The organism is Paenibacillus sp. CF095 (assembly GCF_900101225.1).
Taxonomy (GTDB): Bacteria; Bacillota; Bacilli; order Paenibacillales; family Paenibacillaceae; genus Paenibacillus.
Genome location: NZ_FMZN01000009.1, coordinates 1 through 115,343, shown reverse-complemented (window position 1 = coordinate 115,343; position 115,343 = coordinate 1). Strand labels below are relative to the sequence as shown.

At 47.3% G+C, this 115,343-nt stretch carries 102 protein-coding genes, 1 rRNA gene and 1 riboswitch (1 of these 104 running past the window's edge); of the genes, 29 read left to right on the top strand and 74 right to left on the bottom strand.

Annotation, left to right across the window (positions count from 1 at the left end; translation table 11 throughout):
* From BLS69_RS30470 to BLS69_RS30455, 4 genes are all read right to left on the bottom strand, one after another.
* A protein-coding gene (locus tag BLS69_RS30470) for a transglutaminase-like domain-containing protein (protein ID WP_091039077.1) crosses the window boundary here: on the bottom strand, positions 1–1,409 show its 5' portion. 955 nt of this gene lie to the left of the window's left edge; the window shows 1,409 of its 2,364 coding nt (coding positions 1–1,409); the start codon lies at positions 1,407–1,409; the stop codon falls past the left edge of the window.
* Positions 1,396–2,667 (bottom strand): DUF58 domain-containing protein, encoded by a 1,272-nt coding sequence (locus tag BLS69_RS30465; protein ID WP_091039076.1) that lies wholly within the window; start codon positions 2,665–2,667, stop codon positions 1,396–1,398. The genes BLS69_RS30470 and BLS69_RS30465 overlap by 14 nt, the downstream gene beginning before the upstream one ends.
* Positions 2,664–3,653 (bottom strand): AAA family ATPase, encoded by a 990-nt coding sequence (locus BLS69_RS30460; RefSeq protein WP_091039074.1) that lies wholly within the window; start codon positions 3,651–3,653, stop codon positions 2,664–2,666. The genes BLS69_RS30465 and BLS69_RS30460 overlap by 4 nt, the downstream gene beginning before the upstream one ends.
* A 103-nt stretch (positions 3,654–3,756) precedes the next feature.
* A complete protein-coding gene (locus BLS69_RS30455) occupies positions 3,757–5,058 on the bottom strand; it encodes a polysaccharide deacetylase family protein (protein WP_091039072.1) in 1,302 nt (433 codons plus the stop codon).
* Positions 5,059–5,298: 240 nt separating this feature from the next.
* Here BLS69_RS30455 and BLS69_RS30450 point away from each other — a divergent pair, with 240 nt between their 5' ends.
* The 6 genes from BLS69_RS30450 (at position 5,299) to BLS69_RS30425 (ending at position 11,426) form a co-directional block, all read left to right on the top strand.
* Positions 5,299–5,946, top strand: coding sequence for a DedA family protein (locus tag BLS69_RS30450; RefSeq protein WP_091039070.1), 648 nt, complete (start codon positions 5,299–5,301; stop codon positions 5,944–5,946).
* 133 nt (positions 5,947–6,079) lie between these two features.
* Positions 6,080–7,594 carry a spore germination protein gene (locus BLS69_RS30445; protein ID WP_091039069.1) on the top strand — a complete coding sequence of 505 codons (1,515 nt, stop codon included), beginning with the start codon at positions 6,080–6,082 and terminating at the stop codon, positions 7,592–7,594.
* A 20-nt stretch (positions 7,595–7,614) separates the two neighbouring features.
* On the top strand, positions 7,615–8,817 hold the full coding sequence (locus BLS69_RS30440) for a Ger(x)C family spore germination protein (RefSeq protein WP_091039068.1): 1,203 nt from the start codon (positions 7,615–7,617) through the stop codon (positions 8,815–8,817).
* A gap of 6 nt (positions 8,818–8,823) precedes the next feature.
* Positions 8,824–9,060 carry a hypothetical protein gene (locus BLS69_RS30435; protein WP_091039066.1) on the top strand — a complete coding sequence of 79 codons (237 nt, stop codon included), beginning with the start codon at positions 8,824–8,826 and terminating at the stop codon, positions 9,058–9,060.
* Between the two features lie 18 nt (positions 9,061–9,078).
* Entirely contained in the window at positions 9,079–10,203 is a 1,125-nt protein-coding gene (locus BLS69_RS30430) for a GerAB/ArcD/ProY family transporter (protein WP_091039064.1), read from the top strand.
* Between the two features lie 95 nt (positions 10,204–10,298).
* Entirely contained in the window at positions 10,299–11,426 is a 1,128-nt protein-coding gene (locus tag BLS69_RS30425; protein ID WP_091039062.1) for a GerAB/ArcD/ProY family transporter, read from the top strand.
* Between the two features lie 91 nt (positions 11,427–11,517).
* Here BLS69_RS30425 and bcp read toward each other — a convergent pair whose 3' ends face one another.
* Genes bcp through BLS69_RS30405 form a run of 4 tightly spaced genes read right to left on the bottom strand, consistent with a single transcriptional unit; the run spans position 11,518 to position 14,660 of the window.
* Positions 11,518–11,982: a thioredoxin-dependent thiol peroxidase gene (gene bcp / locus BLS69_RS30420; RefSeq protein ID WP_091039060.1), complete on the bottom strand. Its 465-nt coding sequence runs from the start codon at positions 11,980–11,982 to the stop codon at positions 11,518–11,520.
* A gap of 45 nt (positions 11,983–12,027) precedes the next feature.
* Positions 12,028–12,813 (bottom strand): ABC transporter permease, encoded by a 786-nt coding sequence (locus BLS69_RS30415; RefSeq protein WP_076333833.1) that lies wholly within the window; start codon positions 12,811–12,813, stop codon positions 12,028–12,030.
* Positions 12,814–12,817: 4 nt separating this feature from the next.
* Positions 12,818–13,612, bottom strand: coding sequence for an ABC transporter permease (locus tag BLS69_RS30410; RefSeq protein ID WP_062837592.1), 795 nt, complete (start codon positions 13,610–13,612; stop codon positions 12,818–12,820).
* A gap of 1 nt (position 13,613) precedes the next feature.
* A complete protein-coding gene (locus BLS69_RS30405; protein ID WP_036614079.1) occupies positions 13,614–14,660 on the bottom strand; it encodes an ABC transporter ATP-binding protein in 1,047 nt (348 codons plus the stop codon).
* Between the two features lie 213 nt (positions 14,661–14,873).
* On the opposite strand from BLS69_RS30405, the gene BLS69_RS30400 reads away from it, so the two are divergent.
* Complete coding sequence (locus BLS69_RS30400; protein WP_091039059.1) at positions 14,874–15,917, top strand: LCP family protein; 1,044 nt, start codon at positions 14,874–14,876, stop codon at positions 15,915–15,917.
* A gap of 132 nt (positions 15,918–16,049) precedes the next feature.
* Positions 16,050–17,369: a glutamate-1-semialdehyde 2,1-aminomutase gene (locus BLS69_RS30395; RefSeq protein ID WP_091039057.1), complete on the top strand. Its 1,320-nt coding sequence runs from the start codon at positions 16,050–16,052 to the stop codon at positions 17,367–17,369.
* A gap of 139 nt (positions 17,370–17,508) precedes the next feature.
* Here the strand turns inward: BLS69_RS30395 and BLS69_RS30390 are convergent, their stop codons facing one another.
* Positions 17,509–18,903 (bottom strand): aminotransferase-like domain-containing protein, encoded by a 1,395-nt coding sequence (locus tag BLS69_RS30390; protein WP_091039055.1) that lies wholly within the window; start codon positions 18,901–18,903, stop codon positions 17,509–17,511.
* A gap of 159 nt (positions 18,904–19,062) precedes the next feature.
* On the opposite strand from BLS69_RS30390, the gene BLS69_RS30385 reads away from it, so the two are divergent.
* The 4 genes from BLS69_RS30385 (at position 19,063) to BLS69_RS30370 (ending at position 23,928) form a co-directional block, all read left to right on the top strand.
* A complete protein-coding gene (locus BLS69_RS30385) occupies positions 19,063–20,010 on the top strand; it encodes a DMT family transporter (protein WP_091039054.1) in 948 nt (315 codons plus the stop codon).
* 207 nt (positions 20,011–20,217) lie between these two features.
* Positions 20,218–21,324 carry a GerAB/ArcD/ProY family transporter gene (locus BLS69_RS30380; protein ID WP_091039052.1) on the top strand — a complete coding sequence of 369 codons (1,107 nt, stop codon included), beginning with the start codon at positions 20,218–20,220 and terminating at the stop codon, positions 21,322–21,324.
* Positions 21,305–22,774 (top strand): spore germination protein, encoded by a 1,470-nt coding sequence (locus tag BLS69_RS30375; RefSeq protein WP_091039050.1) that lies wholly within the window; start codon positions 21,305–21,307, stop codon positions 22,772–22,774. Before BLS69_RS30380 ends, BLS69_RS30375 begins: the two co-directional genes overlap by 20 nt.
* A complete protein-coding gene (locus tag BLS69_RS30370) occupies positions 22,771–23,928 on the top strand; it encodes a Ger(x)C family spore germination protein (protein WP_091039048.1) in 1,158 nt (385 codons plus the stop codon). Before BLS69_RS30375 ends, BLS69_RS30370 begins: the two co-directional genes overlap by 4 nt.
* A gap of 86 nt (positions 23,929–24,014) precedes the next feature.
* On the opposite strand, the gene BLS69_RS30365 is transcribed toward BLS69_RS30370, so the two are convergent.
* The 16 genes from BLS69_RS30365 to BLS69_RS30295 form a co-directional block, all read right to left on the bottom strand.
* A complete protein-coding gene (locus BLS69_RS30365; protein WP_091039046.1) occupies positions 24,015–24,431 on the bottom strand; it encodes a sensory rhodopsin transducer in 417 nt (138 codons plus the stop codon).
* A gap of 380 nt (positions 24,432–24,811) precedes the next feature.
* Entirely contained in the window at positions 24,812–25,057 is a 246-nt protein-coding gene (locus tag BLS69_RS32005) for a hypothetical protein (protein WP_143023646.1), read from the bottom strand.
* Between the two features lie 432 nt (positions 25,058–25,489).
* Positions 25,490–26,698: a rhamnogalacturonan acetylesterase gene (locus BLS69_RS30360; RefSeq protein ID WP_091039085.1), complete on the bottom strand. Its 1,209-nt coding sequence runs from the start codon at positions 26,696–26,698 to the stop codon at positions 25,490–25,492.
* A 105-nt stretch (positions 26,699–26,803) separates the two neighbouring features.
* Positions 26,804–27,643 carry a carbohydrate ABC transporter permease gene (locus tag BLS69_RS30355; protein WP_091039044.1) on the bottom strand — a complete coding sequence of 280 codons (840 nt, stop codon included), beginning with the start codon at positions 27,641–27,643 and terminating at the stop codon, positions 26,804–26,806.
* 2 nt (positions 27,644–27,645) lie between these two features.
* Positions 27,646–28,548 (bottom strand): carbohydrate ABC transporter permease, encoded by a 903-nt coding sequence (locus tag BLS69_RS30350; protein ID WP_091039042.1) that lies wholly within the window; start codon positions 28,546–28,548, stop codon positions 27,646–27,648.
* Positions 28,549–28,687: 139 nt separating this feature from the next.
* Positions 28,688–29,971, bottom strand: a complete 1,284-nt coding sequence (locus tag BLS69_RS30345) for an ABC transporter substrate-binding protein (RefSeq protein ID WP_091039041.1) — start codon at positions 29,969–29,971, stop codon at positions 28,688–28,690.
* 220 nt (positions 29,972–30,191) lie between these two features.
* Positions 30,192–31,745, bottom strand: coding sequence for a response regulator transcription factor (locus BLS69_RS30340; RefSeq protein WP_091039038.1), 1,554 nt, complete (start codon positions 31,743–31,745; stop codon positions 30,192–30,194).
* A complete protein-coding gene (locus BLS69_RS30335; RefSeq protein WP_091039037.1) occupies positions 31,720–33,507 on the bottom strand; it encodes a sensor histidine kinase in 1,788 nt (595 codons plus the stop codon). Before BLS69_RS30335 ends, BLS69_RS30340 begins: the two co-directional genes overlap by 26 nt.
* Positions 33,508–33,774: 267 nt before the next feature.
* Positions 33,775–36,696: an InlB B-repeat-containing protein gene (locus tag BLS69_RS30330; RefSeq protein ID WP_176873178.1), complete on the bottom strand. Its 2,922-nt coding sequence runs from the start codon at positions 36,694–36,696 to the stop codon at positions 33,775–33,777.
* Positions 36,697–36,992: 296 nt separating this feature from the next.
* The gene (locus BLS69_RS30325; RefSeq protein ID WP_091039033.1) at positions 36,993–38,315 is read right to left on the bottom strand and encodes an SGNH/GDSL hydrolase family protein; all 1,323 of its coding nucleotides are present in this window, start codon (positions 38,313–38,315) and stop codon (positions 36,993–36,995) included.
* A 386-nt stretch (positions 38,316–38,701) separates the two neighbouring features.
* Positions 38,702–38,992, bottom strand: a complete 291-nt coding sequence (locus BLS69_RS30320; protein WP_091039031.1) for a hypothetical protein — start codon at positions 38,990–38,992, stop codon at positions 38,702–38,704.
* A 229-nt stretch (positions 38,993–39,221) separates the two neighbouring features.
* Complete coding sequence (locus tag BLS69_RS30315) at positions 39,222–40,085, bottom strand: inositol monophosphatase family protein (RefSeq protein ID WP_283945900.1); 864 nt, start codon at positions 40,083–40,085, stop codon at positions 39,222–39,224.
* Between the two features lie 107 nt (positions 40,086–40,192).
* A complete protein-coding gene (gene uvsE, locus BLS69_RS30310; RefSeq protein WP_091039028.1) occupies positions 40,193–41,194 on the bottom strand; it encodes a UV DNA damage repair endonuclease UvsE in 1,002 nt (333 codons plus the stop codon).
* Positions 41,195–41,349: 155 nt separating this feature from the next.
* The gene (locus tag BLS69_RS30305) at positions 41,350–41,673 is read right to left on the bottom strand and encodes a hypothetical protein (RefSeq protein WP_036614107.1); all 324 of its coding nucleotides are present in this window, start codon (positions 41,671–41,673) and stop codon (positions 41,350–41,352) included.
* A 30-nt stretch (positions 41,674–41,703) separates the two neighbouring features.
* Positions 41,704–42,804, bottom strand: a complete 1,101-nt coding sequence (locus BLS69_RS30300; RefSeq protein ID WP_036614110.1) for a D-alanine--D-alanine ligase — start codon at positions 42,802–42,804, stop codon at positions 41,704–41,706.
* A 137-nt stretch (positions 42,805–42,941) separates the two neighbouring features.
* Complete coding sequence (locus tag BLS69_RS30295) at positions 42,942–43,961, bottom strand: amidase domain-containing protein (RefSeq protein WP_197997991.1); 1,020 nt, start codon at positions 43,959–43,961, stop codon at positions 42,942–42,944.
* A gap of 362 nt (positions 43,962–44,323) precedes the next feature.
* On the opposite strand from BLS69_RS30295, the gene acnA reads away from it, so the two are divergent.
* Positions 44,324–47,038: an aconitate hydratase AcnA gene (gene acnA, locus BLS69_RS30290; protein WP_091039027.1), complete on the top strand. Its 2,715-nt coding sequence runs from the start codon at positions 44,324–44,326 to the stop codon at positions 47,036–47,038.
* A gap of 140 nt (positions 47,039–47,178) precedes the next feature.
* Here acnA and BLS69_RS30285 read toward each other — a convergent pair whose 3' ends face one another.
* The 5 genes from BLS69_RS30285 to BLS69_RS30265 all read right to left on the bottom strand — a co-directional run bounded on the left by BLS69_RS30285 (position 47,179) and on the right by BLS69_RS30265 (position 50,729).
* Entirely contained in the window at positions 47,179–47,388 is a 210-nt protein-coding gene (locus BLS69_RS30285; protein ID WP_091039025.1) for a hypothetical protein, read from the bottom strand.
* 13 nt (positions 47,389–47,401) lie between these two features.
* Complete coding sequence (locus tag BLS69_RS30280; protein ID WP_091039024.1) at positions 47,402–47,962, bottom strand: VanZ family protein; 561 nt, start codon at positions 47,960–47,962, stop codon at positions 47,402–47,404.
* A gap of 28 nt (positions 47,963–47,990) precedes the next feature.
* The gene (locus tag BLS69_RS30275; protein ID WP_091039022.1) at positions 47,991–48,854 is read right to left on the bottom strand and encodes a M15 family metallopeptidase; all 864 of its coding nucleotides are present in this window, start codon (positions 48,852–48,854) and stop codon (positions 47,991–47,993) included.
* 98 nt (positions 48,855–48,952) lie between these two features.
* On the bottom strand, positions 48,953–50,041 hold the full coding sequence (locus BLS69_RS30270) for a HAMP domain-containing sensor histidine kinase (RefSeq protein ID WP_091039020.1): 1,089 nt from the start codon (positions 50,039–50,041) through the stop codon (positions 48,953–48,955).
* A complete protein-coding gene (locus BLS69_RS30265; protein ID WP_091039018.1) occupies positions 50,034–50,729 on the bottom strand; it encodes a response regulator transcription factor in 696 nt (231 codons plus the stop codon). The genes BLS69_RS30270 and BLS69_RS30265 overlap by 8 nt, the downstream gene beginning before the upstream one ends.
* Before the next feature lie 84 nt (positions 50,730–50,813).
* On the opposite strand from BLS69_RS30265, the gene BLS69_RS30260 reads away from it, so the two are divergent.
* From BLS69_RS30260 to BLS69_RS30245, 5 genes are all read left to right on the top strand, one after another.
* Positions 50,814–51,764 carry a helix-turn-helix transcriptional regulator gene (locus tag BLS69_RS30260; RefSeq protein ID WP_091039017.1) on the top strand — a complete coding sequence of 317 codons (951 nt, stop codon included), beginning with the start codon at positions 50,814–50,816 and terminating at the stop codon, positions 51,762–51,764.
* A gap of 73 nt (positions 51,765–51,837) precedes the next feature.
* Entirely contained in the window at positions 51,838–52,656 is an 819-nt protein-coding gene (locus tag BLS69_RS30255; protein WP_091039015.1) for a zinc ribbon domain-containing protein, read from the top strand.
* A gap of 456 nt (positions 52,657–53,112) precedes the next feature.
* Positions 53,113–53,280 (top strand): hypothetical protein, encoded by a 168-nt coding sequence (locus BLS69_RS32375; protein ID WP_165980452.1) that lies wholly within the window; start codon positions 53,113–53,115, stop codon positions 53,278–53,280.
* 177 nt (positions 53,281–53,457) lie between these two features.
* Positions 53,458–54,144 carry a hypothetical protein gene (locus BLS69_RS30250; RefSeq protein WP_091039013.1) on the top strand — a complete coding sequence of 229 codons (687 nt, stop codon included), beginning with the start codon at positions 53,458–53,460 and terminating at the stop codon, positions 54,142–54,144.
* A gap of 237 nt (positions 54,145–54,381) precedes the next feature.
* Positions 54,382–55,158, top strand: coding sequence for a hypothetical protein (locus BLS69_RS30245; protein WP_143023645.1), 777 nt, complete (start codon positions 54,382–54,384; stop codon positions 55,156–55,158).
* Between the two features lie 371 nt (positions 55,159–55,529).
* On the opposite strand, the gene thiC is transcribed toward BLS69_RS30245, so the two are convergent.
* Complete coding sequence (gene thiC, locus BLS69_RS30240; protein ID WP_143023647.1) at positions 55,530–57,314, bottom strand: phosphomethylpyrimidine synthase ThiC; 1,785 nt, start codon at positions 57,312–57,314, stop codon at positions 55,530–55,532.
* 420 nt (positions 57,315–57,734) lie between these two features.
* Positions 57,735–57,848, bottom strand: a riboswitch (TPP riboswitch).
* Positions 57,849–57,998: 150 nt separating this feature from the next.
* Complete coding sequence (locus BLS69_RS30235; RefSeq protein ID WP_017690772.1) at positions 57,999–58,742, bottom strand: IclR family transcriptional regulator; 744 nt, start codon at positions 58,740–58,742, stop codon at positions 57,999–58,001.
* 359 nt (positions 58,743–59,101) lie between these two features.
* Between BLS69_RS30235 and BLS69_RS30230 the strand changes: the two genes are divergently transcribed.
* Positions 59,102–60,127, top strand: a complete 1,026-nt coding sequence (locus BLS69_RS30230; protein ID WP_091039008.1) for an alpha/beta hydrolase — start codon at positions 59,102–59,104, stop codon at positions 60,125–60,127.
* Between the two features lie 153 nt (positions 60,128–60,280).
* A complete protein-coding gene (locus BLS69_RS30225; protein WP_091039006.1) occupies positions 60,281–61,561 on the top strand; it encodes a Fe-Mn family superoxide dismutase in 1,281 nt (426 codons plus the stop codon).
* Between the two features lie 99 nt (positions 61,562–61,660).
* Here BLS69_RS30225 and BLS69_RS30220 read toward each other — a convergent pair whose 3' ends face one another.
* The 9 genes from BLS69_RS30220 to BLS69_RS30180 form a co-directional block, all read right to left on the bottom strand.
* Positions 61,661–65,314 carry an S-layer homology domain-containing protein gene (locus tag BLS69_RS30220; protein ID WP_091039005.1) on the bottom strand — a complete coding sequence of 1,218 codons (3,654 nt, stop codon included), beginning with the start codon at positions 65,312–65,314 and terminating at the stop codon, positions 61,661–61,663.
* A gap of 195 nt (positions 65,315–65,509) precedes the next feature.
* The gene (locus BLS69_RS30215) at positions 65,510–65,734 is read right to left on the bottom strand and encodes a hypothetical protein (protein ID WP_091039003.1); all 225 of its coding nucleotides are present in this window, start codon (positions 65,732–65,734) and stop codon (positions 65,510–65,512) included.
* Between the two features lie 71 nt (positions 65,735–65,805).
* On the bottom strand, positions 65,806–66,660 hold the full coding sequence (locus BLS69_RS30210; RefSeq protein ID WP_091039002.1) for a lipoate--protein ligase family protein: 855 nt from the start codon (positions 66,658–66,660) through the stop codon (positions 65,806–65,808).
* A 189-nt stretch (positions 66,661–66,849) separates the two neighbouring features.
* On the bottom strand, positions 66,850–67,443 hold the full coding sequence (gene folE / locus BLS69_RS30205) for a GTP cyclohydrolase I FolE (RefSeq protein ID WP_036668229.1): 594 nt from the start codon (positions 67,441–67,443) through the stop codon (positions 66,850–66,852).
* A 233-nt stretch (positions 67,444–67,676) separates the two neighbouring features.
* Complete coding sequence (locus BLS69_RS30200; protein WP_017690778.1) at positions 67,677–67,940, bottom strand: YneF family protein; 264 nt, start codon at positions 67,938–67,940, stop codon at positions 67,677–67,679.
* A gap of 165 nt (positions 67,941–68,105) precedes the next feature.
* Positions 68,106–69,137 carry an HD-GYP domain-containing protein gene (locus BLS69_RS30195; RefSeq protein WP_091039000.1) on the bottom strand — a complete coding sequence of 344 codons (1,032 nt, stop codon included), beginning with the start codon at positions 69,135–69,137 and terminating at the stop codon, positions 68,106–68,108.
* A gap of 20 nt (positions 69,138–69,157) precedes the next feature.
* The gene (gene queG, locus BLS69_RS30190; RefSeq protein ID WP_091038999.1) at positions 69,158–71,038 is read right to left on the bottom strand and encodes a tRNA epoxyqueuosine(34) reductase QueG; all 1,881 of its coding nucleotides are present in this window, start codon (positions 71,036–71,038) and stop codon (positions 69,158–69,160) included.
* Positions 71,039–71,209: 171 nt separating this feature from the next.
* Positions 71,210–71,794 (bottom strand): signal peptidase I, encoded by a 585-nt coding sequence (lepB, locus tag BLS69_RS30185; RefSeq protein ID WP_074096722.1) that lies wholly within the window; start codon positions 71,792–71,794, stop codon positions 71,210–71,212.
* Between the two features lie 346 nt (positions 71,795–72,140).
* Positions 72,141–72,566, bottom strand: a complete 426-nt coding sequence (locus tag BLS69_RS30180; RefSeq protein WP_017690782.1) for a GNAT family N-acetyltransferase — start codon at positions 72,564–72,566, stop codon at positions 72,141–72,143.
* A gap of 419 nt (positions 72,567–72,985) precedes the next feature.
* Between BLS69_RS30180 and BLS69_RS30175 the strand changes: the two genes are divergently transcribed.
* Positions 72,986–73,597, top strand: a complete 612-nt coding sequence (locus BLS69_RS30175; protein WP_091038997.1) for a superoxide dismutase — start codon at positions 72,986–72,988, stop codon at positions 73,595–73,597.
* A 266-nt stretch (positions 73,598–73,863) separates the two neighbouring features.
* Here BLS69_RS30175 and mutY read toward each other — a convergent pair whose 3' ends face one another.
* Positions 73,864–75,231 (bottom strand): A/G-specific adenine glycosylase, encoded by a 1,368-nt coding sequence (gene mutY, locus BLS69_RS30170; RefSeq protein ID WP_091038996.1) that lies wholly within the window; start codon positions 75,229–75,231, stop codon positions 73,864–73,866.
* A gap of 29 nt (positions 75,232–75,260) precedes the next feature.
* Complete coding sequence (gene acpS, locus BLS69_RS30165; RefSeq protein WP_091038994.1) at positions 75,261–75,659, bottom strand: holo-ACP synthase; 399 nt, start codon at positions 75,657–75,659, stop codon at positions 75,261–75,263.
* 249 nt (positions 75,660–75,908) lie between these two features.
* On the opposite strand from acpS, the gene BLS69_RS30160 reads away from it, so the two are divergent.
* Positions 75,909–76,724 (top strand): alpha/beta hydrolase family protein, encoded by an 816-nt coding sequence (locus BLS69_RS30160; protein ID WP_091038993.1) that lies wholly within the window; start codon positions 75,909–75,911, stop codon positions 76,722–76,724.
* 126 nt (positions 76,725–76,850) lie between these two features.
* Here BLS69_RS30160 and nadE read toward each other — a convergent pair whose 3' ends face one another.
* The 3 genes from nadE to BLS69_RS30145 form a co-directional block, all read right to left on the bottom strand.
* On the bottom strand, positions 76,851–77,660 hold the full coding sequence (gene nadE, locus BLS69_RS30155; protein ID WP_047841401.1) for an ammonia-dependent NAD(+) synthetase: 810 nt from the start codon (positions 77,658–77,660) through the stop codon (positions 76,851–76,853).
* A 138-nt stretch (positions 77,661–77,798) separates the two neighbouring features.
* Positions 77,799–78,233 (bottom strand): BrxA/BrxB family bacilliredoxin, encoded by a 435-nt coding sequence (locus tag BLS69_RS30150; RefSeq protein WP_091038991.1) that lies wholly within the window; start codon positions 78,231–78,233, stop codon positions 77,799–77,801.
* Positions 78,234–78,454: 221 nt separating this feature from the next.
* Positions 78,455–80,149: a two-component system sensor histidine kinase NtrB gene (locus BLS69_RS30145; protein WP_176873175.1), complete on the bottom strand. Its 1,695-nt coding sequence runs from the start codon at positions 80,147–80,149 to the stop codon at positions 78,455–78,457.
* A 196-nt stretch (positions 80,150–80,345) separates the two neighbouring features.
* On the opposite strand from BLS69_RS30145, the gene BLS69_RS30140 reads away from it, so the two are divergent.
* Entirely contained in the window at positions 80,346–81,614 is a 1,269-nt protein-coding gene (locus tag BLS69_RS30140; protein WP_091038989.1) for a BaiN/RdsA family NAD(P)/FAD-dependent oxidoreductase, read from the top strand.
* Positions 81,615–81,985: 371 nt separating this feature from the next.
* Here BLS69_RS30140 and BLS69_RS30135 read toward each other — a convergent pair whose 3' ends face one another.
* From BLS69_RS30135 to BLS69_RS30125, 3 genes are all read right to left on the bottom strand, one after another.
* Positions 81,986–82,372 carry a hypothetical protein gene (locus BLS69_RS30135; RefSeq protein WP_143023644.1) on the bottom strand — a complete coding sequence of 129 codons (387 nt, stop codon included), beginning with the start codon at positions 82,370–82,372 and terminating at the stop codon, positions 81,986–81,988.
* A 110-nt stretch (positions 82,373–82,482) separates the two neighbouring features.
* Positions 82,483–83,730 carry an ABC transporter permease gene (locus BLS69_RS30130; RefSeq protein ID WP_091038985.1) on the bottom strand — a complete coding sequence of 416 codons (1,248 nt, stop codon included), beginning with the start codon at positions 83,728–83,730 and terminating at the stop codon, positions 82,483–82,485.
* 21 nt (positions 83,731–83,751) lie between these two features.
* Complete coding sequence (locus BLS69_RS30125) at positions 83,752–84,483, bottom strand: ABC transporter ATP-binding protein (protein WP_091038984.1); 732 nt, start codon at positions 84,481–84,483, stop codon at positions 83,752–83,754.
* Between the two features lie 195 nt (positions 84,484–84,678).
* On the opposite strand from BLS69_RS30125, the gene BLS69_RS30120 reads away from it, so the two are divergent.
* Positions 84,679–84,972, top strand: a complete 294-nt coding sequence (locus BLS69_RS30120; protein WP_176873173.1) for an AbrB/MazE/SpoVT family DNA-binding domain-containing protein — start codon at positions 84,679–84,681, stop codon at positions 84,970–84,972.
* A 1-nt stretch (position 84,973) separates the two neighbouring features.
* Positions 84,974–85,366: a type II toxin-antitoxin system death-on-curing family toxin gene (locus BLS69_RS30115; RefSeq protein WP_091038981.1), complete on the top strand. Its 393-nt coding sequence runs from the start codon at positions 84,974–84,976 to the stop codon at positions 85,364–85,366.
* Positions 85,367–85,445: 79 nt separating this feature from the next.
* On the opposite strand, the gene BLS69_RS30110 is transcribed toward BLS69_RS30115, so the two are convergent.
* From BLS69_RS30110 to BLS69_RS30100, 3 genes are all read right to left on the bottom strand, one after another.
* Positions 85,446–87,134, bottom strand: a complete 1,689-nt coding sequence (locus tag BLS69_RS30110) for a hypothetical protein (protein ID WP_091038979.1) — start codon at positions 87,132–87,134, stop codon at positions 85,446–85,448.
* A 45-nt stretch (positions 87,135–87,179) separates the two neighbouring features.
* The gene (locus tag BLS69_RS30105) at positions 87,180–88,511 is read right to left on the bottom strand and encodes a hypothetical protein (RefSeq protein ID WP_091038977.1); all 1,332 of its coding nucleotides are present in this window, start codon (positions 88,509–88,511) and stop codon (positions 87,180–87,182) included.
* Positions 88,512–88,718: 207 nt separating this feature from the next.
* Positions 88,719–90,050: an MFS transporter gene (locus tag BLS69_RS30100; RefSeq protein WP_091038975.1), complete on the bottom strand. Its 1,332-nt coding sequence runs from the start codon at positions 90,048–90,050 to the stop codon at positions 88,719–88,721.
* Positions 90,051–90,560: 510 nt separating this feature from the next.
* Here BLS69_RS30100 and BLS69_RS30095 point away from each other — a divergent pair.
* Positions 90,561–91,022 (top strand): MarR family winged helix-turn-helix transcriptional regulator, encoded by a 462-nt coding sequence (locus BLS69_RS30095; RefSeq protein WP_017690799.1) that lies wholly within the window; start codon positions 90,561–90,563, stop codon positions 91,020–91,022.
* 469 nt (positions 91,023–91,491) lie between these two features.
* Here the strand turns inward: BLS69_RS30095 and BLS69_RS30090 are convergent, their stop codons facing one another.
* From BLS69_RS30090 to BLS69_RS30080, 3 genes are all read right to left on the bottom strand, one after another.
* Positions 91,492–92,997: an MDR family MFS transporter gene (locus BLS69_RS30090; RefSeq protein ID WP_256332459.1), complete on the bottom strand. Its 1,506-nt coding sequence runs from the start codon at positions 92,995–92,997 to the stop codon at positions 91,492–91,494.
* Between the two features lie 234 nt (positions 92,998–93,231).
* The gene (locus BLS69_RS30085; protein ID WP_091038972.1) at positions 93,232–93,804 is read right to left on the bottom strand and encodes a GNAT family N-acetyltransferase; all 573 of its coding nucleotides are present in this window, start codon (positions 93,802–93,804) and stop codon (positions 93,232–93,234) included.
* A 199-nt stretch (positions 93,805–94,003) separates the two neighbouring features.
* Positions 94,004–94,300: a hypothetical protein gene (locus BLS69_RS30080; RefSeq protein WP_036614170.1), complete on the bottom strand. Its 297-nt coding sequence runs from the start codon at positions 94,298–94,300 to the stop codon at positions 94,004–94,006.
* Positions 94,301–94,485: 185 nt separating this feature from the next.
* Here BLS69_RS30080 and BLS69_RS30075 point away from each other — a divergent pair, with 185 nt between their 5' ends.
* Positions 94,486–94,983 carry a GAF domain-containing protein gene (locus BLS69_RS30075; RefSeq protein ID WP_091038971.1) on the top strand — a complete coding sequence of 166 codons (498 nt, stop codon included), beginning with the start codon at positions 94,486–94,488 and terminating at the stop codon, positions 94,981–94,983.
* 151 nt (positions 94,984–95,134) lie between these two features.
* On the opposite strand, the gene BLS69_RS30070 is transcribed toward BLS69_RS30075, so the two are convergent.
* The 7 genes from BLS69_RS30070 to BLS69_RS30040 all read right to left on the bottom strand — a co-directional run bounded on the left by BLS69_RS30070 (position 95,135) and on the right by BLS69_RS30040 (position 103,443).
* Positions 95,135–95,947 (bottom strand): MerR family transcriptional regulator, encoded by an 813-nt coding sequence (locus BLS69_RS30070; RefSeq protein WP_091038970.1) that lies wholly within the window; start codon positions 95,945–95,947, stop codon positions 95,135–95,137.
* A gap of 367 nt (positions 95,948–96,314) precedes the next feature.
* Positions 96,315–97,739 carry an aldehyde dehydrogenase family protein gene (locus BLS69_RS30065; RefSeq protein ID WP_091038969.1) on the bottom strand — a complete coding sequence of 475 codons (1,425 nt, stop codon included), beginning with the start codon at positions 97,737–97,739 and terminating at the stop codon, positions 96,315–96,317.
* Between the two features lie 244 nt (positions 97,740–97,983).
* Complete coding sequence (locus BLS69_RS30060) at positions 97,984–98,406, bottom strand: universal stress protein (RefSeq protein WP_091038968.1); 423 nt, start codon at positions 98,404–98,406, stop codon at positions 97,984–97,986.
* A gap of 18 nt (positions 98,407–98,424) precedes the next feature.
* Complete coding sequence (locus tag BLS69_RS30055; RefSeq protein ID WP_062837652.1) at positions 98,425–99,645, bottom strand: MFS transporter; 1,221 nt, start codon at positions 99,643–99,645, stop codon at positions 98,425–98,427.
* Positions 99,646–99,874: 229 nt separating this feature from the next.
* A complete protein-coding gene (locus tag BLS69_RS30050; protein ID WP_091038966.1) occupies positions 99,875–100,327 on the bottom strand; it encodes a MerR family transcriptional regulator in 453 nt (150 codons plus the stop codon).
* Between the two features lie 191 nt (positions 100,328–100,518).
* Positions 100,519–100,887: an SdpI family protein gene (locus BLS69_RS30045; RefSeq protein WP_165980459.1), complete on the bottom strand. Its 369-nt coding sequence runs from the start codon at positions 100,885–100,887 to the stop codon at positions 100,519–100,521.
* Positions 100,888–101,094: 207 nt separating this feature from the next.
* Entirely contained in the window at positions 101,095–103,443 is a 2,349-nt protein-coding gene (locus BLS69_RS30040; protein ID WP_091038963.1) for a heavy metal translocating P-type ATPase, read from the bottom strand.
* A 310-nt stretch (positions 103,444–103,753) separates the two neighbouring features.
* Here BLS69_RS30040 and BLS69_RS30035 point away from each other — a divergent pair, with 310 nt between their 5' ends.
* The gene (locus BLS69_RS30035; RefSeq protein ID WP_036614212.1) at positions 103,754–104,125 is read left to right on the top strand and encodes an ArsR/SmtB family transcription factor; all 372 of its coding nucleotides are present in this window, start codon (positions 103,754–103,756) and stop codon (positions 104,123–104,125) included.
* Between the two features lie 151 nt (positions 104,126–104,276).
* On the opposite strand, the gene BLS69_RS30030 is transcribed toward BLS69_RS30035, so the two are convergent.
* The 10 genes from BLS69_RS30030 to BLS69_RS29985 form a co-directional block, all read right to left on the bottom strand.
* Positions 104,277–105,437, bottom strand: coding sequence for an AI-2E family transporter (locus tag BLS69_RS30030; RefSeq protein WP_036614215.1), 1,161 nt, complete (start codon positions 105,435–105,437; stop codon positions 104,277–104,279).
* Between the two features lie 313 nt (positions 105,438–105,750).
* Positions 105,751–106,785: an LLM class flavin-dependent oxidoreductase gene (locus tag BLS69_RS30025; RefSeq protein ID WP_051449565.1), complete on the bottom strand. Its 1,035-nt coding sequence runs from the start codon at positions 106,783–106,785 to the stop codon at positions 105,751–105,753.
* Between the two features lie 159 nt (positions 106,786–106,944).
* Positions 106,945–107,256 carry an ArsR/SmtB family transcription factor gene (locus BLS69_RS30020; RefSeq protein ID WP_036668255.1) on the bottom strand — a complete coding sequence of 104 codons (312 nt, stop codon included), beginning with the start codon at positions 107,254–107,256 and terminating at the stop codon, positions 106,945–106,947.
* 114 nt (positions 107,257–107,370) lie between these two features.
* Positions 107,371–107,952, bottom strand: coding sequence for an NAD(P)H-dependent oxidoreductase (locus BLS69_RS30015; RefSeq protein WP_091038961.1), 582 nt, complete (start codon positions 107,950–107,952; stop codon positions 107,371–107,373).
* A 166-nt stretch (positions 107,953–108,118) separates the two neighbouring features.
* Positions 108,119–108,562 carry a MarR family winged helix-turn-helix transcriptional regulator gene (locus tag BLS69_RS30010; protein ID WP_340400362.1) on the bottom strand — a complete coding sequence of 148 codons (444 nt, stop codon included), beginning with the start codon at positions 108,560–108,562 and terminating at the stop codon, positions 108,119–108,121.
* Between the two features lie 139 nt (positions 108,563–108,701).
* Complete coding sequence (locus BLS69_RS30005; protein ID WP_091038959.1) at positions 108,702–109,379, bottom strand: NAD(P)H-dependent oxidoreductase; 678 nt, start codon at positions 109,377–109,379, stop codon at positions 108,702–108,704.
* 216 nt (positions 109,380–109,595) lie between these two features.
* The gene (locus BLS69_RS30000; RefSeq protein WP_091038958.1) at positions 109,596–110,054 is read right to left on the bottom strand and encodes a 2-thiouracil desulfurase family protein; all 459 of its coding nucleotides are present in this window, start codon (positions 110,052–110,054) and stop codon (positions 109,596–109,598) included.
* Positions 110,055–110,113: 59 nt separating this feature from the next.
* The gene (locus BLS69_RS29995; RefSeq protein ID WP_091038956.1) at positions 110,114–111,391 is read right to left on the bottom strand and encodes a hypothetical protein; all 1,278 of its coding nucleotides are present in this window, start codon (positions 111,389–111,391) and stop codon (positions 110,114–110,116) included.
* On the bottom strand, positions 111,388–111,966 hold the full coding sequence (locus BLS69_RS29990; protein ID WP_091038954.1) for an RNA polymerase sigma factor: 579 nt from the start codon (positions 111,964–111,966) through the stop codon (positions 111,388–111,390). Before BLS69_RS29990 ends, BLS69_RS29995 begins: the two co-directional genes overlap by 4 nt.
* A gap of 231 nt (positions 111,967–112,197) precedes the next feature.
* On the bottom strand, positions 112,198–112,932 hold the full coding sequence (locus tag BLS69_RS29985) for a class I SAM-dependent methyltransferase (RefSeq protein ID WP_091038953.1): 735 nt from the start codon (positions 112,930–112,932) through the stop codon (positions 112,198–112,200).
* 162 nt (positions 112,933–113,094) lie between these two features.
* Here BLS69_RS29985 and BLS69_RS29980 point away from each other — a divergent pair, with 162 nt between their 5' ends.
* Entirely contained in the window at positions 113,095–114,450 is a 1,356-nt protein-coding gene (locus BLS69_RS29980; protein ID WP_091038951.1) for an MATE family efflux transporter, read from the top strand.
* Positions 114,451–114,610: 160 nt separating this feature from the next.
* Here the strand turns inward: BLS69_RS29980 and BLS69_RS29975 are convergent, their stop codons facing one another.
* Positions 114,611–114,964 (bottom strand): FlxA-like family protein, encoded by a 354-nt coding sequence (locus tag BLS69_RS29975; protein ID WP_091038950.1) that lies wholly within the window; start codon positions 114,962–114,964, stop codon positions 114,611–114,613.
* Between the two features lie 288 nt (positions 114,965–115,252).
* Positions 115,253–115,343: ribosomal RNA gene (gene rrf, locus BLS69_RS29970) — 5S ribosomal RNA — on the bottom strand; the annotation flags it as partial.

Sequence of the window (115,343 nt, the reverse complement as noted above, 5' to 3'; positions counted from 1 at the left end):
TCTTTCCCTTTATTCGTTTCCTCAAGCAGACGTAACTGTTCAGCTGTTGCGACAGGAACCATGACGTCTGCCGAATAATTTTTAACTATCTTATCGTCCCCTGAGCTCGCGAGCCACAATGTTGCCGAATCGCGATTAGACAGCAAAGAAAACATGTTTTCCTGATTATCCTTGTTCTTATCCTGGAACGATACGTTGACTGGTATGCCCCCGGTAAAGAGTGGATTTGGTCCTTTCCACTCTCGCTGCATCGTAATGGTTTGGCGAATGCGACTCCAATAGGTTGGATTCTCCCAACCATCAGCACGCAGCATTCCGGATGGACTTGCCGTTTCGAAGCTTTGACCCGGGTCACTCCAAGTACTACCGTTATAATATGAACGGGTCTCCCCTCGCCAATACGTCACTTTTGGACTCTTCGCTATAAAAAAGATGGAATTCCCCTGCACCAACGGTGCTCCCATAGGCGCGTCCGCTGTGCTATATCCCGTGACTGCCGTTGCAGCAGGGATACTACTGTGCTGTGTATAACCTGCCCATCGAGCTATGCGTTCACCCATCTGTTCCAGAGATATGCGTTCCGGTTGAGGAATGGAAGCAAACTGGCCAGGTAACGCGGAGAGAAGCACCATACCTGCGGAAGCAACGATAGTTACTGCACTCCAACGGCCATAGGGGCTGCCGCGATAACTCGGAGTCGTGACTCCTGCATTGAGACGTAATAGCTGGAGCAGAGCCTGAATAAGAAAAGTCCATAGGACAGACCGTATTACAGAAGCATACACATCCAGCCCCGCAAAGGATTCAAGCAAAAGCAAATAGAGCAGTGTTGCACTGCCAAACAGCATAACGCTTCGACGTAACAATACGAGGGATTGCACAGAAGCCATGAGCATGCTCCAGCCGCACATCATGAACAAACCTCTCGTTTCTGTACTAATCGAGTGAAATCGCCAGTTATTTATAAAAGTGTCCATATCCGCTGAAAATATTCCCGGATAAGCGACCGCCCAACGGACAGGTTCACTTCCTCCGTACATCAGACATAGCGCAGCGAGTGCAATGAATAATCGGATTAGTACTCCGGTGATCCATCCTGTACGAATTAACCCCGCGAGCAACAATGCTCCCGTTAATCCCGCCATTACGGACAAGAACCGTTCACTGCCCTGCTGATCTGATGATGTAACAGGATATATCCACTCCAGAGACAGTATAAGTAAAATGGCCGAAATAACAATTTTGTACAGGATAGGTACGCTCACATAACCCTCATCCTTTATATCCGTCACAGAATTCTGGTTCACAGCTTTATATATGGAATGAGCCGATTCTATTCTCGTACGGTCCGTTGACTCTAAGTCGGCCACAGTGGAATTGGGTTGCTGGTTACCATTACGCTCCCACATCCGTTACCTCCACCTTTCCCAATGAAGATAACGCAACGTCTGTAACCGCATGGATCGGCACCCCGCTGTGACGAAGCCGCTCCAAACTTAAGCTGTCATATCTCAATCCATTCATCCATCTATCCGTTGATCCTAATTGGTTCTGGTTCTGGTTCGCTTCAGTCAGTTGCACCTCGACACGATAACCCGACCCGATTGCAGTTATGATCCATTCGGCCAGAACCGGGTCCATCTTGCCTGTGAGAACTACAATTCGCGACCCGCTCGCCAGTCCATCCAGCATCTCCGTTCGAAGCGAAACAGAGCCTGATTGTGTTTTGGATATTCGTGCCCCCGCTAACTTGTCTAGTCCATGATTCTCATCATCTGCATGGAACGGCCCATGTTGCCATTGATCTTGTGCATCATAGCTCTTATCGCCGCCTTCCATCCACAGATGATAAGGAATGTCATCCCGCTCAGCGGTATGAATCCAGCGGGCAGCTGCACGAACCACTCGTTCAAAAGCAGGTACATCCATGTTCTCCCGCTGAATTACGTCATAACCCGACGCGCCTTCATACACAAGGATGCCGAGCGAGGCAAGATCCGTGGTATCAGGCAGAAAGGTCTGAAGTTTACCCGTTTTGGCTGTACTTTTCCAATGAACTCGTCCCAGTGGGTCACCCTGTTGATATTCACGGAACTCAGGGCTACGGTTTCCCTGGCTATTTCTTCGCTCCGACAGAGTCCCTTCGATCATCGCTGCGAATTCTACCGAATCAGCCTTCCCCCAAGCCGTTGCTTGAGGAACAACAATCAGGGGTGTACCTCCTTCGGTCTCTGCGGAGAGGGTATTCCAGCCAAACATATCCCCCCAGTACAATCTGCCCGTATCCCATCTGTAGACTCCTCTGCGTAACCCAGAACATTCATATTGATAGGAAAATTGTCGCCGTGTTCCCGGGAAAATCAATTTGCGATGAACACCTGCAGGTGTGTTCTCACACAGAACGATCCATAACAATGGAATACGGCAATTGAATTCCAGTTCCACCAGAACCCGTACCTGCTCGCCCGCCTCAATCCGGTTCGTGTGTATTTTCCGACGGATGTGAATACGCCGTGGTCTGAACCAATGGAGAAGCAGGCCTCCTGTGAACATCAAGAAAGCCATAACGGATAGAAACAACGCCGCTTTCCCTCCATGCCACTGATACAAGGAAGCAAAAGCCACCACCAAGACAGCACTCACAATCCGTTGTCCCAGCGCAGTCATTGCCTCCGTCCCCTTCCCTGTGATGCCATCTGTACAGGTACCGGGACCGATGATAAGGCTTCTTCAATGACTTGAACTTGCCCCCAAACCTCCGCTCTGTTCTGGGCCTTCAATTGAATACGGTGGGAAAGGACAGGCACAGCCACCTCTTTCACATCATCCGGAATGACATAACTGCGTCCTTGAAGATAGGCAAATGACTGTGCCGCAGCCATCCAGGCCAGTGTTCCACGCGGACTGATGCCCAATCTGACCGCCGGAAGGCTGCGAGAGGCTACAGCAACAGCCACCAGATACTGTTTGACGACCGGATCAACATGTACCTGTTTGACTTCACGCTGCATGGCTACGACTTCTTCAGCAAGCAGGACAGGGCGAAGTTCATCAAGCGCTTCTCTACCTTGCATGCGGGTTAACAATTCCAATTCCTGTTCCGGATCGGGATACCCCAGTCCAATTCTCATCATAAATCGATCCAGCTGCGCTTCAGGCAGACGGTACGTACCCTCGAACTGTAACGGATTCTGTGTCGCCAGCAGAAAGAACGGGCGTGGCAAGGCATAGGTTGTGCCATCAACCGTAATACGTCGTTCCTCCATTGCCTCCAGCAGGGCAGACTGAGTGCGTGGTGAAGCGCGATTTATTTCATCAGCCAGGACAATGTTGGACATGACAGGTCCGGGCCGAAACTTGAATTCAGCTGTATGTGGATGATAGATTGAAGTGCCCGTAACATCTGCCGGCATGACATCGGACGTGAATTGAATCCGACCCATGGAGCAGTCCAGTGCAGAAGCCACGGTACGAACCAGCATCGTTTTCCCGGTACCCGGCACATCTTCCAGAAGTACATGACCTCCACTGAGCATTGCAGTGAGGACATAACGAATCTCTGTTTTTTTGCCAATAATCACACTCTCAACACGCTTCATGACCCTGTTTAACAATTCAACAGCATGTTCATGTTCCATTCGAATATAAGACATTTCTTCTGATCTCCTTCCGTTCATCAGCATTCCTGAACCATAGTAATCTATGATTCAGTGTTGCCCGGAAGTAGAGAGAATAGTCCTGCAAGAATGACTTTCTTCAGATCATTTTATACTTAAATATACTGTTCATTGCCGAAATGGATCTGGAAGTGCCCGCCTTTACCGTCCACTCTGCTTCATTACTGGTTAAGGAATTCACCCTCAACCCCATCTGCTCCAGTAACTCACGTAACGGAACCCAGATGGTTCCACCTTGACTCTGTACTGCTCCCGTTTCAATTGCCCCGGTTGTTGTCAGTGTTCCGCTCACACTGTCTGCATGAATCGTTCTTTCCTTCCATACTGCTATGGCTGTCCTTGTTTCAGAGTCCCAACGAGTGCTACCCCCGAATTTTTTCATGAAAGTACGCAAAGGTACCATGATTCGCTGCCCCTCCAAGCGGAACTCACCCGGTTGCAAGGTAGCTGCAGCCAATCCCACCTCTACCTTCAGCTTCTTGCTTGCAAGCCATAACGTCGCGTTCGCTTCTACATGCTCTGCGATCCAGGCCTTTCCTGGCGCCTTGCGGGCCTTATACTTACCATCTGGATGAACACGGAATTGAACTGGTTGATCCGTACTCTTTATGGTGTCAAAACGATATCCATGATCACGATAATATTTGATAATACCCGGAAGTGCTTTTACCGTTTCAGCATGTGCACCACCGTCATGCATCAGGACAATGACCGAACGTGCTCCCGCAGGTACTTTGGTCGAATTGCTGAGGATCTCTTTGGCTGGAACACCTTTACGCTTGGAGTCCCCACTGTCGACGTTCCAGTCCATAACCGTGTAGCCACCCAATTGCAGCAAATCAAAATAACTTTGATCAAAATGCCCGTATGTACCGCCTGGTGCTCGCACCAGATTCGGACGGAAACCGGTTATACGCTCCAGCACTTCCTCTGTCTGCTTGATCTGTTTCCAGAACACTTTAAAATCACTGTATAGCTGTTCGTATTGATGATTAAACGTATGATTGCCCAATGCATGTCCATCCTCCACAAGCCCCCGGATTAACTCGGGATAACGCTCTGCCTGCTCACCCAGCACAAAAAATGTAGCCAAAACCTTCTCCTTGCGCAAAATATCCAATACTTCACGGGTATGGTTACCCGGTCCATCGTCAAAACTCAGATAGACTACCTTGTCTTGAGTATTCTGATCTTCCGAAATTGGGTCACCTGAGCCGGAAGCAGAAGATGCATAAGCCGTGCCTGCATATACAGCGAATGCACATAGCAATATCGCAATTCGCACGAGAATGACAGACCATTGTCCAGATATAAACATATGTAGAGTTGTTGCAGAGTTTCCCCCATTTTCCTTGCTTCTCAATTCCGGTCTCTGTACCATTTACGAATCGACCTCCACCGTCTCTAGTAATTTGCTGATAGACTTCAGCAGATTTGTTAGAATTATATGGAGGCTTCATTGAAAAAAGACGTGATTTTGTTTAATATATTTTCACAATTTGCTATGTAGCCTGATTGATTCTTCGCTTCAGATTAGGTAGCATAATGGACAGGCAGAACACATTAAAACACCTTGGAGAGTATTCATGCTCCCACCCCGTATTCAGGAGAGTGAAATCTATTGGAATTGCTTGAGAAGATCCAACATCTGTTTGGGTCCTACGGATACAGCGTATTGTTTTTTGGCTTGTTGCTTGAATTCATCGCACTTCCCTTTCCTGGTGAAACAACGATGGCTTACGCAGGGTTTCTCTCCTACAAGGGGCATCTCGACTTCGGAATACTCACCATACTGGCTTTTCTGGGAACAACGATTGGCATGACAATCACTTATTTTATTGGAGCCAAAGCAGGACTGCCCTTTATAACACGATACGGAAAATGGTTTCTGCTGAAGCAGGACAAGCTCGATAAAACGCAAAAGTGGTTCGCCAAGTATGGTAATGCCTTAATCTTCATCGGTTATTTCATTCCGGGTGTAAGGCATTTCACCGGATATTTTGCGGGCATAGCCGCTGTTCCCTTTCGCAAATTCGCTCTCTACGCCTATTCAGGCGCACTGTTCTGGGTTGTACTGTTTCTGGGCATTGGCAAAATATTTGGTCCTCAGTGGAACGCCGTATTCCATCTGGCTCATCAATATGCAGCATATATCGTGGGAGGAATCGGCCTATTGCTCATCGTAGCCGTGCTCTATCGTTACCGCAAAGCATGGGCAGCAAGATCCACCGTATCCAAGCCAGCCCCTGTTCGACAAAGACAAAAGTAAATTCGGACAAAAGTCCATCTATAATAAGCAGGCAAGGAGTCGCGAATAATCGCGGCTCCTTTTTTTTGTGATAATCCGAATTCATCCAGGTCATACTAACTTGAAAATATAGGGTGTATAGGGAGGTGAAGGCATGAGTGAATCGTCGCTGGAACGCCAAGATCAGAGGCAAATCTCTCCGGATCTAAGCGAAAATATGGAATACTGCAAGCAAGTGATGGGGAACAGCAACGACTTGATGATGCGCCCTCTCCAGTGTTTACATAAATGGCCTGCAGTCATGTTGTACATTGATGGATTAGTGGATGTGCAGATTCTGAATCACTCCATCATGGAATCATTATTGCAAAAGCGTGATCTCCCTGAATTCTCTGCAGACGATGAACATCTCAGCTACCTCCAGAATGATATCCTGATCGCCAGTGATGTATTGCTGGTCGATAATATGGATGAAGTAATGAATGCACTTCTTTCGGGATCAGCTATCTTACTGCTTGAAGGATCTGAACGAGGAATGAAGATTGGCGCAGCAGGCTGGGAAGATCGATCCGTTGGAGAACCTGTCTCCCAAACCGTCGTTCGGGGACCTATGGAAGGCTTCAACGAAAACCTGCGTACCAACACATCATTGATCCGCAAACGAATCCGTAATCCTCATCTTTGGATCGAAGAAAGAGAAATAGGTCGGGTTACCAAAACCCGAGTTGCTGTGCTCTATCTGGAACATATCGTGGATCAGGAGACTGTAAAAGAACTGCGTCGAAGACTCGATGAGATCGATATCGACAGTATCCTTGAGAGTGGATATATCGAGGAACTTGTACAAGACGAAACCAGAACGTTATTCCCCACGGTTTACAATAGTGAACGTCCAGATACGGTTTGTGCTGCTTTGCTTGAGGGCAGAGTAGCCATCATCGTGGACGGTACGCCTTTTGTGCTGCTGGTTCCAGCTTTGTTCGTGCATTTCTTCCAATCGCCGGAGGATTACTATCAACGGGCCGATATCAGCACATTGATTCGCTTGATTCGTTATCTGTCCTTTTTTATCGCTTTACTAGCTCCATCCTTCTATATTGCCATTACCACCTTTCACCAGGAAATGTTGCCCACCAATATGCTCATTAGTCTGGCAGCTCAACGTGAAGGCGTTCCTTTTCCCGCATTCATTGAAGCCATACTGATGGAACTGACCTATGAAATTTTGCGAGAAGCAGGTATACGTATTCCGAAAACGGTCGGTCAGGCCGTTTCCATTGTCGGAACACTGGTGATTGGCCAAGCAGCCGTAGATGCAGGAGTTGTCTCCGCCGCAATGGTTATTATCGTTTCCATAACGGCCATATCCAGTTATGTCATTCCAGAGAATGGACTTTCTATCTCTGTCCGAATTTTGCGATTTGTATTGATGATACTCGCGGCAGCTTTTGGTTTCTACGGTATTCTAATTGTTCTGCTCATTACGGTTACACACCTGTGCAGCTTGCGTTCTTTTGGCGTACCGTATATGTCCCCCTTTGCACCTCTAATTCAGAAAGATCTGAAAGATACGCTGTTTCGTGTACCCTGGTCCCATATGAAAACACGTCCATTCTCTACGGGTACCCCGAACAAAATCCGACAAGCCAGCAAAAAAATGAAGCGTTAATTCGGTAAGGAGAACAACGTATGAACAAGTGCTTCCGATTAATTGTATGCATTGTATTCCTGTTCCCTCTCCTTACCGGATGCTGGGACCGCCAGGAATTGAATGAACTTGGCATTATGCTGGGTCTTGGTGTAGACAAGGATGGCGATTTGATTAAAGTGAGTGCTCAGGTCGTCGTGCCGAATGAAGTATCCTCCAAATCAGGGGGAGGCAATGGTACTCCTGTCACGCTGTACGAAGCGTCCGCGTCCACGCTGTTTGAAGCGATTCAAAAGCTGACCGAGACAAGCCCACGCCGCATATTCATGGCACATATCCGTGTACTGGTGTTCGGAGAAGAATATGCACGCAAAGAGGGCATCTATGATGTTATGGAAGCGTTAATGCGAGAACCTACTGTCCGTCCCGATTATTACGTCATGGTTGCACGAAATACAACGGCTTCCAAAGTACTGAACGTGCTTACCCCACTTGAGAATATCCCTGCGGAGAAGATGTTTAATTCTCTGGACGTATCTGCCAAAACCTGGTCTCCCACTACTACGGTAACTGGTGATCAGTTAATGGAATACATGCTAACTCCCGGAATACAGCCTGTCATCACCGGAGTAGAGGTTGTTGGCAGTTCAGCGATAAGCGGAAGCAAAGATAATATAGCGACAATCAAATCTCCGGCCAATCTGAATTCTACGGGATTAAGCATCTTCAAAAAGGACAAACTGATCGGCTGGTTAACGGAAGATGAATCGAAAGGATACAACTACATCCGTGACAATGTGGTGTCTACTATCAGTCACCTGCCTTGCCGAAAGGGAGGAAAAGTGACTTTCAAAGCTCTCCGCACCAAGACCCAACGAAAAGCAAAGGTCATTAACGACCAGCCTGTGATTCACATCAAACTCAAAAATGTGTCTTCCATTGGTGCAGTAGAGTGCGGAATCAGAATTGGTTCGATGAAAACGCTCAAAGAGTTGGAAAAGGACAGTGAGGAGCGACTGATAGAACTGATGGAAAAATCGGTGAATTCAGTGCGGCGAAAGTTCCATATTGACATTTTTGGATTCGGTCAGGAAGTGTATCATGCCGATCCTAAATTTTTCAAAAAGATTGAAAAGGATTGGGATCAATATTTTGAGAATCTGGATGTTAAGTATGAAGCCAATGTACAGATCAAACGTGTAGGTACACTGGATGATTCATTCAAGGAGGATTTGAAGGAGTGAGACCGGATGTTGATTACAATTACTGTCATTGTCATAGGGGGCCTCGTAGGCTTGGTTGATCTTCCAGGTCTCATCCGCCGCAAGGAATGGAGGGAAACAGCTGTGTGCAGCGGAATGCTCGTCATAGCCACAGGGTTCAGTGTGATTGCAGCCAACCTGTGGGACTTCCCCAGTCCGCTCTATATCATCATGTGGATCTATGAACCTGTTAATCAATTCTTGGCACATCTGACGGGAACCTAGAAAAAGGAGAGGACCATTATGCTGGAACAGGGGCGCCTTGGAACAAGACAATTGACCACTCTCATCTTTATGATGGTGGTCGGGGATATGATGCTGATCTACCCCTCGGTCATCACGTCCTATGCCAAACAAGACTCCTGGATTTGTGCTTTTATAGGCGTTCCTCTGGGGATGGCACTGATGGCCATGATCCTGAAGCTATGTAGCATGCACCCAGAAAAAAATCTGGTGCAGATGACACGAAGCATTCTAGGGTTCTGGCCAGGTACTTTCTTTTCCTGCCTCTACCTGTTCTTTTTCATTATCGGTGCTTCCACGCATACGAGAGAAGTCGGCGATTTCATGACCACTCAAATCTTCCCGTACACTCCCATTCGCATCATCATTCTGATGTTCGTCATCGTGATCGCCTGGGGAGTGTCTCACGGATTAGAGGCGATGGGGCGAAGTAGTGAACTACTGATGCCCGTCGTTATTGTGTTTATTGTCGTCCTTGCAGTCTGCCTGCTTCCTCAGATTGATACTAGAAATTTGAAGCCAGTAAGTGATACGGGTGTTGTCTCTATCTCGCAAGGCATTCTGGTAAGCATTATATATCCGATCGGTGAAGTCGTTCCCATCATGATGATACTGCCCTATGTTGCCAAGCAGGCTCATCGAACACGGGACGTAATTATTGCAGCTGGTTTAGGCAGCTTGGTATTGGCAACGCTCGTTACCATATCGCTGCTGGTCTTGGGTGCCTTTCTTACGCAACATAACATATATGCTTCTTTTGTTTTGTCCCAGAAAATCAGTATTGGGAGCTTTTTTGAACGTATTGAAGCTATTATGGCTTCTTCTTGGCTGATCTCGACGTACTTCAAAGCGATGATATACTTATACGCTTTTATTGTTGGTTGTGCAGAACTGTTCAAGCTTAAGCAGTATCAGATACTGGTACTCCCTGCGTCCATACTTGTGTTCGGATTAGCGAATCTGATCTCACCAAACATTACTTTTATCGTGATCACCATTGTTCCATATTGGGTAGACTGGGATACCACACTGGGGATCATTCTGCCAGGCTGTCTTCTGCTGATACAATTGCTCAAGTCTTACAGAAAATCATCGGTTACTCCAAACAATGCCTCTCAGGAATGAGTGCTTTTTTTGGGGGAAGGAGCCTGGTGTGGATGGAAAAATGGTTCATTCATGAATATCATCCATGCCTAATATAGAGAAGGAGAACGGTGTCTATGTTAATTAAGGAGAAAATCACCATTAGGCAATTTACAGTCCTTACCTTTCTCGTCATGATTGGGGACATGATTCTACTCTATCCCTCCGTGGTTACTGCTTCGGGTCAACAGGATGCGTGGATCTGTTCTCTTATCGGTCAACCGATCGGCATACTCATCATGTGGGTGCTATATAAACTTCATCAGACGTATCCTGATCTTTCCCTTATTGAAATCTGCCAAAAAATACTTGGCCGGTGGGCAGGGTCTGTTTTGGCAGCTGCATATCTATTTTATTTCGCCATAGGCGCTGTCATATGTATCCGTGAAGTCGGTGACTTTATGACCACACAGATCTACCTTCAGACCCCCATCCGGGTCATCCTAATTATCCTTATGTGCGCTCTGGTCTGGGGGCTTATGCATGGCTTGCATACAATAGGAAGTAGCAGTGAACTGCTGACCCCCATCGTTATTGCCTTTATGATTTTGTTGTTTCTGGGGCTGATGCCCAAAGTAAACAGTTCACATCTGCAACCTTACTTGAACATCCCTTGGCTCCATCTGGTTCATTCCATCATTCGGGGAGCATTTACTTCCTTTGGTGAACTCATCGTAATCACCATGGTTCTTCCTTATGTGATGTCCGGGCCTCATATCAAACGTGACATGTTACTCGCCACCTTATGTGGAGGGTTACTGCTAACTACACTTTTGCTCATTTCGCTCATGGTTTTTGGACCCTTTCTTACCCAACATGAGATCTATATCTCCTATACCCTGTCCCAGAAAATTAATATCGGCAACTTTTTCGAACGAATTGAGGCGTTCATGGCGACTGCTTGGTTAATTGCTACCTATTTCAAAAGCCTGCTGTATATGTTCTCGTTTGTCGTTGGAACAGCTCAGCTATTTCGGTTAAAGACATACAAACCGCTCATCCTGCCATCAGCGATGTTATTATTCGCGTTAGCTGTACTGATTTCTCCCAATGTCATTTTCTACACCAATACGATCATGCCCGCTTGGGTGGATTGGGATATCACGGTAAGTTTTATTATTCCGCTATTCCTTCTGCTCGTGCATCGGCTTCGTTCTGGCAAGAGCAAGAACAATTCATCCAATCAAAAACGATTGCCCACCTAAAAAGGCTGTGTTCACGGTTAATTCCGCGAAACACAGCCTTTAATGATGAAACGGTTAAGATGTATTTATTCACACATGTCTAAATCATTAATTACAATGTGTTCAAAGCCTCAAGCGCAGACTCGATATGTCCTTTGACCCGAACTTTGGACCAGTCCTTGATCAATTTCCCCTCTTCATCAATCAGAAAAGTGGAGCGAACCATACCCATGTACTCCTTGCCATACATTTTCTTCAGCTGCCATACCCCGTATTGCTCAGCTACGACATGCTCTTCATCCGATAACAATGTGAACGGCAGACCATACTTGGCAATAAACTTGTCATGTTGTTTCATCGGATCGGTGCTGATTCCGAGAATGACTGTGTTCAGCCCTTCAAATTCAGCATGTCGATCCCGGAAATCACAAGCCTGTTGCGTACAGGACGAAGTCATATCCTTGGGGTAAAAATAAAGCAGTACCCGCTGTCCGCGGTAATCCGAAAGCTTTACCGATTCTCCCGTACTGGACGGAAGTTCAAAATCCGGTGCCAATTCGCCTACATTTAACGTCATGTCAGTTCCTCCCTAATCTCCCCCATGAATTGCTATAGGGCGTTATTATGAACCTGCTCCGCGATACCGCTTCACACCATAATTCCAAAGAAGCAAGCCCATGGAACCAAACACCAGTCCCATCACAGGTGTGAGGAGCGCCATACGATGCATCTCGGACCTTTCCAGGAACAATGCTGCGGGATAGATCCCCACGAAGGCAAACGGAATGATCCAGGTTAACAGCACCTGAATGGCACGGTTATAGATCGTTACCGGGTAGCGTCCATATCCTTGAATGTTATACATCAACGGCAGGATACCTGTTGGCGCGTCCGAATAAAAGGATAGTGAAGTCAATGTGGTATAGATGCCTGCATAGATCATGACTGAGCTGAGTGCCAATATAATTAAGGCAGGGATATGCCACCACTCCAGCATCAGACCCATCTCTGCTCCGCTGAAGATCATGATGATCAAGCCGATAAACGAGCCCACGAGTGCAGGCGGGTCCACATTTTCAAGCAATATCTGGAACAGGTTATGTGCAGGGCGTGTCAGGATCCGATCCATCTCACCTTTGACGATGTACCGCTCGCTGAATCCCCACAGATTGATAAAACAACTGAAGATGCCATAGGGCACCATAAAATATCCATAAACAAAGAGCACTTCACTCTCACTCCAACCGCCCAGGTTATCCGTGTGGCGGAAGACCACAAAGATAAAGATCAGGTTGGTTGCCTGGAACAGCAGATCCGATAGGATCTCCACCCAGAAATCGGCACGGTACGTGAGTCGTGTTTTCATGTAGTTCTTCAAATATTCCCAGATCAGACCCATATAGTACATTCCGTTATCCCCCTTGCACGAACAGACGCTTGCGCGCCTTACGCCAGATCAATACCATCGGGAGCAGTAACACGGCAAACCAGAACACCTGAATACCGAGTACATTCCAGATGGCGGTACCTTCCACTCTTCCAGTGAAAACGGAACCGGGCAGATACGTAATGGCTTGAAAAGGCAATACCTTCATCACCGCGGACATCCAGCCTGGATACAGGCTGATCGGGATGATTAGACCAGAGAACAGATCAACTACGACGCGTTTCATACGCATCATGCCTTCATTGTTTTCCACAAAGAAAGCTGCCAGTCCCGTTATCACATTAATCTGGGAATTAATGAGGAAACTGAAGAACAGCATGACGAGAAAGCCAATCCACGCCGATGGCGCCGTAGGCAATTCAACCGGGAACAGCAGAATGGCGATGAGCATCCCTGGAATCATGAGGAGCAGGAAGCGGAAAATGCCTTCACCAAGACCCTGCATCATTTTGACCATAACGTAATTGATCGGCCTGATGAATTGAATCGCAATGGAGCCATCCCGTATGTCTGCGGCAATCTCCCGGTCCAGATTGTTAAAGTAAAAAGCACGTGCCATCCAGGATACAGCGATGTAAGTGGTCATCTGCGCTGCCGTGAAACCGCCGAGTTCACCACTGCTACCGTAAATGGCTTGCCAGGTAAAGTAATACACGCCGATATTCAGCGTATATATCAAAATGCCGGAGTAATAATTCACCCGGTATGCCAGCATCGTTAGAAAACGGATGCGCATAAAATCAATAAATGCACTATTCATCTCAGGATACACCCACCGCTTCTTTCCCTGCTCCCACAATCTCGGGACGCTCGGCGGAACCGGATTGGTAAATACTGCGCACAATCTCATCCGTGTTGATCTCGATAATCTGAATATCGGTAATATCAGCCTGTCCAACGACACGTCCGAGTACATCCGAAACATTCAGTTCCAGCGGAATCCATACAGATGCGGATAATTCATTCTCTACTGTCCAACGCACAGGCAACGCAGCAGTCCATTCCTGCATCTGACTGATGTTGTGAGCTGAGCCAAACTTGAAGCGGATCTCCCGCTCCTTGCCCCACTGGGACTTCAGATGATCCAGACCACCATCATAGATGATGTTGCCCGCATCAAGCATGATCACCCGGGAACACAGGGCCTCAATGTCCTGCAAATCGTGGGTTGTGAGCAGGATGGTCGTTCCATGCTCCTTGTTCATATCTTTCAAGAAATCCCGAATTTCCGACTTCACCACAATATCCAAACCAATAGTTGGCTCATCCAGGAAAACAATACTCGGATTATGCAACAAGGCTGCCACTAACTCGCAGCGCATACGCTGACCAAGACTGAGCTTCCGCACCGGACGGCTTAACAGGTCCTGAAGCTGCAATCGCTCAACCAGTTCATCCAGCCTTTTACGGAAATCGACCTCTCCGACACGATATACTTTACGCAATAAATGGAAGGATTCGATAACGCCAATGTCCCACCACAATTGACTGCGCTGACCAAAAACAACACCAATATTCTGTACAAACTTCTCACGTTCCTGATACGGAACATATCCACCAACCGATATTTGCCCTGAAGTAGGCACCAAAATGCCGGTCAACATCTTGATCGTTGTTGATTTACCGGCACCGTTCTCCCCAATATATCCGCATATTTCGCCCTGCGGAATCTGAAATGAAATATCATTTACAGCCAATACCTCCTGGTATTGACGTGCAAACAGGTCCTGGAACGCGCCCTTCAGCCCACCTCGGCTTTTCTGGACGCTAAACGACTTGCGCAAATCTTTGACATCAATCGCCAGCATGATTATACCTCACTTGGATTTTGTTGAAATTGCTTGTAGCCCAAAAAGAAATTATAATGGTATCAGTCAAAATTCAGCAAGCTTTAAAATAGTCTGGAGCTGCGTCCTGCCCTGTATGTTGGGAAAAGACGTGTACGGAAAGCTTCGACTACATCTTACTTGAATACTCGAACTCGTTTTTTTATTTCATCTCAAATACAAAGGAGAGCTAGCATGACCAGAAAGACGAAGAGAACCATATGGATTTCTCTTGCCGCCTTCGTGTTAATTATTGGAGGAGCAGCGGCATATTATTTCGGTTCTATTCTCAATCAGTTGGACGGTTTGGCAAAGGACGGCGACGATTCACCATTTGCAGGCATCGAAAATGTGGAGAAAGTAAATACTCCTGACCCACCCAAATGGGAAGGCACAGAAACGGTAAATATTCTCGTTATGGGTGTCGATGCACGTGGATTGAAAAAAGGTGAAGTTCCTCGCTCCGACAGCATGATGGTTGTATCGCTCGACCCACTTACCAAAAAAATCAATCTGTTCTCCATTCTGCGCGACACTTACGTCAATATTGACGGATATGGCAAGGAGCGGATCAACACCGCTATCACCCATGGTCCTAATGCAGCGATGCAAGCTGCCGGCGACCTGCTCGGCATTCCTGTACAGTATTATGTGTATACGGATTTCCAGGGATTCATCAAATTGGTGGATGCCGTTGGTGGTGTTGATTTTGATGTGGAGAAAGACATGCACTATACAAGTAAAGCAGACAATAACGAATACGACATTGATCTTAAAAAAGGATATCAGCATCTGGATGGCGAGACAGCGCTCATGTACGTTCGTTTCCGTCATGATGCAATGTCGGATTTCGCTCGGTCCGAACGTCAGCGTGAGTTGCTGAAAGCTGTAACAGCGAAAATGCAGTCAACCACTACCATTGCCAAACTGCCTGCCATTCTGGAACAGGTTAATCCTTACGTAGATACAAATCTGACACTCTCCGACATGTGGAAGCTGGGTGGACTCGGATACCAGAGCAGCATGAACGGCAGTGAGCAGATTCCGCCAATGAACCTGCTGAAAGAAGAACGTACAGCAGGCGGTGCGCAAGTATTGACGGTTACCAACGAAGAGAAATTGAAGCAGCATATTCAGGATATTATTCACCCGCCTGCTACAACGGATGATAGTACGAACAGCACCGAAGATAAAACAGCCAGCGCTGACGATCAGAAGTCAGAGCAACCGGCTCAGTAAATCCAAACATGCAGAGGGCAGCCATTATGCTGCCCTCTCGTTGTGCCCAGCTATAATATTATGAGAAAATCATCATATCTTTCTGTGGCTTGTACCTTTATCATATTTTGAATTACGAAAGGAAGTTATCTTATGAATACATCACGTTCCCGTTCCGAACTTCTATACGCAGAAGCACTTGAACATATTGTTGGGGGTGTTAACAGCCCTTCACGATCGTTTAAAGCCGTTGGTGGCGGTGCACCTGTATTTATGAAAAAAGCTCAGGGCGCCCACTTCTGGGATGTCGATGACAACCGTTATATTGATTATCTGGCCGCCTACGGACCAATTGTTACAGGACATGCCCACCCTCATATTACGCAGGCAATTACGGAAGCAGCAGCAAATGGAGTACTGTACGGTACCCCGACAGAGCTTGAGATCAAGCTTGCCAAAATGCTGAAAGAAGCCATTCCTTCCATGGATAAAGTTCGTTTTGTAAACTCCGGTACGGAGGCGGTCATGACTACGATTCGGGTCGCTCGTGCCTACACCAAACGCAATAAGATTGTAAAATTCGCCGGATGTTACCACGGTCACTCGGATCTGGTGCTTGTGGCTGCCGGTTCTGGCCCTTCTACGCTCGGAATTCCTGACAGTGCGGGAGTTCCAGCCAGTATTGCACAAGAAGTCATTACTGTGCCTTACAATGATCTGGAAGCCCTGAAGGATGCTTTGGAGCGCTGGGGTGATGATGTTGCCGCAGTCATGGTTGAGCCGATCGTTGGGAACTTCGGTATGGTTATGCCGGAGCCTGGCTTCCTGGAAGGCCTCTGTGCCATGACACGGGCTAACGGCTCATTGGTGATCTATGACGAAGTCATTACGGCTTTCCGTTTCCATTACGGTTCTACTCAGACGTATGTCGGACTCGATAATCATGCGGAGATTGAACCGGATCTGACGGCTCTTGGTAAAATTATTGGTGGGGGCCTGCCAATCGGTGCTTACGGTGGACGCAAACACGTTATGGAGCAGGTTGCCCCACTCGGACCGGCTTATCAGGCGGGAACGATGGCTGGTAACCCTGCATCCATCTCAGCTGGTATCGCATGTCTGGAGGTCCTGCAAGGTGAGGGTGTATACGAAGAGATGGAACGTCTTGCTATCGACCTGACGGCAGGTCTGCAAGCTTCTGCTGACCGTCATGGAATTGCACTGACGATCAACCGGATCCGCGGTGCGTTCTCCACCCATTTCTGTGACCATCCGGTTACGAATTATGATCATGCTCAAGACACGGATGGAGAGCTGTTTGCTTCCTTCTTCCGTCACATGCTGAACCGTGGCATTAACCTGGCTCCATCCAAATATGAGGCTTGGTTCCTGACCACGGCCCATACAGACGAGGATGTTCAGGCTACATTGGAAGCCGCAGAAGCTTCCTTCAAGGCGATGGCTCAGGAATAAATCGGATTATTCCCATTCACAATATAGCGTACAAGCTGTATGGTCGATGGATTAACAACTCATGGAAAAGGCGTCCAACAAGTGATCAATTTGTGTGGACGCCTTTTGTTATATACGGACAACACTCCGATTCTTCACGTTATTTCTGCCTGATCTGAAGTTTCAAAATTTCCTCCCGGATCTTCTGTATCCCTTCCTCGATTCGCTGCTTCGGCACATTGGAGATGTTCAAGCGCAGCATCTGATCCTGATGCGCCTGATATGTTCCCTCCGGATAATACCGTTCTGTCGTATCAACGATGACTCCGTGCTTTTGAAGCCGGGACAGCAGAACACGAAGCGGCATATCACCCGCCAAAGGCAATACGGTATGCTCCCCACCTGTTCGAGGAGCGTCCATAAACGGAGCAAAGTCTGGATATGTGTCCAGTTGCTCATGCACCGTGTGCATCCGGGCAGCATAGCGGTTACGAATCACTTTCCTGTGATGAGCAAACATTCCGCTGTGGACATAGATCTCCAGCGCAGCTTGAGACAAAACGGAAGTGTCGATATCGAGCATTTTTTTGTAAGCCCCAAAAGATTGAATTAGTGGTGAGGGCAGAACAGCTACACCAATGCGCAGACCTGGAAACAAAATTTTGGAGTAACTCTTCAGATAGATGCCCCGGCCTTCGGTATCATAGGACCATAACGGGTCCTGTTTCGTATTGTCCTCCAGATCAGCCAGATAATCGTCCTCCACCAGATAGACATCGTACCGCTGTGCAAGCCGGATCAGTTTCTTTTTCTCAGCAACAGTCAACGATGTGCCAATCGGATTGTGAAAGCGCGGCATGACATAGAAAAACTTGATATCTTCCTCAGCGAACTGACGTTCAAGCGATGCCCAGTCCAGCCCATCCAGGGCACGTCTCACACCGGCAATCGGCACATTTAATCCACTCAGTAGCGAGGGCATATTGTGATAGGTCGGTAGTTCAAGCAGTACTTTTCTCTTTCCATTAGGAAAAGGCATCAATGCAAGTACAGCCAGTGCCTGTTGCACACCTGATGTGATAAAGAACTGCTCCGTTCTCGCAAACACCTGATAATCCGCAAACTGCTTCTGCAACAGCATGATAAGCGAAGGTAATCCCTGATCCGTGCCATACATAAATAACTCTGCCTGTTTCTTCTCCATCGCCTGATCCACACAATGACGAAAGTCTGCATAAGGGAACACCCTTGGATCGGGAGCAGCTGAAGCAAAGTCCAACGCTCCCTGCCAGTCCATGTCCTGAGCACCTGTCCCGTTCTGTACAGCATAATAACCGGATTGAGGTATGGCGTACACCAAATGCCGCTGTTCCAGCCACTCATATGCTCGAATTGCTGTACTTACACTGCATTGATATTTTTCTGCTACAACTCGAACTGCTGGCAGTCGAATGCCCTTATCCGCCCACTGGCGACGATCCTGCTGCTGCATCTGTTCCTGAATCCATTGCTTTAACGCTTCGGCAATCACTTCGTATTTTCTCAATGCACCCATCCCTCTCCAACAACTGTACCGATACAGTTCAACCTTTTATCTATTGTAGCACGATGCACCCGGCAGTATATTGAATAAGGCCAGGACGTGCCTCGAACCTGACATAATTCAGGATAATGAAAGATAAAACGCTATGACTACTGTATTGGAGGAGCATTCATGAACACAACATACACTCGGGGATATGCTTATATCGCAGCTATACTGTACGCAGCTATTATAGGTCTATCTTTTCTATTTGTTAAAATGACCGTCACTGTTGCACATCCGATTGATGTGCTTGCCCACCGATTCGCGCTGTCGTTGATCGTTGTCAGCATTCCTATCATTTTTGGCTGGATCAAAATTCGACTTAGCCTTCGTGATCTGTGGAGAATTATTCCGCTGGGGCTACTATCTCCCGTTTTATTTTTTGCCTTTCAAGCCTTTGGACTTGTATCTTCCAACTCATCGGAAGCTGGTATTATTCAAGCTATGGCTCCTGTATTCACACTCGTTCTCGCTTCAGTTTTCCTGAAGGAACGCACATCTACGATGCAGAAGATGTTCCTGCTTCTGTCTGTCGCTGGAGTAGTTTTTATCTTCATAATGCAAGGAAGCGGCATGTCTATAGGTAACCTGAAAGGCATTGCATTATTGCTGTTATCCACAGTCTGTTTTGCAGGGTATGGTGTGCTTGCAAGACCATTAACCCAGAAGTACAAACCAATGGAACTAACATGGGTCACATTAATGGTTGGCTGTATTGTATTTAACGCCGCTTCCCTGATCCGTCATGCTTCCAGCGGTTCCATGATGGACTACATCAAACCACTTGGAGATACATCCTATCTGGGTGCGCTCGCTTATCTGGCAATTCTCTCCACCATGATCTCCACCCTGCTCGCGAGCTATGCTCTGACCCATCTGGAGGCTTCGCAAATGAGTGTATTCAGCAATCTGTCCACGCTCATCTCCATCGTAGGAGGTGCATGGATACTGCATGAACCAGTGGGTAGCTACCACTATATTGGTGCATTGTTGATTATCGCTGGTGTGCTTGGCACCAATATGAGTGGTCGCAAACATAGGCTGGTCAGTGGAATCAAATCAGATTCCTTACATTGAGACAGCGCAGAAGTTGGTTCGCCGGTTCAACGAGTTATACGCTCCCCTCCTCCCCGAACCCCGCATTTTGACTGGAAAGCGGCCCGGGAAACGATGTTAGAGGTAAGAGAAGCCATGGGTATTCGTTATTTCGACTGACAGTATGAAGCGCTCCAATCCCGTTAACACTGCTGAGGACAGTCTATTGGGAAAAGGGGACCCCTCAGCATGAAACGAACACAACCTTCTTTTTTACAAGCTATGATGTTGATCATGTTGTCCGTTGGCTTGATCAGCCATGTTCTGATTATTCCTGCCCTTTTGGCTACGGCCAAAAGGGATTCTTGGATTTCCGTCCTGTTATCAGCCGGACCATTTCTGATATTTGCGCTAATGCTCGCTTATGTCTCTCGTTTCCTCCAGCATCAAACCTTGCATGAATGGTTAACATCCCGTCTCGGCAAGCCCATTGGCATGTTATTTCGAGTTGGGAACAGTCTCTTTTTTCTGAGCGCAATCTATTTCACCCTGCACGATACCACCACTTGGGCCAAAACAAATTATCTGACAGAAACGCCAATTCTGGTAACCAGTATTGCCATCATGTCTCTCTGTGCCTATGGGGCATATAAAGGCATACGCTCACTGGCATTTACGGCAGGATTGATCCTTCCACTAGTGGTACTGCTGGGCTTCTATGTTGCAATTGTCAACACTCAATACAAGGATTATAGCCGTCTCCTGCCTGTGTTAGAACATGGCTGGCATCCGGTGCTGAATGGCATGATTTACAGTCTTGCAGGCATGTTTGAACTGGTGTTCATCTGGTATATCCAGCCTCATCTCTCCAAACGTATACGTGTATGGCAGTATCTGATGCTCGCACTCATTCTTGTGGGACTGACTGTCGGCCCACTCATCGGGGCGATTGTGGAATTCGATCCTTTTGAGGCTGCCAAAATGAGATATCCCGCCTTTGAAGAATGGCGAATTGCCTCCTTGGGCAAATACATCGCCCAAACCGACTTCTTTTCCATCTACCAATGGCTCGCAGGCTCGTTCACCCGGATTAGTCTCGCCATGTATATTGTAGTAGAAATATGGAATATTAAGAGCTCTACCAGAAGGCTTATCAGTTGTATCTCGTTAGGTGTCTTCTTTATTCTAACCATGTTGTATCCTCTGGATGATATGACCTTCGAAAAGCTTCTGGTCGAATACATATTTCCGTTCAATCTCTTGTATCTGAGCGGACTTGCGATTATCGCGACGACGGTTGCCTTTATCCATTCACGCCATCAGAGGAGGAAACATCATGGAGCATCAAGCGATTGACACCACGTCCCATGAAACACTGCTTGCCTCTTTGAAAGAGCAGTTCAATCCATGCGCAGATGTTGTTATTCAGACCTTTCCTGTCAAAGATGAATCCGATCAGCCAGTCATTTTGCTCTATTGCGAAGGACTGGTCGACGGCAAACAAATCAATCAATTTATTATTCCCCGTCTGGAACAACACTCCCTGATCATTGAGGAATCACATCCCCACGAACTGGGATTAACCTTAAATCCGATTGAGGATCTCACTGATTCCAAGAAACTTAATCTGTTGATTTTTAGTGGACAACTACTGATCATTTTTGGTAATGCTGTGCAGGCCTGCAGTCTGGATATCGCTGATATCCCGGGACGCAGTCCAGAAGAATCAGCCATTGAAACATCTGTTAAAGGCCCGCGCGATGGATTCACCGAAGAACTCACTACCAACGTGGCCCTTATTCGCAAACGAATGAAAACATCTTCGATGTGTTATGAGAAATATGTCAAAGGTGGTCGTACCCAAACTGCCATTGGACTTCTATATGTAAAAGATATTATTAATCCAGACATTCTGAAAGAAGCACAACACAATCTGGATCAGATTGAGATTGACGGCATTCTGGGTACCTCAATCATGGAGCGAGCTGTCATGGGAGGGATTCGGAGTATTTTTCCACTCACAGATAATACTGAACGTCCTGATTTTGTCGTCGATTCCCTGTTAAATGGACGTTTTGCCGTTCTCATTGAAGGTTCTCCTGTGGCGGTCATCGCACCAACTACACTTTTCAATCAGTTGAAGTCCCCGGAAGACAAAAGCACACCTTTTTTCATCGTTACCTTCGAACGGATTTTGCGTATTTCCGGTCTGCTGATTGCCTGTTTCTTCCCAGCCTTCTACATCGGCCTGACCAGTTTCAATGTGGAACAAATTCCGCTACCTCTCTTGGCTACAATTGCTGGTACTAGAATGGGCCTGCCCATGCCGGTGACGCTGGAAGCCTTTTTAATGATTTTTATGTTCGAGCTATTTAACGAAGCCGGTCGGCGGTTACCACGTGCGTTAGGGCAGACGGTCAGCGTGGTCGGCGGACTTATCATCGGGGATGCAGCCATTCGTGCCGGGATTACATCGCCCACCATCATAGTTACGGTAGCGATCTCAGTCATCTCCAGCTATATTCTCGTGAATACCGTGCTCAGCGGGGCTACTGCACAAATTCGTATCGGAATGCTTATTATTTCTTCGATCCTTGGATTATTTGGATTTATGATCGGACTGTTCGCTCTGTTGGTACACCTCGTATCGTTGGAGTGTTATGGCGTATCCTATCTGTCACCCGTATCTCCCTACATTCCAGGAGACTTCACTCAGGCCGTATCCATGCCCCCTTCCATGAAAAAAAACAAGCGTCCAGAAGCACTTCACACCCAAGATTCCACTCGCTGGAGAAAACGGTCATGACCAGATGGATGTCCATGAGTGGCCTACTTGCGGGGTGCTTGATCCTGCTAACGGGATGCTGGGATTCCAAAGAGGTGCAAAGTATTAACTTCATCACGGCCATTGGAATAGACTATGTGGACAACCAATATATTGCGTATGCCCAGTTGATTGACTTCTCCAGTATTGCAAAACAGGAAACGCCAACTTCCCGGGAAACAAGGGATATCTGGATTGGACGGGGCGAAGGTTCAACACTGAGCATGGCTATTAACGACTTGTATGAAACATCACAGCAGCAAACGCTCTGGACTCATGTTAAAGCCATTGTTTTATCGAAAAATGCTCTGGAAGGGAAGCTGGAGGATATATTTAATACGTTGCTACATTCAGGTCAACTGAGATATACACCCTGGATTTACGCGACAGAGCAGAACATTCCGGATGTGCTCTCCCCATCTGCGCTGCTGAACCAATCTGCCCAGACGATTGAGTTATTCGAGCCCATGAGGCTATACAAACAGCATTCCGGTTTCGAACCTATCCGGCTCCATCAGCTTCTCGATGGACTACGGGAGCCGGCTTCCGTCGTTCTTTTACCCTCGGTATCAACGAGAAACGAGACCTGGTTCAACGGCGATAAAACGCCCCCCCTTGTTAGAATGGATGGATTTTATGTCATTTCCAAAGGCAAAAGTCAGGGTAGAGTTGCAGGAGCAGACACAGATGGTACAAGATACGTAAATTATGAGCGTGTTCATCAATATCCATTGTACGTGTATGGGAATGGCGGGAAGACTCCTGATGTAACCCTGATGCTTCGTCATCCCAAGACGAGTATCAAGGCAAGGAAACAAGGAGAGGGCGTCACATTCGATCTGGTTACCTCGGTTAAAAGCTCCATCACCGAAGATCATGGGACTCCTCGGTCTCCACATGCCATGGAACAGGAAGCGGAGAAACAAATCGAATCCCAAATCCGAGATACGTTCGAAAAAACTAAGTCACGCAAGATCGATTCATACGGTCTCGTGGAACACCTCTATCGCCACAATCTGCCCTTATGGCAAAAAGAAGTCTACAACCGGGCGGATCCACTCAAACGTTTTAAGCTTGGAAAAGTGGAGGTTCACGTGGATATCCTAAATGCGAGCACGTATAAATACAGCGATTAAATGAAGAAAAAGAAGCCCCGTGCCTGCATTGGATGCAAGGTTACGGGGCTTCTTACCATCTCCAACTATGTTGTCGATTAGGGAAGTTATCCTAATGGATACGCCATGACACTCATCAAAGCCAATTCAGGCTGGGTCGTGTCCAAACGACTGTACTGGATAATAACGGGGATGTTGCTCGAAACAGTAATTGCATAAGGTACGCCCGGCGGAATAGATTGCTCCCCGGATCGTAGCGATGCAGTGCGAATATGCTTTGTCCTTCTCGCTGGCACTTCAGCGACCATACCTTCGAGTGGTTCTCTGTCTTCAAAATAAATCGTGATGTGCAGCTCCGCATCCGTGGCACTGGTGTTCAGTACACAGATGCTCTCATGACTCTCCAATGTGCCCCGGCTCTCCGGGGGAATGTAACCATCTGGAATGACCCAGTAGGTGTGACCTGTAGCTGCTGAAAAATTCTTACGGGCAGATGTGCCTAATTCTGTCTGGTCAGGTGTCATTGAAATACATCCTCCTTTTTTGCGATTGCAATTTAGGTTAAAAATCCGTGGGCTCGCGCGGCAGTCGCTTCGGTGGACGGATCGGGCTGTGGGCCACTGTTGGCTCGGGATTTCTATTCATTTCCCCCTCAGCAGGGGAAATCCCGCTCCAAAGGCGGACGCTTCGCTCCCTCTACCCGATTCCGCCCTCCTCCGCTGCTACGCTCGCCTGTTTTTTAAAAGATTATTGCCTTCGCTCTTTCGCTGGGCAACTTTTGCTGGCTCGTTACTTCGTTTAACTTGCTACAGCTTTTAAACCCTGAATAGCTGCGGGGCAGTCGCTTCGGTGGGCAGATCGGGCTGCGGGCCGCTGTTGGCTCGGGATTTCTATCCATTCCCCCTCAGCAGGGGGAATCCCGCTCCAAAGGTGGACGCTTCGCTCCCTCTACCCGATTCCGCTCTCCTCCGCTGCTACGCTCGCCTGTTTTTTTAAAGATTATTGCCTTCGCTCTTTCGCTGGGCAACTTTTGCTGGCTCGTTACTTCGTTTAACTTGCTACAGCTTTTAAACCCTGAATAGCTGCGGGGCAGTCGCTTCGGTGGGCAGATCGGGCTGCGGGCCGCTGTTGGCTCGGGATTTCTATCCATTCCCCCTCAGCAGGGGGAATCCCGCTCCAAAGGTGGACGCTTCGCTCCCTCTACCCGATTCCGCCCTCCTCCGCTGCTACACTCGCCTGTTTTTTAAAAGATTATTGCCTTCGCTATTCGCTGGGCAACTTTTGCTGGCTCGTTACTTTGTTTAACTCGCTACAGCTTTTAAACCCTGAATAGCTCGCAGGGCAGTCGCTTCGGCGGGCGGATCGGGCTGTGGGCCGCTGTTGGCTCGGGATTTCTATTCATTTCCCCTCAGCAGGGGAAATCCCGCTCCAAAGGCGGACGCTTCGCTCCCTCTACCCGATTCCGCCCTCCTCCGCTGCTACGCTCGCCTGTTTTTAAAAGTTTATTGCCTTCGCTCTTCGCTGGGCAACTTTGTTTTTCTCGTTACTTCGTTTAACTCGCTTAATTATTTAGGGCATGAACCTATCGCAGATACATCTGCAGCGGCTGCAATTGCAACTCGCGGATGGCTTCTGCCACCTGCTGGGCAAGGCGGCGGGCGCCTCGTTCCTGAAAATGCGTGTTATCCTCCACGCCTGAGGGGAAGTTCACATACTCGCCTGGCAGTACCCACATGAAGTCGTCCTTGGTACCTTCCACTCCTGCCTGCTCGAACAGAAGACGGCTGCGCTCAGCCAGATCAATCAGCGGAACATCTTCCTCTTCCGCCAACTCACGCACGGCGATGATATAATCGCCATGTGTATCGGTCAATGTGCCATCGTCCGCAAAATAGCGACGATGCACCGGGGTTATGAGCACTGGACGAGCCTTGGCTTCGCGTGCAGCGTCGATATACTTTTTCAAATATTCCTTATATGTTGTGAATGGGTCCGTCCCACGTTCAGGGTCCGGCTTCTCATCGTTATGTCCAAATTGAATAAACAGAAAATCTTCGGGCTTGATTCGCTCCAGAATGGCGCTGAGTCTGCCTTCATTAATAAAACTGCGGGAACTTCGGCCTGACTTGGCATGATTATCCACTGCCACATCATGCTTGAACTGTGCTGGCAATAATTGGCCCCAACCACAATACGGATATCCACTTTCCGGCTGATCCGTTACGGTAGAATCCCCGGCAAGAAATACAGTCATGGTCTGATTCGCAAGAGTAATCTCCAAAGCATTAATTCTCGGTGCAGGACCAGAGAATGACAGACGAAGTCTGCCGCCGCGAACAACAACAGAGAATCTAACCTCTGCGTATTGTCCGGGAAGTGTGCGAATGGTTGGCAGTACAAGTCTACCCTCACCAGCTTTCACGCGGGTCACTGTCTCAGCCAATTCATCACCTGCAACGAGTAATACTTGGTAGGTTCCGTCGGGAACATCCACGATGAACGATGCTTTGAGCGGAATACAGAAGCCTGAACGCAATCGGGCAGACATGGTTGTCTGCCCCGGATTGATATGATGTTGTTTCGTGGGATCCGACACATCGTCATCACTAATGCGTTGTTTCTCATACACCAGAGATCCTGCCTCGAATCCGTATCCTCCGCGTTCCTCATATGCGGTTGTTGCAGTTACTTTCAGATAATCCCCTGTCTCATCTACTCTTCCCGAGTCCGGTCCAAAGTTAAACTTCCAGCTGGTCACGGACACTGCCTGGCCCTCTGCCGCTGCCTCCATGGCAACGGCCTGACTACCCTGAGCTTTATTCAAAAGCGATAACCTCCTTGGTTAACTTTCGTAAACGTTCATTCGGGCGAAGATACGAAGATACAGTAATCTGGCTTATCCTTTCAATCCGCTGGTGCTCATCCCTTGAACAATTTGTTTCTGGAAGATGAAGAACACAGCTACAACCGGAACCAGACTGACGATGGACATGGCAAACATTGCGCCCCAGTTGGAAGCAGATTCACTATCGAGGAACATTTTCAGTGCCATCGACACGGTGTATTTATCAGGCGAGTTCAGGTACAATACCGGACCGAGCAGATCCTCCCATCTCCAGTAGAAGGAGAAGATGGCTGCAGTCGCCAGAGAAGACTTGATCAGCGGCATAATAATCTGGATATACAATCTAAACTTGTTACATCCATCAATAGTTGCGGCCTCATCCAGCTCCTTCGGAATCGTTCGAATGAACTGTACCATCAGGAAGATGAAGAATGGCATTCCGAAGAATGTAGGTACAACGATTGGCAAGATAGTATTCAGCCAGCCGAGCTTCGTGAAAATGATGTACTGAGGAACCAATACCACGTCATGTGGCAACATCAGTGTTAACATCATCAAGGAGAACCAGAACGTGCGTCCCTTGAAATTCAGTCTGGCAAAACCAAAAGCGATCAGCGATGAAGATATTACGGCACCGATCGTGGAAATAACCACGATTACAAGTGAGTTGGTGATGTAATCCATAAACGGTCTTCCAGCTGTGCCTTTCCAGCCATCCACATAGTTACTCCAGATCCACTCCGCAGGAAACAGGGTATCCGCAGTGACGAATATCGTACGGCTTTCCTTGAATGAACTGAAGAGCATCCAAAGTACGGGATATAACATCAGGAGGGCAAGAGCTGCAACGAACAGGTGATAAACGGGCCATTTTACATTTCTCCAAACCATCGTTACTTCCCTCCTTCAGATTCGTAGAACACCCAGTACTTGGATGTCAGGAACACAGCCACCGTGAGTATACCGATCATGATGAGCATGACCCAGGCCATTGCCGAAGCATAACCCATGTTGTTAAACATAAACGCCTGCCGGAACAGATACAGAGAGTACAACATCGTACCGTCCATTGGACCGCCTTCACCTTTGGAGATAATATAGGCAGGTACAAACGTCATGAATGCTCCAATCGTCTGCATAATCATATTGAACAGGACGATCGGGCTAAGCAGTGGCAAGGTGATGCTGAAAAATTTCCGTATAGGATTTGCGCCATCCACACCTGCTGCCTCGTACATCTCAGTAGGGATATTTTTGAGACCGGCCAGGAAGATCAGCATGGACGAACCAAACTGCCACACAGACAGTGAGATGAGCATAACTAGAGACGCATTCGGGTCACCAAACCAGCTTATTGGCCCGATCCCGATTGCCGTTAGAGCACTGTTGATAACACCCTCATTACTGAAGAGGTTACGCCACATAATGGATACGGCCACACTACCACCGATAATGGATGGCAGGTAATACAGCGTCCGGTACGTTCCAATCATACGAGAGCCAGTGTTTAGGACCATCGCTACGAAGAGGGCAAAGATCAACCTTAACGGTACCCCAATGAATACATACAGAAACGTCACTTTGACCGAGTTCCAATATTTCGGGTCATCAAAAAACATTTTGGTGTAGTTATCAAGCCCAATCCACCGCGGAGAAGTGAACAAGTTATAACTCGTGAACGACATATATAAGGACACAAACATGGGGATGAGTGTGAAGCCCAGGAATCCAATAATAAACGGGCTTATGAACGCATATCCAGTTAAGTTTCTACGTAACGACGAATACTGCCTCAATGGAACGAACCTCCTTCATGGATCAGCTTGCTCCCTCATCCTGGCTTCGGTCATCTGGACGGGGAAAGGCCCTCGCATTTGCGAGTAGCCGCATTCCCGACCATCCCTGAAGTGGGACGAGCAAGCCATCATTCAACTGTTATTTATTGTTCGCAAGTACAGATTCGGCGTTCTTGCGGAATGTTTCTGCTGCCTGTTCAGGTGTAATTTTGCCAAAGTTCAACTCTTCAACCACATCTGCCAGAGCAGAGATTACTTCAGGTGAACCAACCGGTGGCGGAGAACTCATTGGTGAAGCTTTTGGCTCCATGGCTGCTACGAATTCAAAGACTTGTTTCGTTGCGTCACTCAGCTCAGGTGCGATAGCTTCTTTGATTGCTCCTGAGATTGGCACACCGCGCTCACCTTTGATCAGTTTGTTGGCTTCCACGTCATTCACCCAGAAATCAATGAATTTAGCCGCTTCTTCCTTCACTTTGGAGTTGGACGTTACACCCCAATACATACTTGGTTGCATATATAGTCCTTTTTCCATATCCGGTCCTGGCATTGGAGCGATTTCGAGTGGACGGTTCGCTACCTGTTGCAAGGCTACGAACTGGTTGGACCATTGCCATACGCCGATTCCTTTTTCCTTCACGAGATCTGATTCCTCAATAATGCCTTTGGTTTGGTTGGCTACATCCGGCGTAGGTGCTGCACCTTGCTCGATCATGCGGCGCATAAGTCCGAAGAACTCCACAAACAATTGGTCATCATCATAACCAAGGCCAGTTCCTTCTGCATTGTAAAGCGAATGTCCTTTGGTACGCAGGAAGTAATGGAAGAAGATATCCGGAGCTACCCCTCCATCCAAATACAGGCCTTTCTCTGCGGCTTGTTTACCCAGTGCTTCGTATGATTCCCATGTCATATTTTCAGGCATAGCTTCCGCTCCCGCTTTTTTAAGCAAAGCAGGGTCATATTGGAAGCCCAGAACGTTAACACCGGCAGGTACACCGTATTGTTTACCGTTAATTACACCTGTGCTAATAACGTTCTCGGACACATCGTCCACTTTGATCTGATTGCCCAGATAAGGCGCTAGATCCTCAAGCTGACCATTCTGTGCATATTGGCTGATGTAGGAAATATCCATCTGAACGATGTCAGGCAACTGATTTGCAGCTGCTTGTGGTGCGAGCTTTTTCCAGTAGTCATCAAATGAAGCATATTCCACGTCGATTTTGACATTCGGGTTTTTCGATTTGTACAGGTCGATGACCTTCTGTGTATATTCATGCCGTGCATCCGAACCCCACCAAGCGATCCGCAGGGTAACCGATCCATCCGATGATCCCTGTTCGCTACCTCCACCTGAACTACACGCCGCTGTAAAAACGAGCAATGCAGCCATCATCAGGAATATTGCCTTTTTCACCATGCCAATCTCCCCTTTTATGTTGATATGGTTGTGTGAACGAGTTATCCTTTTATTTCTGATAACGCTTTCACAAACTTGTTAATGTCATTTTCGCAAATGTACGACCAGAGTTGAATACACAAAACCGTCTTGTTGGTTCAAAAAACAGAGGAGGACAACAGCCTCCTCTCGGCGCTGTTCGTCCTCCCCAGACATGAATTACACGATTGGTAGTCCATTGTTATATGCCGATCCTGCGGAATTCCGTAGGTGTCATACCGGTCCACTTTTTGAACACCTGACTGAAATATTGTGAATTCCCGCCGAATCCGAACAATTCAGCAAGCTCGAACACTTTCACATCCCCGCCTCTGCGAATATGGTCACATGCGCGTTCAATGCGCAGACGATTTACGTAGTTGGAGAAATTCTCGCCTGTGACTTTTTTGAAAATCTTGCCCAGATAATCCGGATTCATATACAACATCTGATGGGCGACTCCATTGAGCGAGAGATCTGCCTCTCCATAATGACGATCCACGATATCCATCATCTTCTCCACGGCAGAAGACTGTCGACTGATATGGTTTTTGTAATAACCGGAAGTTAATCGGGCTGCACTGCTTGCAACAAAAGACTTCAAACCAGATAACGTATCGATATGCGGCAGTTCTGCCATACGCTGGGTGAATTCCGTTGCCTCCTCAGGTGGACAGACATGAACCATCGCCGAGTACAGCTGCACTACGTAAGAGCGAGTCACTTCAATTTCCAGCTGCTGACGCGATAATAGATCAAACAGACGATCCACCTCTACCGCTGTATCCTCGGTATTGCCCGATTTGATCAACTGACACAGTTGCTCCGCATCCTGTTCTACATGTACGCCGTCGCATTCTCCGGCCAGTACCAGATCATTCTTCGTAATCAGCTTGCCTTCACCGATGAAAAAACGATGGTTCAGATACTGCAACGCCTCACGAAACAACCGCCGGGACTGAATCATTCGATCTGCTTCACTCAGCGCAGCGGTCACTTCCAATTTATATAGTCTGGTGAATGCAGCACGAACCTCTTCAATACTTTCTTTCAGTCCGGCCGAATCGGCTGAATCCGCAAGCAGGATGAGGAGTTTGCCTTCAATGGTTGTGCTTAACAGGACATGTTGGAGCAGATCACTGGCTATGTTTTTGATCGCAAATAAGTGACTGTAATCATGTTCATCTACAATTCGGAACAGCAGTAACCGAACTGCGTTCTCTTCAAGCTCCAGATCAAACAGCTCCTGATAATACTCCAGATCAACCGGCCCATAGGTGCGGTTGGTCATGAACTCCAGCAGAAATTGCTCCTTCACATGTGGAAGGACACGCTGCAATCGCTGTTTCATCTCACCCGCAACATGCTCCCTCACCTGAGCATCCTGATGTTCCTGCAACAGTTCAGTTAACGCATCATGGATCTGATTCTCGTTGCAGGGTTTGAGCAAATAATGCTTCACGCCATATTGCATCGCTCTGCGAGCATATTCGAACTCCTTGTAGCCGGATAACATAATGAAACGTACTCCCGGGTATGCTTCAGATGCCTTCTCTATGAGTCCGAGACCATCCAGACCTGGCATGGAAATATCCGTAATGATAATATCGGGTCTCGACTGCCCAATTTTGTCCAATGCTTCGATCCCGTTCCTCGCCGTACCCACTAATTCCGTACCTGCCGCGGCCCAATCGACCACTTGGGAAATCCCCTCCAGAATGACACGTTCATCATCTACGAGCATCACTTTGTACATCGTCATCGTCCTCTCTGATCCAAGGTATGCTGATCGATACTACAGTTCCTGATCCGGGCTTGCTGCTCATCACCATTCCACCTTCATCGCCGAAGGTCAGTCTGATTCGTTCCTGGATGTTAGATAACCCAATGCCCTGTCCTCTTGTCTGAATACGTCCTTCGTGTAGTTCTTCCAGGAATTCCGGTGTCATCCCCGGACCGTCGTCCTCGACTTCAATAATCACCTTATCTCCATCTGCTCTCGCCCGAATACGAATCCGGCAAGGGTCAATGCTTGGTTCGAGTGCATAATGTATGGCGTTCTCCACCAAAGGCTGTAATGTTAACTTGGGGATTCGAGCCGTTCCTACCTCTGGGGCAATTTCCATGTCGAAATCCAATCTTTCCTCAAAACGCGTGCGCTGAATCGTCACGTAACTGCGGACAATGTCCAGCTCTCTTTCCAGCGTGATCCACTTCTCGGACATATTCACAGAGCTACGCAGCAGAAATCCGAGAGCCTCAACCATTTCCGAGATCTGTCGTTGCTTCTGTACTTTAGCCAGCCAGTTAATAGATTCCAGCGTGTTGTATAGAAAATGTGGATTAATCTGCGCCTGAAGCGCTTTCAACTCGGTCTCACGAATCACCAGTTGCTTGGCATAATTCTCATCAATCAATTCACGTATTCTTTGAAGCATCATCTTGAATGTGCGATGTAGCAGCCCAACCTCGTTCTGTGGAGATATCGGAATATTGCCGAGGGCAGCCTCCTCCAGTTTATCCAGATCACCTTTCTCGATATTACGCATCTTTTTGATCAACTGCGCAATCGGATGGGTAATACTGCGAGAGAATCTCGCTCCAATAATAAGCGCAGCAAGAAAAATCATAATGAAGATCACCGTGACCAACTGTTTGACAAACTGGATCTTTTTAAACATCTGGTCAAACGGGGTTGTGTACAAATAGGTCCAATCCGTATAGGAAGAATGAGCACGAGCTACAAAGTGCCTCCCCTGCTCCAACATGGCAATTCCATAGGGCTGGGTGCGCTTCAGTTCAGACTCAATCTCGGCTTCACTGACCGACGATTCTGTTGGATAGATCACTTCTTTTCCATCGGTAATGAGTAATTGGGAGTCCTCAGCCGGTTCTTGCATCTGATCCTGTACAATTCGGTCCAGCCGTACCCGGATGATCAGTGTGCCGAGGTCCTCCAATGTAAATGCTCCGCCAATAAAGGATTTCACCTGTCGGACCGACAAGAGTCGGGACTGTTTATCCCCACTGGTATGCCAGGCATTGGAGCCCGAATATTGCTGTCCCAGTGCAACCAGTTCCTTTTGCTTCGACTCCGAAATTCCCTCCCGATTGCCTGCGGCCATAACGTTATTATCATTATCGATAAATAGCATGGAATAGACGTATTTTTCGGAACCGGCATAAGCGACTAACCTGTTGGTAATTTTTTTGCGTAATCCATTTTTCTCATAACCCGTTTCTACCTTTTTCAGTTGGAGCAGATATTGCTGAAGCGGCTCGTCCGACATCACCTTGAAGGAGAGATTGGAAATTTCACGAAGTTGATTTTCAATACCTACCGAAGACATATTGAGGACCTGCGAGGATTTCTCATAGATCTGACGGTCATAGATACTGAACACATATCGGAGTACGGATGCATAAAACGTAAAGCTGATTAACATCAAAAGTCCGATGAGAAGAATCGTTTTGTGGTGAATCGGCAGTGTTGTGAAAGCGTTCTTAATTTTGCTCATCCTAAGCGCTCCTTTGGCTTGCGAAGGGTGCTATCGTGCTATGGGTTAGTAGTTTTATTGTAAGTTATTTTCATATTTACACATCCATGGTCATCTGACAAGATATATTTATGCAACATTTTAGGTCACTAAAGAAGGTATACATGTGTAAATGTATCTTGAGAAAGCAAAAAGCAGCCTACTCATTCAAAGAGCAGACTGCTTTTTGCTTTCTCAATTAAACCTGGGTTTTATTTTTTCACAAGTAATCATTAACCTATATAATCATTAATTGATTAGTTGAGCAAAGCGCATAAGTCTCATTAACATCACCGTACTCTGTGCTCGCGTTGCATTCTCCTGAGGCGCGAAGGTTCCCCCGTTCATTCCCTTAACGATCCCTGTCTCTACCAGTCGAGCTACGGCGTCAGAAGACCAGTTCGAGATATTTGATGCATCTGTAAATGAAGGAGTGGTACCTGTCAGTTGGTCATTAGGAATCTTCATCAAATTCAATGCCCTATCCAGCATCGTAGCCATCTGTTCCCGAGTAATCTGACCATCCGGGTGGAATGACCCATCTGCGAAACCATTAACCAACCCCTTACTTCCTGCCGTTATGAGTGCATTGGCATACCATTGTTCCGAATCCACATCATTAAAAGCGGAAGGCAATTCGGTTTTTACGCTACCTCCGGATAATCCCATGGCACGTACAAGCATGGCTGTGAATTCAGCACGAGTAATCGGTTGTTCAGGTGCAAAGCTTCCATCAGGCCGCCCATCAACAATCAGCTTGTTGGCCATCTGCTGAATGTCTTCGCCAGCCCAGTGCTGCTGCACATCGTTGAATACCTTATTCATACTAATAATCGTATACTCACCGCCCTGAGTAGACAATATCTCAGCTTGTGTGGCGGTAAAAACAGCAGGTACGAAATGAAGTTGCCCATTCGCATCAATTCTAACGACTGTGATCTGGTCTGGATTAAACCCAGCAGGGATCACGATAGACTTATGCAAGTAATCGTTCGAACCATCCTCTGTATCTTGCCCATTGATATCAACAGACAACGTGACTGGTTGTTTCAATACGACTCGTGCATCCATCGTTTGAGCCACACGTTCTACACGTGCCTGCGCCTCTTTGGAGCCTTCCACGATGGAAATCGTCAACGCAGAGTCTGACTGCCGATCAGCCAGACTATTTAATGGAATAGATACACTATTACCATTCACTGTTATCTGGAGTTTAGCATTGGCATCAGCTTTAACCTTTACCTGTAACGGCTGCATGGGAATCTCCAGCTTGACCGCTGTCCCTAACCCGTCGATGACTATCTTTGCTTCCGAAGCGTTAGTATTCATCACATTCGTTAATCCTTGAGCCGTTAAGATCAACCGAACGACAGGCTGACCATTAGCTAACGTTTCATCTACTCTGCGTGTGGATACTGCCTGACCGTTAATTAGCACGGTGGATTGACTCTGTTCCCCATTGGAAGGGACAACCACCGGTACAGAAGGTGCTGATGGAACAGAAGGTGTCGATGGAGTCGGTGGCTGTGGCGTAATTTTGACTGTCCAGTGTGCGTACAGCGTTACATCCCCCTCCACCACATCACTTGCAAAGTTCCATTTGAAGGTTGGATCTGTTGCATCCGTGTACCAGCCTGCAAAGGTATAGCCCGCTCGCGTTGGGGCCGGGTTCGGCTCACTCGCTTTCGCTCCGTAAGCCACCGTCTCTGTGGTCGCGGTTCCCGCTCCGCTGTAGTTCGCGTTATATGTCACAATGTAATTATTAGCCGTCCAATGTGCGTACAGCGTCACATTGCCCGCCACCGTATTACTCGAAAAGTTCCACTGGGTTGCCGGATCTGTCGGATCTGTGTACCACCCTGCAAAGGTATAGCCTTCTCGCGTTGGGGCTGGGTTTGGCTCACTCGCTTTCGCTCCGTACGCCACTGTCTCTGTGGTCGCGGTTCCCGCTCCGCTGTAATTCGCATCATACGTCACGGTGTAATTGTTCACCGTCCAATGTGCGTACAGCGTCATATTTCCCGTTACCGTATTACTCAAAAAGTTCCACTGGGTTGCTGGATCTGTCGCATCCGTGTACCACCCTGCAAAGGTATAGCCTTCTCGCGTTGGGGCTGGGTTTGGCTCACTCGCTTTCGCTCCGTACGCCACTGACTCTGTGGTCGCGGTTCCCGCTCCACTGTAGTTCGCGTTATATGTCAAAATGTAATTATTAGCCGTCCAATGTGCGTACAGCATCACATTGCCCGCCACCGTATTACTCGAAAAGTTCCACGGGGTTGCCGGATCTGTCGGATCTGTGTACCACCCTGCAAAGGTATGACCTGCTCGCGTTGGGCTTGGGTTCGGTTCTTGAGCGAGTCCACCATCCCTCACGATATTTTTCGAAAAAACGTTACCCTGTCCATCCATAAAATTGACCCTGTATGCCACCTCAATAGTAACCGGCTTGGATGTATTCATTTTGAACTCACTGCCCAATTTTGGGATATAATCTGCTGTAAATGTATGCACACCGAGTCCCAGAGTAGAAGAGTCTAATGAATACTCCGCTTTGCCGTCAGCAAGTTCTACCTGTGTCAACGTTGAGCCGCTTGATTTAAACACGATATCCCCGTCCAAATCCTCTATGGGACTCCTCATGTTTACAATCAAGTTAACCGTTTCATTCATCCCAACCTTACTATCAGTAACGCTGAGATCCACTCCGGGGGTATAGGTAATTTCTTTTAGCTGGTCAAAAGTCACTTGTACGATTTGGTTACCTTGCCCTTTTAAGGTAACTCGCTCACTACTGCCATCCACTGTGATTTCTTTAATATAGCGAGCGCCTGAGAAGATTTTATGATTAATCAAGGCCCCTTTTTGGTTATACACTGCAACATAAAATACAAAGTTATTATCTTTATCGCTGTATATCCAATAAGTGAGGTCGCCCCATTTAATTACTGGACAACTTGGTGAACTTGCTTCGGTAGTAGGATCTGAACAAACGACCTTCGCTACATCAGGTTTTACCAGTTGGTTGCCTTCTGTTTCTGGACGCATTTCAACTGAAGGTACACCTTCAAACACCATTTGTCCCGCCGCATGTATGGGCAGAACTGGCCAAGTAAAACACAGTAGAATGAATGCCATCATGCTTAGCATCAATTTCTTAATAACGCGCATGTTTCTCCTCTTCTCTCGTAAATTTTTCATGTAACCCCATCAAATATGTCTAAACTATGATTTTTACACAATAATAAGGCTTTTCCTCCTCTTATACTAGCTACATTATAGGATCGCTCTGAACAACTTCTGAACAAAAAGGACAACCCGTTGAGTCAGCCAGTGAAACATCCGATATCCTTTTTGCCCTCTCATCTTCACGGGCCATTTTACTCAATAATTTTCAGAAAAATGCAAAAAAGACAACCTGCTTTATAAAAAAGCAGATTGTCCTTCATTCCATTCATATTCGTATATTACGGATTAACAAAAACAGTTTTCAGCTTCGCTACATATTGCACATCAAAGCCAAGACCTTCAGCTACCATGGCAAGTGGTACATATGTTTTGGACTCCTTGCCTACCTTATTCAGGAATGCAGGTGTATCCACAGTAACCGATGCTCCATTTACCTTCACAGCATTGGCACCAATCTTCACAGCAACCTTTCGGTCTCCATATGTAATGGTTGCGGTTGAAGTCTTGTTATCCCACACCGTAGTAGCACCCACAGCGTTCACGATGTCTTGAATCGCCACAAAGTTTTTGCCGTTACGGATAATCGGTTTGTACGGAGTATTTAATGTTTTGCCACTCACGATAATATTCATTGGTTCACCTGTGGCAGGTGCAGTCAACTTGGTGTAATCTCCCCAGATCGTTTTGGCAAATACTTCGGCAATGGCCGCATATCCAAACTGATTCGGGTGGAAATCACGATCTTTGATCATATGAGTCATGGTGCCTTCACCGCCAACAAACTCCTTGGCCACGTGTGCGACTTTGACATCGGTACCCTGAGCAGTGAATTGTGCTGCAATGCCATCAATAGTCTGTGTGAAGCCTTGGGATGCCTCCATCAGTTTGGAATAGAGTGCCTTGCCTGCTACTTCTGGCATCGGTTGATACTGGTCGGCGATGACAATTTTAGCTGTCGGGTTAATTTCATGGATATCATTAATCGCTGCACTAACATTGGCTGTATATGTTGCGAGTAATTCTTTTACCTTCGCTTGCAGTTCCTGATCACTCAGTTTGTCTGCTGTACCGAGAAGCTCAGATACATCATTTCCCCCAATGGTAATTGCAACCAGATTGGCCTGTGCTACACTCTCACGGATTGCAGCAGTATTGGCTCCGATCTGTCCCGCTCTTGGATCAGGAAGACTTGGTTGAATGGCTTCAGAAGTCAGTGTTTTGCCATCCTTAATTGCAGTAGTGAAGTTTTTCAGTCCACTGGTTTTCAATCCGGCAATCCCGTAGTTGTCCACCTGTGTACGTCCATGCAGCAAACCCTGCTCATGGAGACGTTCTACATAACCATAAGGCAATTCTTTTGTGTTGGGCTCATAACCTACCGTTATGGAATCTCCCAATGTGACGATGCGGAACTCCTTGGTTACGGCTACTGCATCTTTCTTCGCAGTCAGCGAAGCCTCGTTAGTACCTGCTGGCAATACACCGGTTTTGGTGTCAGCCGCGTGTGCAGGCAATGCAGATGATGTAAAGAGCAGCATTCCTGCCAACATGCTTACCGTTAAACCGGCAGCTGTATTTTCCCATATACGTTTACGCTTCATTCGGGGTAACACTCCTTTTCGTGAATCTATAATTACACTTAATGTACGTGTTCAAAAAGGACGGTTTTCAGTACCGAGAAGATGGGATGAAGCTAGAAATGGAGTAGCGGAGCGTAGGGAAAACTACGTGAGCAACGGACATTTCGGCTGAATTCCATATTCGATGCTGATGATGCCTATTAGGCATCCTTGGTAATCAAAAGCGGACTTTTTGAACTACCTCACTAATGTATAGTACATTGGTCATTCCAATGACATTGAGTCGTGTTACTCTATTCTATCATTTTAAAGTAGGCGTTGTCCTCTCTGCTGAGAGCACACATGAAATAACAGACTCCCTGATGGGGAGCCTGTTATTCGTGAAGCACAGCTATAACGTTCAGTAGTTAAGATTGCGGCTTATTCGAGTCCTCAGAATTCGAATGACCCTTGTCGCTCGCCGTTTTGTTCCCGGTAGCTCGCTCCAGATACCGATCATAACGATCATCCACTTCGCGTGCCATCTTCCGGTACTTTAACGTTTCCTCGACAATTGGATCACGTTCCGTCTGGATTCGCACTTCATACTTGGGAGGAATCAGCTGGCGTTCACGCTGATCGGTGTCGCCGGACTCTTCCATGTCCCCTTCCGTCAGCATATCACTGAGCCGTCGTTCCAGTTCTTTGGATTCATCCATTGTTTTCGCTCCTTTAATTAAAGTCATACATGCGTAACTATTACTTTTGTACTTTCACTTCGTGTACAGAACCATCTTCCGATCGCTGTTATCCCCAGATTTCTTTGATTCCCTTTTCCAAGGTAGAAATCCGGTGATAAAGGCGAGCGCTCCGCTTCTTCAGATGCTTTCTATCCCCTCCGTTAATGTACAATTAAAAGTAATTAAAGCATCGATAAGTTGAATAGACTCACTCCAGACCAGTAGCTTTCGCTTCCTTCAGCACATCCGTCAGTGCATCATGGATTTTGCCATTGCTGGCAACGACATGGTTCACAGACAGTTGGTAAGGCGTTCCGATGGTATCCGTCACCTTGCCACCTGATTCTTCAACCAGCAGCGCACCTGCGGCAATATCCCACGGTTTCAATCCAACTTCGGTGTAGGCGCTGAGACGTCCTGCGGCAACATACGCCAGATGAAGGGCGGCAGATCCGCCTGCACGCAAGTTACGAACTTGCGGAGCAAGCGCCTGTACAGCGGCCATATTCAGTGGCAACGCAAAGGTTGTGTCTGCCGGAAAACCAACCGCAATCAGGCTCTGAGCCAGTTTTTGTTCACCAGATACAAGCATCCGGTTTCCGTGAACATATGCTCCTTTCCCTTTTTCCGCAACAAACATTTCATCACGGGAAGGGTCGTAGATCACGCCGACAATGACTTCACCATTGTGAGCCAATGCAATGGACACCGAATAAAACGGGAATCCGTGTACAAAGTTCGTCGTTCCATCCACAGGATCAACAATCCACAGGTACTCTTCTTCCTCGGCCTCTTTCAGTGCTTTTGCCGAAGCTTCCGGTCCCGGTTCGACGCCTTCTTCACCCAGAATGGCATGGTGGGGAAAATGCGTGAGAATCAGGCGGCGGATCATCTGCTCCGCTCCTTTATCCACTTCGGTCACCAGATCTTGGGGTGAATATTTGGTGCCAAGTTCAGCTACCGTCCCAAGACGGCTTTTGATCCATTCGCCAGCTTTGGAAGCTGCATTAATGGCAACGGCAGTATAGCTTTTGCTTGTCACGACATAAGGTGTCTTTTCCTTCTCATTCAAAGCGTTCACTCTACTTTCTATATCAATCTACGAAAAGTTGAAATACTTGTTAAAAGTATACGCCCCACAGGTCGTAAAGTTTCTCGTTGCCCAGGCCCCTTTTGGCACTACGGATGAATGATGACGGTAGACTCGTCCACCCACTCCACACCCTCTTCGTGATAGAATGCCAGCTTCTGCATCAGTTGCACAAGAGCCTCATCCTTGCGTTTCGCCTCAATCATCACGTCAAGCCTCGGGGTATCTGCCGCGATATGACGCAAGAAGTCGAGCACAGGCTCTACCTCCACACCATCGGCATGACCTCGCAGATCCTTCTCACTCTTTGGACTGGAGACATGGATTTTGGGTGGCAATGGCTGATCAGCCGGTGAATCTGCCTGCGCGAGCGGTGAATCCCAGGTTTTCAGGATATCAGGCCACAGATCCCATGCCTGTTCTCCTTCGTTGTTCACCCACTGGTGATGGATATCCAGTACCATGGGCAATCCCAAGTGCTGGCACACGGCTAGTGTCTCAGGCGCATTGAACGTTTTGTCATCATTTTCGAGTGTGAGCCGCTCCTGGATGTCCCGATCCAGCTTCAAAAAGTTTTCTTCAAAACGAAGCGCTGCCGAAGGCTTGTCCCCGTATGCACCACCAATATGTATATTGTTCTTGGCAGTGGCATTCAGCCCCATGGCATCCAGCATCCGAACATGATGACGAAGGTCGCGAATCGAGTTGTGCAGAACTTGCTCGCGGGGGGTACTAAGTACGGTAAAATGATCCGGATGAAAGGACACACGCATATGATTTTCCTTCACAAATTCGCCAATGGCCGCAAAGTCCTGCTTCAGTGCCGGGAACGGGTCCCAGTCATTCAGGTCCTCGTGTGTTGCCAGTGGAATCAATTTGGAAGAGAAGCGATATACATGAATATGGCTACCCTTGTTGTGCCTGAGCAAACGTAATGTATTGTGCAGGTTCTCGGCTGCAATCCGTTCAAGCTTGCGGATCGCTGCTTCCCTGTCATCGATTTTGTTAAAACTCGACATGGTCATGGTCCGGGAAGGCGAGGCGTTCTCTATAAGCACGGACATTGCCACGTAACCAAAGCGTACGAGCATGAATCTCTTCCTCTCTATTAGGGCGGAGAACCCGCACGGCATATTCAGCCGTCAGGATGTACCGTCACTGTATATAACCAAGTTTTACCCTAAAAGAGTGACCATAATCGTATTCTGGCAAATCAGTCCTTCCGACCCGCACTTACAGTCAACAACTACTCCTGTGCTTGCTCCCCAAAGAACATCTCATCCGCAAGGGCAGTCTGAATGCGTGATTCTTCCTCAGTCAACTTGCGGATGAGTTGCATCTCCACCTCGGTAACCTCTTGCCCCTGGAAGTTGATCTCTGCAATGGAAACCACGATCTTGACGATGGCCACAGCCACGTTATCCGGTGTGTATGCAATCACTTTCTGGCCGGTAGGAAATACCCGGAAGCCCTGTTTGACCATTTTGCCGCGTCCGTATTCAAGCAGTTCGAACAGCTCCTGCTCATTCTTGAACTTGCATACGGAATTGAATTCAGTCTGAAATCCCATGCATATCCCTCCTGATCTTGTGGTCGCAGGCTACGCCTGTACGCCGTTCTCGTAATTCAGTGCCTGCTTGCGGTTGTAACGCTCCAGTGCCAGCTCAATCATGCGATCCAGCAGTTCGGCATACGATACACCTGTCTCACGCCAAAGAAGTGGATACATGCTGTATGGTGTGAAACCAGGCATGGTGTTGACTTCATTAATAAGCAATGCGCCGTCATTTTTCCGAATGAAGAAGTCGGCACGTGAAATACCGTTACCTTCAATCGCACGGAACGCCTGCAAAGCTGCCTCGCGAATGCGATCTGCGGCCTCTGGGTCCAGTGGAGCTGGAATCAGCATCTGTGATTGACCATCAATATACTTGGCTGCATAGTCATAATACTCCCCGGATGATACGATCTCGCCTGGAACGGAAGCCATGGGCTCGTCATTGCCGAGGACGCTGACCTCAACTTCGCGGGCTTCAACGAACTCCTCTATGACAACCTTCGTATCATACCGAAGTGCGAACTCGACAGCTGTCTTCAGCTCATCGCGGTTACGTGCTTTGGAGATGCCTACACTGGAGCCCAGATTCGCCGGTTTGATAAAACAAGGATACCCCAGCTGATCTTCGACCTGTACGATCATTTCGTGCTCTGTCTGCTTCCATTGTGTCGCGTTAAAATACGTAAAGGCACATTGGTCAATGCCGGCCTGTGCAAACAGCTTTTTCATGACCACTTTGTCCATGCCGCCAGCCGAAGCCAGTACACCTGCACCTACATATGGCATATCCGCCATCTCGAACATGCCCTGAATGGTGCCATCCTCTCCAAACGTACCGTGCAGCAGAGGGAACATCACGTCCAGCGCTTCTGCTCCGCCATACAAACGGCCAAACAGGGCGTTCAGCGCATCCTGCGTTCCACCCGCCGATTGCTCCAGCTTCAGATCTTCAATCTGCGCGAACGGCGCATGCATGACAGGTCCTTTTTTCCACGTCCCCTGCTTGGAGATATAAAAAGGAACCAGTTCATACTTTTCATAATCAAATGCGTTTGTTACAGCAAACGCCGTTTGCAGCGACACCTCATGCTCGCCTGATTTTCCGCCGTACACGACGCCTACTTTTAATTTATCCATACTCATGTGTACCCTCCGATTATCTGTGCCTGATGCTGTCATGTTTGCATGCTCAACACCCTTGTTATTCTGCTTGCGTTATCTGATCTTATTTTACACGGAACTGAATGTCTGCGTCACCGCATCCCGAAAATCTTTCGTCATCAAAACTCATCTGCAATATGAAAAAGCCGGTATACCGTCCGCTCCGTCCAAGCGTAAGAATCCCGGTAATCCCAAAATCGGTGACGGCTGCTAACCGTATGTGCGTTAACAAGCGGCATGCCGCCCGCATCAAACGCGGTCACAACGGTGCTGTGCTGAAATCGTCCATCTCCATCCCAATCGTAGAGAATAACATCGCCGAGCATCAGCTGCTCAGGACGCTCCACTTCTGTCGCGGTCAGACCCCAGCTGCTGCCTGACAAATAACGCTCCAGACTGTTGGAAACTGCCCAACTGTAACTCCACATTTCGGAGCCGTTCACATACCCTTTATACCACCAGCCGGCTTCTCTCCTACCAGTATAGTGGATGGGTGCGCCCCCTGCAAAGAGACATTGGGACACGTAATTGGTACAATCCACATCAAATTCCTCAAATGCCGGATTCCCCGCATTCCACCACCGATCTGCATAGGCAACTGCCAGATCTCTGCGATATGACTGTTGCCGTGAACTTCTTCCTTGACCCAGCACTTCCCGATTCAGCAACGGCCGATTCATCGCCTGTACAAAATCAGCTTGTTGAAACGGACGTCCTTCCCCAGCAGGGCGACGCTCCGGCACTTCTCGCTCGACCCGTCCAATGATCCATCCACCACTCTGCCGCAGAAAGGTTAACCGCTCCCGCTCAATCCGGTCCTCCCGGTGAGTGATCCCGCTCTTCTCGTAGAACAGTCTGCTGTACAATTGTACATCCACCACCGCTTCTTCCTGGCCATCCATAAGCGTGCGCACAAGCTTGGCGCTGGTCTCGCTGCGAAGAGGCACGGCGCGCCGCTTACGATACCATTCGTCCAGCCTTGCCATACGCTCTCCCCGTTCCACCACGAAGTCAGGATCGGTAACGATCCGTTCGCTGGTCTGTGGACGGTAGTCGATCTCACAGCGATTGTACTGGTTCACGTAAGTATATAAGGCACTCTTCCATTCCCGTTCCAAGCCTATGTCCCCCTTTGGCATGAGTTCTGTCTGGAATATTTCATTGCGTATATAAACTCCTACTATTCATATGAAAGGGTCTTCGGTTGTATGTACACGGCTCAGGAGGGAGATCCGAAATTCGGCAAATACAGGTACACAAGATATCTTATTCCTGCTCGCTTCACGAAAACGCCTTCATCGGTCCAAAAGCTTGCTTGATCAGGCAAAAAGACCTTTACGTACGGAGGTGAAAACGGTATACTTAAAACTAAAGTTATGATTATGAAATTACGTTTCATCTGATGAAACTGACGAACAAGAACACGGAACGATGAAGGCCTGTTCTTCACCTAAATGAACGTTTTCTTCATCTCACCGACACATCCCAAGGAGGTACATGTATGTCAGCAAAGAATCATTTCTCCGCCGCTCGCAGTCTTGAGGTTGGAGGCAAGTCTTACCGCTACTACAGTCTCGATGCTCTTCAGGAAAACGGCCACGGCGATCTTTCCAGGCTTCCTTTCTCCATTAAAGTGTTGCTTGAAGCAGCAATTCGTCAATTCGACGGACGTGCCATCACCGAAGAACATGTAAAACAACTGACCGGCTGGGCAGATGGCCGTGACAATAACAAGGAAATTCCATTCATCCCTGCACGTATCGTTCTGCAGGATTTCACCGGTGTACCGGTTGTCGTTGACCTCGCTGCAATGCGTGATACTGTGAAAAAAGCAGGTGGCGATCCAAAACAGATCAACCCGCTCGTACCGGTCGATCTCGTTATCGACCACTCCGTTATGGTTGATGCTTTTGGTACCAACGATGCACTTGATTACAATATCAAAGTTGAGTTCGAGCGTAATGAAGAGCGTTACCGCTTCTTGCGTTGGGCGCAAACGGCATTCAACAACTTCCGTGCAGTTCCACCATCCACAGGGATCGTTCACCAGGTTAACCTGGAGTATCTGGCTTCCGTGGCAGCAACAAAAACTGTTGACGGCGAGACCGTTGTATTCCCGGATTCCCTCGTAGGCACAGACTCCCACACCACCATGATCAACGGACTTGGCGTTGTTGGTTGGGGTGTTGGTGGAATCGAGGCCGAAGCAGGTATGCTGGGCCAACCGCTTTATTTTGTTACACCGGACGTTATCGGTTTCAAACTGACAGGCAGCCTGAGTGAAGGCGCAACAGCAACGGATCTGGCACTGACCGTTACCCAATTGCTTCGTAAAAAAGGCGTTGTTGGTAAATTCGTAGAGTTCTACGGACCAGGTCTTGCCAACATCGGTCTGGCTGACCGTGCAACAGTAGCCAACATGGCACCAGAATATGGCGCTACCATCGGTTTCTTCCCTGTTGATAGTGAAACGTTGAACTATTTGCGTAACACTGGCCGTCCTGACGAGCAAGTAGAGTTGGTTGAAGCTTATTACAAAGCTCAAGGCATGTTCCGTACTTCCAGCACCGTTGACCCTGAATTCACAGATGTGATTGAACTGGATCTCGGCTCTGTTGTACCAAGTCTTGCCGGACCAAAACGTCCACAGGATCGCATCGAGCTGACACAAATGAAAGAAAGCTTCAACAGCATCATTCGCACACCTGTAGATAAAGGCGGCTACGGTCTGAGCGATGAGAAAATCGAACAATCCGTACCTGTGAAACACCCGAACGGTTCCACCAGTGAACTGAAAGCAGGCGCTGTTGTGATCGCGGCGATCACAAGTTGTACGAATACTTCGAATCCAAGTGTTATGGTTGGAGCGGGACTACTGGCGAAAAAAGCAGTTGAACGCGGCCTGACCAAACCAGGATATGTGAAAAGCAGTCTGACACCAGGTTCCCTTGTTGTTACCGAGTACCTGGAAAAAGCAGGCCTGATCACGTACCTCGACCAACTCGGATTCAACGTTGCCGGCTACGGTTGTGCAACATGCATCGGTAACTCCGGCCCACTGCCGGATGAAGTGAGCGAAGCTATTGCTGAGAACGATATGACCGTAGCGGCTGTATTGTCCGGTAACCGTAACTTCGAAGGCCGTGTACACGCACAGGTTAAAGCCAACTATCTGGCATCACCACCACTCGTTGTGGCATATGCACTTGCAGGTACTGTGAATATTGACTTTGAAACCGATCCAATCGGTTATGATACGAACAATGAGCCTGTATTCCTGAAAGACCTCTGGCCTAGCTCCGAGGAAATCAAGGATACCATCGCTAGTTCCCTGAACGCTCAGATGTTCCGCAACAAGTATGAGAACGTATTTACAGCCAACGAGCGTTGGAATGCGATCTCTGTACCGGAAGGCGAATTGTACGAGTGGGACCCGAACTCCACGTACATTCAGAATCCTCCGTTCTTCCAGGAGCTTGGCGACAAGTTGAACGATATCGCAGATATCCGTTCTGCACGCGTTATGGCATTGCTTGCGGATTCCGTAACAACGGATCACATCTCGCCAGCAGGTAATATTGCACCATCCAGCCCGGCTGGACTTTACTTGAAAGAGCATGGCGTAGAGCGCAAAGACTTCAACTCCTACGGTTCACGTCGTGGTAACCATGAAGTCATGATGCGTGGTACGTTTGCCAACATTCGTATTCGTAACCAGGTAGCTCCGGGTACTGAGGGCGGTATCACGAAGTACCTGCCAACGGACGAAGAAATGTCCATCTACGATGCTTCCATGAAGTATCAGGATGAAGGACAGAACCTGATCGTTATCGCTGGTAAAGAGTATGGTACAGGAAGCTCCCGTGACTGGGCGGCAAAAGGAACATTCTTGCTCGGCGTCAAAGCCGTTATCGCAGAAAGCTTCGAGCGTATCCACCGCAGCAACCTGGTGGGCATGGGTGTAATGCCACTGCAATTCCAGGAAGGTCATGGCTGGTCCAGCCTTGGTCTGAACGGACGTGAAACGTATGACATTACTGGCCTCAGCAATGATGTGAAGCCAGGACAAGAGTTAAAAGTTACCGTAACTCGTGAAGACGGTACACAGTTCGACTTCCCTGTTATCGCTCGTCTGGACAGCATGGTTGACGTGGATTACTACCATAACGGCGGTATCCTGCAAACTGTATTGCGTCAAATGATGAAAAAAGCTTAATTACATCAATATTTAATGTGATGAAGTTATACCAAAAAGCTCCCCATCACGTGCGATCTGCACGTGGTGGGGAGCTTTTTTGGCTTTGCTTTTTATAATCGGTATACTTTTAAAAATCAATTTTCAAGGCCAACTGCCTTTTAATGCCCAATGTGATGTGAGGCTTGATCTAACAGTTGAATCGTGCCCATGATCAGAAACAAACACGACAGAGCAATTAACGAGCCTCCGACCCATCTCGACATGATCACTCGCTCCGTAATCTGTTTTTCCGAAGCATCCGTTACCTTGTGTGGATACACGAGAAACGTTAGCCCTGCGCTAATGAACAGTACAGCCATTATAATCAAGTCCTTCTCCTCCTTACACGTGACTTTCCTTAGAATTTAACTTTTTCGTCGTCACGTGGGATTCTCCTCCCACCAACACCTTTTTCAGACCTATAGCCATAGTGAAAACAACATATCCAATCAAGCCGCCGAGTGTATTAAGCATCAGATCATCCACATCAAATATGCCCATGCCAGTCACTAACTGTGTCACTTCATAGCCCAGACTGAGCAGCAGAGACAGTAAGAGTACCTTTACTCCAGAGAATAACTTGTTGCCCGTCAACACAGGAATGAAGATGCCTAGCGGGATAAAGGCCAGTATATTGCCTGCCAGATGGATTGCGGTGCCCGGACGATGTAACGACAAGCTGTTCCAGTCTCGTGAGATTTCCTGGAATGGTGTCAGGTTCACGGTTCGCTTATGTATCAGATCCGGTTGTTGCAAGAACGCCATCAGTCGATCCTTCACGATGCCAAAATCGACCGGGCTTCCTTTAAACAGAATCAGCTTAGTCAGCAGATATAAATAGATAATGAAAACGGCAATCCAAAGGATGTAATGTTTGCTTTTCTTCTGGTTGTTGTGCTTCATGTTGTTTTGCCTCCCTTGTGTTGCCCTGTTATTTCTTTACGGTGACAATAACGCCATCCTTGTTATCCCCCGATATTTCAGTTTGGCCTTGCTCAGGTATGTAAACGGTTGTGTCTCGGGTGGCTCGATAATAGCGGATATGATACTCCTCACCCTCTACTTCCACAGTAATGTTCTCTTTCTCTTTAAGCATATCGAGATACTCTTCAAGTACCAGATTATTCTTATACATGACAGCACTGTGCGGCAGCCCTACATATCGAAAGTGCCATGGTTCATACTGAATACCGGTGATGCGCACTTTATCCTTTGGGTAACGTAAAATAAATCCGTATTTCCATGCATTCTTCTCCAGCCATGCACCCTCTGGTGCTTCATTCATGGCACCCAGGCTGGAGCCAATATCCAGGGATAACCCGAGATTGTGCTCACTGTGACCCGCAGGAAGTGCATAGTCTGAACCCTTTTCCCGATATAACTCGTCCTGCTTCGTAAAATCCCTGTACCCGCTGCTGACGAGAAAATATCTGACTCCCTCTTCGCCTGCTGCTTCAACCATCCTCTGAAATTCCTGCGCTACCTGTCGTGATAACATGATTTTCTGATCCAGTATTCCATATCCACGAAGCAGATCATCCTCATGTGCCACATATACAATATCGGATTTAACTCCTTCCGGGTGAACGGGGTATTGCTTATCAACTAGTAACAAGTTGCCCTTATGTACCTGGTCCTGAATGTTTCCGGTGACGGATACGGTATAACCTGCGGGATTTTCACGCGTATTCTGGATCTCGATGGGCAATTCATCCTTCTGCTGAATCCATCCCGGTGATTGCGTAACGATATATCCGATCAAAATGATACATATCAAAAAGCCCCACTTTTTCATGCTTGTTCCTCCTTTTACCTCATACATCAAGGATAGACAACACAAGTTAAAGAAAAAGCAGGGCAATTTTAAAGTTTTTCTTAAATTTGACGTCAACCTTATTGGAATACGGGCAAACGAACTTCGAATAACGTCCGTACCACGTCGCTCTGGGCCGAGATCGTACCATCATGCTGCTCCACAATATTGCGAGCGATAAACAGTCCGAGGCCTGTCCCACCCTCCTGAGGTGTCCTGGCACGATCTCCGGTGTAATACATATCGAAGATATGTGGCAACTCCTCCGGACGGATATGTCCACCATAGTTAATCACCTGAATGATGACCTGTTCTGCATCCCGATATCCATTAATATCTACGTACATGCCATCCTTGCCATGCCGTGCAGCGTTAATCAGCAGATTCTCGAACACACGAGCCAGCAGCTCGCCATCACCGGAGACCGTAAGATCAGTGTCTATTTTTAGTCGGACGACTAGTTGGTTCTTTTCAAATACAGGATAGAGCTCTTCGTTCATCTGTTTTAGCAGTTCGCTAAGATCCAGCTGTGTCTTGTTTATAGGCAACATGCCATAGTTCATACGAGTAATTTCGAACAAATCATCAATCAGCTTCTCCAGACGCTGTGATTTGGTGAATGCAATCGACGTAAAGTGCCGCACCTGCTCCTCCGTCAACTGATCATCCTTCATGAGCAGATCCAAATATCCAAGCACAGACGTCAGCGGTGTTCGCAGATCATGCGCCAGATTGACGACAAGCTGGTCCTTACTATTTTCAGCAAAATCCCCTCGTTCTACCGCTTCCTTTAACTTCTCACTTGCCAGGTTCACATCCTCCGCAATCGTACCTAACTCGTCCTTCGAGGAGATCTGCACACGATGCTGAAAGTCTCCATTGGCCAAATGTCTGATCCCTGTAGAAATGTCCTTGAAATACGTCGCGTAGGGCTTGGTAAACCAGAAGAAAAATAGAATGGCCAATGGGATAAATAAGATCATGAAGAAATAGATATCCCCGATACTTCTCATAAAATGACGATATTCAGCAAGCTGATCTTCTGCACGAACACCCGAATAATAGGCTTGTAAAAGCTTATAAATCCCATAGGTAATTGCGCCAGAGGCAAGCATGCTTAACCCCAACAACATAATCATGGTTGTGCGAAAACTTCTTCTTTTAGTCATTAAACGTGTACCCCACACCCCAGATCGTTTTGATAAACTTGTTCTTGTTCACATCTTCTCCCAGCTTTTTGCGCAGGGTTCGAATGTGGACCATCACGGTATTCCCACTCTCATAATAGGCTTCTCCCCATACCTGTTCAAAAATGTTTTCTGCACTGAACACCTGCTTGGGGTGGCTCGCGAGCAGATACAAGATGTCGAATTCCTTCGGTGTTAGTTCCACTGATTTGCCGTAGAGTGTAACGCGATGTTGATCTGGCGTGATGATGAGCCCACCCTTCTCCAGAATGGACCTCTGAACAGGCGCAGACTGGCTGAATTGCAGCGAACGACGCAACTGGGAGTTGACCCTGGCAACAAGCTCCATCGGATTGAATGGTTTGGTCATATAATCGTCCGCACCCATCACGAGTCCCGTAATTTTGTCCATATCTGACGTTTTGGCACTCAGGAAAATGATTGGTAAATGATGCTGCTCCCGAATTTTACGGGTCACCTCATACCCATCCATACCAGGCATCATAATGTCCAGAATCGCCAAATCTATCGCTTGGGTCTGAACAGCTTGAACCGCCGCCTTCCCGTCAAAGGCCTTGATGGTGTGATATCCTTCTTTTTGTAAATGTAAAGCAACCAGATCAGCGATCTCAACTTCATCGTCTGCGATCAGAATCGTAATTCGCTTCATTGCTTATTCCACTCCTATGTGTGATGCTGGGCATTATAACATATTTGAATCCAACAGATAAACCAATGAAAGGAATACATACATATGAAACTGGAGCGTTTATTAGCCATCGTGGTGCTGTTAATCAATCGTGGACGGGTACAAGCCAAAGACTTGGCAGATATGTTCGAAGTATCGATTCGGACCATCTATCGGGATATCGATACATTGGGTCAAGCAGGCATCCCGGTGGTGACGTATCAGGGGGCAAGCGGCGGGATTGGTCTGGCAGAAGGCTACCGGCTGGATCGAAACGTGTTAACAGATAAGGACCTTGCTTCCATCGTCACTGCACTGCGCAGTGTATCCACTTCCCATGCCAATGCGGCGCGTGAGCTTCTGGTGGAAAAACTCAGCAGTATCGTACCTGAATCCAAAAATGACGATTTTCAGGCCAATACCAATCGATTCATCGTGGATTATTCAACCTGGACGCATCCCGAAGCGCTGAAAATCAAGCTTGAACTTATCGAACAGGGTATGGATCAATTACGACCCGTAACCTTTACCTACTGCAGTGCGGAAGGTATCCAGACTCACCGCACTGCCGATCCTCATACCATCGTACTTAAGAAACATTCCTGGTACCTGTATGCTTTTTGCCACGAGCGGAATCAATTTCGCATGTTCAAGCTTGTGCGCATGCAGGATGTCACGCTTGCTAATGAGCACTTCGAGCGTAAAGTCATTAACCCCCAGGACAGACCCTGGCAGCAGGAATGGACCCGCCCGGACAATCAAGCTAGGTTAACCTTGAAATTCCATCCTCGCGTCCGTCATATTGCGGAAGAATGGTTCGGGATCGAGAACGTCATCCCTGATGGGACTGGGTATTACATCAGCCAGGTTGCTTTTCCCGAGGATGGCTGGTTATATGGATTCATTCTGGGCTTCGGCGCGGACGTTGAAGTATTGGAACCTCAGCATATTCGGGATGAAATCTGCCGTATCGCGGAGCAAATTGTACAAAATTATATACCTCCGCCTCAAACCTGACAGACAGCTGTCCAGTTCCTCCTCGTATACTTCAGATATATTCAATCTGTACATATATGAGGAGGAACTGATCATGAACGTCACTGTATGTCAAAGCTGCGGCATGCCGCTCACAACCCCTGCCCAATTCGGAACGGAAGCAGATGGAAGCACAACCCGTGAGTACTGTATCTATTGTTACAAAGAGGGCAAGTTTGAGCAGCCCGGTATGTCACTTGAAGGCATGACGGAGATGTGCACTGCCATTCTGAAGGACGAAGGCATGGATGAGGAATCCGCTCGTTCGATGCTGCGTAACCAGCTTCCTTTTTTGAAACGTTGGCGCACAAATACAACGGATCAACATACAGAATCTCTCGCTGAAAACCCTACTGCTTCCGCTAATCTTGGTCAGGTAACAACAGATCATTCGTTCTCTGCCCAGCCCGTTCGTTATGTCACGCTCCCCGGCAAACGTCTTGCCGGCGTATCCGCCCGCACAACCAATGCCATTGAGATCAGTGGCAAAGGCTGTATTCAGGGACTCTGGAACAATTATTTTTCCTCAGAGCACCTTCCTGCACCTGAAGCCGTCCGCTATGGCTCTTACACGGATTACACCGATGGCATAACCGGTGAATACACCATACTGGTAGGGCATGAGGTCAGTCCGAACGAATCATTGCCTGAAGGATTGGACGACATTTTACTCCCTCCTGCAACTTACGCCGTATTCACTTCCAGAAAAGGACCGATGGCAGAGGTTGTTGGCGAAGCTTGGGGAGCCGTGTGGGCATGGGAGAAGCAAAGTGATCGTACGTTCACCGGGGATTTTGAGTTGTATGATGAACGCAGCCTGAATCCCGAAAGTGTACAAGTGGATATATACATCGCTGTTCACCAAAGTAGATAAAACCAACACGATACCACCTCAGACCGGATCAAAGTTTCCTCGTATCCTTATGTATATCAGACAAGCTGCCGAGTTCACTCGGCAGTTTTTTTGATGTTCATCCCATGATACAACCGCCTATAGTACCAAGTTAGTTAGCATGTAACCTACCTATTCAACCAGACAATATGCCTCATAAGCGGGTACCATTGACTTCCTTAAAATTGGGACTATTCACATAACAACCGATTCGATCCTCCCATATCAAACCTTTCATATCAGGTCCTTTACTCCTGAATTTCCCTAAAAACGTTTACATCTCCTTAAAACCGGGTAAAATCACTACAATCCAATTGGAATTACATTCTAAAGTCATCTATTTCGTCTAACAAGTCACATGTACCTATATGCGCACCTGGCATGGTAACCAGTCGAAATACATAATTCACAAAAAAACGCATCAAAGGAGGAACCAAGATGATCCGCATGCCTATTCAGCAAATGATCCCGTACCATCACCAATATCCGCGCAACACGGCGACCACTGCTCCTAAAAAGGAGAATGAGAACACTCAAGGTCTATCCTTTCATGAAATTTTACAGCAAAAAATGGCGAAGAAAACTGCTTCTCCTTCCCTTAGATAAAATGAAAGCCGGACGATTGCCTGTCCGGTTATGAACCGTCTTTCCGCAGCTTGGTGGAAGGGCGGTTATTGGCGTTGAGCCTTAAATGACTGTACAGTTCTCAGGCATGTTTCCTATAATGATTTAAATATCTAAGAGATCCATGACATATACGAACTGTAAAAGGGGACTTAGCACATGATCACCATTGGTTGTTTTCACGCTCATTATTCCAACATCGCCTTAATTGAAGAGACGCTTGCTCCTTATGAAGTTGAATTGGTCCATTACGTCGATCCAGGTCTGGATCGTCTTAAACATGACGCTGACTTTTCCGATGTCGTCATTCGCGAGAAGGTAGCCCAGACGCTCCAATGGATCGCTGAGTGTCATGCCGATGCCATTCTGGTCACGTGTACCCTGTTTGCGACAGTACTGGAGCAGGAAGCCACACAGGTCCCTGTGCCGGTGATCGGCATAGATGATCCGTTATTGCAGGAGATGCGGCGAATACCGGGAGATTACATAATAGCATTCACCAACCCGGCAACCATTGAAGGAACGATGGCACGGGTGAATCAGGCATTACAGCAAGAGGATGAAAATGGGCAACTACACGTTGCCAAGACATCTCAGACGGAAGCGGTGTGCATCCCGGGGACATTTGAGTTGATTATGCGTGGAGATCAGCAAGGGTATCTCGAAGCGGTACGTGAAGGATTACAGCAGATTGCTGAGCAGTATCCGGGTAAAACGGTAGTGGCAGCCCAACTATCTATGGCTCCCGCTGCTGCACAGGTTACAGTAGATCGAAGTATTCCGATCCATAGCCCGCTGGCATTGCTTGCGGCGTATTTGGAGAATAATTTGGGCGTGGCTCGATAGTAGTGGTATCAAATAACTAATTCACACAAAATTTTGTTGTATACTCCTGTGATCTAGTTAAGAGTTAGTAGAATAAATATATGTATGTTTAATTTATTATTTACATAAATACATATTAATCCTAATTTTTTAAAATAATAATTAAATATACATAATTTAGGTGTACAAACCTAGGGGTTTTATGGTAAATTTATATTGTTATAATTTAACAAATTACTCAGAGGGTGAGGTTTTACATTGAAATTATTGCGTTTATCGAAGTTACTGTTGGTTTGCTGTCTATGCCTATTGCTTGTTCCTACCAGTGCTTTCGCTTCTGCAGAGAATAGAACTGTGAAATTGGATATAACTTTATTAAAGCAGGGTATTCCTTATGAAGTAATAGAATCCTGGAGCCCTGAGTTTAAGAAAAGTCTTTCGAAAGAAGATGGATCAATTGAAGTAGTGGCTCATGAAAAAGCCCCAGCACCTGAATTCAACGGAGAGGTTGGACCACTCGGAAATATCAAGGATGATCAATTTGACTATTATATAACCATAGTTCGAACTGATAATGTTAATAATCGTGAGCGGTTTATGGTTGCATTAACAGGAAAGTGGAAATCAATGCCTTTTTGGCGCTTATCTGATGCTTATGGCGCTTCTTTTGATAAAGAAATTTGGAGAGCAGTTCCAGGTTCTGCGTATTATGAAGATAAAGTTAAGTATAGCGGAAACTCTACTTTTACAACTTTAGGAAGTGGACGTAATTTCTCATATACTGGTGAGAATGGTGTTGGATTCAATGCTGATCTCAAAGGGGGCATTATTATAACAGAACAGGTTGCCTCTGCCGTCTTTACAATAGAACATAAAAAGCAAGGAAATCAAAGTGGTCTATCTCAAATACAATCCAATTACTACCACATTAAAGGTACGGGCAGTGTAGGATTGAGTTTTGGAGCTCTAGAGGTTGGCTTCTCAGGCTCGGCTGATAATGATTCCAGAGGTACACTTAAAAATTTTAATTATTAATAAAGTCTTTGTTAAATATATTTATGTAGTATAAGGTAGAATAAAGTATATAAAGTAAAACTCACAAAAGAGAACGATATAAAAATCGTTCTCTTTTACACATTTCACTCAACAGGAGAGGTGAATAAATTAATGCGATTTTTATATATTCTTATCTTATTCCTAGTCGGTATGGGTTCTTCCGCACTTCTACATGCTAGTAATCTTAAACTATCTGATGGCGTGCTATTTGTCATCGCAGGCATCCTATTTCAGATTTGGCGTAAGTTGGATTGAATCCAAAATTTACGGTGAAGCGGGTTTAGCCTTGTCCAAACATTAATCCGTATTTATAATTTAAAGCTACAAAAAACCTTTATCACCTGACTCCCTTAGGAACGTGTCCGATATTCCTCGGCCTTTTCCTGCATGCCCGCTGCTACAGCCTCATTCTCGGACAATCCTTTATCCGCGGCAAAGGCACGAATGTCCTGCGTGATGCGCATGCTACAGAACTTCGGTCCGCACATGGAGCAGAAATGAGCTTCTTTGGCCCCTTCTGCTGGCAGCGTCTCATCATGGTAGGACAGCGCACGTTCAGGGTCCAGTGACAGGTTAAACTGGTCACGCCAGCGGAATTCGAAGCGCGCCTTGGACAATGCATCATCCCGGCGTTGAGCACGTGGATGGCCTTTTGCCAGATCGGCGGCGTGGGCTGCAATCTTGTAGGCGATGACCCCTTCCCGCACATCATCCTTGTTGGGCAGGCCCAAATGTTCTTTTGGTGTAACATAACAGAGCATGGACGTGCCGAACCAGCCAATCATGGCCGCACCAATGGCGGATGTGATGTGGTCGTATCCCGGAGCAATGTCGGTCGTCAGCGGCCCCAGCGTATAGAACGGTGCCTCTTTACATATCTCCATCTGCAAGTCCACATTCTCTTTGATCTTATGCATCGGCACGTGACCCGGCCCTTCGATCATCACCTGCACATCATGCTTCCATGCGATCTGCGTCAGTTCCCCGAGCGTAGCCAGTTCCGCCATCTGAGCTTCGTCATTGGCATCGTAGATACTGCCTGGACGAAGTCCATCTCCCAACGAAAACGCCACATCATACCTTTTCATAATCTCGCAGATTTCTTCAAAATGGGTGTACAAAAAATTCTCCTGATGATGCGCAAGGCACCATGCTGCCATAATGGACCCACCGCGAGACACAATGCCTGTCATCCGCTTGGCGGTCATGGGAATATAACGCAGCAGTACACCTGCGTGGATCGTAAAGTAGTCCACTCCCTGCTCTGCCTGCTCAATGAGCGTATCACGGTACAACTCCCAGGTCAGCGCTTCCGCTTCGCCATTCACCTTCTCCAGCGCTTGATACAGCGGCACCGTACCAATCGGCACAGGTGAATTACGGATGATCCATTCCCGGGTGGTATGAATGTTTTTGCCTGTGGACAGATCCATCACCGTATCCGATCCCCAACGTACCGCCCAGGTCATCTTCTCCACCTCTTCCTCGATGGAGGAAGATACGGCAGAGTTACCTATGTTGGCATTGATCTTCACGTGAAAATGACGACCGATTAACATCGGTTCACTCTCCGGGTGATTGATGTTGGATGGCAGAATCGCACGTCCACTCGCCAGCTCCTGCCTTACAAATTCCGGTTCTACGCCCTCACGAATGGCGGCAAACTCCATCTCTGCCGTAATGACTCCCTGCCTCGCATAATGCATCTGAGTCACACAGCGTCCTGTCTGTGCTCGCAGCGGTTTGCCACGCAATCCAGGGTACTCTTCGGCTCCAGCTCTCTTCCCTCCGGGCTTTAGTCCGTTATCCTCCGGTTTAACCGTACGACCCTGATAAGCTTCAACATCGCCACGCTCTGTGATCCAGCGGGTACGCAGGGCTGGTAGACCTGCACGGATATCGGCATGAAATCCGGGATCGGTCATCGGCCCGCTCGTATCGTAGACACGTAGCGGTTCGTTATGCTCCACCCCTTGGGGAGTATTCGTGTCATGAAGGGCTATCTCACGCTCAGGTACAGCAATGTCGGGCCGTGAGCCCTGAATGTAGACTTTGCGGCTGCCCGGAAAGGGCTGAATCCGTCCGGCCGCTCCTGTTTCTTTTTCCACCTGCTGACCGTTATGTTCCTGCTCCATCGCTTGTTGTCCCGTTTGATTTCCTGTACTCATGTTCGCTTGTCTCCTCCTCAGTGTTCGTCGCTTGTTTGGTTGGTATCGTCATTAGCTTACTTACGTACCTGTCCCAAATCATGCGCAATGCAGAGAAGAAAGAGCGATCCTACGCCAGACCAGGGGAGACACTTTTCATGTACAGTTAACAACAGACGGAGGCTGCCACAGATCATGAATCTATGGTGACTTCTCTCTCATCATACAAGCCCACTTTCGCAGGTTATTGAAAAAAGAAGTCAATGGAGTACGCGCTATATCGCCCGTTCACTGTATATAAAAAAGCCGGTCCCCGAAGGAACCGACTTTTATGTCCATCACCAATAATGCACCTTCAATCAGCTCCTTAACGGAGACTACAAGGGTCACATCATGAGGTGGTTGAGGTCATATCGCCGATTACTTCCCTACGCTGGTATGATCCAGATCAGGTGCAAAGGGTCCGGAATCTCAAGCGATTCCGTCTCAGTCCGGACAATTCGGACTCCCCCAGTAACGTTAGTAAGTTGCGGCTTACATAAGCCGCCGTTCATATTCAATGAAGCTGGCCCCGTAGGGCCGTCCATTACAGAGTAGCGCAACCGGAACATAAAAACAACCTTTATATTCCAAATGATCAAACTCCATTGGAGAAAAAAACTTACATAAACATCAGGATAACATGAGCCCCATCTGCGTAGCAGCATCCTTCAATACAGGTGCGTATTCATGCAATGTCTCCTGCGAGAGTCGACTGACAGGCCCTGAGACCGAGAGCGCAGCTGCAATATTGCCTCTGCGATCCATAATCGGTACAGATACCGCGGCAGCTCCCGGCTCACGTTCCTCATAACTCGTCGCATATCCGTTATCCCGGATATCTCCCATTTGCGCCAAATACACCGCGGGATCAATAAACACCGGCCATTCCGGGCCGTTCATCAGTTCTTCACGATCCTCGTCCGTGGCAAACGCCATCAAAACTTTGCTGGAAGCGCCCACAGACAGCGGGAGTCTAACACCAACGGGGGCGACTCGGCGAATCGCCTGATCACTTTGCACAGCCTGAATCCGTATCCGTTCACTCCCATCACGCAGGTACAGACTCACGGTCTCCCCCAATCGATCTCTCAGTCGCTCCATCGCAGGCAGCAGCAGAATAGCGGGATCATCACTGCGGGACATATGAGCCGACAGTTCCCAGATTCGGATGCCAAGTCGGTACTTCTCTGTTGCTGCATCACGGATCACGAACCCTCGATCCTCCAGCGTAGCCATCAAACGGTGCACTGTACTTTTGTGCAAGCCGATCTGGCTGGCAATTTCGGTGAGTCCCAGATCACTGCGTGTGGTAAAACATAATAATATATCCAGCGCCCGTTCCACAGCCCGGACGGTTAACTTGCGATCTTCCATGGCATAATGCCCTCCTCATGTTTCATCACATGAAACTTGGTTACATAAATTATATGAGAAACGGTCTCATCTGTAAACCAAAAAGAGCCAAAATCAAAATAGGCCAACCTGTAAATTTTTCCTTTTTATAAGACTTAATCCCCTGTAATTTACACACTAAGGTAATGTTACCCATATATCTTAAGAACTATATAACAATTGCGTAACAAATGCCCTCAATCAATTGACTTTGACTATACTGGAACATACGATAAAGATATATTACATTAAGATATCGCTCTGAAGCAGGCTCTGAAATCGACGCAATTCTCTTTTCATGTCGTTGTTATCTTCAACTGAACTTCAAAGGAGGGGCATTCATGTATCCAACATCCCAGAGCGAAGCCCCGCTGCATACAAAAGTGTCCGATCTGCCCTCTTCCCTATCACCGAGGCTGATTCGGTTCAAACATATTATCGTAGCGTTGCTGCTCTCCGTTGTATTTTTTCTACTGTTTTGTTTTATCGCACTGCATGGTTATATCGCATGGGTATTATCCAATCCAACGGTAGCGCCTGTCTTCTCCAATCCGATGCAAGCCAAGAACATGAAGTATGAAGACATCACGTTCCCGGCAGCAGATGGCAGCCGCACGATGCAGGGATGGTATATACCTGCTGATAATGCTGCAAGCAAAACGATTATTTTCAGTCACGGCTATGGTGCCAATCGTGAAGAAACATGGGTACCTATGTATGACCTGGCACACTATGCCCATCAACTTGGGTTCAACGTGGTCATGTTCGATTATGGCTTCGCCTCACAGGTGAACAAAGCTGTAGCCACAGGTGGCAAAGCTGAGTCACAGCAATTGCTGGGTGCCATCCAGTTTGCCAAGCAGCGCGGTGCACAGGAACTGGTTGTCTGGGGTTTCTCCATGGGTGCCGGTACGGCGCTTCAAACTGGACTGATTACACAGGAAGTGGATGCGATGATTCTGGACAGTACGTTCCTGCTTGAGCCGGATACACTGTACCACAACATTCATAACCAGATCGATCTCCCGCGTCAGCCCACACTCGAGATCATGAATCTGTTGTTCCCTGTTCTGAATGGTACCGGATTGCAACAGATCCCGTATCAGGAAGTGAAAAAGGAAGATTATCCGTTCCCGATTTTCTTTATCCATGGTACGGAAGACGAGAAAGCGCCTTACCCGATTGCAGAGCAGCTCGCCGCCAACCAGACCAATCCGTACTCGGATGTATGGATTGTCCAGGATGCGCACCATGAGTTGATCTTCCGGGAGCATCCAAAGGAATATCTGCGCCGTGTCTCAACGTTCCTGAGTCATGTAACGAAGACAAGCAGTGACGATGTGCAGAACACGAATAATGGAGAATAATTAAATTTCAATCATCGAATTTTCCGTTGATTTTTGAGCCCCTCAGGGGCTCTTTTTTTTGCACTCATAGGACAACAGGCTCGCGGAATATACTCTTGGGACGCATAAATAGACAGTCTGCATGTAATGAATTCTGAAGGAGGTTCAATATAGATGAATTGGTATGGATATGGTCACCTGCTGCCTCTGCGGACATTGGAGGAAATCCGTTTCTGGAAAGAGCAGGAGAAAGAACATACACTCGTCATTCGTGCCCTGGTTCCTGATCTGGAGCCCCCATACGTCAAGCTACTGGAGGAATGGGAGGTTACCTTTGCAAACAGCGAGCGAGTAGCCAATCAGCTTTTAAAACAACTATTGCCCGCAACCCATCCGCCTGCTCCCTACATCGTTCGTTGTATCGATCAACTTGTGTTGGCAGCTCGGCAGCAATCGAGAGAGTTCATCAAACAGCTGTATGTTCTTCTGGAACAAAGTGCTGCTGTGCAAGCTGTTCCGCTTGCCAAAGTACTTATTCTACATTTTATCCGCGAATCGGAGTATTTTCTGGGCGTATTGGATACGCTTAGCCAACCTGGTATCTTGCGTGAAACGGATTCGGAGCCGTCACTTTTTCTGGAAAATGCGCTGCATACGTCAGGGTCAGGAAACATCCAACGCCAAGCTTCAGAAGCTCCAACTTCTCCAGAGGGAAATGTAAATGCACCTGCCGCTTCAGCTCAGATCCAATCTGCAACCGTTCAACCGCCTTCTACCGGAACAACACAAGCCACACCCAGCTCTACAGCACCTCCTGTAAAAGAAAAGCCGGTTCCCATCGGAGGACACACACTGCCGCCTCTCCCCTATGCGTACAATGCGCTGGAGCCACATATTGATGAGCTGACGATGCGTATCCATCATGACAAACACCATCAATCTTATGTGGACGGACTAAATGTAGCAGAGAAAAAGCTGGCGGAATCGCGAAAAAAGAACAACTTTGAACTCATCAAACATTGGGAACGCGAACTCGCCTTTAACGGGGCAGGCCACTACCTGCATACGATCTTCTGGACCATTATGAATCCTGCTGGAGGCGGTAAACCTTCCGGTATGCTCGCAGAACAGATCAAACGGGATTTCGGAAGTTATGAGGCGTTTAAAAATCAATTCACAGAAGCTGCGAACAAAGTGGAAGGCAGTGGTTGGGCGATGCTTGTCTGGAGCCCGAGAGCACACCGTTTGGAGATTTTGCAGGCGGAAAAACACCAGAACCTGTCCCAGTCCGATATCGTACCGCTCCTGCCACTGGATGTGTGGGAACACGCCTACTATCTGAAACATCAAAACGAACGTAAAAAGTATATCGAGGATTGGTGGAATGTCGTCTACTGGCCGGCTGTAGCTGAACGGTACGAAACAGCACGCAAGTTGTTGTGGCCGCCTTATTAAGCTTGAGCTTAGATGGATGAGAGAAAAAAGAGATACCTCCAGCCGAATGACTGAAAGATATCTCTTTTTGATGTAACTTTGATATTAACAATATCCGTATTATTGACTGATCGATGCCGCTTCAATCGCTTTATAAGCCCAATGTGTATCAGGCACATCCGACCACTGTCTTGCTACATTTGTTGTAGATTCAAGACCGATCAATTTATTGAGCATCGTGACGGCTTCAGCGCGAGTTACAAGCTGACCTGGACGGAAGGTACCATCCGCATACCCTGTAACCACTCCTACCGCATTCAATTGAGCTATCGCTTGCTGCGCCCAATGATTGTTCAGATCATTAAATGTATTCGTTGCATCGGCTGCTTGCTCAGCACTCAGTAAGTGCTGTAATACGCTGGCCAATTCGCCTCGAGTCATTGCTTGATCTGGCTTAAAGCTGCCGTTTGTATAGCCTTTAACATAACCGGATTGAGCAGCGGCCGCAATTGCCGATTGTGCCCAGTGAGTAGATTTCACGTCTTTAAATGTGTGATTTCCTTCCGTTGTTGACGTGCCGCCCAGAACACGAGTGATCAACGTAGCCATCTCCGCACGGGATACGGAGCGTTCCGGTCTGAAACTGCCATCAACGTACCCTTGAATATAAGGCCGTGCATTCAAAGTGTTGTGTGTCCAGTCCTTAACTTTGACAATGGAGAATGTACTGAACTGGTCTACTTCGATCTCGACTCCTTGTTGATTATTACTGTCTAGGTTAACCAGCTTGCCATGAACAAGTTCTTTAGTTCCGTTACTGTGTTCAATGTACACACCGAGTTCTTCTGACTTCACACCTACGAGTTGATTAGCTCCAATGGGTAATACGAGCGTTACTGGACGACTCTGCAAATTGGTTTGGATGGTCATTGGACGGCCGAGAATCTGGATATCCTGTGTACCTGCAAATTGTATAATCGACTCATTAGACTGTGCTCTCGTTTGAATATCTGCACGTTCAGCCTCTTTTTTGACGGGTACGAGGCGGAAGTAGATATCATCTGTACGATCTTTTAGAGAGCTGGCTGGAATCGTGATACGTACGTTAGGATTAGAAATAATCAGGTTCACACCTTGCTCAGCCAACAGCGCAGACGATCCTGAAGAAAGAGTCAGGTCCCATTGCGATACTTCGTCCTTTGCATCCGGAATAAGAATAACTGCTGTGCTGGAACCCGTCTGCTTCAACTGATCGATGATTAATTGTGCTTTACTCTGATTGAGCTGAAGCTCATCTCTGACTGTACCATCCGTTCCCCGAGTACGACTGATCTCCAATGAAGCTATAGTAGAAGCTTGATCTCCATTCTCCACGTCCACCTTAATAACTTCTTTCTGCGGCGCAGGAGAAGTTACTGCAGGTGCAGAAGGCGAAGGTGTTGATGGTGCAGGAGTAACAATACCCCCACCTCCGTTACCCGGTGTTTCCGGGTTCGATGTATCTGCTTCAATCGTAACAACATTGGAAACTCCATATTCTGATAAGCCACCTTGATAATGTGCTTTAACAGCAAATATATACTTTCCACCTTCTCTGAGATCCCTAATCTCCCAGTGATCAGCCAGAACGGACGAAGAAACTAGAATCCATTGGGAAGAGTCATCAGGAGGTGATGTCCCTTCGTACATGTATACCGAGGCTATACCGTTAGAGAGATTATCCCATGACAAAGTAACCTGTTTCCCGCTTTTGGTTGCCACTACATGCTGTGGTACAGGGAAATCAGGATCGGGATCCGTACCGCCTCCACCTGAATTCTCCCCTTGCGGAATCACAACGTTTGATGGAACATAATTCGAATTCATACTTTCGGAAGCATAAGATCTGACCGCAAATACATAGGATTCCCCGTTTGTTAAACCAGTGATTGCTTGTTCATTTGTGAGCAATTCGGTTACATTGATCCACAGATCCGGATCTTCGGGCGCTTCCGTCCCCTTATACATATACACATAATAATTAAGCTCAGGATCACCAGTCCAATGAATGGTAGCTTGACCATCACCTGCTGTGGCCGATACCTCTTCTGGAAGAGGAGTTAAATTATTTAGAGTTGCATATATCCATGATCCCATGTCTACAAGTTGTCCATTCGTATCTTCAACCGCCATGTATAATCGGTAATAGATGTTGCCAATTAGTCCTTTTGACAGGAAAGACATTTCTTCATTCGCATCCAAGTCAATATAGGATTGTTTGTTAACAGCGTTTAATTTGGTAGTCTCTTTTGTCTGTTGATCGGCAAACATGTCCCATTCATCATTATCAAAGTAAAATCGGCCTGCCTTATTCAGTTTCACTGTAATTTTAGATGTTGTTTGAGTAACTAATCCGTGCTTTGGATAACCTTCTGCAAAGTTGATTGTAGGATCAGGATGTGGTGGATTCGGTGTATTCCCCATTTTGGAGGAACGTAGTACCGGATATCCATCATTGATTCCTTGCCGGAACGTCCATACTTCAACAAAATCCCACGCATTGTAGCTGGACTGTTGTTTCATCTGTTCGGTAGGAATTCCATTTCCGTTGTTAGCCTGTCCCTGCTGATGGAGGGAACTTTTGATCAAATCATAATAAATATTAGAAAAATTCACTTGGGCTTCTGGATCAACCAGAGAACCTACGACTGACCCTATCGTTTGCTCATCAATCATCAATGATGTATCATCAGGATCTCCAATGGCAAAAGAAGCAGCAACATAATTATTTCTGATATTTATTTGTGCTTCATCATCTGATCTGCGAACTTTTTTAACTTCACCAATCAGACCTCCAATAGCTTCAGCAGCATATTCGTTTTCCCCTGATGCAACAGAATTAACATAACCAACTACGTAGTTATCCGTAATTGCTTGATCTTGCTCAAAATTAAGTTGACCAATAAGACCACCTACCTGGTAGTTTCCAGTCACTCGCCCCGATCCATAACTCTGATGAATTGATGTGCCATTCGACTCTCCAATTAGTCCACCTATAACCTCATAACCATTTACCTCGCCTTCAGTAGCATTTCTAAGGATAGTGTCTCTATTACTTTCGCCAATTAGTCCACCAAGAGAATCGCCTTCCTCACCTGAGGCGACTACTGTGACATTAGTGCTGTTATCTAAATACGTGCTATCGTCTGATAATCCTGTAATCCCTCCCACTCTTATATTCCCTTTAATATCTCCACTTAAATGGACGCCTTCAATGATTGAATTTGCAATATCTCCTGCAAGGCCGCCTACGCGAGCATTTCCCACGAACGAAACATCTTTTAATATGAGATTTTTTACCTCTGCATCTCTTAATCCATAGAACAATCCAACATAGTCCTGATTTTCGTCTGTCGATTTCAAACCAGAGATCGAATGTCCCTCTCCATCAAACCTTCCCGTAAACGGTTGGGGTTCTTCTTCTATTTTTTCAGTAATAGGTAACCAAGATCCCCCATTCAAATATGCACTCATTACTTCTTCAGTTATGTCAGTCTTCAGCTTGTAATTGCCGTTTAAATCATATTGTACGCATGTCAGTTCTGTTAGCGTACCAATGAGATTCCATTCCACTCCATTCGAATCTGTTTCTGTTGCCTCATAACAACTGTCTGCCTTTGCTATGCCCTGTTCAAATAAGACTGGCAGCATGCCCAAAATCATGAGGAACGTTAAAATACTTACCCCTGAGCGTCTTAGTATACTAGAGCGTTTAAATTGACTCTTCTTCTCCATGTGTGAATCTTCCCTTCTCTATCTTTTGTGGGAAGATTATAACGAATAGCTCTGAACCGATTCTGAACATCAATCGACAATTCACATGAAAAAGGCTATTTTTTGCATTCCAAAAAAAAATCATAAAAAAAGCAAGCCTCTTTTAAAAAGAGACTTGCTTATATTTTGAGAGACTTCCTATTTCAAAATGCTCACTTAAGAAGCACAACCCTCGCACGCTACATAGTTGTCGCCAACCTGTTTGCTAATTGCGATCAGGTCGCCCAGCTTGATATCTGCCTCATCTGTAAACTCCAGATCTGCAATACGAGCAACGATCAGTGCAGCAGCCTCTTCCTTGCTTGTTGCCATTTGGCTGAACTCAGACTTTTCGCCTGTAGATACAACCTCATATAAGTACGTATATCTCAACGTTTCCATCCTAACACTCTCCTTCCGAAATCACATCATATCATCTCTATTACCCAATTCCAAGTCCGATTATCAAGAACTCAATCATAGCGCAGCTTCATCTGCTCAGCTGTAAGACGTACTTCTTCAGAGCCAACGCTAAGCACCTTACTGGCTTCCGCCTGCGGATAGCGATCACGCAGAGTTCGAACCAAAGAGGCGGTATATGCTGCCGCAGAAGGGACACCTGCCAACTCCTTCAGACTTGCCATCGTGCCGGGCTGAACATCAGGATATCCTTCACTCGCCCCACCTGCTGCATGCTGATAAAATTGACGCACGTCCGCTGCCAGTTGATCTCCCTGACCTTCCACGATGATAAAAGCAGTAATAATATACGCCTTTGCCTGCCTGCGCTGGGCAATACCACAGAATTTCAGCCCACCTACACTGACATCATAATCCCCCGGGCAAAAAGCACCCTGAACCTCACCAGTTTGCGCCTGATTCGACCACGGCGTTAGCGACTCGGCAATAATCGAAGCCATCTCCCGGAAATCATCATGAATATTGATGGCATGTCCGGGATTAGGCAGAATCAGTGACACATTAACTACCCCTGGATTCAAGGGCACTGCCGCTCCACCGGAAGGCCGAACACAGACCGCTGTCCCTTGGCTTCTTATCCGTTCCATCGCTTCTACAGCCTGTGGCAACCTGCGGTCACGCAAACCCGCTACAAAGGCATCTGGGTGTCTCCATATATGTGCAACAGGCAGATGCCCTGCCCCAACCCGCCTGCACATGACTTCTTCCCAAGCAAAAGCTTCGAGTACACTACTACCTTGTCGCATGAGTGGTGTCTCCCAGATTTGTAGACGCAATGTAGCCTGTTTATCTGCCTGTAGTCCCTTTTCCGGCTGAACCGGTTGATCTGAATGGGAAGGTACACTCATCGTTCCATTACCTCCGGCTTAACGAATTCATATGTATCCAGTATATAGGAATGACAACGCATATATAAATAAGCCGGTTCCCAAGGAACACGGCTTATTTATATCGCATCCTATGGCTTAGAAACTGCTACTTCCAAAACCAAAGAAACTTACTCATCCGGCTTGTCCAGCGAGTGGACATACCTGATCTTAATCTTTCACCAAAGACAAGAATTCTGCACGTTGTGCCGGATTCTCACGGAAAGAACCACGTACCGCAGACGTCACCGTCTTGCTTCCCGGTTTCTTCACGCCGCGGGAACACATGCACAAGTGCTCGCCTTCCACAACGACCATAACTCCATGAGGCTCAACGGCCTCTGTCAGAATGTCAGCGATCTGTGAAGTAATCCGTTCCTGAACTTGCAGGCGACGTGTTACCGCTTCGACCAGACGAGCCATTTTGCTCAGACCAACGATCTTGCCGCTTGGTACATACCCAATGTGCACCTTGCCGAAAAACGGCGCCATGTGGTGCTCACATTGACTGTAGTAGACAATATCCTTGACGATAACCAGTTCTTCGTGATTCTCGTCAAACGTGACACCGAGCACATCGCGCGGGTCTACTTCATATCCACCAAAGATTTCTTCATACATTCGGGTCACACGTGCAGGCGTTTCAAGCAGCCCTTCACGTGTACTATCTTCTCCGATCAATTTCAGGATCTGCTCTACATGATACTCGATCTTCTCCCGATTGTCGGATACTTTTGAATTCAAATAATCTTTAACGCCAGCCACTGCCGAACGCCTCCTTTCGAACCACATACTTTAAGAGGTTGTTCAAAAAGTACGCTTTTGATTACGATGGATGCCTAACGGCATCATCAACGTCGAATATGAAATTCAGCCGAAATGTCCGTTGCTCACGTAGTTTACTACGCTCCGCTACTCCATTTCTAGCTTCATCCCATCTTCTCGGTACTGAAAACCCAACTTTTTGAACACGTACTTTAAGCAGTTATTCCCTGCTATTATTTTCGGCGGCCCGAACTTTTACGCGCAGGATGCTGTTGCGGCTGAGGCATTTTCGCTCCTGGCTGCTGATTCTTCATCATCTGCTGGGCACGCTGCATTTGCTTGCCATTCAGGTTGTAGCCCATTTGCTTCGCCATTTTCTGAAGCATGTCCGGATTGCTTTGCATTTTCTCAAGTTGTTTACGCAAGTAGAACACCCCGATGAAAAATCCCCCGACCAGACCAACAATCAATGTGATAATCGGTATAACAATATCCATCTCTTAGACACCTCTGTATGCATTCTAAAAAGCCTGATAATCCGTGTCACTTCATGATGTTCAACACACATGTTGCAAACCTGACACAGACCGGATTTCCTGAAAGTATCATAGCATTTCCGCACGCCTTGAGCAAACGGATTTTCCAGTTGAACCGCACACAAGCTACGTCATGACAGCTTCAATGAAAACGGTTGTATGCTGAGCCAGATCGATTTCAACCACATCCAGAGAATAACGCGTACTTCCGCGCGCCACCCTGATTACAGGTCTGCCGGGCAATCCCCGATGTTGACGCACAATGACTCCAGTCTCTTTGGTGGACAGTCGTACCGCTGTACCATTGGGATACACGGATACACTCTTGTTGAACTCAATCAGAATGTCCCGATCCAGCTTTGTACCAGACAACGCCATCATCTCTTCACAGGCCTCATGTGGCATCAAACTGTCCTTGGATAAACCATTAATGAGATTATCATAGATATTAGCCACACTAACGATTCTCGCAAACAGATGAATGTCACTCCCCTTGATCCCTCTCGGCATGCCTGTACCATCTACATGCTCATGATGTTGCAGGGCTGTATGGGCAACCAACAGACTGAACTCCCGTTTGTTCTTAATCACTTCGAATCCACGCCATGTATGGTGCAGCGAAGAATTCGCAGCAGAGCCACTGCCCGGAGGTTCCCCCACTTTGCCTATATCATGCAATAATGCCCCCACAGCAAGGTCCTTCAGTTGATTATAATTGAGTCCCATATTCAGTCCGATGACCGAAGACAACAAACATACATTCATCGCATGAACATATTGTGCATTGTCTTTGGTACGAATATCGGTGAGCTGCACTAACAGTTCACGCCCGTTCAGTACATCATTCAGCAACTTCTCTATACTGAGGGCAACCTTTCTCGGACTCCAGTCTTTCCCCGAGCGAATGGATTCGAGTGTGACACTCATTTCGTTAATTATTGCCCGTTTCGTGGTTTCATCCAGAATGTCCTCTGGTTCCACATCTTTATACGCTTCATCCTGGATGTATAACATGGTCACGCCAATACGCTTCAACGTATTGACCATGTATACGGTGAGCTGGACTCCGGCAGACAGCAGTACCGTACCGTTACTGGAATATACCGTCTTGCCCAGAAGCTCCCCCGCTTCCACGCTCTCCACGTTTACATATTTCATGAACGTCCCCCGCTCTTACGTTACGATCGCTGCTCCAATGCGAGCAATTGCTCCTTGGTTTGCAGACCGCCTACATAACCCACCAGGGTACCGTCTCTACCGCTGATACGGTGACAGGGAATAATAATCGGAATCGGATTTTTGCTAATGGCGTCCAGAACTGCACGAACAGCCTTGGGTCTGCCGATGATTTCCGCAACCTGTTGGTGTGATGAGGCCTCTCCATAAGATATATCGGACAGAACTTGCCATACTTGTAGCTGGAATGGTGTTCCAAGCCGATCAAGCTGCAAGTCGAACGTTTTTCTCTCCCCTGCAAAATACTGCTTTAACTGCTTAGCAGCTTCGCTAAGCTTCTCTTCATTCTTCTCATATCGATACTCGCCAATCCAGGTGCGGGCCCATTGTTGCAGATGAGCCTCGCGCACGTGAAAGGCGCCAAAATCAATGTGACACAGTCCTTCATCCGTCGCGCATAACGTAAGAGTACCAATCGGTGTCAGTATCTCATCGTAGTATACGGGCTTGCCATGAAGACCCGTAACGGCTGAAGGTTTCCACGCTGCGGCTTCCGGTTTGGCAGGCTGTGCAGACTGCTCACTACCCGGTTCAATCCCAGCTTCCATTTTCAAATCCTGTTGTAACGCACGCAAGGCATTGTTCTCGTTGTTCCGTTCCTCTTGCTGCTTCTCACTCACTTGCCCAGCCTGTGGCTGTTTGGGTAAGGTCTCGGACGAACTCAGTCGCTCCTCGGCCTTCTGCAGCATGCTTAGTACGTTCCCATCTTGTTCGTTAGCGGCAGCTTCCCCAATTGCTCTCATGGCGTCTTCTCCTCCAATTCTGCTTAACGCCCAAGCTGCGGTTCCCCGCAACTCGGGGCGCGGATCACGTTTTAGTACTTCTGTAAGTTTGGGTACAGCACTTTTGTCTTTAAAATTGCCCAGGGCAATAACGGCGTTGCGTTGAATCGGCTTCTTGCCCCGCCAAGCGGCGGAACTCTGACCGAAACGTTCCTTGAATTCCCGGTTACCGATGTCCAGCAGCGGCAGCAGGAGTGGCTTCACAATCTCCGGATCGGGGTGAAACTCGGGATGATGATCCCAATTCTTGCCCCGATTCTTCGGACAGACAATCTGACACGTGTCACAACCGTACAGACGGTTGCCTATTTTCAGCATAAATTCTTCATCCACGAACCCTTTTGTCTGGGTTACAAAAGAAATACAACGCTGTGAATTCAACTGCCCCGGGCCCACCAATGCTCCTGTAGGACAGGCATCAATACATTTTGTACATTCACCGCAGTCTTCGGTCACAGGTGTGTCTGGTTGAAAAGGAATATTCGTTACCAGTTCTCCGAGAAAAATCCATGAACCGAATTTGGGTGATATAATCGCACAGTTTTTGGCGCTAAAACCAATCCCCGCACGCTGGGACACCGCACGATCCACCAATGCTCCGGTGTCTACCATACTTTCGATCATGGCCTCAGGTACACGTTCACGTATAAAGTTTACCAGCTTGTCCATCGCTGCACGCAGGACCTGATGATAATCCTGGCCCCAAGCCGAACGGGCAAAAATGCCTCGATACGCACCAGGCTCCGATTTCGGCGGATTCACCATTTTGGATGGGTATGCCACGGCTATTGCGATCAGTGAAGCGGGCTCGCCATCTTTTAAGGCGGGGTGCACCCTTTTTTCAATATCCGGCTCTTCAAATCCTGAAGCATACCCCTTATCCCGCGACTGCTCCAGCAGCGACTTCAGGGAAACAAAGGGATCAGCCGAAGCAAATCCGATATCATCAATGCCCAGTCCGGGGCCAGCTGCCTTGATCTCCTGTTTTAACTTCTCCCATACGGAGGCATCCTGTGCTGCCCCGGTCTGTACGCTCGTCATTTCTCTTCCCTCTCTTCTTCCGACACTTATTCCGTAAATAGTGAACGCCCGCCTCACGGTAAGAGGACAGGCGTTAATTTCTATATATGCCTTGCATACTTGATTTCAAACGGAACGAGTCTATATGGTTTAACGCAAAATGCAGTCTGAAGTTGTTGTCCTGTCAGCATTTTACAATTTCTTCAATTCAGAAAACGGCCAGAAAATAAATTCAGCCTTGCCTACAATCTGGTCGGATGTAATACTGCCAAACACTCGGCTATCCTTACTTTTTCCTTCATGACGATTATCCCCCATCACGAAGAAATGATCCGGCTCCAATGTGATTGGGCCAAAATCAGGGTCCTGCACTTCAATATCAGTGTACGTTTCCGCTTGTTGCTCGCCGTTCACATATAGATGGTGATCCCTGACCTCAATTGTATCTCCCGGAAGTCCAACGATCCGTTTCACCAGAAAATCCTTCTTCTCTACACCTTCACTTGGATCACGAAGTACAATCACATCTGATCGGGAAGGAGTACCCAGATGGTATACGATTTTGTTGACGAAAAGGCGATCTCGCTCAACCAGTGTCGGCTGCATGGACTGTCCCTTGACCATTGACAGATTAAACACAAACAGGTTCAGCAGCATCATGATTACAAAAGCAACAACAATCGTTTTGACCCAGTCCCACAGCTCGACCACCCAGGATTTCCCCGGTTGTTCAGGCTTTGACGGTTCATTACGTTGCTCGGAAGTCACATGTTCCATTGAATGATTATTGGAATTCAAAGGGACACCTCATTTATTAAATAGTTGAATTAAACTTGTAACATGGTGACCATACTCCCTTTCAGTCTACTTCATTTGGGAGAGTGAAACAATTGGTTATGAGCACCAATACCTTCGTTATCGTGAATACAGCCGGGATAGTCGCGTTAATTTAAATAGAATTCGGAGACTCCGAAGCATGTTCATAAAATGAGGGAACCAGAGGAATATGACGTGAAGAACACTCATATAAATAGAAAGGCACATCCCTCACGTTCTTACACGTTAAAGAGATATGCCTAATATGAAATGAAAATCTTTTTTTATTTCTTTTTAAACATGCAAACTAAGCTTTGGACAAAATACTAAGAGTCTGGAAAGCGCTCATAATCTGATTGGCACCGTAACCCATTGCTTCATATAGAGGCATGGCTACTTTGTTGTGCTCATCACCCGCCACCCATACCTGGCTGACTTTACGCTGCTGGAACCGCTGTTCCATAGCCTCGACAAGTGTTTTGCCGACTCCACGGCGACGATAGTCTGGATGTACCGCAATACGGTAGATACAACCCTGGTTGTGATCAATCGTACCGATCAAAGCGCCTACGAGGTCTCCCTCTTCTTCCGCAACCATGATCAGGTCAGAATCCCATGACAATTGACGGGCAAACGGGCCCATCGTGTTCTCATAACACTCTTCCGATAGTGCAACCTGGAGAAGCTCCGTCATCTGGCTTGCATCACTCAACTGAAAGGAACGAACGTGCATGTCTTAAATCTCCCTTTTCGTTAGCTTAGATGAGGTTTTTTACAAAAAGGGAATCCCTTTTTACCAAAAACCCAATGTTCATATAATGACAAAAAACGAGAAAATACCGCTTCTTCGTCAATTAAACCATACTTTTCTCCATAAAACACGCATTTTCTTTTGAAAGCGCTTAATTGTAACCGTTTACATACGAATATTAAACTTTTCATCCATTTAAACGCCTGAAAACACATAAATAGTTGCATAATGGGTAAAATATGTTTGTTATCTCTGGCCCATCATTAGATCAACGCTTCGGGGGACTTAATAAACAAAAATGTTGCTTAATTAGCTCGAATGCGGTTTAATATTAGTGGCAAGGGTATTATTACATATGTACCTGTTCTCAAAAAAACTAAAATCTCAGGAGGTATTTCATTATGACTTTTCAATTACCAGCACTTCCTTACGCTAACGGCGCACTGGAACCACATATCGATGCAAAAACGATGGAAATCCACCACGATCGCCATCACAATACTTATGTAACTAACTTGAACGCAGCTCTGGAAAGCGCTCCTGAACTGCAAGAAAAAAGCTTGGAAGATCTGATTGCTAACCTTGACAGCGTACCTGAAGGCATCCGCACAGCGGTTCGCAACAATGGTGGTGGACATGCTAACCACAGCTTGTTCTGGGAAATCATTGGACCTAACGGCGGCGGCGCTCCTACAGGTGATATCGCAGCAGCTATCGATAGCGAACTGGGTGGTTTTGATAAATTCAAAGAAGATTTCGCTAAAGCAGCTACAACTCGTTTCGGTTCCGGCTGGGCTTGGCTAGTAGTTGGCAAAGATGGCAAGTTGTCCATCACTAGCACACCTAACCAAGACAGCCCTCTCTTCGAAGGTCTGACTCCGGTTCTGGGTCTGGATGTATGGGAGCACGCTTACTACCTGAACTACCAAAACAAACGTCCTGACTACATCGCCGCTTTCTGGAATGTAATCAACTGGGATGAAGTGAACAAACGTTACGCTTCTGCAAAATAAGACTGTTATCATGCAACAGTTAACATAAAAGAGAGCCTGATTCGGTCGTTGTGACCGTGATCAGGCTCTCTTTTTGCTATCGCTATAGTTATAGTTAATGGGTGTTTTGTTTCTAACGAACCCAGGACACGCTATTGCTCCATATTTCATCGTATCGCGAACCTAACGAATCTCAGAGTAGCTATTTCCCCAAATACGAGCTTTAATGCGCACTTTTGGGTTGATTTGGCTATGATAACGTCACTCAGGTTCGTTAGCTCCCCCATTTAATCATTCACTTGATCATACGCACCGGCAAAATAACTGCTGATCAGCTTCAGAAATATGTTGGGGAATGCCATCTTGTCCATATCTTCCGGACCGATCCAGCGGTAGGTCAAGCCATCACCTTTACCTGTCAGTGTCAGCGTGCTCAGGGCAGGATCACTAACGTCAGATGATGACATCAACATCTCTCCATCGTTAAGCGATGTTGAGATGTTCTGCGCATTAGGCGTGCTTGGCTCCGATGAATGCGTTGTGTCTGACTCAGGTGACACAGCTGATGATGAGGCTGTGCCCTCCCTTGTTGCCGCCTGTGCATCGTAGGCGGCTCTGGCTTCCGCTGCGATCAGCGGAAGCTCACTGCTCTGGTCCTGCTCGGTACACTTGTACACCTGCAGGCTCCAGACAATGTGGCTGAACACATGCTCCGCATGGGTAGCCAGCCCTTCCGGGCGGGCAGCGAAGCCTTCCGCCCATAGACTGCCGGCCAGCAATGCCATGGCCGGCTCATCCGCCAGCGGCGCTGCCTTCTTGCTCGCTGCGGCGGGCGCCGCGAGCACATGTGGCAGCTCCCACATGCGGGCCAATAGGCCCGTGTCTGGGCGCTGGCGCACAAGCACTTGGCCGCGATGAGCACCGCGGCCCTCCACAATCGCGACCAGCCGCTGCTCAGGGCGCGGCGGCTTCGCCTTGGTCTTAACCGGCAGCGTAAGCTCTCTTCCGGCGATACGGCCGGAACATTGCTCCATGACCGGGCAAGTCAGGCAGTGCGGCGCTTTGGGTGTACACACCAGCGCACCAAGCTCCATCAGCGCCTGATTGAAATCACGCGCCCGCCCTTCCGGAATGAGCTCTCCTGCGAGCTCTTCCATTAACACCCGGGTGCTGCCCTTCATAATGTCCTCATCGATGAGGAAGTATCGGGACAGTACCCGCATGACATTGCCATCTACCGCAGGCTGCGGCTGGTTGAAGGCAATGCTGAGAATGGCCCCGGCAGTATACGGGCCCACCCCTTTTAATGCAAAGACAGCCTGTTTCTCCTGAGGCATCTCTCCTCCGTGCAGCTCCATGACTTGTCTCGCGGCAGCCTGAAGATTACGTGCACGGGAGTAATACCCGAGTCCCTCCCAATTTTTCAACACATCCTCTTCGGGTGCTTCCGCCAACGCCTGCACGGTCGGGAAATTCCCGATAAAACGATTGAAATACGGAATTACCGTATCGACCCGAGTCTGCTGAAGCATAATCTCCGATACCCATGTGAAATACGGATTGTTGTGGCGACGCCACGGCAAATCCCGTCGGTTGACCATATACCAGTCCAGCAAATTCACGCTGAAATGTTGTTTCTGTTCCTGTAAACCCATAGTTCCGTCCTCTCCTATTGCCAAGCTAGCTACTTTTCCATCTGTTCTACGATCGCAAAGGCCGCTGCCAATTCCGTCTGATGCGTAATGCTCAAATGAATATCATATTGCTTATCGTATGGCAGCTGCAGACGTTCCCAGGCTTGACTGGACAGCGAGGCCACTGGACGTCCTGTCCCATCAGGCAACACCTCAATGTCAGTAAAACCCATGACACCACCAATACCGCAGCCAAATGCCTTAGACACCGCTTCTTTCGCTGCAAATCGACCGGATACAAACTCCGTCATCCGCTTCCCACGACGAACCGCGATCTCCCACTCTGCTGGCGTTAAAATTCGTTTCAGAAATGCTTCCGCATGGCGACCGGACAGCAGCTTCCGCATACGTCCAATCTCCAGCACATCATTACCAATGCCATATATCATCAACGCTTCACCCGCTTAATCTTTTATACTGTAAGAGGTTGTTCAAAAGTTCCATCTTCTTGGTACTGAAAACCACTCTTTTTGAACATGCATTGTAAAAGATCTCCATTCAATCACATGATCCGTAACTCTCCGAACACGTATTCTATTGTAGCAGGAGGGGCGATCAGAAGCGAGTACCTATCCGCATTCCCATATATGCTAAAATATGAATCAGGAATCGTCTGAAATTCTTAGGAGGTCTGAATAATGCCCATAACTTTTGAATTGCCCACTGACGTAGATGCGATCATTCGCGGAGACTTTTTCCCTGCACAACAATCCGCTCAAGGCGTCATCATTCTGGCTCACGGATACAAAGGCTTCAAAGACTGGGGCATGTTCCCCTACGCAGCTTCACAGCTAAGCCAGACACATCATGTGCTGACCTTTAATTTCTCTCACAACGGTATCGGCGAATATCTGGAGCAATTCTCTGAACTTGAAAAGTTCGCAGTGAATACCTACAGCCGGGAGCTTGCCGATCTGGCCCTGGTACTGGAACATGTGGCTACACAACCTGAACTCACTCGACTTCCTGTATACCTGGTTGGCCACAGCCGCGGTGCGGGCGTAAGTCTCGTCTATGCACTGGATCATCCCGAGCAGGTGGCAGGTGTCATCTCCTGGAATGGCGTAACCAATCTGGATCTCTTCACAACAGAGCAAAAAGAAGAAATGCGTACGCATGGCCGCAGCCATGTCGTTAACGGACGAACAGGCCAGCAGATGCCACTGGACGTGGCTATTCTGGAAGACCTGGACAAGCATAGCGAACGTTACGCTATCATTGATCGCTTGGCTTCTTCACCTGTGCGAGTCGCACTCATTCAGGGAACAGAAGATCCCCAACGTCTGCGTGACGGTTCTGCCGCACTTGTGCAAGCACGCCCTGATATCCCATGGCACCAGATACCCGAAGGGAACCACACCTTTAATACGGTACATCCATTTAAAGAAACCACTCCGCAACTGGAGCAAGCCATCACCCAAACCCTACAACAGATCAAAGACTGGAATAGGTAACTCATCTTTAATATAGTAGTCACCTGGATTTTTGCGATTTCTCGTTCCACATAACAAAAAGAGTCACTGCGTGAGCAGTGACTCTTTTTGCATTCCCTATATAACGATCATGCTCATCCATCCGTATTAGATACCAGGAATGGCATTGCGTTTGTGATGTGTGCGCGTATAGAACGCTTCGAGGCGCTCTTGTGCAGCCGGATCGATCTGTTTGCCTTCGAGATAGTCGCTGTTCGCTTCATACGAAATTCCCAGCTCATCTTCGTCCGTCTGACCTTCCCACAGTCCTGCCGATGGTGCTTTGTCCAAAATAGCCTGTGGCACGTTCAGATATGCTGCCAGCTGGCGTACCTGACGTTTGTTCAGGGTGCTCAGTGGTGTAATATCCACAGCACCGTCGCCCCATTTGGTATAGAAGCCCGTGATGGCTTCGGACGCATGATCCGTACCTACAACGAGCAGGTTTTCTTCAAACGAAAGCGCATATTGCATAACCATACGAGTTCTCGCCTTAACATTACCTTTGCCTTGGTGAGTCATATGGCGTGGGCTGCCCAAAGATTTGAAACCTTGCTCCACTTCCAGCGCAATCTCGTTAACTGCATCTTCGATATTGGTTTCCACGACATGCTTCAGATCGTATGCTTTGGCTACCGCGTAGCTGTGATCGATATCGGATTGTTCACCATAAGGTTGGAACACACCAAGCGTTTTGTACTCTTGGTTGTTCTCTTGCGTGAGCTCGTCCGTCGCTTTTTTGCAAAGCGCCGTAGCCACCGCACTGTCAATACCGCCACTGATCGCAATCAGCAAACCCTTGGCACCCGCATTTTTCACATACGTCTTCAGAAAATCAACACGCTTGCGTACTTCCTCTTCCTCATTAATGCTTGGTTTAACCTTCAATTCAGCGATGATCTGTTGTTGCAAACTCATCGTTCACACACCCCGTTTCTAAATGAATGAAATTTGATGTCCAGCTTGAAAGGTCCGAATGGTTCAATAACCTTATCTATCCAAAATGAAACGCCCCGGCATCGGTGATCCGAAGGGCGGGGCGTTCTATGGAGCGAATTAACGGCAGTAACGGTCAAATGCACTTTTGAGATCAGCCGCAATATCCTCTGCAGAACGGTCTTCCACTTGATGACGCTCGATAAAGTGAACGAGTTCTCCGTCTTTCATCAGAGCGATGGACGGTGAAGATGGAGGATACGGTGCAAAGAATTCACGTGCTTTTGCAGTTGCTTCTTTGTCCTGACCAGCAAATACAGTGTACAGGTGATCCGGTGTAATATCGTGCTGAAGTGCTTGGGACACACCTGGGCGACATTGACCTGCGGCACATCCGCAGACAGAGTTAATGACAACCAGCGCTGTTCCTTTTGCATCCGGCAGACTTGCTTCCACTTCTTCAGGAGTACGCAACTCCTGGATTCCTAGACGAGTTAACTCATCCCGCATGGGTTGAACCATATCTTTCATGTATTGATCAAATGACATCGACATTCGGTTTCACTCCTTATAAATGGTTGTTCTATGATCTCGATAGAATTAAAGGCGAATAACTCTCCAAAACAACGTTACATTCATATCGAACATTATGGATGTAATGATGTGCTATTCCTATTATACATCCATAAGCAATGAAAGCAAGATTCAGAAACCGCCTGCGGAAAGGCCTCTTCCATAATATTATGTCTCAATGTCTGGCAAAATATGCTGAATGACTAACGTTCAAATGCCACTTTGAAGGTCGTGCCTTGGCCTTCCTCCGATTCCACAGTAATGGTTCCATTATGTCGTTCCACAATACTTAGGCACATGGACAATCCAAGTCCGGTTCCTTTGGCTTTTGTCGTATAGAAAGGTTCAAACAGCTTTTCCTTCTTCACTCTGGGTAGACCAGGTCCTGTGTCACGTACACACAGTTCCACTTTATCATCCACTATCCGTGTCTCCAGCGTAAGCACGCCCTTCTCATTCATGGCTTCCATCCCGTTACGGGCCAGGTTCAACACCACCTGTTTGATTTCCTTAGAATTGAGATGCAGCTTCGGCACATTATGGGCCAACATGAGTTCAATACTCTGACCACGCAGGTTCGCATCCGCCCATAACAATGGACTCAGTTCATGTATGATATCGTGCAACTGGGATTCTTCTTTCTCGGCAATACGATTCTGAGCCAAAGACAAGAAATCATTAATGATACTGTTGGCCCGGTCCAGCTCTTCCAGAACGATCCGGTAATAGTGATCGAGGGAGTCAGGACTCTTTTCCTGCATAAGTTGAAGAAAACCCCGCACAACCGCCATTGGATTACGCACCTCATGCGTAATGCTTGCAGCCATCTGCCCCACCAGACTGAGACGATCCACATTATCCAGTTCACTTCGCAACATCTCAAGCTCCGTGATATCCTGAATGATCAGCATGGCTCCTGTAACTTCTCTCGCAGACTCTGTTGAAAAGGCATAGATCGGTACGGTTCGGGACTGAAATACGTATGCACCGTAACGAACGGTCAACCCACTAATCTCACCATGAACGATGGCTCTGCGAATGCTTTTATCCATCTTATCAGCCTGACCTTGTTCAACAAATTGACTGGCAGGCTGTCCAATGAGATCAGGCGTGGAGGTACAAGGTAGCTGCTCCCTTGCGGTTTGCTCCATCATCTCATTGACAAACATGACTGTGCCTTGTTTATCTACGGTAGCAATGGAGAGAGGCACTGCATTCAGAATCTGATGAAGTTTCTCCGTTTCGGCTATGTATCGGTGGTGGACTTCCGAGAGATGCTGCTCCAGCCCGCGATAGTGCTTCATCCGTTCCAGCCATAGCAGACTCAGACTGCCCGCAACAATGGCTCCAGCGGTATATCCAAGTGCTGTAAGTATCATGTAGGTCGCAGAGTATGTGGATTCATTCTGGAGGGATGCGATCCATAACAGACTCGTTACAATCAGTTCCATTGTAATCAGGATGATGAGGATCGCCATTTTGCGTGAAGGTGTATTATGCTTGAATCGTTTGGCAGACAACCATACAATAGGATAGAGAAGAATGCCCGTATGAAGGAGAAATCCGTACAGATCATAGGAATGCGCAAAAAGAAAATAGAAGAGAATATGTAGAATGGACAGCGTTGCGCCTATAGCGGACTTACAATACAAAATAACAAGTATCACAGGTACGATGCTTAATGAGATGGGCACAGCCACCGGGCTTGCATCGAGCGCAAACAGCAGACACAATAACATGCTAGCGACACTTGTCACAGCAAAACTGGTATGAACGATTCCGGCATGTTCCATTCTGGCAATAGCCCGCTTGGAAAGTACCAGACGGAATAAGGGAATCAGATATACCGCCGACCCTGCCAGCAGTACTTGTAAAAGCATGTCCTTTAACGCAACCACAATGCCATCTCCTCCTCTGCCTGCACATTCCCTCATGTATTTCTGATTAAAACATAGGCGACAGTATATTACAATATATCCCTTAAGACTGCACAATAGAACTGCTCATAACTCCATTATATTTCAGAAAAAGCCAGGAGTAGACACATTTTTACGTAAAACAGACAAAATCAATGAAAAAAGAGGGTAATAACATATGTATGATGTCATTGTAATTGGTGGTGGATCTGCGGGCCTGATGGCTTGCGTTGCTGCTGCCGAGCATGGAGCCTCCGTGCTTCTGCTGGATAAAGGAGATCAACTGGGTCGTAAACTCGGCATCTCTGGCGGAGGTCGATGCAATGTAACCAATGCCAAGGAAACGGATGAACTCATCCGACATATTCCGGGTAATGGACGCTTTTTATATAGTTCGTTTCAAAATCTGGACAACCAGGGAATCATGCGTTTCTTCGAGAATCTCGGAATTGCCCTGAAAGAAGAAGACAACGGCAGAATGTTCCCTGTAACCGATAAAGCGAAAACCGTTGTGGATGCGCTGGTAGGCAAAATTGTCTCCCTCGGCGTTGAGATTCGTACCAAAGAACCGGTTAAGGAACTCATTCAGAACGGTCAGCACGTACAGGGTGTTAAATTGCTCTCAGGTAAAACGATCCTTGGACGCTCTGTCATTATCGCTACTGGTGGCAAATCCGTACCCCAAACCGGATCAACCGGAGATGGTTACCCCTGGGCTGAGGCTGCGGGGCACACGATTACGGAGTTATATCCAACCGAAGTGCCTATTGTGTCTGGGGAGAGTTGGATTCAATCCAAAGAACTGCAAGGTTTGTCTTTGAGGGATATCGGCTTATCTGTATTGGACGCCAAAGGAAAAACCGTCATCTCCCATCGGGGGGATATGATCTTCACGCATTTTGGAGTGTCTGGACCGGTTGCACTGCGTTGTAGCCAATTTATCCGCAAGGTTCAGATGAAGTCTGGAAACCCACAGGTCATCATGAGCATTGATCTGTTACCGGAGCTGTCCCCAGGTGCATTGGAAGCACAGGTTCAGCAGGTATTGGAACAAGAGTCCCGCAAGGCTGTCAAAAACATACTGAAAACATGGGTTCCAGAGCGCATGATTCCATTAATGATGAAACGGGCAGAGATCAGCGATGACCTCACGTTCCACCATTTTCCTAAAGGTATGTTAAGCAACTTGTGCGGGCTAATGAAAGCTTTTACCTTCCGTGCAGACGGAACGAGATCGCTCAAAGAAGCCTTTGTCACTGGGGGAGGAATCCACTTAAAGGAGATATACCCAAAAACGATGGAATCCAAGCTGCTGCCTAGACTATTCTTTTGCGGTGAAGTTCTGGATATTCACGGCTACACCGGAGGGTATAATATCACCGCTGCATTCTCAACGGGATATACGGCTGGCATGCATGCAGCTGAATATAAACACGCTAAACTATAAATAGAGGTTGTTCAAAAAGTCCGCTTTTGATTACGAATCATGCCTAATGGCATCATCAGCATCGAATATGAAATTCAGCCGAAATAGGTTGATGCCTACGAAGTATGTTTCCTTCAGAAACATTGTAGTTGCTCACGTAGTTTTCCCTACACTCCGCTACTCCATTTCTAGCTTCATTCCATCTTCTCGGTACTGAAAACCGAACTTTTTGAACTCTCAATACTAGGTATTACACACTTTAAGCGCATGATGAATTGCTTCAGATGTCAAAAACCCCGAGATCCACTATCTGTGGAGTATCGGGGTTTTTGGGCATTATGCCATTTTAGAAAGACGGAACGAACCACTCTTAACTTGTGATCTTTTCCCTTCTATGCTTTGACACTGCCTGAGAATCCATCAGCCGAATCATCGTATGTCGGGTCATCGCTATAGTTATGTCTGCCTTGCTCCGTCTGGCTTCCCTGGTTTCCACTCGCATAGCCCTCATTCCAGTCCTCATTCACGAGATGAGCCGGAATCGATATATTCTGAAACTGATCCAGTTCTTCCGTTTGCGCGGCAAATACGGCACTTCCTCCATGAGATTGTACAATCTCTACGGCAGACTGAGGATCTTGGCGATCTGTGGGGATGTACAATTCCAGCGGGCCGGACTGATACGGCTTATATCCCAATTCCTCCAAGGTTGCCCTGGCAGCATTCAACGCTGAACCGTCTGAGAAGTGCACCTGTAGTTCGCTATTATCCATCATCATCTCTTCCTCCTTGCTATAGCTAATCTCTCATCATCCATAGATGAGATTCTTTCTTCTATAGCATGGGCAGATATAGCGCACGATATGCTCTGACTTAGAAAGGAATTCCTTTAGGCCCGGGTCAGCCGAACCCATCCGGCAATAGATAAGACGCAGAGTCCGAAGGCCACCGCACCTGCGGCTGTCAGAATACCGACGATCCAGCCGAGCCAGGCCAATCCCAGCGTGAATCCCATAAGAATGCCAATCGGGACAAACAACATCCGAACCATCATTGAACCTGCAAGATGCAGCGCCTCCGAGTCATACGTTATAAGCTGAACATAGTCGGACGTGGCAAAAACATCCCAGGAACGATAAAACATCACCGTCAACATGATGATTAATAACGCACACACAATGACATTGACCGGAAAAGGTGGTAATGCAACTGCTGCGATGGATAGTCCTCCAAGCTGCAGATACAATTTCATCGTGGCCGAGTTCCGGAAAAATGCCTTGAATGCAATCTCCGCTGTCCGATTCGCGATGGAACGATTGCGTAACAGTTTACGCGGTTTGCGGAAGATGATGGACCGTGTTCGTGGGGCTTTCGGCTTGCTCACCGCCCGACTTAACATTAGAGCTGTAAGCTGTAGCCTGCTCCGCAGATCCTCCCGCACATCCCCTTCAAACGTTCCCTTCATCAACAGCCTCATCTGTCCAACTGTAATCAGAAGAAGCATGATAATTACGATTCCAAATATGATTTTCCACGTCTGTCCATACATCCATGATGTCGCATGAATGGTCATATAACCTATGCCAATGACGAGAGGGATCATCTGAATCCAGCGTCGCCATCCTGTATGTCGAACCTTCGTCATATGTAGTGTTATGGCTTGAAATGACGCTACTGCACCAAACCAGACAGCCATAAGTGCAATCTGGAGATTCGACATCTCATAGACACGGGACCACAGGGGAGCAGTCAGCGCTGTAATCAACAACATTTTGCCAAGATGTTGCAGACAGGACCGGTAGAGCCCTTGCCTCATTAACGTGCGCATCCACAACGGCCTTGACTTCAGAAACAATACATCCGCTTCCTCCACAAATATCAACACACCACCGGTAAGCATAACGACGTCGATCAACCCGGTCAGTACGGGTAGTGGTAATCCTGTCGCCCATGCAGGCAGCGGTTTGGTCCACAGACTCGTGTACCACCCAATCAGATAGAGTAGGCCCGGAACAAGCAGATATACCCACACCGTCCAATCCACGACGAGTCTGAGATTTTTCATCTGTTCCCTGAAATGCTCTTTGCGTCTTCGCCTGTATAAACGAAGTGGTGTATAACGCTGGGAAGTTTCCATTCTCTCTCACCCTCTCTCTATCTATGACGTCAGTACATCGAAACAGTCAAACAAAGAGGCTTCCGGCAATCCTGCCGCTTCACGGATCTCATCCAATGTTCCCTCGGCAGCAGATCTGCCCGAAGCAATCAGAATAAACCGGTCGCAGATTCGTTCAGCGGTATCCAGCACATGCGTAGACATGAGCACACCCGCACCACGGCGACGTTCATCATCTAGTAATTTTAGAAAATCCTTGGTTGCACGAGGGTCCAGTCCAATGAACGGCTCGTCCACAATATAGATATCCGGTGAAGACAGAAATCCGATCATCAGCATCATTTTCTGCCGCATGCCCTTCGAAAAACTGGCTGGAAGATCATTCCGAACATGGTCCATACCGAAACGAACCAACAGCTCCTCCGCTCTGGCAACAAAACCTTCTTCCTCCATTTCATACGCCGCTGCAGCCAGATCAAGATGTTCCCATAGCGTCATATATTCATAAAAAACCGGTTGCTCCGGGATATAGGCATAACGACCATCTCCTCCAATCGTCACTTCATAGTTCGCATGTTCCAGCAGACCAAGCAGTGTTTTGATTGTGGTACTTTTGCCCGCACCATTTGGTCCGATAATACCCACCAGTTCTCCTCGCGCCACATTCATTCGAATATTGCGTATGGTCGATTTTCCCGGCTCGTATCCTGCCTCTGTAATATGTACGTCCAATATGGACTCCTGTACTTCCGTACTGTTATATTCCGTTCCCATATCATTCACTCCCTGTTCTGATCAGGCGTTTATTTCATTCTTTATGTTTTATTGTAATCGAGTTGCGGGTTGTATGTTTGATCATTTTGAGCATTTTGAAGTACAAACCATGTTATAATGTTATTACATACTAACATTATTACATACAAATGTATTACTTTCATAAGTTAGATCATACTATAGGAGGAATATATCATGAATGGTGGGGCTCAGATGAAAGAGGAGCATTCCAAAAGAAAAATTCTTTCTCGCAAAATAGGCAAGATGGGAAACAGCTTGGGCATTAGCTTGCCTAAGGTTTTGATTGATAAGCTCCATGTTTCTCAGGGCGATGAGATTGAATTTATTGAAAACAGTCAGGGAGAAATTGTACTAAAAAAGGTTAAACAAATGAAAATACCCGAACATGTAAGACCCGAAGTACTGGAAGCTTTCTTCGACGTTTTCGAAGAAGATGAGGATATCCTAAATGATTTAAGGGATCGTTAAGATGACCATATTCCTTTCCATTGAAGAAGTAGTAGCCGCTCACCATTTTATGATGAAGAAGATGAATGATACAGCACAAGCTGGGGTTAAGGATTCTGCTTTGTTGGATTCTGCGATAAATAGACCTCTCCAAAGTTTGTTTGGAGAGGATGCCTACCCTTCCATATTTGATAAAGCTACTGCCTTATTAGAGTCATTGGTTAAAAACCACTGTTTCTATAACGGAAATAAACGTACAGCTTATCTTGTAACCAAGTCCTTTCTGCGAGTGAATGGCTACCATTTGCAGATGGAACGTAAATATGCCGTAGAATTTATGGTCAACATTGCCGAAGGCGAGTATACATTTGAAAAGATAGTACACTTATTAGAAGAACATTCAGAAGAACGCTAACTCATATGTCTTATAAATGCAAAAAAGAAGCAGGGGTTCCGGAGCCCCTGCTTCTTCATATTACAGTGAAAATCTCATATTACCGATTTGTCTCCACCACAGATGTAGTTTCACTCTCTGCATCCGCATCCACGTTCAGACCCAGATCCAGTGCGCCGCGGCTTTCGCTCGCGTAGTTGCTGTTTACGTTACGCTCGGTGTCTTTCACGCTGTTGCTGCGTTCAGATTGAGCCGTCGTTGCACTCTCTCCTTCTGCCTTAGCGTTCAGACCCAGATCCAGCGCTCCACGGCTTTCGCTCGCATAGCTGCTGTTCACGTTACGCTCGCTGTCTTTCACGCTGTTGTTGCGTTCGGATTGAGCCATTGTTGCACTCTCTCCTTCTGCTTTCGCGTTCAGACCCAGATCCAAGGCTCCGCGGCTTTCGCTTGCATAGCTGCTGTTCACGTTACGCTCACTGTCTTTCACGCTGTTGTTGCGTTCGGATTGAGCCATTGTTGCACTCTCTCCTTCTGCTTTCGCGTTCAGACCCAGATCCAGTGCTCCGCGGCTTTCGCTCGCATAGCTGCTGCTGTCGGTACGCTCACGGTCATTCACGCTGTTATTGCGCTCGGATTGAGCCATCGTTACACTCTCTCCTTCGGCTTTTGCGTTCAGACCCAGATCCAGTGCGCCGCGGCTTTCGCTCGCGTAGTTGCTGTTTACGTTACGCTCGGTGTCTTTCACGCTGTTGCTGCGTTCAGATTGAGCTACTGTAGCACTCTCACCTTCCGCTTTCGCGTTCAGACCCAGATCCAGTGCTCCGCGGCTTTCGCTCTCATAGCTGCTGCTGTCGGTACGCTCACGGTCATTCACGCTGTTATTGCGCTCGGATTGAGCCATCGTTGCACTCTCTCCTTCTGCCTTAGCGTTCAGACCCAGATCCAGTGCTCCACGGCTTTCGTTTGCGTAGTTGCTGTTCACGTTACGCTCGGTGTCTTTCACGCTATTGCTGCGTTCAGATTGAGCCGTCGTTGCACTCTCTCCTTCTGCCTTAGCGTTCAGACCCAGATCCAGTGCTCCACGGCTTTCGCTCGCATAGCTGCTGTTCACGTTACGCTCGCTGTCTTTCACGCTATTGTTGCGTTCGGATTGAGCCATCGTTGCACTCTCTCCTTCCGCTTTCGCGCTCAGACCCAGATCCAGCGCTCCACGGCTTTCGTTTGCGTAGCTGCTGTTTACGTTACGCTCACTGTCTTTCACGCTGTTGTTGCGTTCAGATTGAGTCCATGTCGCACTCTCACCCTCGGCATTCACGTTCAGACCGAGACCCAGTGCTCCACGGCTTTCAGTCGCATAGCTGCTGTTCACGTTCCGATGGTCGCCGCCTCGTGGATAGTCGCTCATCGTTGTACCTTCTCCCGACACATTGGCATTTAAGCCAAGGCCCAGCTTGCCAGAACTGCTACGCTCCGCAGTGTGGTCGGAAGAACGATCATTGTATCGGTTCGTGCTCTCTGAGGATAAGCCGGCATTGAGTCCAAGATCCAAATTCAATGCTCCGCTTGCACTGGATGAACCTCCGTAGCTACCATGGTTTCCGTAACCTGTGTCACGGTGTCCTGACAGAAGAGATCCTAACTCCAGACGCAAACCTGCATTTAGATCCAGATTACCACTGCTGTTATTGCTATAACTATCTGCGTAAGTTGCCTGCGAAGCTCCCAGCAATCCAGCCACCAACGTACCCGACAATACCGACAATTTTACCCAACGATTCACTTTTTTCATGATTATATACACTCCTTCTCAATTTTGGTTGAATTAACGCCATTGTTATTGAGAGAAAGAGGTATATTGCGGCGGCCGCCCAGGCGGTGCCTGTGACCATTGACTGAATCCATCGAGCCGTTCCATTCGGAAAGCAAAATCGTAATCTGGCGTAACCAGACCCGTTGTTGCTCCCGGAAGTGCAGCGGCTGGAGCGGTTGCTCCACCTCCAGTTACACCGGACGAACCGGAGCTTGTCCCGGCGGAAGCATTAGCTGCTCCGGGAGAAGTTGCTGCAACAGACCAACTGGTTGGTCGTTCTGTGCGAGGCTGCAATGGAGATGCTGCATCAGCATCATCTTGTTTCAGATTGGCTTCCTGGTTACTCTGCACTTGTTCAGTGACAGCTGGTTTAGCAGATGACGGATCTACGAGGAATACCTCGTTATCGGGCAAACCTGCATTAACATCGGAATCCTGCGTCAGATCGGTTCCTTCTACAGGCACTGCCTGCGGGGCAGCGGGTTGTTCTGGACGTATTACTGGTTCCGGGGTGACCTCAATCACTTTCCCTGTAACCTGTACTGCGTCCAGTCCTTCCTCGCTGTTCTGAGATGAAACAGGATCTGCGAGCGCGCTCGTATTGGCAGTTTCACCAATCGGTGTTTTGACGACCGACGGCTGTTCTGGCTTCACACTTGGAATCTCCACCTTTTCCTGATCAGGATTGAGTTCAGCGGATACGTCTACAACTGGAACTTCTGCTTTCACAGAAGGCAACTGTACATTTCCCTTACTCAGATCCACTCGGGATGAAGAGATATTGACCGAAGTAACCTCGGGTACATCCACCTTCACGGAAGGTAATTCAACCTTACCCTGTCGAAGGTCTGTTTTCACAGCAGACGTCTCTGCCTTGATCACTTTGGGTACCTCTGCGGTAACGCCAGGCAAGGAAGCTGTACCTTCGTTGAGGTTCACCTGACTGCTTGATACATCGGCTTTGATCACCGGTGTATCCGCCTGTACAGACGGCAGTTCGACGTTTCCCTTCTTCGCATCAATCCCAATCTCTGATGTTCCGGCCGATCCAAGCGGTGTATCTACTTTCAGCTCAGATACACTCAGCTTACCTGTGGATTCGTTCGCTTTGATCGACGGAACTTCAACATCCAGTAGTGGTGTGGATACCGATACCGACGGAGTCAGATTCAACCCGCCATCCGAATCACGTGAAAACAAATTTAGTGACAATCCGCTGGACGGTTTTTCAGAAGATGCCTGAGCATCATCGGCGTATACATGTGACGATCCAACTCCCAGAAGCAAAGTCCCGGCAAGTATAGCCAGTGGTATGCTTCCAAGACGCACAATCGATTTTGGTAACTTTACATTCAAGTTGCTTCACCCCCTTTCCGCTAATGCGTTGGTGGGACAAGGCATATGAGTTTTCCCCTAGGAATAATTAGAATACAGGGATTTCTGCCTGTTCCTCATTAAACGTGAAGGCGTTTACTCAAACGCTTTTTAATCATAAACTTAAAATTTGACGTAAATTCAAACCTTCATTTCAACTGTTCTAACCTGAGCAGATTCGGCCTGTTTTCAGTCGCCTGCAACCATGGTCTTGGCTGCAATGGAGCCATTCAGATCGGCTTTTTCCCTGCTACGTTTCATCAAATAAATCAACCCAAGCAGGGTCAGCAAAATGCCTGAACAGACAAAAGCCGGCACTACACCAAATGAGGTGACCATGAATCCGCCTACCACCGGGCCCATAATATTACTGGCTGTCATCACGCTGCCTACCGTTCCAAATACCCTGCCTGTCATCGCCTCAGGTGTCTGTTCCTGCAACAGGATTTGAAAGGGCACAATCGCAAACCCAATTCCGACACCTGCCAAGGCAAAGAGGGATACTAACAACAGATTGGCACCTAACCCGGCGTGCGGCCAAATCCCAACAATAACTCCGGCTCCGCCGATAACCAGACCCATGAGTATGGTACCCAGACCCATTTTCAAAACATGCCCTGCATGCTTCCACTTCCGCACACTCATCGCTGCAATTAATGTGCCTACGCCACTTGCTGCCACGCACCATCCCAGCAGATCACTTGAAATTCCGGGAAGCTGTCTGAATAACACCACAGTCTGTGAATCGGCAAATTGCAGAAAAAGTATGGCTGAAGCAAGCAAAATCAGAGACGTTCCTACATAAGGGAGAGATGCGAGCATGCGGATACCCTCCTGTGTTTCTTTCCAAAAAGAGTCTTTTGAGCGGTTCCGAACACCCCCAGCTGTCTCTTCCTCTACTTCTGTTACGTTATGAATTGCAGATTGGATCACCCGAGTTCCAGGAATCCACAATAAAATGATGCCGGAAATCAGAAAAGACGCTGAATCGAGAACAAAACACCAGGTGATGCCAAAAGCGGCTACCAGCAGTCCACCAAGCGCTGGACCGATAATTTTGGACATCTGTTCGATCACCGAGCTGATGGATACAGCTTGCGCAAGCTGTTCCCGAGGTACAATTTCCTTCAGCTTTCCGTTTTTGGCCGGAGAGAAGATTACATCGAACAGGGATTTGAGGACAAGCAGTATGTAGACGTGCCAGATCTGGTCCGCAAAAATTAACGCACCCACAATGATGATCCGTGCACCATCAGCTACAATCATCAGCCATTTTCGGTTCAGGCGATCTGCAAGCGTGCCTGCGAATGGCCCTGTCAACAGAATAGGTAGTGCTGCGGAAAGTGTGACAAATGTAATCTCCCATGGCGTTGCATTCCAGCGGATACCCACGAGGGTCAGGATTGCGAGCAGATGCAGCCAATCACCCAGATTGGAAATGGCCTGTGCCACCATCAATGTTACAAAAGATCGGTTATTTTTCAGTGGTCGTTGTCCTGCAAACGTTAAATCACTTGTCATCCTTCTTCTCCTCCATTACCTTCCGAATTCATAATATGAACTCATTATAAGAGATTAGGGCTTGACTCAACCTCCTGCCAGAGGCGGAGAAGAAGCGACATCTGAAGGATGATTTTTTTAGCATGATGAATGATCAAATTTTAAATGCTAAAAATGCAAATCTTGTGACATATCGCATGTTTTTCGTAGAAATAGAAGTTTACAATTAAACCATGGCGACAACCTGAATCGTCAAACATAACTAACCAACTCATATAAGTTGAAATACTCTTTTACATGAACAGCATAACGGAGAGGACAGAAATAACCTGAAAAAGCGAAGCGTTCACCTAAAAGCTTTCTGAAAGAAAGCTCCATCGGAAGCATACGCTATCACCGGATTTTACCTTTGAAGAATATTTCAAAAAATCTGGGGATAACAGTGATTGGAAGGTTGTTCTGTCCTCGTAGTGGTAGGTTGTAACTTTATCATTTCAACTTATAAAACTAATCTGAAAAGGCGGGATCAGCATGCTGGAATTACAAGAAATCGGAACCGAACGTTCACTTCATCTGTACCGCACCTTGGCCCAGACATTCAAGAGCGTGAATGAACACGCTGTATCCGGAAGCAAAGTGCATGGCTTCAACCCCACCGCATACGGGGTGCTCGAAGTGTTATATATGAAAGGAGCTCAGCCAATTCAACAGGTTGGCGCACAACTTCTGCTGCAAAGTGGTAATGTGACCTATGTGATCGATAAGCTCGAGCAAAAAGGATTGTTACACCGCAAACATTGTCCGCAGGACAGACGTATCATCTTTGTGGAACTGACCGAAGAAGGACAGCGCACCATGGATGACATCTATCCAGGCTATGCGTTGAAGATTGATCGGGCGGTAAGTGGACTAAGTGAGGAAGACAAGGAATTGCTGTCCGAACTCTTGGGAAGGCTTGCACATTCTGCAGACCGTTTATCCGCGAGTAGCTAGAGCGTATCTTCAAACCTGCCGAAAGCCGGAGCGTAACATAATGTACTGGAGCAGATATGGAGCGGGAGCGCTAACGCTAACGAACCTGTGACGTCTTATTCAGGGGTTTGAAGCGCTCGCAGCATTTTAAGGAATCTGACACACGCTATCTTTGAATAAACAGCCGTTTACAACGTGTTTTTCAGGTGATTTTGGGGAATAACGTGTCTCATGTCCCTTACAATTTAAAAAGAGGAGCAGATGGCCAAATGAGACGTCCTCCGTTCCTTAGAAATTCGTCTGGACGATTCACCAGGATCAGCCAGCCTGTACTTCAAAATGCTTTAGACCCGGACATCCCCCAACGTATCACTTGCCTGAGTTTGAAGATAAACTCTAGTTCATTGCACATTTGCCAACAAAAATAACCGGATTTGCCTCACATCGGCGAATCCGGTTTTTTATATGTTTTTCGTATATACATCCACTTTTACTTTGAGCCTTGTGGCTGCGGTGGAGCATCTGCATCTTCGGGTACAATTAAACGTTTGCGTAGAGCAAGCGTCGTTACCCACGAGACCAGTGCAATGACAAACATAATGACAAACAGGGAATGCAAGCTTCCTTCCAGCACGTTACGCAGCAGCGCCCATTTATCATCTGATAGTGCTGCATCCGTATGTGGTGCGAGCAGTTCATTCAGATCATTCTCCGAAATTCCAGCCTCCGCCAGATTCTGCTCACTCGATAACGTGGAGATTCGATAGTTCAACCAGGTGCCAAAAGCCGCTGCACCAATCGTCTGTCCCAATGTACGCATGAACGTGTGCAGTGCCGTAGAGGAGCCACGCTCCTTATACCCTACGGAGGACTGCGCAATAATGGTGAAGATCGTGAATGCAAACCCGAAGCCGAGACCATAAATAAAGGTCAATATAAATAGCACAGCCTGGGGGGATGTCCCGCCCACCAGAAAGAGTCCACCCGATCCGATCGCAATTCCCGTTAATCCAATCAATGCGGTCAACCGTGATCCAATTTTCATCAACAGGCGGCCTGCCAACACACTACCAATGAGCCAACCTACCGACATCGGCGCGAGCAGCAATCCGGATTCCGTCGCATTACCTCCCCGAACCCCCTGCACCCAGAGCGGCAAATAACTGGTCAGGCCGATCATCAAAGTACTGGTCAGGAGTCCAGCGATATTCGCCACACGGATATCACGAATTCGGAACAAATGTAGTGGAACCATTGGGGCCTGAGCTTTTTTTTCCACCACAAAAAATAAAATAATAAACAGAGCGGCAACCACACTCAGTCCTACAATCAACGGAGAGCTCCAGGCATAATACTGCCCACCCGCCGACAGGACAAATAACAATGCGGTAATGCCCACCGTGAAGGTCAGTGCACCGACATAATCAATTTTGGCCGTACGTGGAGAGATATCTTCCTTCAGATAACGAAATACAAACCACATCGCAAGCAGACCAAACGGCACATTAAAACCAAAGATCCACTGCCAGCCCAGATTATCTACAAAATAACCTCCAAGCAGTGGTCCTGCCAGAGAGGAAATGCCCCACACGGAGCTGATCCAGCCCTGAATTTTGCCACGTTCTTCAATGGCGTAGATGTCCCCGATAATCGTAAATGTAACAGGAACTACCGCACCAGCACCGATCCCTTGAATGGCACGAAAAATAATTAATTGCTCCATGTTCTGCGACAGACAGCACAAGAGTGAACCCAGTAAAAATAAGGCACAGCCAATCAGAAATACAGGCTTTCGTCCATACAAGTCACTGATTTTGCCGAAAATGGGCGTACTCACAGCCATCGTCAACAGGTATGCGGTGAAAATCCAGCTCAGCAGCTGTACACTCCCCAGCTCACTGACAATGGTCGGCCCTGCTGGACCAATTACGGTGCCTTCAATCGCTGACAGAAATGTCGCGAGCAACAGCCCGGTTAAGATGAAACTGCGCTTCAAACCTCCAGTTGCATTCACACAAACCCTTCTCTCTTTGTTTCTCTATATAATTGGTACGTTAATTTACACTTCTACTACGAACCAGAACAAGCTTCCGATCGCTGTTATCCCCAGATTTTTACTTCTCCTCTCTAAAGGAGAAATCCGGTGATAAAGGCGAACGCTTCGCTTCTCCAGCTTTGTTCTGTTTCTTCGTTTACGTGTAAATTTAAAAACAATTATATATTGTCTCTTTTATTTACCTCGCTTGCGAAGGAACTCATCATACAGCATCGAATACATCACCATATCCTTGTATCCGGTGGACGTATGCTGCACCTGTCGCAGCAACCCTTCTCGTGTGAAGCCGCGGTTCGTCAGGAACTCGCCGGAAGCCAGATTGCGTGGGTCAACCAGCGCTTCAATTCGATTAAGACCCATGGTCTCATACCCAAAGGGCAGCAATGCCGAGAAAGCCTCCGTCATATAACCGTGGCGCCAATAATCACGTCCCAGCTCATATCCGATCTCACCCCGGAATGCGCCTTCAAGCTGCCATGTGTTAAAGCCACAGCTGCCGATGAGCTTGCCTGTTTCTTTGAGTTCGATCCCCCAGCGGATCGCATCCTCTTCCCCTGCCATTTGGTTGAGCAGTGCGATCATGTCCGCCGCTTCGCTTGTCCCAATCATGGGTGCAAGATTCATGTAACGGGTCACCTCGCGATCTGACCAGCATGCGAACATCTGGGCCGCATCCCGGCGACGCATTTTACGCAGACGAAGCCGCACAGTCTCCATTTCGGGAATTCTTCCTTTGCATTTATACATATAAAGACACTCCGATCCGATCTATCTCCGCAGACCATAATATTCAATAGTCATCTAATCATAACCTGCGCCGAATGGCAACTATTCAGTCATGCACACATGTCAAAAAACCGGGCCAATTTCGCTCCCGGTCTTGTTGTACGTATGGATCCATTCAAGTTTGAGTGAATTACGGAATCATGGCTTGTCCAAATGAATTTTAAGCTTTGGACGTTTTCTTGCCCTTCCCCAGTAATTCATCGCTAACCCGGCCAAACACAGCCGTGATTTCCTTGAATTCTTCGATGCCAGTCCCGGTTAGGCTCCATTGGTCCCCGTGGGCAGTCAGGAAGTTCTCCTGTGTCAGGTGTTCAAGCTCCTGCTTGATCTCCCGCTCTCCAACGCGATATCCCCGTTCTTCCAATAGGGGCAGTGCCTCGCTAACGTTCAAATCCTGATTTTGCGCGAAATATAGTAGATGAATCCGTACAAAAAGATTCTGTACCTCTGCATGCATAAGCCAAGCTCCTTCCCGGGTTATAGCCCTCCGTGGTTGCTAAGTAATTACCCCGCGCAAGAAGCTGAGAAACAGGAGGATTCTTCTGGTATTCCCTTCCCTTTCCGAAATCCTCCGCTTGACTAACCGCATCCTCTGCACTATCTTGAAAATAAGTACCATTTTGCTCGGGAGGGTGATTTACCATGTTTCAAGCTGTTTCCTATGAAGGAACACGAAGTGAGCAGCACACCGCCGTCCTGGGACAGTTAAGTGCTCTGATCCGCGATGAACCTAGTGCGATTGCCAATCTGGCCAACGCTGCTGCGCTGCTCAATGTATTTATGACCGACACCAATTGGGTCGGCTTCTATCTGTATGATGGAAAAGAACTGGTCCTCGGGCCATTCCAAGGACTGCCTGCCTGTATCCGAATTCCATTGGGACGTGGTGTATGCGGCACATCTGCTGTGGAAAAACGTACCCTGGTCGTTGATGATGTTCATGCCTTCCCAGGCCACATTGCCTGTGATGCAGCATCAAACAGTGAGATTGTCGTACCTATTATCAAAAACGGCGAACTGTACGGGGTGCTGGATATCGACAGCCCGATCAAAAACCGTTTTGACGACGAAGACCGCGTCTTCCTGGAGAAAGCCGTAAGCCTGCTCACAGAGCAGTTGGAGGCAACCATCCCCCTTTAGGAAATGATGAATAAGGTGATCGGAGTCTCATCACACACGATGATGAAGAACCCGTAATAACAAAGAGCGCAGTCCTCTCAAAGGTCTGCGCTCTTTGTTATCCATTATGATTTACACCCATGTTCTTGCTCGCCCATGTTACTTTATGCATCTAGGATAAATCATGTTCCGCTTTAATCATCATCCCATCCCGCAGGAATTCAGCCAGCCTCGGGTGGTAACCATCGTACATCTGACGGAAATTTTTATGCTCTACATACAGATTGGCCAAATCCCGATAGATCTCAGCGGTGGGTGTATAATAACCTTTGATCCATTCAAGATGCCTGCCAATAATCCGTTGTACTTTTGCACTACCGGGTTCCAATCCATCCTCAATGGCCTGTTGTAAGTCGAGATGGACCTGATCAATTTTCGCCTGGGAATCCAGATAGTCTTCTTTTGACTTCAACTCCTGATTTTCAGGCAATGTGGATGAATTGGAAGATTGGATGTCGGACCTCTGAACACCCTCTGTCTGCACATGGTTCATATCTTTATTGATTACAGGGTCAAAACCCGATTCATTCAGCAACTGGTGACGCCCCTTATTTACAAAACCGTTATACAGTTCATGTTCATCAAGTTCATGTTCACCTTGCAAATGAGAGATCGTTTTGTCCAGTGTCTGAATCAATCCATGCAGACGGAGTGCCTTCTCCAGAATATCAATGCGATGCTGCTTCATGATGCGTATGACATCCTGAGGATTATCCCGGAGCATCGGGGCAATCTCATTCTCCTTCATACCTACTTCCTTACAGAAAAGAATTTGCTGGAGTCTCAGCAATTCCTGCTTTTCATAATAGATGTCCTCATCTACATCCCCAAAGGCCGGATTCAGAAGACCTGTCTCTGCATACTGGCTCAGTTCGTTCAGACTTACGCCTGACATTCCCGATACGTCAACCATGGAATACGCCATTTGAATACACCTCCTGCCTGTCCTGCAACTCCAGAGTTCAGGCTTAATTCATACTGCATTTTATTTGAATAATGAGAGCATATAAGACTTTCGGCAGTGCTGTACCGCTTCATTCCGCTCGTTCTCTGGATGGGTACATCATGCTTCGGTAATATGAGGGCGTTTGGTCAGTTATGTTGCGGTATGTTAACTATGTTATACCCGTCTCATCAGATGTGAACCCGCAGTCAGCGAAGAATCCATATGTATTTTTGAAACTTTTTCCATGATCTTCATATAAAAAAACCTGTGCCATTATTCTGGCACAGGAGTGTGTGGTTATGTTTTCATTGGCATACGGTATATTGAGTAAAAGAATGGAAGAGAATCACCCTTTGTTAAACATAACAAACTTCAATTCCGTCATTTCCTCTACAGCATATTTTACACCTTCACGCCCAATCCCACTTTGTTTCACCCCACCATAGGGCATGTGATCCACACGGAACGTCGGAATATCATTAATCATAACTCCACCTGCTTCGATCTGATCGACAGCACGGAGGGCGGTATGAATATCATTTGTAAATACGCCTGCCTGAAGCCCGTATATCGAGTCGTTAACATGTTCAATACCCTCTTCAACGGAATCTACCGTATTGATCACAACGATGGGTGCAAACACTTCCTGACAGGATACCTTGGCATCACGCGGAACGTTAATCAGTACCGTTGGACGCAGAACGCCTCCTTCAGCTTGACCGCCTGCTGCCACTTCAGCCCCTGCCTGTTTAGCTTCTTCAATCCAGTCGAGTGTACGCTGTACATCCTTGGAGGTAATCAGCGCAGAGACCACCGTATCCGGGCTCAGCGGGTCTCCGACCACCACTTGTTTGGCCGCTTCAGCAAAACGCCGGATGAATTCTTCCGAGATGTCACGATGTACGTAGATTCGCTGAAGTGAGATACATACCTGTCCCTGATACGTGAAAGCACCAGTCACACATCGAGGAACCACTTTGTCCAGATCTGCGTCCTTATCCACAATCACCGCCGCATTCGACCCAAGCTCCAGTGTCACTCGTTTGAGTCCTGCTTTGCTACGAATGCTCGTGCCTACCGCTGGACTGCCTGTAAACGTAATGTGAGCAACATGGGGGTGCTCCACAAGCACATCACCAATGGTTTTGCCATCACCGCTCACCACATTCAGTGCACCATCCGGCAGTCCGGCTTCCTGCAGCAAATTAGCGATGTAATAGGAAGACAGCGGCGTCTGCTCCGCAGGTTTGAGTACGATCGTATTGCCTGCTGCGAGCGCTGGACCTACCTTGTGAGCTACCAGGTTCATTGGAAAATTAAACGGTGTAATCGCACCGATGACACCTAGAGATTGCCGCATCGTATAGCCGATACGCCCTTCTCCACCTTTGGCTGCATCCATCGGAACCGTCTCTCCGGTCAGTCGCTTGGCTTCTTCAGCGGCAAAACGATACGTTTCCACCGTCCGGTCAACCTCGGCCAGTGCTGCCGTAATTGGCTTCGCCGCTTCAAGCGCTATGATTCGCGCTGCTTCTTCTTTGCGTTCTTCAAGCATGGAGGACAACTTGTACAGAATATCTGCACGCTGATGTGCAGGCATCTGGCGCATTGCCTTCCCGGCTTGAACCGCAGCTACAACAGCAGCCTCCGCTTCCTCGGCTGAAGCCGAAGAGACTTCTGCCAGCGTTTCCCCGGAGTATGGTGCTTGAAGTTCTGTATAATCTACGGATTCGGTCAGTTTGCCACCGATAAACAGATGTTGTTTTTTCATATGCTGCATCCTCCATCCTTTTAGAACCTATTGAACTAAAGAATGTTACACTGCCACTTCGATGACAGAACAACAACCATACAATCGCTGTCTCATGTAAAAGTTCAGTTCAATTTATATAATCTATTTATACACTATTTCCGTTCCATCAACCCACTACGGTATTTGGCAATCATAGCTTGTAACGTACCTGATGAGCCATTGTGGCGATCTTGAGCTATTGCATTATAAAGGATTTCACAACCTATTTAACCGTCAGGACGGGGCAATCTGCATGTTTTAACACACCATGGCTGACACTGCCCACGATCATCTCTGCGAGCATGCCTTTTCCACCTGTTCCCATCACGATCATTCGACAATCTCGTTCTCGCGCTACACGGCAGATCTCATTAACGGGATCACCCGCAATCAGCAGTGTCTCATATGCTACGTCTCGTCCGGACAACTGTCTGGTCACCGGTTCTATAATATGCTGCCCTTCTTCGGCAATCCGAGCTTCCAGATCAACACCCAATGCAGGTTCATTAATGGAGATGGTAGGATTAACATGCACGATCAACAGACTTGCAGGTTGTTTCATATCTTCAGCCAGGATCAGTGCTTGTTCCAAAGCCTTATGCGCATGTTCCGAACCATCAACAGCAACCAATATATGTTTCAGCATTGCAATCCCTCCTGTGAATTAATGAGATGTAATAGCGGAATCGATATCCCGCAGATGATGACGGCGTACCAGCAGTACCACGACACCAATCAGAACCATTAATGCGCCAAAATAAAACGGCGTTTCCGGGAGGAACCACTCGGACAATTTACCTGCAAGCCATGGAGCAAGTGCACCACCCAGGAAACGAACGAAGCTGTATGCAGCAGAAGCAACAGAACGCTCCACAGGTGCAGCTTCCATAACAGCCGTTGTAATCAATGTGTTGTTAATTCCAAGGAAAATCCCGGCTACAATGACTGCAACAATAACGGTAGTTGGTGAACCCATCACCGTACCTACTGCCATAACAACCAGATCAATCGCGAACAATGTAAGCATGACACTCATGGACGGAACCGATCCGAATCGGCGTTGTAATCTTGGTGCAACAAATACCGACGTAATCGCCAGCATCAAGCCCCAGCCAAAGAATACGTAACCCAGGCCGTGCTCATCCAGATTCATGACATATGGTGAATAAGCCATCAAGGTAAAGAATCCAAAGTTATACAGGAAGGCGGTAATCGCCAATGTTTTCAGTGAAGGATAACTTAATGCTTTGAATGGATCGGACAAAGAACTTCGTGTTTTCGGTTTAGCCATTTTGGGCAGCATAAATGTAATGCTTATAAAGGCAATCGCCATCAGAACAGCCACCCCATAGAACGGGCCGCGCCAAGAGATGGAACCCAGCTCACCACCAAGCAGCGGTCCAACCGCAATCCCGAGACCAAGCGCTGCTTCGTACAAAATAATCGCTTTGGCTGTCCCCGATGTGGACAGTCCAACAATGGCAGATAACGCCGTTGCGATGAACAAGGCATTCCCCAGTCCCCAACCGCCACGGTAACCAACCAGTGCACCTACGGTGTCTGAGGTACCGCCGAGGAACGAGAAGATAATAATCAGCAATATACCGCTGAGCAACGTCCACTTCACACCAATCCGGCTGGATACGACACCTGTAATCAGCATCGCTACCCCGGTTACAGCGTTATAACTGGTAAATAGCAGCGACACCTGGCTTTTCGAAGCATGCAGCTGATCTGCAATCGCGGGCAGGATCGGGTCAACCAGCCCCAGACCCATAAAGGATATGATACATGCAAAGGCAACCGCCCATACCGCTCGCGGTTGGGATAACAAGCCCCCACGTGATGACGGCAATTCGTCCGGTAATGATGGCTCTCTTTTCATACGTAATTCCTCCTGTGAATAATTTATGTGATGAAACTTTTATTTGAAAATGACTATGAAAATAATGAAAACATTCTATACATTTTCAGAATTAGAGGTAACAAAACGGCACAAATGACACCGAAACATCCGGTGTTTGTACAGGATCGCCACAGGTACTATGGTGCTCACTCCATGTAGCGATTATGTGTATACAGTTTTGTTTATTAAATATTAGATGCTAATTGGGTTAGCCGTCTTCATCACCCTGCGGATCATGTGCCTGTAACTTCTGAATACCGCTCCGAACGCGTTCACGCAGCTCTTCCAGTTCAGTCTTTACGGCATGTATGCTCTGAAGTTTCTGCTCTATCAGTTGCAACTGACCATCCAGCGTTGTTTCCATCGTGGTGAGCTTCTCAATCCGTTCTCTCACTTCGGTCGTCTGCTGGTAGTCAAAACGTTGTTCGTTCAAGGCATCTGCTGTTGCCACATAGGTATGTAGCTCCTGAAGGGAAAATCCAAGTACCTCTTTGGCGCGAACCACCTTCTTCAGATAATCGATATCCTCTCGAGTGTACAATCGCGTCCCGCCATCTGTCCGCTGAGGTGAAGGCATGACACCAATCTCTTCATAATACCGAATGGTCCGCTTGGTCAAACCACATTCCTTGGCTACGTCGTCGATTTTATATAAACTCATTTCCCTCACCTCTTCCATATGTCTGTAATGTTATGTACATAATTATATATAATTTTAACGTTAACGTCAACGTTAGATTTCAAACATAAAGCCTTAGCGAGTTCAACATCGCCTTCCATTCTCTATCTTCAACAAAAAAAGACCCGCTTCACACGCGAGTCCTCCTCTGTAAACTATTCATTCACTTTACCTTAAACGTTCTGCTCATTCTGTTGCTGTTGCTGTTGCTGTTGAGCACGTTGCATTTGCTTCAACCGGCCTTCAACTCTGGTAAATAGTCTGATCGTATAAAATCCTGTAGCAACCAGACTCAGCACCAAAGCTCGTACATCTGTAAGCCAGAAACCGATAATGCCAAATATCGTGATAATTACACCAAATTGCATCATCAGATTGGCGCTATAACTTTGCGCTTCGTCCCACAACTCGGGATTACTCATTGCACGCGGGGTCCGATAACCATATATTCCGTTAATCATTTTCGGTGGTTTTTTGAACACCATTAACCCCAGAATGAAATAACACACTCCGATAATTATCCCTACTACTGCTCCTGTCAAAACGTTCTCCCCTTCACTGTTGTCTTCCATAGACCTGCTTACACTGACACTCCGGTGACAGAATAACCTGCTGATGCAGCTTCGCTTCTTCAGGTTATTTCTGTCCTCTCCGTTCTCGTATAAATGTCTAGTTAGACTTTTCTACATAAAAATATAAAAAAACGGCTCTACGTATATACGAAGAGCCGCCTGGATCGTTTCGTAAACTTAGATATTCTTCACTCGGAGTACACGCATGGCGTTCAGAACAGCCAGCACCGTGACACCGACATCCGAGAATACCGCTTCCCACATGGTAGCTATGCCGAACACACCGAGTAGCAAGAAGACTGCTTTAACCCCCAGAGCAAACGCGATATTTTGCCACACAATCATTCGTGTACGCTTAGCAATGCGGATTGCGCTCGCCAGTTTCGACGGTTCATCGGTCATGATGACCACATCTGCCGCTTCAATCGCGGCATCTGAACCGAGTCCACCCATCGCCACGCCCACATCGGCGCGTGCCAACACAGGGGTATCGTTGATACCGTCACCGACAAACACCATTTTTTCCTTCGGAGATTTGGCAGCTTCCAGTTGCTCCAGTCGTTCGACTTTGTCCTGTGGCAGCAATTCAGCATAGACCTCATCCACACCCAGCTCACGTCCTACCGCTTCACCCACGGCTTTCGCATCTCCTGTCAGCATGACCGTTTTGCGGATGCCGAGCTTCTTCAGCGCCTGAATCGCAGCGGCTGCATCATCCTTCACTTCATCAGCAATAATTAGATGACCAACATACGTGCCAGCTTCAGCCACGTGGACTATCGTTCCTGTCGTCCCTGGTGTGCTATACGATATACCCGCCTGCTCCATTAATTTGACGTTGCCTGCCAGCACTTCCCGACCATCCACACTCACCTTGATCCCATGTCCGGCAACTTCATCATAACCTTCCACACCTTGCGTGGGAATGGCCTTGGCCCAAGTTGCGCGAATGGATTCGGCAATCGGATGATTGGAATTCGCTTCAGCAATGGCTGCCAGCTTCATCAGTTCATCTTCCGTACGTCCACCTTCGGGACGAATGGCTGTTACTTTGAATACACCTTTGGTTAGTGTGCCCGTTTTATCAAAAACAACAACCTTCACATCGTTCAACGCTTCAAGGTAGTTACTGCCTTTGACAAGAATCCCGTTACGTGAAGCCGCTCCGATACCACCAAAGAATCCAAGTGGAATAGAGACCACCAACGCACAAGGGCAAGAGATAACCAGGAAGACCAATGCACGATAGATCCAGTCAGCAAATGTTGCACCACTAAGTATCAACGGTGGAACAAATGCAATCACGGCTGCAAGGATAACAACAACCGGTGTGTAATAACGAGCAAATTTACTGATAAAATGTTCTGTTTTCGCTTTCCGGCTGCTCGCGTTCTGTACCAGGTCCAAAATTTTGGATACCGTTGATTCACCAAACGTTTTGGTCACTTCAATCGTCAACATACCATTTTTGTTCACAAATCCACTCAGTACGTCACTTCCGGACTCCAGCTCACGAGGTACGGATTCACCTGTCAGAGCAGAAGTGTCCACCATGGAACGCCCAGCTCTAACGATACCATCCAGCGGTACTCGCTCTCCTGCTTTCACGACAATACGATCACCAATCCGTACGTCTTCCGGAGATACACGACGGGTCTCGTCACCCGAACCTGTCAGGATATTCGCGTAGTCCGGGCGAATGTCCATCAGTGACTGAATCGACTTGCGTGACCGATTAACCGCCATGCCCTGAAACAGCTCCCCAAGCTGATAAAAGAGCATGACGGCTACCCCTTCCGGATACTCTCCAATAGCAAAGGCACCCAAGGTAGCGACGGACATCAGGAAGTATTCATCGAACACCTGACCGCGGATGATGTTTTTGGACGCCTGGAGCACGATGTCTCCCCCGGCAATCAGATAAGCGAGCGCATATAGCGTAAACTGTGCCCAGCCCTCCAGCGGCGACCAGATCGCAGCTGCGAGCAGCACAGAACCTGCAGCAAGACGAGCAAGCAACACTTTTGTCTGTCCTGCACCATGTTCATGCGAGTGGCCTGCATGGGCATCATCATGGGTATGGCTGTGATCATGTCCAGCATGACTTCCGTGCTCATGCACATGACCATGTGCGTGGCCCTGCGAATGTCCATGATCATGAGTATGCGAGTGTTTGCCATGTGAATGTGAATGTCCATGATCATGTCCAGTATGGTCATGACTGTGGTTATTTGCACTACCTGCACTCCCTGTATGGGTGTGCACATGTCCGTTCACATGTTTTCCTTTTTCCGAAATGCGAATATGCGGCTCCAGCCGAAGCACTTTGCGTTTTGCTTCTTCCACTACCTGTTCATCCATGTCGGAAGTGGTGTGTAGCGATAATGTTTTGGTAACAAAATTGACAGAGCATTCGTTAATGCCCTTAATTTTTTTGACGCCATTCTCGATCTTTAATGCGCAGTTCGCACAATCCAGTCCATCAAGCAGCAGTTCCCTTTTCACCTGTTCCTGTCCGGTTCCCATGTGAATTCTCCCCTTTGCAGTACAAAAACGATGTTATATTTCAATTGTATTCAATATATGAGCACTCATTCATATGTTTGGTTACCCCTATTATATGCACGCCTAAACATGAGTGTCAACAATCGTTGTTGATTTTTCATACAGATTATGCTAATAGTAATCATTTCGCTTTAGGCGGGTTTTGGATATAATAGAGCTATAGTTAAACTTTTGCATAAATCCGAACCAGTGAATTCCAATCAACAATGTACTTACACATGGTTAAATCGAATTATGCAAAATGTTGAGTTAACATAGGCGGTGATAGGAAATGGAACAACCGGTTAAAGCACCAAGCGAATGTGATGCAGCCTGCTCAGGTACTGAAGCCGACGTGCAGACGATTCGCACTTCACTCATAGATCGGGAGACGTCTTCCGAGATGGCAGATTGGTTCAAGGCATTCAGCGACCCCACACGTCTACGTATTATTGATGCACTGTTACAGAAGGAATTATGTGTTCATGACCTGACGGTTCTGCTCGACATGGGGCAGTCGGCCATTTCACACCAGCTGCGTTCACTCCGCAACATGCGGATCGTCAAGCGGCGCAAGGAAGGCAAGACCGTGTACTACTCTCTGGATGATGCTCATATTGAGCAGATTTTCCTGCAAACGCTCCAACATATTAAACACAGCTAGGCTGCAGCCAAGCTTGTTCATGCAGAAGAACCCCCGCCTCTCGGCTATATGCCGATGGACGGGGGTTCTTCTTGGTAAGGGCACCGTTTTATACAGGATTCAAAGTTACTATATCTTCTGATTAACTATCTCTTGGAGCTTGCCACTTCGGTTATAAAAGATTGTTCTTGTTTGGATCGTACAGGCCGGATCTGTCCTTGAACCAGTTGAAGATATGCGATACACATACTTTCAGCACCGCGTATCCTGGAACAGCGAGCAGAATTCCCACGACTCCAAACAGATTACCCGAAGTCAAAATGACAAAGATAATCGTGATGGGATGAATCTTCAGCGTTTTGCCCATGATCTGTGGTGAGATGAATTTACCTTCGATTAACTGTACGATCGTCCATACGGCGACCATCTTCAGCAGCATCACCGGCGAAGTGACAAGTGCCACGATTAATGCTGGTGTAATCGCAATTGCAGGTCCCAGATACGGAACAACACTTGTGAACGATGCAATAATTGCAAGAATCAATGCATAATCCAGACCAATGACCATATAACCGATGTAGAGCAGAATACCGATGCAGAAGCTGACGATAATCTGTCCACGAATGAATGAACTGATCTGGTGATTGATGTCTTCCAGTACATGCATTGCACCCGTACGACTCTTGATTGGCAGGAAAGACAGAATCTTCGCTGGTAGCTTTTTGCCGTCTTTCAGCAGATAGAACAGAATGAACGGAACCGTTACGATGGACAGCACGGTCTCCGTGAAAGCTCCGAGGAATCCGCCCAATTTGGTCCAGGTCGAGTTCAGAATTTCAGTAGCCTTTTGGGAGATTGTTCCCCACCAGTCCTGCGAATTCAGATTCACCGTTTCCTGGAACTGACCGAACAATTTACTGCCCGTAAGCTCCTCAAACTGCTGTTTTACCGTCTCACTGTACGTTGGGAAATTTTCAATCAGCCCCACAATCTGGTTACGCACAACTGGAATGACCGCCAATACTACGACTGTCAGAATGCCTCCAATCGCAAGATACAGGATCAGAATGGACCAGCCACGCTTGATTTTCCACCTTTCCATCACATCCACAATCGGATTCAGCAGATAATAGAGTATTCCTGACAGAATAATAGGAAGTACAATGGTTTTGATGAGTACTGCTAGCGGATGAAGAACAAAGGATACTTTGGTCAGAACCATCACGTTCAGTCCCACCAACAGCAGAATTAGCAGAAATAGCACAAACTTGTTGTTAAGAAAAAATCGCTTGAACCGCTCCGGCCAAACGCGGGGTTGCTCAGGTTGCTCCATAGGCGTGTCGTCCTCTCTTATGACCCTTAATCAAAACTTAACTATTAAGCTAGATAAATGCCCTACACACGAATAAAAAAGTACCTTGTACAAGCCAACATATGTATAACACTCTGGATTTATACGTATGGTGCTGATTAACCGTTTCAAATTAAACCGGTAAAGTCATTTTACCCCAAAATGAGTCTTCTGCCCCACACGAAACATTTGCAAATTCTCCCTATTCAAAAACGGCTCGCCTCACTGGGAGACGAACCGTAAATTTATAGCTATACCCTACCATTAAGCCAGCTTTTACGCTAAAAAATGAAGATTAAGCTTTTCCCGCCAATTGTGCGATTAACTCATAGGAATGCAGACGTGCCTTATGATCATAGATCATCGACGTAATAATCAGCTCATCTGCCTGCGTCTGCCGAATGAAGGATTCCAACTGTCCACGTACGGTTTCTGGTGAACCATTAACAGCTGCCTTCAGCGTCTGCTCAACACCAGCTTTCTCACGATCCGTCCATTTGCCTTCCATCTCTGCCGGAGGCTGTACCAATCCCGTTGTGCCGCGAATAATGTTCAGGAACTGCTGTTGCATCGTTGTACCCAGCCATGCTGCTTCCTCGTCTGTATCCGCAACAACAGCGTTAACACCAACAATCACATGTGGCTCCTTCAAGCTATCAGATGGTTGGAAATTGTTTCGATACGTCTCCAGTGCAATACGGGTGTAATCGGGCGAGAAGTGGCTGGCAAAAGCAAACGGCAATCCCAGCTGACCTGCCAGACGTGCACTGAAATCACTGGACCCCAACAGGTAGATTGGAATATTCAATCCTTCTCCAGGAACTGCGCGAACAGGCGCATGATAAGATGTCGCCGAAGCATCAAAGTATGCTCTAAGTTCTGCCAACAGCTCAGGGAAATCTTCCCCACTGTTCAGATCTTTGCGTAACGCAAGCGATGTACGGCGGTCACTACCTGGTGCGCGACCCAGTCCCAAGTCAATTCTGCCAGGATACAAGGACTCCAGTGTGCCGAACTGCTCAGCGATGACAAGCGGTGCATGGTTAGGCAACATGATGCCTCCTGAACCCAGACGAATCGTTTTGGTTCCACCAGCCAGATATCCAATAACAACCGAAGTTGCGGATGAAGCAATACCCGGCATGTTGTGATGTTCAGCTACCCAGTAACGGTGATATCCCCAACGCTCTGCATGCTGCGCCAGATCCAAACTGTTGCGCAAAGCATCAGCTGGTGTTGCACCTACTACAACAGGAGCCAAATCCAGGATGGAAAGCTTAACGTCATTAATATGTTCTTTATGGGATGAAGCTGTATTTTCTGTAGTCATTATCGTTTAATCTCCTTGATGATTATATTTTTGTATATCCAGATATATAGATTAATTAAATCACAACTGGATAGGGTGATGTGATGATAAACTAGCCGTTTACATCCGGACGGAATCCCTGCCTGCATGTGCATCCTAGCTTCCGTTCCGGCATCCGGCTTATAACTCGTTCTGCACGTACTCGGCAAACTGACGAATCGTCTCTTCGTTGCGCCGATAATACGTCCATTGTCCTCTTCGCTCGGAGAGCAGCAACCCTGCCTTGAGCATGGTCAGCAGATAACTGGATATAACCGACTGAGCCAGTCCAGCCTTCACTTGAATCGTGCCAACACAGATTCCGTTCTTGCCACCATCCGGATGCTGAGATAGTTCCAGCGGTGGAAAGTGTTGCTCCGGGTTTTTGAGCCACAACAAGATTTGTCTACGTGTCTCGTTCGATAATGCTTTGAATATAAGTATAGGTTCCATGGGTACGATTATACCCCCTTTCAACCATTTTGCAAACACATGAACAAACAAACCGACTCATGATCGAGTCGGTCTGGTATCATATGGAATCCGTATTTGGAATCAACATCCATATTAGAATTTGGTTGTAACCGTTTGTTTAACCTGATCCAACATGGCTTGATATGCGGGTGCATCCAGGTATCCAATACTTCCAAAGAGCAGATGATCTACGGCTTCAATGCCTACAAAATCGAAGATACCTACGTCTGAAGTTAATTTCAGTCCAGCAGTCATGCCAATTTGATCATAAATTTCACTTGGTGTACCATGTGTGTTGATGATGAGGCCTTTTTTGCCTGTCAGCAATTTCTCGATACCCGCTTCACCCGCTGCATATGCAAAACCATAGGCGAATACACGGTCAACATATCCTTTGATAATGGCAGGAAGACCTGTCCACCAGATCGGATAGATGAATGTAATGGCTTCTGCATCTGTAACAAACTGTTGCTCTGTAGCGATATCCTGTGGTGTCTGTCCTGCTCGCATGGAAGCTGTGTCAGCTTCAGTCAGTACGGGTTGGAATTCAAGCTTGTACAAGTCACGAACGACTACTTCATGGCATTGAGCTTCGAGAGCTTCTACAGCAGTATTGAGGATTGCGTTATTCAAGCTGTCTGTGTGTGGGTGAGCATATACGATAAGATGTTTCATAGTGTGAATCCCTCCAGGTTTGGTTTGAGTTAGGTTGCGAAAATGGGTTACATTGATACGTTCCCGCATACATAGATATCTATGTATATGGGTAAAAAAATATTTTGGCTCCTCTGCCTCCACCCCAGTCAAATCTGGAAGGGTTGCAGACAGAAGAGTTCATTCATTATAACTTTCGGACAATAATGGACAGCAAGCTCTCCAATTGCTCCGACTGTTCATCGGACAGGCCACTATAGATGATGTCATTAATCTGCTCTGATACCTGATGGAAGATCGGTTCGAGTCGCTTCCCCTGTTCGGTTAGGCGAATCATCGTCACTCGGCTATCTTCGGCACTCTTGCTACGTTCAACATAGCCAAGCTTCTCAAGCTTGTTGACCAGTACCGTTACCGTTGGTTGCGTGCGTTGAACACGTTCAGCCAACATCTTGATCGACAGCGTCTCTTCCCGGTACAAGAACATCAATACATCTCCATGAGAAGGAACAATCCCTGTTACCTCATGCTGTTCCAATTCGTGTACAATCCGTTTGTTGACATGGTCCCTGATTCTTGCAATCAGTGCAATTGCGTTGTATTTAGGCATGACCTTATTATACATAGACATCTATGTATTTTCAAGTTCTTTTTCATAAAAAAGAAAAACAGCCCTTTCCATCGGGCTGTTTCGATACTACTTTGATCCTGATCTATAATGTTAGATCTTAGATAATCGTTTTTGAATTCATGTTAGATTCACGCTGAATTCAGTTAATCCATTGCGTGATTTTCTCAACGGATTGTCGGGACTTCTCACGCGCGGGCTCCTCTGCCCGATAACCGAAGGCTGCCATCATAGAGACGCCCCATGCGCCATTTTCCAGCAAGCCCTCTTCTTCCATAATACGGTGGACGTCCTCACGGCTGAAACCTTCGATTGGACAAGAATCAATCTCGATTTGAGCTGCCGCCGTCATCATGTTGCCGAGTGCAATATACGTCTGTTTGGATGCCCAGTCGAATAATGATCGTGGATTATCCAGAATTTTCTGGTTATTTTGGAACTTTCCATAAGCCTCACTTGTTAGCTCAAATACGTTATTTGGCATTCCCTTTGTTTCCTTCAACATGTACTCCGCATAAGGAGAATTATAACTGGCATCTGATCGGGCCAAAATAACAACAAAATGGCTTGCTGTAGCCAATTGTTTTTGAGCGCCGGAAGAGACTTCGGACAGACGCTTACGCAGGTTTGGATTTTGTACAATCAGAAACTTCCACGGTTCAAGACCAATGGAACTTGGAGATAATCTGCCTGTTTCCAATATAAATTGGAAATCCTCATCCGAGATTTTGCGGGTATCATCAAATATCTTTGTTGCATGCCGGAAATGATAAGCTTTTAAGATGTCTTCCTTTGTCTTTGACTTTGCTGTAACTTCCATGAAACTCCACGTCCTTTTTATATATTTTTTATGTTGAATCGTCAGTCTCTAGTTTTTGATTTACTTAAGTATTAGTTTAGAATCTATATCCGAAAATGAAAAGTACGCACATTATTGTTTCTCAGTTTCTAAAAGTAAGTATTGTATCCTAACAAGGAAAATAGCCGCTGCAGGACATAAATCTTCTCCTAGACGGCATAATCTCACACATGAAGTTTACAATTGATTCATCCATTCATTTTCAGAAATGACGGTATATCCTTCTTGTCTCAGCAATGCTGAGGTGACACCTTCTCCAGTGACCTTGTGATTGGCAAAATTCCCATCATAGATCATCTGTGTACCACAGGACGGACTAAACTCCTTCAGTACCACACACGATACATTCAATTTTTTGGCCCATTCGAGCGTCTGATAGGCTCCCTTGATATACAGCTCTGTGACGTCCTTGCCGCTTTTCTCGATCACTTTTGCAGTGCCTGCCAGTACGTCCTTGCCCGTGCCACCGATAATTTCAGCCGGTTCCCGTGGAGTGGAGAATCCGCCAAGCAGCTCCGGACATACCATCTTAGCCTGCTCCTGCTCCACCAGCTCCTGAATCTTCTCATCCAGGCTCGCTGTTCCATTGTAACGGCAAGCTACCCCTGCCAGACATGAACTCACCAAATATTTCATCGTTATCTCCTTATACCCATTCCATCTATGAAGTAAATTGTAACACGTAAGATCAAGCCCTATAACTCGCCTCTGGTGATCATCTTGATCCGTCCATCTTCCCTGTATTCAACCTGAAAAACATCGGTGCTCGACTCCAGTTCAAATGTGACGACTCCCAATTGCTCAGCATTTCTGTGTAGTTTATAGGCGTCAAAATCAATGTTAAATATCTTCTTAACTATTGGCCCCACTTTTTCTCTAAGAAGAGACTCATCAATATTATATAATTTTTCATGATAAGCCTCCATCTCTTCGATGTTGCCTATTTCTTGTTGCTCATAATAATTAGCATCCCCTACGGTATAGCCCAAGCCCTCTTTTCCTTCGGTCATCTGCACAAAGTAGTTATCTTTAAAGGAAAAAAAGACTGTATCCTTGCCAAGTTCATCATCTTTACTTCGGCTTACTCTTACCAGATCAAGATTGGCTTTACCAGACAGAGCCTCAATCGCGTTTCTGGCATCCGTCAGCGCTGCCTGGGATACTTGATCAGGTCTAAGGTCGCCTGTGATCGAGACAGCCTTGTCCTGTTGCCATACAATCTCCCCATAACCATCGCCAGTCTCATTTTCTAACCATAATGTCGTATGTGATATCGGCTCCATTTCCCCTTGCTTCATACTCACAAAACGTTGGACTGATGCAGGTTTAAGCGTTGGAGTGCTGCCTATACTTTGCAAAAGCGATGGAACTTGACGCAAATAACGGTGTTCCAGTTCGCTTGGCTGCATCTCACGTCTCATCTGTACTTCACGCAGATTTCCTGTTGTCGCATCGAGCCATATCTGCGCATACTCCTTCTCGCTTTCGCTACCAGCCTCTACATATATTCTGCCGGACACAGGCAAGTCTCCCACTTTCGTAATCTTCAGCTGTTTACCCAGATCATCTCGCATCGTAGTCGCAACATTTCTTTTCATTTTGTCGGTTAGCAGATTCGTGTTCAAACCATCAGATAACTGTAACGCTGCTGTCGGATAGACCTGCTCGATTACGGGTTTCACCAGCTGTCCATCATCCCAGATCCATAGGAACAATCCAGCGGCAATAACCAATGCACCCGCGCCTGCAACAAGAGGTCCTCTTCTAGGGCGACGCTTGTGTGACACGTTGCCTACTTGCGGCCTGGACAACCTGGATCTGCTCTCTGGCCTATCTCCCTTGCTTCCCACTTCCGACTTCTTCATCCACTCCACCTGTTGAAGCACCTTTCGCTTGTGATCCTCTGTAAAAGGAGACGACGCAAACGGTCCCTTCCGGATTTCCTTTTCCCATTGCTCATCCTTGTGTCTCATTCGCTTCGCTCCTCCCATTGTTTCCGTACCTTATCCTTACCTCGGGAAAGTCTGGATTTTACTGTGCCTAAGCTGATTTTCAACATCTCAGCAATCTCACTCGTCGTAAGCTCATATTTCAGATTCAGTAAAAGAATCTCCCGGAACTTCTTTGGCAACGCCAGAACAATATCCCAGATTTCATGGATATGCTCCTTACGCATCACTTCCATCTCCGCCGAAGGATGTGCAGGCTGCTCTGCAATCATGACTCTTTGGTTCGAATCCCCATGCTCTGTCTCAATGGGTAACGTCTCTCCCCACAGACTGCTACGAAAAAATCTGGATTTTCGATATGTAAAAGTGGTGTTCCTAGTAATCGTCAACAGCCATGTTTTCAGTGAGCAATCTCCACGATAATGAGCGATCCCTGAGTACGCCCGAATAAATACCTCCTGTGACAATTCATCTGCCTGTTCGGCACTTTTGGTCAGAAAATAAGCGTAATTCCACACATCGTTTCCGTAGTCATCCATCATGCTGCTAAGTGTGTAATTGTCTATAGTCTGAGCCTTTGCTAGTAATTGATCATCCAACTGTTGTTCACCTCACTTAATACGACTGATTCTAATGTGGTTTGGTTCCCTGTTTTGGACATTATTTCTTATTATTGTAGCAAAATAAAAAAAACAGCATGTTCAACATCGCTGAACACGCTGATTCCTTCAAGTTCACTTAGTTAGTGATCTCTATCAGAAAGCTTTTAAGCGAACGCTCCGCTCCCTCAGTTTCTTTCTGCCCTCTAGTCTAACGTATCATTTTCATCGTTATACTTTCACCGCAGCAATCATCAGAAACATCGGTCTCCGATTCTCGTCTCGCATGCCAGGAACCTGTTCAATCATCTCCGGTGATGGTTTGGATTCAGCCACCTTCTGAATAGCAAACCCCGCCTTAATAAGTTCATTGAGATGTGTTGCCAGTGTGCGATGATATTTGACCACATCCTGATTCAAAAAGTTCGCCACACGTTTCCCTTCATCGTGGTAATCATCCACGGGCCAGTGCAGGATCTCACCTGTGGGTCCGTAATGCCAATCCTGCGCAGCACGAGCAGTGAAGATGGGATGTTCGGAAGATAGTACAAATGTGCCCCCTTCTACGAGACAATCATTGATCTTAGCATACACCGTGTCTAACCTTTCAATATAATGCAAAGCAAGTGAACTGATCACAACATCAAATTGTCCAGCTGCAAAATCAATATCTTCAATCGCCAGCTGCTTGTACTCGATCTGCCGATCGTCCGTCATTTCACGAGCACGCTGAAGCATATTTTCAGACAGATCTACACCGATCACTGAACTCGCTTGTTGCTCTCGCGCATACCGGCAGTGCCAACCAAAGCCACATCCCAAATCCAGCACACGCTTGTCCTTCAAATCAGGCAAAAGAGTCTGTAGTTCATGCCACTCCCCCGCTGCATCTAGCCCTTGAATGGAACGTGCCATCTTACTATAGTTATCAAAAAACTCAACTTCATCGTATTTATTTTGTTTCATTAAGCGATTCCTCCCGCCTTATAAATATCCACCTACTCTACCACATAAACGATATTTAAACGCAAAAGTTGCCAAGAGAATTCAAGCCGTGTTATCATACAGAACGAACGTTCAGTATTATTTAATACAGAATGAACATTCAGTTTATTAACGGAGGTTAATATGAATACGAAATGGACGCATCCACTGGAAGGGCAATCTGTAGGTAAAGCTTTTATAAGCTACCTCGTGCCTTCTGTATTGGGGATGCTGGTAGTTGCTTTTAATTTTATTATCGACGGCATTATGGTTGGACACAAACTGGGCTCTACCGCGATGGCCGGGATCGGCATTGCCTCTCCTGTCTACACGCTTTTTGTTGCCATGTCACTGTGGATTGGTATGGGCGGGGCAACCTTGTACTCCAACGCGATGGGTAGAAAAGATATCACATCAGCCAAACAAATTTTCACCAAATCTATTATGCTCATTATGTTAGTTACGATAGCCATTGGATATACTGCATTTACGTTCAAAGACAAGCTGGTATACTCCCTCGGTGCTAACGCCGAGACCTTCCCGTTTGCTTCGGACTATATGAATATCATGTTATTGTTCGGGTTTGTTTTCACCATTGAGAATGCACTCTCTGTCTTTGTACGAAACGATGGGAACCCCAACACATCCATGTACGCTCAAATTACGTTTGCTGTAGCCAATATCATCATCAATTATATAACATTGTATGTACTCGAATGGGGTGTACGCGGTGTGGCCCTCGGTACAATTGTATCGGCGTCTCTTGCGCTACTTGTCCTGTTCACTCATTTTTTCAAAAAAATAAATAATCTCACGTTCACCCGGTTCAAATGGAACAACAAACTGCTGGCTTCCCTTCTACTCATTGGTTTCCCCAGCTTTCTGGCTGAACTCGGCATGTCGGTCTTCTCTGTCTCTCACAATATCTCCATGGACCGTATTGCGGGAACGGATGGTGTAGCATCCTTTACCGTATTGAACTATATTCATGGTGTTGTATTGTTGGCTTTCCTGGGTCTGGCATCCGCTGCCCAACCTCTGATCAGCTATTATCACGGTGCCAATCAGATTAAACGGGTACAACAAACGATACGTTTAGCCACTAAAACAGCTCTCGCATGCGGTCTGTTGTTACTGGTTGTTGTTCAAATCGGTGCACCTTATTTCGTGCAAATCTTTGGAAACTTCAGCAGCGACGTAACGGATAATGCCGTATACGGATTACGCATATTTACATTTGCCTATGTATTCATGGGTGTTAACTTTGTCATGAGCACCTACTTCCAATCTGTAGGTAATGCCAAAATGGCCATCTGGATTACAACTGCGCGTGAAATGATTATCATGATAGCGTTGATTGCGATTCTGCCTTCATTCTTTGGTGTCACGGGTGTATGGCTTGCCGTACCGCTGTCCGAAATGCTGGTTCTTGCAACCATAGCCCTGTACTATAGAAAACGATCCCTTACGGATCGAATACACGCGTTGCAGTCTGAATAACGGTAACAGATAATATAGCGGCATCAGATAGAAGATACATGATACGAAGGTAGCATGTAGGTAGACCTCATCAATAATTTAACAGACAAATAAACAAAGCCCTGCACGATTAATATAGATCGGTCAGGGCTTTGTTTTATCCTACATTAGATGTAAGCAACTAGATACGTATATCAAATCGGCCATTACTATCTGTTGTTGCATTAGCAATTTCCTTTGGGGTAGCTACACCCTTTCCATTGGATGGAGGTTGGGCAGGTGGCGCCTCCTTAGCAACGGTTGTACCGGCTCCTTGAGAGCTTTGCTGTGCAATCTGTGCCTCAATCTGTTTGATCTGTTGTTCAAGCTGTTTGGTCTTTGTATCCTTCGTCTTCTCATCGTCCTTGCTGGATTGTACTTTCTCCAGTTGAGCCTCAAGCTTCGACTTTTGTTTCTCCAAGCTACTTGAATTGTCGGAGCTCGAAGATGTCGATATGTATGATGTTGTGGAGCTGGCTGTAGAAGATATATTCATTATAGTTCTCCTCCTCTTTACTTGGCTTCACTATACCCTATTCCATTGAAACGTACGTTAAATTCAACTGAAAGGTTGCTGAAGGAGCTAAGAAACAGAAGTTGATCATTTTTATTGGAAGTATGTATATCAGCATTAATCCGTAGTCCAATTATTAATACTGAGAGTCTTCACATATAAATGATTATATTGATGCTGTCTTATCTATATAGTTAGTTTGTTTCTCGGCAGAAAATAGTAACACAAAAAAAAGACACACTCGAAATCATTCAAGTGTGTCTTCATATTGCTTGGCGGCGTCCTACTCTCCCAGGACCCTGCGGTCCAAGTACCATCGGCGCTAGAGGGCTTAACGGTCGTGTTCGGGATGGGTACGTGT

What these genes read in the sequence shown, in the direction of transcription:
- BLS69_RS30390 (WP_091039055.1), bottom strand. Translation starts at nt 18,903, where the DNA reads ATGGGTGCATTGAGAAAATACGAAGTGATTGCCGAAGCGTTAAAGCAA.
- acnA (WP_091039027.1), top strand. Translation starts at nt 44,324, where the DNA reads ATGTCAGCAAAGAATCATTTCTCCGCCGCTCGCAGTCTTGAGGTTGGA.
- BLS69_RS30395 (WP_091039057.1), top strand. Translation starts at nt 16,050, where the DNA reads ATGAATACATCACGTTCCCGTTCCGAACTTCTATACGCAGAAGCACTT.
- BLS69_RS30080 (WP_036614170.1), bottom strand. Translation starts at nt 94,300, where the DNA reads ATGCATGCAGAGGTACAGAATCTTTTTGTACGGATTCATCTACTATAT.
- BLS69_RS30365 (WP_091039046.1), bottom strand. Translation starts at nt 24,431, where the DNA reads ATGACACCTGACCAGACAGAATTAGGCACATCTGCCCGTAAGAATTTT.
- BLS69_RS30130 (WP_091038985.1), bottom strand. Translation starts at nt 83,730, where the DNA reads ATGGAAACTTCCCAGCGTTATACACCACTTCGTTTATACAGGCGAAGA.
- BLS69_RS30005 (WP_091038959.1), bottom strand. Translation starts at nt 109,379, where the DNA reads ATGGAAGTTACAGCAAAGTCAAAGACAAAGGAAGACATCTTAAAAGCT.
- BLS69_RS30375 (WP_091039050.1), top strand. Translation starts at nt 21,305, where the DNA reads ATGGAGCATCAAGCGATTGACACCACGTCCCATGAAACACTGCTTGCC.
- BLS69_RS30100 (WP_091038975.1), bottom strand. Translation starts at nt 90,050, where the DNA reads ATGACAAGTGATTTAACGTTTGCAGGACAACGACCACTGAAAAATAAC.
- BLS69_RS29980 (WP_091038951.1), top strand. Translation starts at nt 113,095, where the DNA reads ATGAATACGAAATGGACGCATCCACTGGAAGGGCAATCTGTAGGTAAA.
- BLS69_RS30010 (WP_340400362.1), bottom strand. Translation starts at nt 108,562, where the DNA reads ATGTCTATGTATAATAAGGTCATGCCTAAATACAACGCAATTGCACTG.
- BLS69_RS30460 (WP_091039074.1), bottom strand. Translation starts at nt 3,653, where the DNA reads ATGTCTTATATTCGAATGGAACATGAACATGCTGTTGAATTGTTAAAC.
- BLS69_RS30195 (WP_091039000.1), bottom strand. Translation starts at nt 69,137, where the DNA reads ATGAAATATGTAAACGTGGAGAGCGTGGAAGCGGGGGAGCTTCTGGGC.
- acpS (WP_091038994.1), bottom strand. Translation starts at nt 75,659, where the DNA reads ATGATATATGGCATTGGTAATGATGTGCTGGAGATTGGACGTATGCGG.
- BLS69_RS30410 (WP_062837592.1), bottom strand. Translation starts at nt 13,612, where the DNA reads ATGAATAGTGCATTTATTGATTTTATGCGCATCCGTTTTCTAACGATG.
- BLS69_RS30135 (WP_143023644.1), bottom strand. Translation starts at nt 82,372, where the DNA reads ATGATGATGGATAATAGCGAACTACAGGTGCACTTCTCAGACGGTTCA.
- BLS69_RS30465 (WP_091039076.1), bottom strand. Translation starts at nt 2,667, where the DNA reads ATGACTGCGCTGGGACAACGGATTGTGAGTGCTGTCTTGGTGGTGGCT.
- queG (WP_091038999.1), bottom strand. Translation starts at nt 71,038, where the DNA reads ATGACGAGCGTACAGACCGGGGCAGCACAGGATGCCTCCGTATGGGAG.
- BLS69_RS30360 (WP_091039085.1), bottom strand. Translation starts at nt 26,698, where the DNA reads ATGGAGGCAGCGGCAGAGGGCCAGGCAGTGTCCGTGACCAGCTGGAAG.
- BLS69_RS30050 (WP_091038966.1), bottom strand. Translation starts at nt 100,327, where the DNA reads ATGAGTTTATATAAAATCGACGACGTAGCCAAGGAATGTGGTTTGACC.
- mutY (WP_091038996.1), bottom strand. Translation starts at nt 75,231, where the DNA reads ATGGGTTTACAGGAACAGAAACAACATTTCAGCGTGAATTTGCTGGAC.
- BLS69_RS30400 (WP_091039059.1), top strand. Translation starts at nt 14,874, where the DNA reads ATGACCAGAAAGACGAAGAGAACCATATGGATTTCTCTTGCCGCCTTC.
- BLS69_RS30320 (WP_091039031.1), bottom strand. Translation starts at nt 38,992, where the DNA reads ATGGATGAATCCAAAGAACTGGAACGACGGCTCAGTGATATGCTGACG.
- BLS69_RS30040 (WP_091038963.1), bottom strand. Translation starts at nt 103,443, where the DNA reads ATGGGAACCGGACAGGAACAGGTGAAAAGGGAACTGCTGCTTGATGGA.
- BLS69_RS30055 (WP_062837652.1), bottom strand. Translation starts at nt 99,645, where the DNA reads ATGAAAAGAGAGCCATCATTACCGGACGAATTGCCGTCATCACGTGGG.
- BLS69_RS30335 (WP_091039037.1), bottom strand. Translation starts at nt 33,507, where the DNA reads ATGAGCAAAATTAAGAACGCTTTCACAACACTGCCGATTCACCACAAA.
- BLS69_RS30405 (WP_036614079.1), bottom strand. Translation starts at nt 14,660, where the DNA reads ATGCTGGCGATTGATGTCAAAGATTTGCGCAAGTCGTTTAGCGTCCAG.
- BLS69_RS30280 (WP_091039024.1), bottom strand. Translation starts at nt 47,962, where the DNA reads ATGAAGCACAACAACCAGAAGAAAAGCAAACATTACATCCTTTGGATT.
- BLS69_RS30035 (WP_036614212.1), top strand. Translation starts at nt 103,754, where the DNA reads ATGGAACAACCGGTTAAAGCACCAAGCGAATGTGATGCAGCCTGCTCA.
- BLS69_RS30020 (WP_036668255.1), bottom strand. Translation starts at nt 107,256, where the DNA reads ATGGAACCTATACTTATATTCAAAGCATTATCGAACGAGACACGTAGA.
- BLS69_RS30160 (WP_091038993.1), top strand. Translation starts at nt 75,909, where the DNA reads ATGCCCATAACTTTTGAATTGCCCACTGACGTAGATGCGATCATTCGC.
- BLS69_RS30075 (WP_091038971.1), top strand. Translation starts at nt 94,486, where the DNA reads ATGTTTCAAGCTGTTTCCTATGAAGGAACACGAAGTGAGCAGCACACC.
- BLS69_RS30220 (WP_091039005.1), bottom strand. Translation starts at nt 65,314, where the DNA reads ATGGAGAAGAAGAGTCAATTTAAACGCTCTAGTATACTAAGACGCTCA.
- BLS69_RS30120 (WP_176873173.1), top strand. Translation starts at nt 84,679, where the DNA reads ATGAATGGTGGGGCTCAGATGAAAGAGGAGCATTCCAAAAGAAAAATT.
- BLS69_RS32005 (WP_143023646.1), bottom strand. Translation starts at nt 25,057, where the DNA reads ATGGATAGAAATCCCGAGCCAACAGCGGCCCGCAGCCCGATCTGCCCA.
- BLS69_RS30225 (WP_091039006.1), top strand. Translation starts at nt 60,281, where the DNA reads ATGAATTGGTATGGATATGGTCACCTGCTGCCTCTGCGGACATTGGAG.
- BLS69_RS30325 (WP_091039033.1), bottom strand. Translation starts at nt 38,315, where the DNA reads ATGAAGCGTAAACGTATATGGGAAAATACAGCTGCCGGTTTAACGGTA.
- BLS69_RS30210 (WP_091039002.1), bottom strand. Translation starts at nt 66,660, where the DNA reads ATGAGTGTACCTTCCCATTCAGATCAACCGGTTCAGCCGGAAAAGGGA.
- BLS69_RS30095 (WP_017690799.1), top strand. Translation starts at nt 90,561, where the DNA reads ATGCTGGAATTACAAGAAATCGGAACCGAACGTTCACTTCATCTGTAC.
- BLS69_RS30065 (WP_091038969.1), bottom strand. Translation starts at nt 97,739, where the DNA reads ATGAAAAAACAACATCTGTTTATCGGTGGCAAACTGACCGAATCCGTA.
- bcp (WP_091039060.1), bottom strand. Translation starts at nt 11,982, where the DNA reads ATGACGTTAAATGTAGGCGAATTGGCACCGGATTTTGAACTTCCGTCC.
- BLS69_RS30330 (WP_176873178.1), bottom strand. Translation starts at nt 36,696, where the DNA reads ATGCGCGTTATTAAGAAATTGATGCTAAGCATGATGGCATTCATTCTA.
- BLS69_RS30455 (WP_091039072.1), bottom strand. Translation starts at nt 5,058, where the DNA reads ATGGTACAGAGACCGGAATTGAGAAGCAAGGAAAATGGGGGAAACTCT.
- BLS69_RS29995 (WP_091038956.1), bottom strand. Translation starts at nt 111,391, where the DNA reads ATGAGACACAAGGATGAGCAATGGGAAAAGGAAATCCGGAAGGGACCG.
- BLS69_RS30300 (WP_036614110.1), bottom strand. Translation starts at nt 42,804, where the DNA reads ATGAGTATGGATAAATTAAAAGTAGGCGTCGTGTACGGCGGAAAATCA.
- uvsE (WP_091039028.1), bottom strand. Translation starts at nt 41,194, where the DNA reads ATGCTCGTACGCTTTGGTTACGTGGCAATGTCCGTGCTTATAGAGAAC.
- BLS69_RS30200 (WP_017690778.1), bottom strand. Translation starts at nt 67,940, where the DNA reads ATGGATATTGTTATACCGATTATCACATTGATTGTTGGTCTGGTCGGG.
- BLS69_RS30180 (WP_017690782.1), bottom strand. Translation starts at nt 72,566, where the DNA reads ATGCACGTTCGTTCCTTTCAGTTGAGTGATGCAAGCCAGATGACGGAG.
- BLS69_RS30255 (WP_091039015.1), top strand. Translation starts at nt 51,838, where the DNA reads ATGAACGTCACTGTATGTCAAAGCTGCGGCATGCCGCTCACAACCCCT.
- lepB (WP_074096722.1), bottom strand. Translation starts at nt 71,794, where the DNA reads ATGGAACATGTGACTTCCGAGCAACGTAATGAACCGTCAAAGCCTGAA.
- BLS69_RS30415 (WP_076333833.1), bottom strand. Translation starts at nt 12,813, where the DNA reads ATGTACTATATGGGTCTGATCTGGGAATATTTGAAGAACTACATGAAA.
- BLS69_RS30070 (WP_091038970.1), bottom strand. Translation starts at nt 95,947, where the DNA reads ATGGCGTATTCCATGGTTGACGTATCGGGAATGTCAGGCGTAAGTCTG.
- BLS69_RS30015 (WP_091038961.1), bottom strand. Translation starts at nt 107,952, where the DNA reads ATGAAACATCTTATCGTATATGCTCACCCACACACAGACAGCTTGAAT.
- BLS69_RS30265 (WP_091039018.1), bottom strand. Translation starts at nt 50,729, where the DNA reads ATGAAGCGAATTACGATTCTGATCGCAGACGATGAAGTTGAGATCGCT.
- BLS69_RS29975 (WP_091038950.1), bottom strand. Translation starts at nt 114,964, where the DNA reads ATGAATATATCTTCTACAGCCAGCTCCACAACATCATACATATCGACA.
- BLS69_RS30345 (WP_091039041.1), bottom strand. Translation starts at nt 29,971, where the DNA reads ATGGTGAAAAAGGCAATATTCCTGATGATGGCTGCATTGCTCGTTTTT.
- BLS69_RS32375 (WP_165980452.1), top strand. Translation starts at nt 53,113, where the DNA reads ATGATCCGCATGCCTATTCAGCAAATGATCCCGTACCATCACCAATAT.
- BLS69_RS30435 (WP_091039066.1), top strand. Translation starts at nt 8,824, where the DNA reads ATGTTGATTACAATTACTGTCATTGTCATAGGGGGCCTCGTAGGCTTG.
- BLS69_RS30110 (WP_091038979.1), bottom strand. Translation starts at nt 87,134, where the DNA reads ATGAAAAAAGTGAATCGTTGGGTAAAATTGTCGGTATTGTCGGGTACG.
- BLS69_RS30385 (WP_091039054.1), top strand. Translation starts at nt 19,063, where the DNA reads ATGAACACAACATACACTCGGGGATATGCTTATATCGCAGCTATACTG.
- BLS69_RS30440 (WP_091039068.1), top strand. Translation starts at nt 7,615, where the DNA reads ATGAACAAGTGCTTCCGATTAATTGTATGCATTGTATTCCTGTTCCCT.
- BLS69_RS30085 (WP_091038972.1), bottom strand. Translation starts at nt 93,804, where the DNA reads ATGTATAAATGCAAAGGAAGAATTCCCGAAATGGAGACTGTGCGGCTT.
- BLS69_RS30445 (WP_091039069.1), top strand. Translation starts at nt 6,080, where the DNA reads ATGAGTGAATCGTCGCTGGAACGCCAAGATCAGAGGCAAATCTCTCCG.
- BLS69_RS30430 (WP_091039064.1), top strand. Translation starts at nt 9,079, where the DNA reads ATGCTGGAACAGGGGCGCCTTGGAACAAGACAATTGACCACTCTCATC.
- BLS69_RS30260 (WP_091039017.1), top strand. Translation starts at nt 50,814, where the DNA reads ATGAAACTGGAGCGTTTATTAGCCATCGTGGTGCTGTTAATCAATCGT.
- BLS69_RS30030 (WP_036614215.1), bottom strand. Translation starts at nt 105,437, where the DNA reads ATGGAGCAACCTGAGCAACCCCGCGTTTGGCCGGAGCGGTTCAAGCGA.
- BLS69_RS30060 (WP_091038968.1), bottom strand. Translation starts at nt 98,406, where the DNA reads ATGCTGAAACATATATTGGTTGCTGTTGATGGTTCGGAACATGCGCAT.
- BLS69_RS30380 (WP_091039052.1), top strand. Translation starts at nt 20,218, where the DNA reads ATGAAACGAACACAACCTTCTTTTTTACAAGCTATGATGTTGATCATG.
- BLS69_RS30235 (WP_017690772.1), bottom strand. Translation starts at nt 58,742, where the DNA reads ATGGAAGATCGCAAGTTAACCGTCCGGGCTGTGGAACGGGCGCTGGAT.
- BLS69_RS30000 (WP_091038958.1), bottom strand. Translation starts at nt 110,054, where the DNA reads ATGAAATATTTGGTGAGTTCATGTCTGGCAGGGGTAGCTTGCCGTTAC.
- BLS69_RS30150 (WP_091038991.1), bottom strand. Translation starts at nt 78,233, where the DNA reads ATGTCGATGTCATTTGATCAATACATGAAAGATATGGTTCAACCCATG.
- BLS69_RS30370 (WP_091039048.1), top strand. Translation starts at nt 22,771, where the DNA reads ATGACCAGATGGATGTCCATGAGTGGCCTACTTGCGGGGTGCTTGATC.
- BLS69_RS30305 (WP_036614107.1), bottom strand. Translation starts at nt 41,673, where the DNA reads ATGGGATTTCAGACTGAATTCAATTCCGTATGCAAGTTCAAGAATGAG.
- BLS69_RS30175 (WP_091038997.1), top strand. Translation starts at nt 72,986, where the DNA reads ATGACTTTTCAATTACCAGCACTTCCTTACGCTAACGGCGCACTGGAA.
- BLS69_RS30270 (WP_091039020.1), bottom strand. Translation starts at nt 50,041, where the DNA reads ATGACTAAAAGAAGAAGTTTTCGCACAACCATGATTATGTTGTTGGGG.
- BLS69_RS29985 (WP_091038953.1), bottom strand. Translation starts at nt 112,932, where the DNA reads ATGAAACAAAATAAATACGATGAAGTTGAGTTTTTTGATAACTATAGT.
- BLS69_RS30140 (WP_091038989.1), top strand. Translation starts at nt 80,346, where the DNA reads ATGTATGATGTCATTGTAATTGGTGGTGGATCTGCGGGCCTGATGGCT.
- BLS69_RS30215 (WP_091039003.1), bottom strand. Translation starts at nt 65,734, where the DNA reads ATGGAAACGTTGAGATATACGTACTTATATGAGGTTGTATCTACAGGC.
- BLS69_RS30250 (WP_091039013.1), top strand. Translation starts at nt 53,458, where the DNA reads ATGATCACCATTGGTTGTTTTCACGCTCATTATTCCAACATCGCCTTA.
- BLS69_RS30115 (WP_091038981.1), top strand. Translation starts at nt 84,974, where the DNA reads ATGACCATATTCCTTTCCATTGAAGAAGTAGTAGCCGCTCACCATTTT.
- BLS69_RS30025 (WP_051449565.1), bottom strand. Translation starts at nt 106,785, where the DNA reads ATGACTACAGAAAATACAGCTTCATCCCATAAAGAACATATTAATGAC.
- BLS69_RS30425 (WP_091039062.1), top strand. Translation starts at nt 10,299, where the DNA reads ATGTTAATTAAGGAGAAAATCACCATTAGGCAATTTACAGTCCTTACC.
- thiC (WP_143023647.1), bottom strand. Translation starts at nt 57,314, where the DNA reads ATGGAGCAGGAACATAACGGTCAGCAGGTGGAAAAAGAAACAGGAGCG.
- BLS69_RS30340 (WP_091039038.1), bottom strand. Translation starts at nt 31,745, where the DNA reads ATGTACAAAGTGATGCTCGTAGATGATGAACGTGTCATTCTGGAGGGG.
- BLS69_RS30125 (WP_091038984.1), bottom strand. Translation starts at nt 84,483, where the DNA reads ATGGGAACGGAATATAACAGTACGGAAGTACAGGAGTCCATATTGGAC.
- BLS69_RS30230 (WP_091039008.1), top strand. Translation starts at nt 59,102, where the DNA reads ATGTATCCAACATCCCAGAGCGAAGCCCCGCTGCATACAAAAGTGTCC.
- BLS69_RS30275 (WP_091039022.1), bottom strand. Translation starts at nt 48,854, where the DNA reads ATGAAAAAGTGGGGCTTTTTGATATGTATCATTTTGATCGGATATATC.
- BLS69_RS30355 (WP_091039044.1), bottom strand. Translation starts at nt 27,643, where the DNA reads ATGGTTTGGAGAAATGTAAAATGGCCCGTTTATCACCTGTTCGTTGCA.
- nadE (WP_047841401.1), bottom strand. Translation starts at nt 77,660, where the DNA reads ATGAGTTTGCAACAACAGATCATCGCTGAATTGAAGGTTAAACCAAGC.
- BLS69_RS30295 (WP_197997991.1), bottom strand. Translation starts at nt 43,961, where the DNA reads ATGCCAAAGGGGGACATAGGCTTGGAACGGGAATGGAAGAGTGCCTTA.